The 113202-nt window shown below is 61.6% G+C and carries 108 protein-coding genes and 1 riboswitch (2 of these 109 cut by a window edge); of the genes, 42 read left to right on the top strand and 66 right to left on the bottom strand.

Going from position 1 to position 113202, the window contains the following annotated elements; genetic code table 11:
* The 4 genes from ABK249_RS00845 to ABK249_RS00860 form a co-directional block, all read right to left on the bottom strand.
* Positions 1 to 428: the 5' portion of a YceI family protein gene (locus tag ABK249_RS00845; RefSeq protein WP_037158241.1), read on the bottom strand. It extends 160 nt beyond the left edge of the window; the window shows 428 of its 588 coding nt (coding positions 1–428); its start codon is at positions 426 to 428; the stop codon falls past the left edge of the window.
* Positions 425 to 1045, bottom strand: coding sequence for a cytochrome b (locus tag ABK249_RS00850; protein WP_244446971.1), 621 nt, complete (start codon positions 1043 to 1045; stop codon positions 425 to 427). Before ABK249_RS00850 ends, ABK249_RS00845 begins: the two co-directional genes overlap by 4 nt.
* A gap of 65 nt (positions 1046 to 1110) precedes the next feature.
* A complete protein-coding gene (locus tag ABK249_RS00855; RefSeq protein WP_348861939.1) occupies positions 1111 to 2106 on the bottom strand; it encodes a DUF4424 domain-containing protein in 996 nt (331 codons plus the stop codon).
* A gap of 106 nt (positions 2107 to 2212) precedes the next feature.
* Positions 2213 to 4150, bottom strand: a complete 1938-nt coding sequence (locus ABK249_RS00860; protein WP_037158243.1) for a methyl-accepting chemotaxis protein — start codon at positions 4148 to 4150, stop codon at positions 2213 to 2215.
* A 154-nt stretch (positions 4151 to 4304) separates the two neighbouring features.
* Here ABK249_RS00860 and ABK249_RS00865 point away from each other — a divergent pair, with 154 nt between their 5' ends.
* Both ABK249_RS00865 and ABK249_RS00870 read left to right on the top strand, forming a co-directional pair.
* Positions 4305 to 5057, top strand: coding sequence for a TlyA family RNA methyltransferase (locus ABK249_RS00865; protein WP_037158245.1), 753 nt, complete (start codon positions 4305 to 4307; stop codon positions 5055 to 5057).
* Positions 5057 to 6301 (top strand): class I SAM-dependent RNA methyltransferase, encoded by a 1245-nt coding sequence (locus ABK249_RS00870; protein WP_348861940.1) that lies wholly within the window; start codon positions 5057 to 5059, stop codon positions 6299 to 6301. Before ABK249_RS00865 ends, ABK249_RS00870 begins: the two co-directional genes overlap by 1 nt.
* A gap of 3 nt (positions 6302 to 6304) precedes the next feature.
* On the opposite strand, the gene ABK249_RS00875 is transcribed toward ABK249_RS00870, so the two are convergent.
* The 5 genes from ABK249_RS00875 to ABK249_RS00895 form a co-directional block, all read right to left on the bottom strand.
* Entirely contained in the window at positions 6305 to 6604 is a 300-nt protein-coding gene (locus ABK249_RS00875) for a hypothetical protein (RefSeq protein ID WP_348861941.1), read from the bottom strand.
* Positions 6605 to 6687: 83 nt separating this feature from the next.
* Positions 6688 to 7446 carry a crotonase/enoyl-CoA hydratase family protein gene (locus ABK249_RS00880; protein ID WP_348861942.1) on the bottom strand — a complete coding sequence of 253 codons (759 nt, stop codon included), beginning with the start codon at positions 7444 to 7446 and terminating at the stop codon, positions 6688 to 6690.
* Between the two features lie 14 nt (positions 7447 to 7460).
* Positions 7461 to 9266, bottom strand: coding sequence for an acyl-CoA dehydrogenase (locus tag ABK249_RS00885; RefSeq protein WP_348861943.1), 1806 nt, complete (start codon positions 9264 to 9266; stop codon positions 7461 to 7463).
* 85 nt (positions 9267 to 9351) lie between these two features.
* The gene (locus ABK249_RS00890; RefSeq protein WP_227702056.1) at positions 9352 to 9675 is read right to left on the bottom strand and encodes a type II toxin-antitoxin system PemK/MazF family toxin; all 324 of its coding nucleotides are present in this window, start codon (positions 9673 to 9675) and stop codon (positions 9352 to 9354) included.
* Positions 9675 to 9890 (bottom strand): antitoxin MazE family protein, encoded by a 216-nt coding sequence (locus ABK249_RS00895; RefSeq protein ID WP_081953014.1) that lies wholly within the window; start codon positions 9888 to 9890, stop codon positions 9675 to 9677. Before ABK249_RS00895 ends, ABK249_RS00890 begins: the two co-directional genes overlap by 1 nt.
* Positions 9891 to 10033: 143 nt before the next feature.
* Between ABK249_RS00895 and ABK249_RS00900 the strand changes: the two genes are divergently transcribed.
* Positions 10034 to 11029 (top strand): transporter, encoded by a 996-nt coding sequence (locus ABK249_RS00900; RefSeq protein ID WP_037159853.1) that lies wholly within the window; start codon positions 10034 to 10036, stop codon positions 11027 to 11029.
* A 69-nt stretch (positions 11030 to 11098) separates the two neighbouring features.
* Here ABK249_RS00900 and ABK249_RS00905 read toward each other — a convergent pair whose 3' ends face one another.
* The 3 genes from ABK249_RS00905 to ABK249_RS00915 form a co-directional block, all read right to left on the bottom strand.
* Positions 11099 to 11590 carry a BA14K family protein gene (locus tag ABK249_RS00905; protein WP_037158258.1) on the bottom strand — a complete coding sequence of 164 codons (492 nt, stop codon included), beginning with the start codon at positions 11588 to 11590 and terminating at the stop codon, positions 11099 to 11101.
* A 191-nt stretch (positions 11591 to 11781) separates the two neighbouring features.
* Positions 11782 to 12213, bottom strand: coding sequence for a BA14K family protein (locus ABK249_RS00910; RefSeq protein WP_348861944.1), 432 nt, complete (start codon positions 12211 to 12213; stop codon positions 11782 to 11784).
* Positions 12214 to 12331: 118 nt separating this feature from the next.
* On the bottom strand, positions 12332 to 13579 hold the full coding sequence (locus ABK249_RS00915) for an aromatic ring-hydroxylating oxygenase subunit alpha (protein ID WP_348861945.1): 1248 nt from the start codon (positions 13577 to 13579) through the stop codon (positions 12332 to 12334).
* Positions 13580 to 13690: 111 nt separating this feature from the next.
* A riboswitch (cobalamin riboswitch) is annotated at positions 13691 to 13906 on the bottom strand.
* A gap of 145 nt (positions 13907 to 14051) precedes the next feature.
* On the opposite strand from ABK249_RS00915, the gene ABK249_RS00920 reads away from it, so the two are divergent.
* From ABK249_RS00920 to ABK249_RS00935, 4 genes are read left to right on the top strand one after another with little or no spacing between them, the layout of a single operon-like run.
* Positions 14052 to 14669, top strand: coding sequence for a DUF6656 family protein (locus ABK249_RS00920; protein ID WP_227702052.1), 618 nt, complete (start codon positions 14052 to 14054; stop codon positions 14667 to 14669).
* A 32-nt stretch (positions 14670 to 14701) separates the two neighbouring features.
* Complete coding sequence (locus ABK249_RS00925; RefSeq protein WP_348861946.1) at positions 14702 to 15679, top strand: L-threonylcarbamoyladenylate synthase; 978 nt, start codon at positions 14702 to 14704, stop codon at positions 15677 to 15679.
* A gap of 12 nt (positions 15680 to 15691) precedes the next feature.
* Positions 15692 to 17134 carry an FAD-binding oxidoreductase gene (locus tag ABK249_RS00930; protein WP_348861947.1) on the top strand — a complete coding sequence of 481 codons (1443 nt, stop codon included), beginning with the start codon at positions 15692 to 15694 and terminating at the stop codon, positions 17132 to 17134.
* Positions 17131 to 17511 carry a winged helix-turn-helix domain-containing protein gene (locus tag ABK249_RS00935; RefSeq protein WP_348861948.1) on the top strand — a complete coding sequence of 127 codons (381 nt, stop codon included), beginning with the start codon at positions 17131 to 17133 and terminating at the stop codon, positions 17509 to 17511. Before ABK249_RS00930 ends, ABK249_RS00935 begins: the two co-directional genes overlap by 4 nt.
* Positions 17512 to 17535: 24 nt before the next feature.
* Here ABK249_RS00935 and ABK249_RS00940 read toward each other — a convergent pair whose 3' ends face one another.
* Positions 17536 to 20112: a DUF1217 domain-containing protein gene (locus tag ABK249_RS00940; RefSeq protein ID WP_348861949.1), complete on the bottom strand. Its 2577-nt coding sequence runs from the start codon at positions 20110 to 20112 to the stop codon at positions 17536 to 17538.
* Between the two features lie 298 nt (positions 20113 to 20410).
* On the opposite strand from ABK249_RS00940, the gene ABK249_RS00945 reads away from it, so the two are divergent.
* Positions 20411 to 20977 carry a DUF6101 family protein gene (locus tag ABK249_RS00945; RefSeq protein ID WP_348861950.1) on the top strand — a complete coding sequence of 189 codons (567 nt, stop codon included), beginning with the start codon at positions 20411 to 20413 and terminating at the stop codon, positions 20975 to 20977.
* Positions 20978 to 21063: 86 nt separating this feature from the next.
* On the opposite strand, the gene ubiA is transcribed toward ABK249_RS00945, so the two are convergent.
* From ubiA to ABK249_RS00960, 3 genes are all read right to left on the bottom strand, one after another.
* A complete protein-coding gene (gene ubiA, locus ABK249_RS00950) occupies positions 21064 to 22014 on the bottom strand; it encodes a 4-hydroxybenzoate octaprenyltransferase (protein WP_037158273.1) in 951 nt (316 codons plus the stop codon).
* Between the two features lie 67 nt (positions 22015 to 22081).
* Entirely contained in the window at positions 22082 to 23335 is a 1254-nt protein-coding gene (locus tag ABK249_RS00955; protein WP_037158274.1) for an SAM-dependent methyltransferase, read from the bottom strand.
* Positions 23336 to 23506: 171 nt separating this feature from the next.
* Positions 23507 to 25816, bottom strand: a complete 2310-nt coding sequence (locus tag ABK249_RS00960; protein WP_348861951.1) for a Tex family protein — start codon at positions 25814 to 25816, stop codon at positions 23507 to 23509.
* 227 nt (positions 25817 to 26043) lie between these two features.
* Here ABK249_RS00960 and ABK249_RS00965 point away from each other — a divergent pair, with 227 nt between their 5' ends.
* From ABK249_RS00965 to ABK249_RS00980, 4 genes are all read left to right on the top strand, one after another.
* Positions 26044 to 26253: a hypothetical protein gene (locus ABK249_RS00965; protein ID WP_037158281.1), complete on the top strand. Its 210-nt coding sequence runs from the start codon at positions 26044 to 26046 to the stop codon at positions 26251 to 26253.
* Positions 26254 to 26358: 105 nt separating this feature from the next.
* The gene (gene purD / locus ABK249_RS00970; RefSeq protein WP_348861952.1) at positions 26359 to 27627 is read left to right on the top strand and encodes a phosphoribosylamine--glycine ligase; all 1269 of its coding nucleotides are present in this window, start codon (positions 26359 to 26361) and stop codon (positions 27625 to 27627) included.
* 167 nt (positions 27628 to 27794) lie between these two features.
* On the top strand, positions 27795 to 28295 hold the full coding sequence (locus tag ABK249_RS00975) for a plant virulence effector HPE1-like domain-containing protein (RefSeq protein ID WP_348861953.1): 501 nt from the start codon (positions 27795 to 27797) through the stop codon (positions 28293 to 28295).
* A gap of 270 nt (positions 28296 to 28565) precedes the next feature.
* Positions 28566 to 30398, top strand: coding sequence for a methyl-accepting chemotaxis protein (locus ABK249_RS00980; protein ID WP_348861954.1), 1833 nt, complete (start codon positions 28566 to 28568; stop codon positions 30396 to 30398).
* Positions 30399 to 30465: 67 nt separating this feature from the next.
* Here the strand turns inward: ABK249_RS00980 and ABK249_RS00985 are convergent, their stop codons facing one another.
* The 10 genes from ABK249_RS00985 to ABK249_RS01030 form a co-directional block, all read right to left on the bottom strand.
* Positions 30466 to 30780, bottom strand: coding sequence for a helix-turn-helix domain-containing transcriptional regulator (locus ABK249_RS00985; protein ID WP_227702043.1), 315 nt, complete (start codon positions 30778 to 30780; stop codon positions 30466 to 30468).
* A 1-nt stretch (position 30781) separates the two neighbouring features.
* On the bottom strand, positions 30782 to 31102 hold the full coding sequence (locus ABK249_RS00990) for a type II toxin-antitoxin system RelE/ParE family toxin (protein ID WP_037159860.1): 321 nt from the start codon (positions 31100 to 31102) through the stop codon (positions 30782 to 30784).
* A gap of 48 nt (positions 31103 to 31150) precedes the next feature.
* Positions 31151 to 33454, bottom strand: coding sequence for a glycine--tRNA ligase subunit beta (gene glyS / locus ABK249_RS00995; protein ID WP_348861955.1), 2304 nt, complete (start codon positions 33452 to 33454; stop codon positions 31151 to 31153).
* A gap of 1 nt (position 33455) precedes the next feature.
* The gene (locus ABK249_RS01000; RefSeq protein WP_348861956.1) at positions 33456 to 33923 is read right to left on the bottom strand and encodes an endonuclease domain-containing protein; all 468 of its coding nucleotides are present in this window, start codon (positions 33921 to 33923) and stop codon (positions 33456 to 33458) included.
* 114 nt (positions 33924 to 34037) lie between these two features.
* Positions 34038 to 35960, bottom strand: coding sequence for a DUF2207 domain-containing protein (locus ABK249_RS01005; protein WP_348861957.1), 1923 nt, complete (start codon positions 35958 to 35960; stop codon positions 34038 to 34040).
* Positions 35961 to 36006: 46 nt separating this feature from the next.
* The gene (locus ABK249_RS01010; RefSeq protein ID WP_348861958.1) at positions 36007 to 37278 is read right to left on the bottom strand and encodes a 3-phosphoshikimate 1-carboxyvinyltransferase; all 1272 of its coding nucleotides are present in this window, start codon (positions 37276 to 37278) and stop codon (positions 36007 to 36009) included.
* 111 nt (positions 37279 to 37389) lie between these two features.
* Positions 37390 to 37941: a LemA family protein gene (locus ABK249_RS01015; protein WP_037158294.1), complete on the bottom strand. Its 552-nt coding sequence runs from the start codon at positions 37939 to 37941 to the stop codon at positions 37390 to 37392.
* A gap of 102 nt (positions 37942 to 38043) precedes the next feature.
* A complete protein-coding gene (locus tag ABK249_RS01020) occupies positions 38044 to 39000 on the bottom strand; it encodes a glycine--tRNA ligase subunit alpha (RefSeq protein WP_348861959.1) in 957 nt (318 codons plus the stop codon).
* Positions 39001 to 39092: 92 nt separating this feature from the next.
* Complete coding sequence (locus tag ABK249_RS01025; RefSeq protein WP_037158296.1) at positions 39093 to 39287, bottom strand: hypothetical protein; 195 nt, start codon at positions 39285 to 39287, stop codon at positions 39093 to 39095.
* Between the two features lie 28 nt (positions 39288 to 39315).
* Positions 39316 to 40182 carry a S49 family peptidase gene (locus tag ABK249_RS01030; RefSeq protein WP_348861960.1) on the bottom strand — a complete coding sequence of 289 codons (867 nt, stop codon included), beginning with the start codon at positions 40180 to 40182 and terminating at the stop codon, positions 39316 to 39318.
* Positions 40183 to 40365: 183 nt separating this feature from the next.
* Between ABK249_RS01030 and ABK249_RS01035 the strand changes: the two genes are divergently transcribed.
* Positions 40366 to 41703 (top strand): Nramp family divalent metal transporter, encoded by a 1338-nt coding sequence (locus ABK249_RS01035; protein WP_037158299.1) that lies wholly within the window; start codon positions 40366 to 40368, stop codon positions 41701 to 41703.
* Here ABK249_RS01035 and ABK249_RS01040 read toward each other — a convergent pair.
* A complete protein-coding gene (locus ABK249_RS01040) occupies positions 41681 to 42469 on the bottom strand; it encodes a tRNA1(Val) (adenine(37)-N6)-methyltransferase (RefSeq protein ID WP_348861962.1) in 789 nt (262 codons plus the stop codon). The genes ABK249_RS01035 and ABK249_RS01040 overlap by 23 nt on opposite strands.
* A complete protein-coding gene (locus tag ABK249_RS01045) occupies positions 42466 to 42687 on the bottom strand; it encodes a putative signal transducing protein (RefSeq protein WP_037159866.1) in 222 nt (73 codons plus the stop codon). Before ABK249_RS01045 ends, ABK249_RS01040 begins: the two co-directional genes overlap by 4 nt.
* Before the next feature lie 109 nt (positions 42688 to 42796).
* Between ABK249_RS01045 and ABK249_RS01050 the strand changes: the two genes are divergently transcribed.
* From ABK249_RS01050 to moaB, 4 genes are all read left to right on the top strand, one after another.
* Positions 42797 to 43813 carry a polyprenyl synthetase family protein gene (locus ABK249_RS01050; protein ID WP_037158301.1) on the top strand — a complete coding sequence of 339 codons (1017 nt, stop codon included), beginning with the start codon at positions 42797 to 42799 and terminating at the stop codon, positions 43811 to 43813.
* Positions 43814 to 43977: 164 nt separating this feature from the next.
* Entirely contained in the window at positions 43978 to 45813 is a 1836-nt protein-coding gene (locus ABK249_RS01055; protein WP_037158302.1) for a tetratricopeptide repeat protein, read from the top strand.
* Between the two features lie 6 nt (positions 45814 to 45819).
* Positions 45820 to 46737, top strand: coding sequence for a 4-(cytidine 5'-diphospho)-2-C-methyl-D-erythritol kinase (locus tag ABK249_RS01060; RefSeq protein WP_348861963.1), 918 nt, complete (start codon positions 45820 to 45822; stop codon positions 46735 to 46737).
* Positions 46734 to 47285, top strand: coding sequence for a molybdenum cofactor biosynthesis protein B (gene moaB / locus ABK249_RS01065; protein ID WP_037158304.1), 552 nt, complete (start codon positions 46734 to 46736; stop codon positions 47283 to 47285). The genes ABK249_RS01060 and moaB overlap by 4 nt, the downstream gene beginning before the upstream one ends.
* Before the next feature lies 1 nt (position 47286).
* Here the strand turns inward: moaB and ABK249_RS01070 are convergent, their stop codons facing one another.
* Positions 47287 to 47805, bottom strand: a complete 519-nt coding sequence (locus ABK249_RS01070; protein WP_037159870.1) for a glycosyltransferase family 2 protein — start codon at positions 47803 to 47805, stop codon at positions 47287 to 47289.
* A gap of 130 nt (positions 47806 to 47935) precedes the next feature.
* Between ABK249_RS01070 and ABK249_RS01075 the strand changes: the two genes are divergently transcribed.
* Together ABK249_RS01075 and ABK249_RS01080 are read left to right on the top strand one after the other, a co-directional pair.
* Positions 47936 to 49093 (top strand): PA0069 family radical SAM protein, encoded by a 1158-nt coding sequence (locus ABK249_RS01075; RefSeq protein WP_348861964.1) that lies wholly within the window; start codon positions 47936 to 47938, stop codon positions 49091 to 49093.
* A gap of 169 nt (positions 49094 to 49262) precedes the next feature.
* Complete coding sequence (locus ABK249_RS01080; protein WP_227702031.1) at positions 49263 to 49931, top strand: ribonuclease HII; 669 nt, start codon at positions 49263 to 49265, stop codon at positions 49929 to 49931.
* Positions 49932 to 49967: 36 nt separating this feature from the next.
* Here the strand turns inward: ABK249_RS01080 and ABK249_RS01085 are convergent, their stop codons facing one another.
* From ABK249_RS01085 to ABK249_RS01135, 11 genes are all read right to left on the bottom strand, one after another.
* Positions 49968 to 50606: a glutathione S-transferase family protein gene (locus ABK249_RS01085; RefSeq protein WP_348861965.1), complete on the bottom strand. Its 639-nt coding sequence runs from the start codon at positions 50604 to 50606 to the stop codon at positions 49968 to 49970.
* Positions 50607 to 50718: 112 nt separating this feature from the next.
* Positions 50719 to 51204 carry a F0F1 ATP synthase subunit B gene (locus ABK249_RS01090; RefSeq protein WP_037158313.1) on the bottom strand — a complete coding sequence of 162 codons (486 nt, stop codon included), beginning with the start codon at positions 51202 to 51204 and terminating at the stop codon, positions 50719 to 50721.
* Between the two features lie 4 nt (positions 51205 to 51208).
* Entirely contained in the window at positions 51209 to 51856 is a 648-nt protein-coding gene (locus tag ABK249_RS01095) for a F0F1 ATP synthase subunit B (protein WP_152601315.1), read from the bottom strand.
* 82 nt (positions 51857 to 51938) lie between these two features.
* The gene (locus tag ABK249_RS01100) at positions 51939 to 52166 is read right to left on the bottom strand and encodes a F0F1 ATP synthase subunit C (protein ID WP_037158317.1); all 228 of its coding nucleotides are present in this window, start codon (positions 52164 to 52166) and stop codon (positions 51939 to 51941) included.
* 66 nt (positions 52167 to 52232) lie between these two features.
* On the bottom strand, positions 52233 to 52985 hold the full coding sequence (locus ABK249_RS01105; protein ID WP_037158319.1) for a F0F1 ATP synthase subunit A: 753 nt from the start codon (positions 52983 to 52985) through the stop codon (positions 52233 to 52235).
* A 64-nt stretch (positions 52986 to 53049) separates the two neighbouring features.
* Positions 53050 to 53400: an AtpZ/AtpI family protein gene (locus tag ABK249_RS01110; protein WP_037158321.1), complete on the bottom strand. Its 351-nt coding sequence runs from the start codon at positions 53398 to 53400 to the stop codon at positions 53050 to 53052.
* A 267-nt stretch (positions 53401 to 53667) separates the two neighbouring features.
* Positions 53668 to 54888: a cell wall hydrolase gene (locus ABK249_RS01115; protein WP_081953016.1), complete on the bottom strand. Its 1221-nt coding sequence runs from the start codon at positions 54886 to 54888 to the stop codon at positions 53668 to 53670.
* Positions 54889 to 54978: 90 nt separating this feature from the next.
* Positions 54979 to 56880, bottom strand: coding sequence for a potassium transporter Kup (locus tag ABK249_RS01120; RefSeq protein ID WP_037158323.1), 1902 nt, complete (start codon positions 56878 to 56880; stop codon positions 54979 to 54981).
* Between the two features lie 13 nt (positions 56881 to 56893).
* On the bottom strand, positions 56894 to 57865 hold the full coding sequence (locus ABK249_RS01125) for a magnesium transporter CorA family protein (protein ID WP_037159874.1): 972 nt from the start codon (positions 57863 to 57865) through the stop codon (positions 56894 to 56896).
* 304 nt (positions 57866 to 58169) lie between these two features.
* Positions 58170 to 59321 (bottom strand): iron-sulfur cluster carrier protein ApbC, encoded by a 1152-nt coding sequence (gene apbC / locus ABK249_RS01130; RefSeq protein ID WP_348861967.1) that lies wholly within the window; start codon positions 59319 to 59321, stop codon positions 58170 to 58172.
* A 369-nt stretch (positions 59322 to 59690) separates the two neighbouring features.
* The gene (locus ABK249_RS01135) at positions 59691 to 60425 is read right to left on the bottom strand and encodes a LuxR family transcriptional regulator (protein WP_227702027.1); all 735 of its coding nucleotides are present in this window, start codon (positions 60423 to 60425) and stop codon (positions 59691 to 59693) included.
* A gap of 387 nt (positions 60426 to 60812) precedes the next feature.
* Between ABK249_RS01135 and ABK249_RS01140 the strand changes: the two genes are divergently transcribed.
* Complete coding sequence (locus ABK249_RS01140; RefSeq protein ID WP_227702026.1) at positions 60813 to 61694, top strand: SMP-30/gluconolactonase/LRE family protein; 882 nt, start codon at positions 60813 to 60815, stop codon at positions 61692 to 61694.
* A gap of 192 nt (positions 61695 to 61886) precedes the next feature.
* A complete protein-coding gene (locus ABK249_RS01145; protein ID WP_227702025.1) occupies positions 61887 to 62483 on the top strand; it encodes a PRC-barrel domain-containing protein in 597 nt (198 codons plus the stop codon).
* Positions 62484 to 62554: 71 nt separating this feature from the next.
* Here the strand turns inward: ABK249_RS01145 and ABK249_RS01150 are convergent, their stop codons facing one another.
* From ABK249_RS01150 to ABK249_RS01160, 3 genes are all read right to left on the bottom strand, one after another.
* A complete protein-coding gene (locus ABK249_RS01150) occupies positions 62555 to 64600 on the bottom strand; it encodes an NADH:flavin oxidoreductase (protein WP_348861968.1) in 2046 nt (681 codons plus the stop codon).
* Positions 64601 to 64705: 105 nt separating this feature from the next.
* Positions 64706 to 66061 carry a putative bifunctional diguanylate cyclase/phosphodiesterase gene (locus ABK249_RS01155; RefSeq protein WP_348861969.1) on the bottom strand — a complete coding sequence of 452 codons (1356 nt, stop codon included), beginning with the start codon at positions 66059 to 66061 and terminating at the stop codon, positions 64706 to 64708.
* Between the two features lie 102 nt (positions 66062 to 66163).
* A complete protein-coding gene (locus ABK249_RS01160; RefSeq protein ID WP_348861970.1) occupies positions 66164 to 67840 on the bottom strand; it encodes a response regulator in 1677 nt (558 codons plus the stop codon).
* 364 nt (positions 67841 to 68204) lie between these two features.
* Between ABK249_RS01160 and mutL the strand changes: the two genes are divergently transcribed.
* Positions 68205 to 70022: a DNA mismatch repair endonuclease MutL gene (mutL, locus tag ABK249_RS01165; RefSeq protein WP_348861971.1), complete on the top strand. Its 1818-nt coding sequence runs from the start codon at positions 68205 to 68207 to the stop codon at positions 70020 to 70022.
* A 66-nt stretch (positions 70023 to 70088) separates the two neighbouring features.
* The gene (locus ABK249_RS01170) at positions 70089 to 70322 is read left to right on the top strand and encodes a DUF2093 domain-containing protein (RefSeq protein WP_037158353.1); all 234 of its coding nucleotides are present in this window, start codon (positions 70089 to 70091) and stop codon (positions 70320 to 70322) included.
* On the opposite strand, the gene lpxK is transcribed toward ABK249_RS01170, so the two are convergent.
* From lpxK to ABK249_RS01200, 6 genes are all read right to left on the bottom strand, one after another.
* Positions 70319 to 71362 carry a tetraacyldisaccharide 4'-kinase gene (gene lpxK / locus ABK249_RS01175; protein ID WP_348861972.1) on the bottom strand — a complete coding sequence of 348 codons (1044 nt, stop codon included), beginning with the start codon at positions 71360 to 71362 and terminating at the stop codon, positions 70319 to 70321. The two genes, ABK249_RS01170 and lpxK, sit on opposite strands and share 4 nt — an antisense overlap.
* Positions 71363 to 71445: 83 nt before the next feature.
* Positions 71446 to 72177, bottom strand: coding sequence for an HAD family hydrolase (locus ABK249_RS01180; RefSeq protein ID WP_348861973.1), 732 nt, complete (start codon positions 72175 to 72177; stop codon positions 71446 to 71448).
* Positions 72174 to 73508, bottom strand: a complete 1335-nt coding sequence (gene waaA / locus ABK249_RS01185; protein ID WP_037158361.1) for a lipid IV(A) 3-deoxy-D-manno-octulosonic acid transferase — start codon at positions 73506 to 73508, stop codon at positions 72174 to 72176. The genes ABK249_RS01180 and waaA overlap by 4 nt, the downstream gene beginning before the upstream one ends.
* 185 nt (positions 73509 to 73693) lie before the next feature.
* Positions 73694 to 73936 (bottom strand): DUF4170 domain-containing protein, encoded by a 243-nt coding sequence (locus ABK249_RS01190; protein ID WP_348861974.1) that lies wholly within the window; start codon positions 73934 to 73936, stop codon positions 73694 to 73696.
* A gap of 61 nt (positions 73937 to 73997) precedes the next feature.
* Positions 73998 to 74798 (bottom strand): 3'(2'),5'-bisphosphate nucleotidase CysQ, encoded by an 801-nt coding sequence (locus tag ABK249_RS01195; RefSeq protein WP_348861975.1) that lies wholly within the window; start codon positions 74796 to 74798, stop codon positions 73998 to 74000.
* A 4-nt stretch (positions 74799 to 74802) separates the two neighbouring features.
* On the bottom strand, positions 74803 to 76149 hold the full coding sequence (locus tag ABK249_RS01200; protein WP_348861976.1) for a TldD/PmbA family protein: 1347 nt from the start codon (positions 76147 to 76149) through the stop codon (positions 74803 to 74805).
* A gap of 112 nt (positions 76150 to 76261) precedes the next feature.
* Between ABK249_RS01200 and ABK249_RS01205 the strand changes: the two genes are divergently transcribed.
* Positions 76262 to 78070, top strand: a complete 1809-nt coding sequence (locus tag ABK249_RS01205; protein WP_037158369.1) for a monovalent cation:proton antiporter-2 (CPA2) family protein — start codon at positions 76262 to 76264, stop codon at positions 78068 to 78070.
* A gap of 40 nt (positions 78071 to 78110) precedes the next feature.
* Here ABK249_RS01205 and ABK249_RS01210 read toward each other — a convergent pair whose 3' ends face one another.
* Complete coding sequence (locus ABK249_RS01210; RefSeq protein WP_348861977.1) at positions 78111 to 78710, bottom strand: TetR/AcrR family transcriptional regulator; 600 nt, start codon at positions 78708 to 78710, stop codon at positions 78111 to 78113.
* Positions 78711 to 78796: 86 nt separating this feature from the next.
* On the opposite strand from ABK249_RS01210, the gene ABK249_RS01215 reads away from it, so the two are divergent.
* The gene (locus ABK249_RS01215; protein WP_348861978.1) at positions 78797 to 79399 is read left to right on the top strand and encodes an NAD(P)H-dependent oxidoreductase; all 603 of its coding nucleotides are present in this window, start codon (positions 78797 to 78799) and stop codon (positions 79397 to 79399) included.
* Positions 79400 to 79404: 5 nt separating this feature from the next.
* Here ABK249_RS01215 and ABK249_RS01220 read toward each other — a convergent pair whose 3' ends face one another.
* Genes ABK249_RS01220 through ABK249_RS01230 form a run of 3 tightly spaced genes read right to left on the bottom strand, consistent with a single transcriptional unit; the run spans position 79405 to position 82923 of the window.
* Positions 79405 to 80283, bottom strand: coding sequence for a patatin-like phospholipase family protein (locus ABK249_RS01220; RefSeq protein ID WP_348861979.1), 879 nt, complete (start codon positions 80281 to 80283; stop codon positions 79405 to 79407).
* A 24-nt stretch (positions 80284 to 80307) separates the two neighbouring features.
* A complete protein-coding gene (rsmD, locus tag ABK249_RS01225) occupies positions 80308 to 80868 on the bottom strand; it encodes a 16S rRNA (guanine(966)-N(2))-methyltransferase RsmD (RefSeq protein WP_348861980.1) in 561 nt (186 codons plus the stop codon).
* A 6-nt stretch (positions 80869 to 80874) separates the two neighbouring features.
* A complete protein-coding gene (locus ABK249_RS01230) occupies positions 80875 to 82923 on the bottom strand; it encodes a pseudouridine synthase (RefSeq protein ID WP_348861981.1) in 2049 nt (682 codons plus the stop codon).
* Positions 82924 to 83074: 151 nt separating this feature from the next.
* Between ABK249_RS01230 and ABK249_RS01235 the strand changes: the two genes are divergently transcribed.
* Positions 83075 to 83530 (top strand): nucleoside deaminase, encoded by a 456-nt coding sequence (locus tag ABK249_RS01235; protein WP_348861982.1) that lies wholly within the window; start codon positions 83075 to 83077, stop codon positions 83528 to 83530.
* A gap of 15 nt (positions 83531 to 83545) precedes the next feature.
* On the opposite strand, the gene ABK249_RS01240 is transcribed toward ABK249_RS01235, so the two are convergent.
* The 3 genes from ABK249_RS01240 to ABK249_RS01250 all read right to left on the bottom strand — a co-directional run bounded on the left by ABK249_RS01240 (position 83546) and on the right by ABK249_RS01250 (position 88476).
* Positions 83546 to 84175, bottom strand: coding sequence for a hypothetical protein (locus ABK249_RS01240; protein WP_415926411.1), 630 nt, complete (start codon positions 84173 to 84175; stop codon positions 83546 to 83548).
* A 133-nt stretch (positions 84176 to 84308) separates the two neighbouring features.
* Entirely contained in the window at positions 84309 to 87260 is a 2952-nt protein-coding gene (gene ileS, locus ABK249_RS01245; RefSeq protein ID WP_348861983.1) for an isoleucine--tRNA ligase, read from the bottom strand.
* A 316-nt stretch (positions 87261 to 87576) separates the two neighbouring features.
* On the bottom strand, positions 87577 to 88476 hold the full coding sequence (locus ABK249_RS01250) for an MBL fold metallo-hydrolase (protein WP_348861984.1): 900 nt from the start codon (positions 88474 to 88476) through the stop codon (positions 87577 to 87579).
* 218 nt (positions 88477 to 88694) lie between these two features.
* Between ABK249_RS01250 and ABK249_RS01255 the strand changes: the two genes are divergently transcribed.
* Positions 88695 to 89351 carry a TetR/AcrR family transcriptional regulator gene (locus tag ABK249_RS01255; RefSeq protein ID WP_348861985.1) on the top strand — a complete coding sequence of 219 codons (657 nt, stop codon included), beginning with the start codon at positions 88695 to 88697 and terminating at the stop codon, positions 89349 to 89351.
* 26 nt (positions 89352 to 89377) lie between these two features.
* Here the strand turns inward: ABK249_RS01255 and ABK249_RS01260 are convergent, their stop codons facing one another.
* Together ABK249_RS01260 and ABK249_RS01265 are read right to left on the bottom strand one after the other, a co-directional pair.
* Complete coding sequence (locus tag ABK249_RS01260; RefSeq protein WP_348861986.1) at positions 89378 to 90358, bottom strand: bifunctional riboflavin kinase/FAD synthetase; 981 nt, start codon at positions 90356 to 90358, stop codon at positions 89378 to 89380.
* A 16-nt stretch (positions 90359 to 90374) separates the two neighbouring features.
* The gene (locus tag ABK249_RS01265; RefSeq protein ID WP_037158398.1) at positions 90375 to 91223 is read right to left on the bottom strand and encodes a TIGR01459 family HAD-type hydrolase; all 849 of its coding nucleotides are present in this window, start codon (positions 91221 to 91223) and stop codon (positions 90375 to 90377) included.
* Between the two features lie 309 nt (positions 91224 to 91532).
* On the opposite strand from ABK249_RS01265, the gene groES reads away from it, so the two are divergent.
* The 5 genes from groES (at position 91533) to ABK249_RS01290 (ending at position 97695) form a co-directional block, all read left to right on the top strand.
* Positions 91533 to 91829: a co-chaperone GroES gene (gene groES / locus ABK249_RS01270; protein WP_037158403.1), complete on the top strand. Its 297-nt coding sequence runs from the start codon at positions 91533 to 91535 to the stop codon at positions 91827 to 91829.
* A gap of 57 nt (positions 91830 to 91886) precedes the next feature.
* Positions 91887 to 93527 carry a chaperonin GroEL gene (groL, locus tag ABK249_RS01275; RefSeq protein WP_348861987.1) on the top strand — a complete coding sequence of 547 codons (1641 nt, stop codon included), beginning with the start codon at positions 91887 to 91889 and terminating at the stop codon, positions 93525 to 93527.
* Between the two features lie 366 nt (positions 93528 to 93893).
* Positions 93894 to 95465, top strand: a complete 1572-nt coding sequence (gene metG, locus ABK249_RS01280; RefSeq protein ID WP_348861988.1) for a methionine--tRNA ligase — start codon at positions 93894 to 93896, stop codon at positions 95463 to 95465.
* 54 nt (positions 95466 to 95519) lie between these two features.
* The gene (locus ABK249_RS01285; protein ID WP_037158407.1) at positions 95520 to 97049 is read left to right on the top strand and encodes a cation:proton antiporter; all 1530 of its coding nucleotides are present in this window, start codon (positions 95520 to 95522) and stop codon (positions 97047 to 97049) included.
* A 190-nt stretch (positions 97050 to 97239) separates the two neighbouring features.
* The gene (locus ABK249_RS01290) at positions 97240 to 97695 is read left to right on the top strand and encodes a DoxX family protein (RefSeq protein WP_037158408.1); all 456 of its coding nucleotides are present in this window, start codon (positions 97240 to 97242) and stop codon (positions 97693 to 97695) included.
* A gap of 63 nt (positions 97696 to 97758) precedes the next feature.
* On the opposite strand, the gene ABK249_RS01295 is transcribed toward ABK249_RS01290, so the two are convergent.
* The 4 genes from ABK249_RS01295 to hisS form a co-directional block, all read right to left on the bottom strand.
* On the bottom strand, positions 97759 to 98163 hold the full coding sequence (locus tag ABK249_RS01295) for a GFA family protein (RefSeq protein ID WP_037158415.1): 405 nt from the start codon (positions 98161 to 98163) through the stop codon (positions 97759 to 97761).
* 23 nt (positions 98164 to 98186) lie between these two features.
* Positions 98187 to 98885, bottom strand: coding sequence for an ATP phosphoribosyltransferase (gene hisG / locus ABK249_RS01300; protein ID WP_227702003.1), 699 nt, complete (start codon positions 98883 to 98885; stop codon positions 98187 to 98189).
* Complete coding sequence (locus tag ABK249_RS01305) at positions 98882 to 100066, bottom strand: ATP phosphoribosyltransferase regulatory subunit (RefSeq protein ID WP_037158421.1); 1185 nt, start codon at positions 100064 to 100066, stop codon at positions 98882 to 98884. The genes hisG and ABK249_RS01305 overlap by 4 nt, the downstream gene beginning before the upstream one ends.
* A 204-nt stretch (positions 100067 to 100270) precedes the next feature.
* Positions 100271 to 101869: a histidine--tRNA ligase gene (gene hisS, locus ABK249_RS01310; RefSeq protein ID WP_037158424.1), complete on the bottom strand. Its 1599-nt coding sequence runs from the start codon at positions 101867 to 101869 to the stop codon at positions 100271 to 100273.
* A 141-nt stretch (positions 101870 to 102010) separates the two neighbouring features.
* Between hisS and relB the strand changes: the two genes are divergently transcribed.
* From relB to ABK249_RS01340, 6 genes are all read left to right on the top strand, one after another.
* Positions 102011 to 102241: a type II toxin-antitoxin system RelB family antitoxin gene (gene relB, locus ABK249_RS01315; protein ID WP_037158427.1), complete on the top strand. Its 231-nt coding sequence runs from the start codon at positions 102011 to 102013 to the stop codon at positions 102239 to 102241.
* Complete coding sequence (locus tag ABK249_RS01320) at positions 102225 to 102494, top strand: type II toxin-antitoxin system RelE family toxin (RefSeq protein WP_037158430.1); 270 nt, start codon at positions 102225 to 102227, stop codon at positions 102492 to 102494. The genes relB and ABK249_RS01320 overlap by 17 nt, the downstream gene beginning before the upstream one ends.
* A gap of 3 nt (positions 102495 to 102497) precedes the next feature.
* Entirely contained in the window at positions 102498 to 103259 is a 762-nt protein-coding gene (locus ABK249_RS01325; protein ID WP_348861989.1) for a hypothetical protein, read from the top strand.
* Positions 103260 to 103310: 51 nt separating this feature from the next.
* On the top strand, positions 103311 to 103700 hold the full coding sequence (locus ABK249_RS01330) for a hypothetical protein (protein ID WP_152601288.1): 390 nt from the start codon (positions 103311 to 103313) through the stop codon (positions 103698 to 103700).
* A 56-nt stretch (positions 103701 to 103756) separates the two neighbouring features.
* Positions 103757 to 104143 carry a CopM family metallochaperone gene (gene copM / locus ABK249_RS01335; RefSeq protein ID WP_037158439.1) on the top strand — a complete coding sequence of 129 codons (387 nt, stop codon included), beginning with the start codon at positions 103757 to 103759 and terminating at the stop codon, positions 104141 to 104143.
* An 89-nt stretch (positions 104144 to 104232) separates the two neighbouring features.
* Positions 104233 to 104937 carry an HAD family hydrolase gene (locus ABK249_RS01340; protein ID WP_037158442.1) on the top strand — a complete coding sequence of 235 codons (705 nt, stop codon included), beginning with the start codon at positions 104233 to 104235 and terminating at the stop codon, positions 104935 to 104937.
* On the opposite strand, the gene ABK249_RS01345 is transcribed toward ABK249_RS01340, so the two are convergent.
* Positions 104924 to 105553 (bottom strand): DNA-3-methyladenine glycosylase I, encoded by a 630-nt coding sequence (locus ABK249_RS01345; RefSeq protein ID WP_037158445.1) that lies wholly within the window; start codon positions 105551 to 105553, stop codon positions 104924 to 104926. The genes ABK249_RS01340 and ABK249_RS01345 overlap by 14 nt on opposite strands.
* 222 nt (positions 105554 to 105775) lie before the next feature.
* On the opposite strand from ABK249_RS01345, the gene ABK249_RS01350 reads away from it, so the two are divergent.
* The 3 genes from ABK249_RS01350 (at position 105776) to ABK249_RS01360 (ending at position 108266) form a co-directional block, all read left to right on the top strand.
* Entirely contained in the window at positions 105776 to 106531 is a 756-nt protein-coding gene (locus tag ABK249_RS01350) for a L,D-transpeptidase (RefSeq protein ID WP_037159886.1), read from the top strand.
* Between the two features lie 146 nt (positions 106532 to 106677).
* Positions 106678 to 107370: a L,D-transpeptidase gene (locus ABK249_RS01355; RefSeq protein WP_037158448.1), complete on the top strand. Its 693-nt coding sequence runs from the start codon at positions 106678 to 106680 to the stop codon at positions 107368 to 107370.
* Between the two features lie 173 nt (positions 107371 to 107543).
* A complete protein-coding gene (locus ABK249_RS01360; RefSeq protein WP_037158452.1) occupies positions 107544 to 108266 on the top strand; it encodes an outer membrane protein in 723 nt (240 codons plus the stop codon).
* Between the two features lie 62 nt (positions 108267 to 108328).
* On the opposite strand, the gene glcF is transcribed toward ABK249_RS01360, so the two are convergent.
* The 3 genes from glcF to ABK249_RS01375 all read right to left on the bottom strand — a co-directional run bounded on the left by glcF (position 108329) and on the right by ABK249_RS01375 (position 112715).
* Positions 108329 to 109633, bottom strand: a complete 1305-nt coding sequence (glcF, locus tag ABK249_RS01365) for a glycolate oxidase subunit GlcF (protein WP_037158455.1) — start codon at positions 109631 to 109633, stop codon at positions 108329 to 108331.
* 211 nt (positions 109634 to 109844) lie between these two features.
* The gene (gene glcE, locus ABK249_RS01370; RefSeq protein WP_037158458.1) at positions 109845 to 111041 is read right to left on the bottom strand and encodes a glycolate oxidase subunit GlcE; all 1197 of its coding nucleotides are present in this window, start codon (positions 111039 to 111041) and stop codon (positions 109845 to 109847) included.
* Between the two features lie 240 nt (positions 111042 to 111281).
* Complete coding sequence (locus ABK249_RS01375; protein WP_348861990.1) at positions 111282 to 112715, bottom strand: FAD-binding oxidoreductase; 1434 nt, start codon at positions 112713 to 112715, stop codon at positions 111282 to 111284.
* 305 nt (positions 112716 to 113020) lie between these two features.
* On the opposite strand from ABK249_RS01375, the gene ABK249_RS01380 reads away from it, so the two are divergent.
* Positions 113021 to 113202: the 5' portion of an NUDIX hydrolase gene (locus tag ABK249_RS01380; RefSeq protein WP_200884015.1), read on the top strand. Its footprint extends 325 nt past the window's final position; 182 of the gene's 507 nt are visible here — the first part of the coding sequence; the start codon lies at positions 113021 to 113023; the stop codon falls past the right edge of the window.

A 113202-nucleotide genomic window follows, 5' to 3' on the forward strand; every position in this document is an offset into this window, starting at 1 on the left:
GACATGCTGCGTCCCTTGGCGGTCAGCGTGCCGGTAATACGGGCGCTATCCGGCCCCGTCTGCTCCACGTGTTCGGAGCGGAACGAGATCGTGTCGAATTGACTGGAATCGAAAACCGCCCCCGAGCGCAGGAAGGCATCGATACGATCCTGGCCGGTCATGACGCTTTCAGGCTTCAGCTCGAAACTCACCATGGAATGAGCAAGATCGCCGGCCTTCAGATTGAAGGTGCCGGAAAACTTGCCGAACTTGCCCTTGATGCCGCCGCCGCCAACCTGACCGACGCTGAAGGCGATGCTCGAACCGGGCGTAATGGCATAACGACCGGCGGCCTCGGCAAGGCTCGGAACCTCGACGGCCGACTGGCCGTCCTGTGGAAACGACGCAGCGAAAAGCAATGCGGTGAACAAGACTGTCTTGCGGGTCATGACCGCCACTCCCTGATGGATGTTTTAACTGGATGACGCCGGCCTCCGAATATACGGGTCAGCACATCGTCGTGCCGGCGATAATGGTGGTAAAGCGCGGCACCTGAATGCAGGAACACCAGCGCCAGCGTGGAATAGGCAAGCACGGCGTGGGCCGTCGTCCACCAGGCTTCAGCCGCGTCCGATTTCGGCACCGGCAGATGCGGGACGACGACGAGGTTGAAGGCGAATGTCGGAATTTCCAGGGGCGAGACCGAAGCGATCATCCAACCAGCCAGAGGAACTGCAACCGCGAGCACCAACAGCACATGGTGCATCATCTTTGCGGCGCGGTGTTCGAGCGGACTCATGCCGGCTGCCGGCCTTACCCGAACCAGCGCCAGTGAATGGATGAGGCGGATTGCGGCAAGCAGTAGCGCCAGGATGCCGAATGACTTGTGCCACTGGAAAAGCGAGAATTGCAGGCCCGGATCGATGGACGGCCGGGTCAAGACGAAACCAAGCACGATCAGGCCGAGAATGATAAGGGCGATCAGCCAATGCAGGATGATCGTAAGGGGATTGTAACGATCGGCAGGATGACGCATGACCGGCTTTCCGGAAATTTCATGCTTCAATCATCCTCCTCAACGAGCGCCCCAGCAAATCGCGAACGATCACGCCGCTTCAACAGTCGCTGAGATTATCGGTCTGCAGCCGCCAGGAAGAGGATGTGCAGGTCTTTTTCCGGAGAGAAATCCTGTGCCTTCACCTCGAAGGTGGTCGGATCGGTTTTCTTGACCCCGCTGCCGCAAAAGCTGACGTAGTCCTGCGGCTGGCCCTTGTCGATCGTCAGCTTGAACTTGCCGATCGGGCCGCTCCAGTTGGCGCCGGTCGTCAGGATATAGGAGACCCACTGCTCGGTATAATTCGGTCCCGACCTGCTGGCCGCAGCCTCGAGCTTCGCCGCCGTCTTCATGAAGGCGCTGTCTATGCAATAGCGTTCGACATACTCCTTGTAAGTCGCGCCCGGCTTTCCCTGGTCGATGAAACTCATGGCCACCGTGCCGCCAACGCTCGGCTTGTAACGATGGCTTACGCGCACCGGTTTGCCGGCCGGAAACACCGTCTTCCACCAATATACGGAGCGAAGGGTCCAGGCAGGCCGCAAGTCCTCCTGCCACCCCTGGCCCGCATCATAGCGATCCACGTAGATGAGACCTTCGGCGATCCACTCGGCCTTCACGTCCTCCGGCAGGCTCTTGAGCGCGGCGAACGTCTTTTCGCTATAGGGGAGAAGCGGAATGTTACGGGCGAGAAGTTCATCGGTGCGGTCGATGCCTGCCGCGATCACCCGCTGCTGCAGTTCCGGCTTGATCTGCCTACTATCCTGCACGACCGAAAAACCGAGGAAATTATCACTTTCGACGTCGTCAAGGGCGATGTCGCTTTCCAGACTGCCGACGATATCCGGCATCGGGAAGGCGACGACGCTTTCAATATCCTTGTCGCCGGTATTCCTGAAGACGTAGTCGACCAGCACCTCTTCGCGGGAGATGTAAAGATCTTCCTCCTCCATCGCGACATCGGAGGTCTGGACGTAGATCAGCCCGCCGGCCCCCAACTCTGCCATCGAGTCATTGGCGAGTGCCTGGGGTGTCGAGAGCAACAACCCGCCGATCAGCAAAGTCCAGCGCATATGATCCCTTCCTGTCTCTTGTGCTGGAAGATAGACCGGATTCCCCAAAAGAGAAGGCAGGCCGGATAGTTCTCCGGCCTGCCTTGAAAGATCGTTCGAAAGAGGATCAGAATTCAGACCACTCTTCCTTCACGGCAGCGACGCTTGCCGCCTTGCCGGAAAAAGCTCTGGCGACGGTGGAGCGCAGCGCATTGGCCGGAGATGCGGCCGGACGGGCTTCCGCCGATGCCGCGACAGGACGCGATGCAGCGGAAGGCGAACCGCCGACGTTGAACTGCCGAAGCAGGGCATCAAGGGCCTGGGCTTCCTGGGCGAGCTTGTGGCTTGCTGCAGTCTGCTGTTCCACCATGGCGGCATTCTGCTGAGTGCCCTGATCCATGGTGTTGACCGAAGTATTGATCTCCTGCAGCCCCGTGGACTGCTCGCGGGTGGAGATGACGATCGCGTGCAGGTGCTCGTTGATCTGCTGCACCTCTCCTACAATGGCCGCCAGTGCTTCCCCGGTCTCGCCAACCAGAGCCACGCCGGCATCCACCTGCTGGCTGGACGTGGTAATGAGCGACTTGATCTCCTTTGCCGCATTGGCCGAGCGCTGCGCAAGTTCGCGGACCTCCTGAGCAACAACGGCAAAACCCTTGCCTGCATCGCCTGCGCGGGCTGCCTCGACGCCGGCATTCAGGGCAAGCAAGTTGGTCTGGAAGGCGATATCGTCGATGACGCTGATGATGTTGATGATCTCGCCGGAAGATTTCGAGATCTGCTCCATCGCCGAGACCGCGCGACGAACCACCTCACCCGATTTCTCCGCGCCGATACGGGCACGCTCGACACGCTGGCCAACGTCTTCGGCACGGCGGGCGGATTCCTTTACAGTCGTCGTCACCTCTTCAAGTGCTGCCGCCGTCTCTTCGACGGAAGCGGCCTGCTGCTCCGTGCGGCGGCCGAGGTCATCGGCAGCGGCGCGGATTTCAGCGGAACCGGCGCTGATGGCGGACGCATTTTCGCCGACCGCCCGAAGGGCTGCCTGCAGCTTGTCGAGCGCCTGGTTGAAATCGGTGCGAAGCCGGTCCAGGCGGCTCGCGAAGGGCTTTTCGAGGCGATAGGCGACATCGCCATCGGCGAGGTTCGCGAGGCCGGTCGCAAGCGAGTCCATGGCGAACTCGATCTCGGCAGCTTCGCGAGCCTTCTGAGCATCATTGGCAAGACGATCCCGCTCGGCAGTCTCCCGCAAAGCGTCCGTATCGTGAGCAAGACGCAGTTTTTCGATAGCCGCATCCTTGAAGACGGCAACGGCCTTGGCCATCCGACCGACCTCGTCGCCGCGGTCCAGAGCCGGCACGTCGATATCGTTATTGCCACCGGCAAGCTGGGTCATGGCCTCGGTCATGCCGACGATCGGCGTGACGATGGCGCGGGAGAGAGCCCAGACAAGTCCGGCAGCGATGAGGCCGGCAAGTCCGCCGCCGATCAGCAGCGTGAGGAGCAGGTCACGATGCGCGCCGGCCTGGGCGTCCTGCAAACCGGTTGTCAGAGCCAGTGCCTGCTTCTTGATCTTGGCCGCTGCATCGCGGAAGCCGTCAAGCTGGCCTTTGGCCTGATTGCGGCCGATCTCGATCACTTCATCGATCGGCTTGTCGGTGTTCTTGCGCGCATCCAATTGCGGTACGGTGAGTTGGGTATGGAAAACATCCGCAGCCGTCCGCATCTCGTCCAGCGAAGCGATCAGGTCGGGCATGCCGGCAGCCGCCGTCCTGGCGGCATCGATTGCGGCGATCATCCTGTCACGATTGTTGAAGACGTCATTATAGGTGCTGTCGCTTTTGAAGAGCAGGAAGCCGCGCTGGTTCACGGCCTGCTCCAGCATGGCCTCCAGCGCATTCTCCACCTGGGTCAGGACGGTCTGCGAGGCGACCTGCTGCGCCGAAGCACGGCTGGATTTCAAGGCCTGCCAATAAACACCGGCTGAGGCCAGGAGGCAGACGGACATCAAAGCTACGAAGGTGGTGATCAGCTTTTTATTGAGGGAAAGATTCTTAAGTGACATGACTACTTTCGCTTTTCTCGGATGACACGGCTCGAGCGTCTCCTCCGCGTGCCAGAAAAGCTCAAGTCGATTAAAATTGCGTTGAACATGCCGCTTAAGTTTTCACCCGCGACATACTTGCCAGGGACAGCAGAGCCGGGCATTGACTGCCGGTATGTCCAACACTTCTGAAAATCAGCGCCTCGACCAGCTTTTGGTATCATCGGGACTCTTCGAAAGCCGGTCTCGAGCGCGCGACGCGATTACCCGAGGCACCGTTACCGTCAATGGCCAGGTCATCACCAGGGCCGGGCAGACCTTTCCGGGGGATGCCACAATCACCGTAGACGATCCGGCCAAGGCCTATGTCTCCCGCGCGGCACTGAAGCTGGTCTCGGCGCTCGACCACTTCGAGCTCGATCAGAAGGGCAAGACCTGCCTCGACATCGGTGCATCGACCGGAGGATTTACCGAGGTCCTGCTGCAACGGGGAGCCGCACATGTCACCGCGATCGACGTGGGGCACGGCCAGATGCACGGACGGATCGCCGGCGACCCGCGTGTCACCAATATCGAAGGGCTGAATGCACGCAACCTTACCGCGGACGACCTTGGCGGCAAGGTGATCGATTTCGTCGTTTCGGACGTTTCGTTCATCTCGCTGAAGCTGGCACTGCCTCCGGCATTGAACCTTGCCCGGCACGGCGCCATATGCGTGCTTCTCGTCAAGCCACAGTTCGAGGCCGGCCGCGAAGCGATCGGCAAGGGCGGCCTTCTGCGGGATCCGGACACCGCTCCCATTGTGGCGGCAGAACTTGAACGCTGGCTGGTGGAAGACATGGGCTGGACGAGCCTCGGCCTCATCCCCTCCCCCATTGCCGGCGGCGACGGCAACCAGGAATTCCTGCTTGCAGGGCGGAAACCATAATGAGCACAGAAACGGTGAAGATCACACGCCTCGGCACGCAGGGCCACGGCATCGCAGAGGGCGCGCAGGGACCGATCTACGTACCCTATGCGCTGCCGGGCGAGACGGTGGCGATTGCCCGCAACGGCGGCCACGGCACGCTGATATCGATCACGGAGACTTCGACCGACCGCATCGCGCCCCTCTGCCGGCATTTCGATCCGGATCGCGATGCCTGCGGCGGCTGTTCGCTGCAACATCTGGCGGATGCGCCCTATCGCGCCTTCAAGCGTGACCTCGTCATCGAGGCGCTGAGATCCAGGGGGCTGACGCCGGAGGTCGGTGCGCTCATCGCCGCACATCCCGGCGAACGGCGGCGCGTCGTCCTTTCCGCCCGGAAGACGGAGAAGGATTTTCTCATCGGCTTCAACCGTGCCGAGACCAACCATATCGTCTCGATCGAAGAGTGTCCGATCGCCTCGCAAGGAATCATGGCGCGGCTCGGAGCAATCCGGGCGATCGGGCAGGCACTTGCGACCGGCTCCGAGACCTTCCGCATCACGGTGCTCGAAACGCTTTCCGGCCTCGATCTTGCCGCCGACGGCCTGAAGCCGCTTTCCGACAAGCAGCGCCGCACCGTGACCGAGACCGTGCTCAGCCTCAAGGGGATCGCCCGTGTCTCGGTGAACGGCGAGGTGGTCATCGAGCCGCAGAAGCCGGTGATCGACTTCGGCGGCGTGAAGGTCGCGCCGCCGCCGGGCGCCTTCACCCAGGCGACGAAACCGGCTGAGGACGCGATGGCCGAGCTGGTGCTTTCCCATGTCGGCAAGGCAAAACGCGTGCTGGACCTTTTCGCAGGTTCGGGCACGTTTGCGCTGCGACTGGCCCGAACCGCCAAAGTGCATGCCGCCGAAGGCGAGGAAAAGCCGCTGAAAGCCCTGGAGCATGCGGCTCGCAACACGCAGGGCCTGAAGCCTGTGACAATCGAAAAACGCGATCTCTTCCGCCGGCCGATGATGGTTCAGGAACTGAAGAATTATGATGCCGTCGTCTTCGATCCGCCGCGCGCCGGCGCCGAGGCGCAGGTGAAAGAGCTTGCCCGCTCCACCGTGAAGACGGTCGCAGCGGTGAGCTGCAATCCGGCGACGCTCGCCCGCGACCTCAGAACCCTGGTCGACGGCGGCTATCGCATCAAATCCGTGACACCGATCGACCAGTTTCTCTGGTCGCCGCATGTGGAAGCAGTGGCGCTGCTGGAGAGATAATTCCTAATAATCCAAATCGAGCCGGCCGGTGCCGACGACGTTCGGGCAGCGGCAGGTCCCGCCGACACGGCCGGCGCTCGCCCTGCAGACATAAGGGCTCGTGCGATCGTCGCTCTGGCGCGGCGGCACGACGCAGACATAACGTTGCGGCCGCGGTGGACGATCGTCGGTGCGTGACTGGGTATTCCCCTGATACTGGATCAACGACATGACAGCACCGCCGCCAGCCGTCGAGAACTCGCCGGCACCGGCGGCAGAGCATGAGATCAGCAGGATCGACAGGCCCGACAGGATTCTGCGCATGGAATCTCCCCCTTTTCAGGAGGAATCTAGCGCTGCTCATGCACCAAAAGAAGACGGTGGCCAGAATTTCCCGAGCGGCAGCGTTAACGCCGCATGAAGGCTTCGAAGGCTGCGCGCGCCTCGGCACTCCTGAGTTGTGCGGTGAAATGCACCAGCTCTTCGTCCATCCGGGCCAAAAGAGCGTCGCCATTGCCCTTCATCAGGTTACGGGTGATCTTCAGCGCATGCGGCGGCTTCTTCGCGAGGCTGTAGGCCAGAGCCAGGGTCTCCTTCTCCACGGCTTCCGGCTCCACCACCTTCCAGATCAGGCCTGCGGCACATGCGGCTTCGGCCGAGATACTTTCGCCGGCCACCAGCATGGCGAAGGCGCGCTGATGCCCCATTACCCGAGGCATGAGCAGGCTGGACCCGGCTTCAGGAACCAGTGCCAGATCGACGAACGGGGTTCTGAACAAGCTGCGCGAGGAGGCAACCGTCATATCGCAATGCAGGTTAAGCGTGGTGCCGATGCCGATCGCCAATCCGTCGACGCCGGAAACCAGCGGCTTCTCGATTGTCGCAAGCGCCTGCAGAAACTCGAACGCCGCCGGTGGCCCGCCGCCTTCCTTCAGCGCAAAATTCAGGAAGTCGCCCAGATCGTTGCCCGCGGAAAAGCAGCCTTCCGTGCCAAGAAAGGCAACGACGCGAACGGCCTGATGATTGGCGGCCTCGTGCAGGGCCTGCGTCATCCGCACATACATGGCCGTGGTGATGGCGTTCTTCTTTTCCGGCCGGTTGAACCGGATCACCATGACGCCCGGATGGGTTTCGGGATGCTCTACAAGGATATGGTCGTCGCTCACCGGCAGTCTTCCTCTCAGGCAAGAATGGCGCGGGCGGCTTCGAGGCTCGCTGCGCCGGAGATAACACGATCCTTGAGCGCCGAGGTCTCGGCGAGCAGGTTTTCCGCCATGAAGCGGCAGAGCGCAACGCGCTTTTCCATGCCGCCGTCACCGATATCCACCAAGGCGCCTTTCGCAAGGTAGCAGCCGGTGAGCGTCAAGCCGAACAGGCGCTGATAGGGTGTCGCCCCGGCGAGCGCATCGGTGATTTTTCCGTCGGCCTGCGCCTCCAGGAGCCAGTTGGTAGCGGCCTCCAGCGCGGCGACTGCGGCGCGCAGCCGGTCGCCGCTTTCACCTAAAGCCGTTTCGTTCGAGGCGGCGACGCTCTCGGCGATCTCTTTCAACTCGCCAATGAAACCGCGTATGTGCTCACCGGATGACAGCGGCAGCTTTCGGGTGACCAGATCGATCGCCTGGATGCCGTTTGTACCCTCGTAGATCGGCGCTATGCGAGCGTCGCGCAAGTAACGGGCTGCACCCGTTTCCTCGATGAAACCCATGCCGCCATGCACCTGGATGCCCAGCGAGGCGACCTCGACCCCGATATCTGTCGCGAAGGATTTGGCAACCGGCGTCAGAAGTGCGGCCCGCTCGGACCAGTGGCGAGCTTCGTCGCCTTCAGTGTGATGCGACATGTCGATTGCGTAGGCGCAGGCATAACAGATGGCGCGTGCCCCTTGCGTCAGCGCTTTCATGGTGACCAGCGTGCCGGCAATGTCGGGATGTTCGATGATCGGGCTCATATCCCCCCGCTGGCCCTCGCCAGTCCAGCCAGGCGCCCTGCCCTGCGTCCGCTCATGGGCATAGGCGACTGCCTTCTGGGTCGCTGCCTCGGCGATTGCAACGCCTTGCATGCCGACCGCAAGGCGAGCGTTGTTCATCATGGTGAACATGCAGGCAAGCCCCTTGTTCTCCTCGCCGATCAGCCAGCCAATCGCGCCCTTCTCTTCGCCGTTTTCCGGGTGGAACCTGCCGTCGCCATAGATCATCGTGCAGGTCGGTGCGCCATGAATGCCGAGCTTGTGCTCGATCGAATGACAGAAGACGTCGTTGCGGGCGCCGAGCGAGCCATCGTCATCGACCAGGAATTTCGGCACGAGGAACAGCGAAATGCCGCGCGTACCAGCCGGCGCATCGGGTAGCCGCGCCAGAACGAGATGGATGATGTTGTCGGCGGCGTCATGCTCGCCCCAGGTGATGAAGATCTTCTGGCCGAAGATGCGATAGGTGCCGTCACCGCGACGCTCGGCACGGGTCTTCAGGACGCCCAGGTCGGAGCCGGCATGCGGCTCGGTGAGGTTCATGGTGCCGGTCCATTCGCCGGACACCATTTTTTCGAGATATTTCTCCTTGAGCACTTCGCTGCCGTGAGCGGCGATGGCCTCGATCGCGCCCATGGTGAGCGTCGGCGCCAGCGCGAAAGCCATGGACGCGGAATTCCACATTTCCAGAGCGGCAACGTTCAGCATGTGCGGCAGATGCTGGCCGCCGAAGGCTTCCGGCGCGGTCAGCCCGTTCCAGCCGCCCTCCCGCCAGTGGCGGTAGAGTTCGGGCCAGCCGTCCGGTGTCTTCACCTCACCGCCGATGAGCCGGGCGCCCTGTTTGTCGCCAATTTCGCCGAGCGGCGCTATCTCATTGGTGGCGAACCGTCCCGCTTCGTCCAGAATAGCATTGACCAAGTCGGAACTGAGGTCGCCGAACCGGCCGATCTCCACGGCATCCGCAAGGCCTGCCACATGGTTCAGCGTGAAGGCGATTTCCTCGACCGGTGCCTTATACATGATGCTCCTCCTCGTCGGCGCATTCAGCCAATTTCGGTTATTCCCCTCCTGCTTTTTACGTAAACGTAAATGGAATTGTCAACGCTCACGCGAATCCGAAAAACACGGCAAGTGACCGGGTCACGGAAATCATCGTCTCATCATCAATACGGCCGAAGACTTTTCCCAGTTTATCGCGCCTTACAGTCATCGTCTTGTCGACCATGATCTGCGAAGGCTTGTTAAGCGCATTCGTGGCATCTGGCTGCACTGTAAGGCGAACAAGGGGCGCATTCACCAGCGTGCTGGAAAGCAGCAAAACTGTAAGGGTGTCTGTCTCGTCGAACAGATCAGATTGGACTATGAGCGCGGGGCGCGGCTTGCCGAAATCGCCGGTTAAGGCGACCGTGACGAGATCCCCTCTTTGCATCACGGTTCACCGAGATCTGCCAGAGCCTCATCCAGAAAATTCAGCAGATCGGGATCTGCAGCGTCCGCTGCTGCGACCACTCTCGATTGGCGGCGGCACTCTTCTGCAAAACCTGGACGTCGCGTATCAGGCACCCAAATTTGCAGCGGCCGCAAACCGGCCGCCCGAAGACTTTCGCGACGCTTCCTGACGCGCTCACTTACCGAAGAAGGCATATCACAATACTCCGACAATCCGTTACATGTAACACACGGCTGCACGTCTTTCAAGGGCCTGATGACCCTTTAGAGAATCTTGTTGAAACCAGCGTTACACAAGGGGCTTAAGGAGATGCCTCATGCTTCCGGATTCATCACCCATGTCGCTCGTTGCTCCTGCCATCCCGGGCCTTGTCTGGGCCTATCACTTTCGTCCTGGCTCAGCCCCCTGCACCCGCCTGCCGATCGATGTGGCGCGCAGCGACCTCGATGTCAGCGAAGGCTTTCTCTGGCTGCATCTCAATCTCGCCGACACGCGAGTCAATGCATTCCTCGAGAACTTTCCGGGCCTGACGCCGCCGGCCTTCACGGCACTTACCACTCATGACACGCATGCGGCGATCACGCTTGACGAGCAGCTCGTCTACGGCACGCTGGTCGATTTCCAGCGGGAATTCGACAGCGAGACCCGCGATATCGGCTGGCTGCACTTCTTCGTCTCCGACAGGGTGATCATCACGACGCGCCTGCAGCCGCTCCGGTCCGTCGATCGGATGCGAGCGGCGATCGAAAAGAATGCCTCCCGCTACAGACGTCCGATCGACGTGTTCGAAACCCTGGTCGCCGAATTCCAGCGCACGCTGATCAGCCTCGTGATGGAGCTCACCGAAGAACTGAACCTCATCGAAGATTTCGTCTACGACAATACGCCGCGCGACGAGCGCCGCCGGCTCGCCCCCGTGCGGCGCACCGTGGTTCGGCTGCACCGGCACCTCAGAACCGTGCTGACACTGATGCGCCGCGCCGCGGCGGCCGACGACGACGAGATGCCGCCCGGTTTCGACGACGTGGCTTCGCGGCTGGTCGGCCGGCTGGAGGCGGTGGATCACGATGTTTACGCACTGCAGGAACGTGCCCGGCTGCTGCATGAGGAAATTGACTCGAAGCTCTCCTCCGAGACGAACCGGCACCTCTACATTCTGTCGCTGATGACGGCATTCCTGCTGCCGCCAACGCTGGTCACCGGCTTCTTCGGGATGAACACCTCGTCCCTTCCTTTCGCAGAAGGCACGAACGGCACCGGCTACGCCCTCAGCCTGATAGGCGTGTCGGTGCTTGCTGCCTGGTGGCTGCTGAGGCGCACCGGTATTCTCTGACCCGATCAAATGAAAAGCCCGCCCGGCTTGTGCCGGACGGGCCTTCAAAGCTACGCCTGATGATAGGCCTCAGTAATAAGGCGAATAGCAGGGCTGACGCGGGCCGTTATAGGGCTGGAACGTGTTGGAATAGGAATCGTAAGAACGATAGCGGGCGGAACACCATTCATAGTGACGCGGATTGAGGCCACCGCTATAGGACGGCGCCGGAGCCACGTAGCGCGGCTGCGAGGCAATGGCACCGCCGATGATTGCGCCGGCGCCAAACGCCGCCAACGGGAACCAATAGCCGTTGTAGTAACGATGGTGTGGCCGGCGGTCGCGATAACCACGATAGCCATTGTAATAACCGTCTCGGTAGCCATTCCTATACGCGTCGCGGCGCCAGTGACGGCGCTCCCACCGATCATGGCGGTCCCGGTATTGTACCTGGGTCACATCCGACCTTTCCGTAACCGCGGCCGGAGCCGCGGGAAGCGGCATAGCCTGAGCCGGCATCAGGGAGCCAGCCAGAACGGCGACGGAAATACCAGCGGCGGCGATCTTCCTGAACAGCGTCATATCAAGTCTCCATACCCTGTTGTTATCTTTTCTTTCAATTCTCTGCGCCAAGCAGCGTCTCTTATATCAGACGGCTGAACTTCACAGCGACCCTAGGGAATTCATCCTGAATGCGCGATTAACGCTTCCGACAGAAAACCCGGCCCGGGCCGCGTGCCCGAACCGGGTTCCATATCCAGCCCCGGAAAGCTTCACCGATATGGCGAAATGCATTGTGCGCGCACGCCAACGCGCGGCACGTAGGTATTGTCGTACGCACGATAGGTGCGATAGCGGCTCTCGCACCAGGCGACATGCCGGCTGGAATAACCGGCGCGATCGTTTGCAATCGCCCCGCCGATGATCGCCCCCGTGGCAAAGGCTGCCAGCGGGAACCAGAAGCCGTTGTGATAGCGATAACCCGGCCGGCGGTCGCGATAACCGCGATGGCCGTTGTACCAGCCGTACCGTGCGCGGTCACGATGCCAATCGCGACGATCTCGATATTGGACCTGCGTTATGGTGGTCGAGGTTGAAATGCCGGAGATCGGCTGCGTCTGGAAAGCCTGAGCGGGAGTAAGGCTCGTGAGCGCTACGGCAAAGGCTGCCGCAACCGTGGTCAAACGCAAACGAATGGCATTCATCCTGATGTTTCCCTGTGCTTAATTTCACTTGGGAACAACGCGGATGCGGAAGCTTGGTTCCTCGGGAACCCGGACCCAGGCCGATCACGAACGAGCGATCTGCCCGCCGGCAGGAATGTCACGCCACGATCGAAAGCTTCGCCTGCTCATCCCCCTGCAGGCGGTTGACCATGAAGTTCGAATACCACTCGACGAACTGCATGACGCCGCCCTCGTGGACCGCCGAGTAAGGCCCCGGCTCATAGGCCGGCGAGCGGATGCCGAAGGCGTTCTCCTCGACGATCTGACGGTCCTGATCGTTGGTCATGTTCCACACATGCGTCAGTTCTTCGAGATCGTAATCGACGCCTTCGACCGCATCCTTATGGACCAGCCATTTGGTGGTGACCGCCGTTTCCTCCGGGCCGAGCGGCGTGACGCGGAAGGAGATCGCGTGGTCGCCCAGCATATGGTTCCAGGTGGTCGGATAGTGGAAAAGCAACATGGTGCCGATGCCGTCGATCGTCACGCCGTCTGAAAGCTGGCGGACGACGGCCTTCCTCCCCGACATGGTGTAGCTTTCAGCGCCTTCGATCAACGGCATGCGGGCGACGCGGAACTGGCCATCCGGAGATATCCGGAACTCGCTCGGCAGATTGGCCGCCTCGCAGCGCCGCCAGTGTTCGGTGATGACGGGATCGTCAATGGCGCCGGCCACACCGCTGACAGTCGGCGCTTCCGGGAAAGTGCGGCAGAGCTCCGGGTGATTGCCGGGGCAATGATAGCATTCGCGGTTGTTCTCCCAGACGAGCTTCCAGTTGCCTTTTTCGATGATCGTCGATTGGTGGGCGACCTTGGCTTCCGAGAGGCGATGCGGCGCCATATAGGGCTCGATGGCCGCGCGGACCGATGCGAAGTCCGGCGCCTCGTTGGCGAGGCAGATGAAGATATAGCCGGCGACGCTTTCGCAATGGACCTTCTTCAAACCGAACTGGCTTTTGTCGAAGTCCTGGCCCATCTGGCGGGCGGCCATCAGCGAGCCGTCGAGCTCGTAGGTCCACTGGTGGTAAGGACAGACGAGGCGGACTGCCGAACCGCTCTCCTTGGTGCAGACCCGGCTGCCGCGATGGCGGCAGGTATTGTGGAGCGCCCGGATCCGGCCGTCGCGACCGCGCACGATGACGACCGGATAATCTCCGATCTGCAGCGTGAAATAGCTTCCGGCCTTCGGCAGTTCGCAATCGTGGCCGACGAACAGCCAGTCACGGTACCAGATCATTTCGAGGTCGAGCTTGTAATAGTCCGGGTCGGTATAGAAGGCCTGTTCGAGGCTGAAGCCTTCACGGCGGCTCTTCAATTGCCGCAGGACCTGACTGCGAATTTCCATCTTGCCTTCCTCGTCAATGCTACCTTCAAGCGGCCTGCGGAAAGGACATGGAAAAACCAGCCGGCCTCAGCCTGCCAGTCTCCTTGTCCGAACGCCCGCCGCGATCGGTCAAAATCTCGTTCACTTCAGGCTGGTTTCCGGGCTCAGGAGCTGTCCCTTGCGGGACTGGCCTGGCGCCTTCCCGGGCAGCCTTTGCGGCTCTTTCCCAGTGGCTTCCGCCAGGCCTTCGAGCTCCACCACCGTTGCGGGGGCAGCGCCGGGCTTCGACCGGCTTCCCAATTCTCCGCCCCTCCCTAGCGGGGCGGCACCTTGAGCTTGAGGCGGATATAACCATCCCCCAAACTTGCCGCATAGATGACATTGCGACATCGGCAACCGCATTGACGACGGCCTTTCTCAAGCCTCGCGAAAGGGAAACTCGTCATTAAGTGTTGAATCCTAAAATCCCGGCCTCAATGGGAGCGGCGCCATCGTGCAGGCAAAGGCAAAGATCCGCTACTTCGAAGCTCCTCCGCCGGCTCCTCCTGTTCCGGCGGCGACAAAAACGACCGTGCATTCGGAATTTCTGCGGACCGGGCGCATCACACGCTACAAGCCAATCTGGGCGCCGGAGGAACGCCGTTATCTCAGTTACACCGAGGTCGCGGAACGCACAGGCAAGCGATTGGAGGCCGCAGGCGAAAAAAGCCACGAGCGGATCAACGCCTTCCACCGCTCGATCCAGTTCCCTAAGGTCATCTTCCATCGCACGCTCGATGACCGTCCGCATCTCGGCTATTGCCACGTGACGGCCGCCCGGACTCTCCTCGCGTCTCGCGTGCCGGTGCGCTGGTCTTTCTACATCGCCAATTTCTTCTCTGAGATCGGTGAGGAGGAAGAGAAATTCTTCGAGCGCATCAGCCATATGAATGCGCGTATGTATTTCGCGGTCGCGATCGAAAGCGAGCCCGGCCAGCCTTTCCGGATCAACCGCTCGATCCGCAGGAACGGGCTCCTGTTCAGGACCCACGATCCGATGGAAGCGATCAAGAACGTGCTGATGCTCGGTGCTTCAGGCGACGCGCTTCGCGAAATCATCAAAAAGCTTTGACGGCGGACGAGTCCGCGTTATTGACGGCGAACATGACAGCCGAAATCATAGACATCACCACGGATCGCGAAAAGGCGCTCGAGCGCGCCTGTGCCGTCCTGGCAGACGGTTTTCCTGTCGCGATCCCGACCGAGACGGTTTACGGACTTGCGGCAGACGCCACCAATCCCGCCGCCATCACCCGAATCTACGAGACCAAGGGTCGGCCGCGCTTCAACCCGCTGATCTGCCACATGTCCGACCTCGCCATGGCCGAGCGCTATGCGGTCTTCGACCCCGTCTCGAAAAAGCTTGCCGAGACCTTCTGGCCCGGACCGCTGACGCTGATCCTGCCTTTGAGGCCCGAAAGCGGCATCCACTCGCTGGCGACGGCCGGGCTCGACACGGTCGGCATCCGCCTGCCGAAGGGTTTTGCCGCCGACCTCATCCGCGCCTATGGCAAACCGCTCGCCGCCCCCAGCGCCAACACGTCCGGCGGAGTAAGTCCGACGAGCGCCCGGCATGTGGCGGACGACCTGGGCGACAAATTGAAGCTCGTCATTGACGGCGGCGCAGCACCGGTCGGCGTTGAATCGACCATCCTTCGCGTCGAAAGTGGCGCACTCCGGCTGCTGCGGCCCGGCGGGGTTGCCGGAGAGGAAATAGAAACGGCAACGGGGCTGACCGTCATCCGGCCTGAAGGTCCCGCAGCGATCATCGAGGCGCCCGGCATGCTTGCCTCCCACTATGCGCCGGGTGCGAGCGTGCGGCTCAACGCCGATCATGTCGAGCCGGGCGAGGTGTTGATCCGCCTCGGCGCGGTTCCGGTGAAGGGAATCGAACAGGCCGCTGCAATTTTCGACCTCAGTCCCTCCGGCGATCTTGCCGAGGCGGCCGCAAATCTGTTCGATTACCTGAAGCGCGCCGATGCGACCGGTGCCACCCGTATCGCCGTCACACCCATTCCGGGTCACGGTCTCGGCGAGGCGATCAACGACCGGCTGGCCCGCGCCGCAGCGCCGCGGAAATAAGAGGAGACGCCGATGGACATTTCGGGACCCAAACCAGAGCTTCTCGACCGCTTTGCGGCGATCGTCGGCGAAAACCATGTGCTGCGCGACCAGCAAGACCTCGCGCCGCATCTCATCGAGGGCCGTGGACTTTACCAAGGCTCCTCGCCAATGCTGCTCAAGCCGGGCTCCACGCAGGAGGTTTCGGCAGTCCTCAAGCTTGCAAGCGAAACCGGCACGCCGATCGTGCCGCAGACCGGCAATACCGGCCTTGTCGGCGGCCAGACCCCACGCACCGGCGGCAATGACCTGATCGTCTCGCTTGAACGCATGAACCGCATCCGCGATGTGGATCCGGTCGCCAATGTGCTTGTTGCCGATGGCGGCGCAATTCTTGCCGATGTGCAGAAGGCGGCAGAAGCGGTCAACCGGCTGTTCCCCTTGTCGCTCGGCTCCGAAGGTTCCTGCCGCATCGGCGGCAACCTTTCCACCAATGCCGGTGGTACGGCCGTGCTCGCCTACGGCAACATGCGCCAGCTCTGCCTCGGCCTCGAGGTGGTGCTCCCGACGGGAGAGATCTGGGACGGCCTGCGACGGCTCAAGAAGGACAATACCGGTTACGACCTGCGTGACATGTTCATTGGTGCTGAGGGAACTCTCGGCATCATCACCGGCGCGGTGCTGAAGCTTTTTCCGCAGCCTGTCGGCCATCAGGTGGCGCTCGCCGGCCTCAACTCGCCCGAGGATGCTCTCAAACTCTTCGAACGGGCCTCGAACCTCTGCGGCACGGCGCTGACCGGCTTCGAACTGATGCCGCGCATCGGCATCGAGTTTACCACCCGCCATATCGAAGGCGTGCGTGACCCTCTTTCGGATCTGCATCCCTGGTACGCCCTGATCGACATCTCCACTTCCGATTCCGCCGAGACGGCGCAGACCATGGTTCAGTCGCTGCTCGAACAGGGATTCGAGGCAGGTCTCATACGCGACGCGGTGATTGCCTCCTCAGTCGCCCAGCAGAGGGCACTCTGGCATATGCGGGAAAGCATGTCGGACGCCCAGAAGCCGGAGGGCGGCTCGATCAAGCACGACGTTTCCGTGCCGGTCTCGAAAATCCCGTCCTTCATGGCGGAGGCGGACAAGGCGGTGGTGGCAGCCGTTCCCGGCGCCCGCATCTGCGCCTTCGGCCATCTCGGTGACGGCAACATCCACTACAACATTTCCCAGCCGGTCAGTGCGGACATGAAGGCCGACAAGGCCGCCTTCATCGCCCGCTGGCGGGAAGTCAACGAGATCGTGCATGGTATCGTGCTCGCTGCCGGCGGCTCCATCTCCGCCGAACACGGTATCGGCCAGTTGAAGCGCGACGAACTCGCCCATATCCGATCGCCGATCGAAATGGACCTGATGCGACGCATCAAGAGGGCTTTCGATCCGGCCGGCATCATGAATCCCGGCAAGGTGCTCGTTCCATGAGCCGGGCGCCGAAGACGACGATCCGCATCGACCTCGACAATGGCGTGCGACTCGGCCCGGGCAAGGCGCAACTCCTCGAACTCATCGCCGAGCACGGTTCGATCCGGGCAGCCGGCGCGGCAATCGGCATGTCCTACCGGCGTGCCTGGCTGCTCGGCGACGAAATCAACCGGATGTTCCGGGAGCCGTCGATTTCCACCCGCCACGGAGGAAAAAACGGTGGTGGGGCCGGTCTCACCGAATTCGGCCGGGAGTTGCTCTCCCGTTACCGGCGCATGGAAGAGGCAAGCCGCGACGCGATGCGCGCCGATCTCGACTGGTTGGCGGCCAATACGGATCTGAATTTCGACTCGTCCGACAAGAGCGACGAAACCTGAAGCCCGACCGGCCCAGCACCCGCCTTAGCCCATCCTGATCTGAGACAGTGCCCAGAGCGTATCGGCACTGATGCCGGCTGAACTGCCGCTGAGAATATCTGCCGCCGACGCGGTCGTCGTGGCGTTGCTCTCGATGTCGTACATGACGGTGAACCGCCTGATCAGCTTGTCGAGCTTTTCCGGGTCGGACAAATCCTCGAGATCGAGATTCTTCTCGACCAGTTTCGCCTGCTGATCGACGTCCATATTGCCGATCTCCTCCGGCAGGCTGAACGTGATACGGAAGAACTCCATCAGCGCCTCATCGCCGAGGATGACATAGGGATCGGTGATGGTGTCGGCCATGCGCTGGAAATAGAGTGCCAGGCGGACACCCGCGTTTTCCTCGCCTTCCTGGGTTTCAAGCAGCTGCCGTATATAGTTGCTCTCGGTCGCAGCGATCTCGCCGCCGTTCTGGGCCTTGCCGGCAGCGCTGCGGTCGATGTCACCCTTGGCATCGAAGTTGAAGGTGCCGACGATCTGGGCAAATCTCTTGTCCGTTTGCGTATTGACGAAACTCGCCGGGTCGCTCAGATCGGAATTGAAGGCCTGTTTCAGGAAGTCGTCCGTCACCGTCGAGGGGTCTATCCCTTTCGAGGTCAGGAGGATATCGAGCAGCTTGCGGTCCGCCAGCAATTCATCGCGGCTGTCGATGCGCTGCATGGTTTCGGTATAGTATTTCGTTTCTTCCTCGGCCTTCTTCTTGGCAGCTTCCAGCTCATCGCCCTCAAGGAAGCGGGTCTTGCGCAGGATATAGTCCCTGGCGACATTGGTGATCGCCGCATTGGACTGGGCAAGCACCGGCGCGGTCACATCGCCATCCTTGCCGAAATTGAACAGCTTCGCGAGCGTGATGAAGCGCTCGTCCTTCAGCTGATAGATATAGCTGTCCGGATCGGAGAGGTCGCTCTTCAATGCGTATTTGATCGTCAATTTCGAGACGGAAGAGGGGTCGAGGCCGACTGCCTCCAGGGCGAACTCATAACTGGTCTGCGCGTCGCTGCTCAGGAAATCGTCAAGTGTTTCGATGGCCGCGAGGTCCAGTTTGTAGAACTTGATCGTCTTTGCAAGATCCTCTTCCTGCTTGTCATCCCAGCGGCTGAAATAGTTGCTGCGGGTCTTGCTGGTCTGCTGGGCGGTCTGGGCTTCACCGGCCGCAACCGTGCCGTCCGTATTGAAATTGAAGGCTTTCGCCAGTTCCAGATATTGCGGCCGGTCCTTGCCGTAGACATTGGCGTAGCTGTCGGGATCGTCGAGATCGCTGGTCAGAATCTGGTCGATCGTCGATTTTACGATATAGCTCTCGTTCAAGTCGAAGGCCGATTTTATGTACTGCAGGATACGCGGATCGTCTATCAGATCGGTGACGTTCGTCGCCGTCGCGATCTTCTGCTCGAAGAGTTCCTGATTGAACATCGCTTCGGCATGCGTCACCTGCGTCTGCTTGTTGAAATAGCCGCCCACGATTTCCTGCAGCTTTTCCGCTGTTACGGCGCCGTCGGCCGGGACGGTACCGTCCGCATTGAACTGGAAATCCTCGGCGAGGGATTTCATCACTTCCAGGTAGGCGGCATCAGACTTTGTACCGCTGATGATCTTCGCCAGTTCGGCGCGCCGCTGGGCCGACTGCTCGACGGGAACCAGCTTGGCATTCAACTCTTCAAGACGGGGTTGCTGCTCTTCGAAACTGGCCTGATCCTTTGCGATCAGCGCCTCCGTCTCGGTCAGTTGCGTCTGCAAAGCGTCGATCTCAGGCTGCAGAACATCGGGATCGCCACCATTGTCCAATTCATCCTGCTTGGCGGCGATCTGGGCCTCAAGATCGGCCTTCAGCTGCTCCCCCAACGCAATCGAGTCCTGAAGTTCGAGAATCCCTTCCCGTTCCTCCAGTTCGGCGTCCTCGGCCACTGCGGCATCGTATTGGTCCAGCCGGCTGCCGTAAGCGGTATTGTAGTAACTGCCCGGATCATCCGGATCGCTGGTCAGCACGCCGCGGATGGCGGTGTAATTGTAGTATTTCCCATCAATGCCATAGGCAGTGAACATATATTCGCGCAGCCGGTCGTTCCTCAGGAATTCATCGACATTGTCGATGTTGCCGGTCGTCCCGAGCATCACCTGGAAGTATCGTGTGTCTTCCTCGATCTTGTCCGACTGCGAGGCGATCGTCTGATCATAGGTATCGAAGAGCTCTTCCATCTGGCCGTCCGATTGGGCGACAGCGACATCCGAGGTGGACGAACCGAAGTTGAATGCAGCGGCGAAATCCTTGTACCGATCATCGGTGAGGCGGTTGGCGAAGCTGTTATCATCGCTGAGATCGCTTTCCAGGACCTGCTTCATGAAGGCCTTGGCATAGATCATCTCATCCAGACCGTAGGCGGTCATGGCGTAGGAATAGAGCCGATAGTTGTCCAGGAATTCGTCGACCGTTTTTATCTTGCCGATGTTTTCCTGGTAATATTTCGAATCGTTGGCGACGGTGGTCTGGTTGGCAACCTGCTTCAGGCTTTTCTGGAGATCGCGATTGACGAGATCGAAAGTCAGATAGGTCGATACCATGGACAGGCCCCGCGAGTCGGAATGATGCTGCCGCAAGCATTGCAGGATAGCCTTGCCCGTGGCTTTTCAAGCTTCGGCCCGACAATCTCTTCTGTCCCGCGCCTGTACAATTTCTGCGATTCACTTTCCGGAAACCCAAAGGGGTGCGCTTTCGCTAACCATTCAGGCAGGCAAAGCTTCCTTAACCGCGATTTTTAAGCAGTCTCGAACATGCCAGCCCTATGCTCCAACTGCAGAGGACAAAAGTCCCGCAGAGAAACCGGCAACGGCTCTCAGGTAAAACAAGGGTAGCATACCGATGACCAACACTGTTCTGAAGCCCATATGGGCAGGGTCGACATTGAGGCTCGATCCGTCTCGTTTCCCGCAGCAGGTTACCTATGCGCTGCGCGAGACATCAGGAGATGTCACTATCACCATCGACGAGCGCGGCGCCGTGCTGCGCAAGATCCTTCCCTCGAGCGGCCTGCCGCTCTCCTTCGCTCTCCCTGCCCGCGCGTTCAAGGGTGTCGCCGCGCGTGCCATCGACCCCGGTGACGGCGAAGTGACCGTCACACTGGAACTCCATCACGAAGATCCGGATCTCTGCATCCCGCTTCTGGTCGCCCACGACCTCTGCGACATCGCCGCCGACTGGCGGAGCTGGTCGGATGCGTTCCGCATCCCGATGCTGATGGTGGAAGCCGACGGCATTGCCCGCCCGCTCGAAAACCATATCGGCGATGTGCGCTCGAACGGCACGGCTGCACGCCGCCGCCATTCCTATTTTGCCGGCCGCCGCCCCCGTTTCCTGGTCCGCCGGACCACCGGCAGCCTGGGTGTGACGATGAAAATCGAAGGCAAGGAGATCATTGCGCGCCGCTGAGGCCTTGTTTGTCCCTTTGGCCTCCGCCGCTCGCGATAAGAAAGAAGCCCGACCCTCAGCCGGTCGGGCTTCTTTCCTTTTGAAGACTAAACGGCAAGCGACAGGACAAGGCCCAGGAACAGGGTCGTGCCGACGTGGTGGTTGAACTTGAAAAGTCTCAGGCACTGTTCGGCATTGTCGATGTCGAGGATGAGCACCTGCCAGGCGAACATGATCGCCGCTGCGAGAAGGCCGAGATAGGCGAAGAACCCGACGCCGGCTGCGGCAAAGGCAAAGATCAGGAAGAGCAGCGTGAAACCGTAAAGGCCAATCAGCCACCGCTTGGTATCCTCGCCGAAGAGGCGTGCCGTCGAGCGTACGCCGATCAGCGCATCGTCCTCCTTGTCCTGATGAGCATAGATCGTGTCGTAACCGATCGTCCAGGAGATGGCGGCAAGATAAAGCCAGAGAGGCGCCCATGACAGGCTGCCAAAGACGCCGGCCCAACCCATCAGCGCGCCCCAGGAGAAGGCAAGGCCCAGGAAGAATTGCGGCCAGTCGGTAAAGCGCTTGGCGAAGGGATAGACCGCCACCACGCCGAGCGACAGGATGCCAAGCACGATCGTAAAGGCGTTGAACTGGATCAGCACCAGAAGACCGACAAGCGCCTGCACTGCCAGAAACACCTTGGCCTCAAAACGAGACACACGGCCAGACGGCAGAGGGCGCGATCGGGTGCGCGCCACCTCCATATCGATATTGTGATCGACAAGATCGTTATAGGTGCAGCCGGCACCACGCATGGCGACTGCGCCAATAAAGAACAGGATCAGATGGAAAAGAAAAAGCCCGAGGGAAAACATCCCCTCGTCCTGCGCGGCATTGGCCGCGAGCGCCGCCGACCAGAAGCACGGCCACATGAGGAGCTGCCAGCCGATCGGCCGGTCCCAGCGGGCAAGCTGTGCATAGGGCCAGGCCGGCCGCGGCAGAACGCGGTAGACCCAGTTGTCCGAAGGGGCGTCAGCCACGCGGCCCGTAAAATCGTCGGCATTCGTCATGCCGAGGTTCTAGCGCCCGCCGGAGCCGGCGGTCAAGCGGGGCGGAAACGCCCCGCTTCCCGACCATTCAGACCGCGACCCTGTCGAGCGGCACGCGGCGCTGTTCGAAGGCCTTCAGCTCCGCCTCGCGCTCGTAGATATAGTTCCGATTGTCGGGAACGGTGGTGCGCTTCTTGACGATCTGCATCTGGAAGATGAAGAAGTTCTCGTGGGTGAAGGCCATTTCCGAACCGGCGAGATAGAACTCCCACATGCGCACGAATCGCTCGTCGTAGATGGCGGCCGCCTTCTCCTTGTTCGCCATGAAGCGCTCACGCCAGTGGCGCAGCGTATAGGCATAGTGCATCGGCAGGATTTCGATGTCGGAGACGAGCAGGCCCGCCTTTTCGACAGCCGGCATCACCTCGGCGATCGAGGGAATGTAACCGCCCGGGAAGATGTATTTCTCGATCCAGGGATTGTTGTAGATCGCCGGATAGGGCTGGCCGATCGAGTGCAGCACCATGACGCCGTCATCGGCCAGCACGTCATTCACCTTGTTGAAGAACTTGCGGTAGTTCAGCCGGCCCACATGTTCGAACATGCCGACGGAGACGATGCGGTCGTATTGGCGCGGCGGCAGGTAGTAGTAGTCCTGCAATTCGAAGCGGACGCTGTTGGCAAGTCCGCGCTTGGCGGCGCGCTCGCGGGAGATCTTGAGCTGTTCCGTCGACAGCGTGATGCCGGTGACATCGACGCCTGATGATTCGGCGAGATACATGGCCATGCCGCCCCAGCCCGAACCGATTTCCAGCGCCCGCTGGCCGGGCTCGGCAAGCAGTTTCGCAACGATATGGCGCTTCTTGGCTACCTGCGCCTCATCCAGCGAAACGCCCGGCGGATTGAAATAGGCACAGGAATACTGCCAGTCCTCGTCCAGAAACAGCGAGAACAGCCTCTCGTCCAGATCATAATGATGGGCGACGTTCCGCCGGTTGTGGTTGACCGGCACGCGGTTGCGGAACTGCGATGCCACCATCCGCGCAACGCCACGCAGGATCATCCCGAAGGTCAGGCCCTCACGCAGCGTATTGTCCTTGATGAGCGCGAGGAACTCGTAGATATCGCCCTCTTCGACGCGCAGCCGGCCATCCATATAGAGTTCGCCGAGCTTGAGTTGCGGATCGCTCACAAGTTCCCGTTCCGCCGCTTCGTCCACAAAACGGATGGTTACTGCCCTGCCTCCTCCTCCGCCGTAGCGCTGCTCGCCACCCGAGCCGCGAACTGTCAGGGTGCCGGTCTTGATGATTGTGTTGAAGAGATTGTGAAGGGACGAGGCCATGGACCCACCTCCATAGATACTAAGGCTGCCTTACTAAATCGAAAATCTAATAATTTCTCTGCGACTTTCAAGCACATTCCCGCCATGAAAATGACACAAAAAAACAGGCCGTCAAACCCATGCCTGACGACCTGCATCTTATGGTAGAAATTTTTAAAAAGCAGCCGAAAATTACCTGCGTTTCAAAGCTTCCGCGAGTGCGGCACCGAACGCGCCCTGCGAGGACGGCTTTTCCGTCTTCGCAAACTTCGGGCTGAGCGGCCTGCCGCGGTCTTCGCCGCGCGGCGCTGGCGCCGCCTCGCCGCCGTCCTTGCGCATGGTCAATCCGATTCGCTTGCGCTTCACATCGACTTCCACGACCCGGACCTTCACCACGTCGCCGGCCTTGACGACTTCATGCGGGTCCTTGACGAACCTGTCCGCGAGCTGGGAGACGTGCACCAGCCCGTCCTGGTGAACGCCGATATCCACGAAGGCGCCGAAAGCGGCCACGTTGGTCACGGTGCCTTCCAGCATCATGCCGGGCTTGAGGTCCCCGATCTCGTTGACCCCTTCCGCGAAGGTGGCCGTCTTGAAGCTCGGGCGCGGGTCCCGGCCCGGCTTTTCGAGCTCGGCAATGATGTCCTTCACCGTCGGCAGACCGAACTGCTCGTCAATGAACCTGCGCGGATCGAGCCCTTTCAATGTCGCGCTGTCGCCCATCAGGGTGCGCAGGTCGCGGCCACAGGCGGCCACGATCTTCTTGGCGACGCCATAGGCTTCCGGATGGACGGCGGAGGCATCGAGCGGCTCCTTGCCATTCGGGATGCGCAGGAAGCCCGCCGCCTGCTCGAAGGTGCGGTTGCCGAGGCGGGCGACCTTCAGCAGGTCCTTGCGGCTTCCGAACGGTCCGTTCTGATCGCGGTGCACGACGATCGATTCTGCAATCGAGCGGCTGAGGCCGGAAACGCGCGCAAGCAGCGGCGCGGACGCCGTGTTCAAATCGACGCCGACGGCGTTCACCGCGTCTTCGACCACCGCGTCCAGTGAGCGCGACAACTTCGTCTGGTCGACATCGTGCTGGTACTGGCCGACGCCGATCGATTTCGGCTCGATCTTGACGAGTTCGGCGAGCGGATCCTGAAGGCGGCGGGCGATGGAGACGGCACCGCGCAGGGAGACATCGAGCTGCGGGAATTCGGCGGCAGCTGTCTCGGATGCCGAATAGACCGAAGCGCCGGCTTCCGAGACGATCACCTTGGTCGGCTTGGTTCCCGAGGGAGACGCCGGCAGGTTCGCCAGCATGTCGGCCACCAGTTTTTCCGTCTCACGGCTGCCGGTGCCGTTGCCGATGGCGATCAGTTCGACATTGTGCGTGCGGATGAGTGCCGCGAGTTCCGCCTGGGTGCCGCGAACATCGTTCTTCGGCGGGAAGGGATAAACGGTCGTCGTGTCCAGCAGTTTGCCGGTGCCGTCGACAATCGCAACCTTGACGCCCGTGCGGATGCCCGGGTCGAGGCCCATCGTGGCGCGTGAGCCGGCGGGGGCGGCAAGCAGCAGGTCCTTGAGGTTTCGGGCGAAGACGTGGATCGCCTCCTCCTCGGCGCGCTCGCGCAGTTCCCGCATCAGGTCCAGCGACAGCGAGACCGAAAGCTTGACGCGCCAGGTCCAACCGGCAACGTCCATCAGCCAGCGATCCGCCGCACCCCTTTCGCGGATGTCGAAGGCAGCAGCCACGATGCGCTGCGCAGGCTTCACCGGTGACGGGTCGTCCTGATCCACTTCGATCGTCAGCGTCAGCGCTTCCTCGTTCCAGCCGCGCAGCATGGCGAGCGCCCGGTGGCCCGGCACCGTCGCCCAGCGTTCGGAATGGTCGAAATAGTCGGCGAACTTGGCTCCGGCCTCCTGCTTCCCGTCGACCACCTTTGCCTTGAGCACCGCACCGGCACGCATATGCTGGCGCAGCTTGCCGAGCAGGTCGGCATTTTCGGAAATCGTCTCGGCGACGATGTCGCGGGCGCCTTCCAGTGCCGTCTTCACATCGGTCACATCTCCCGTGACATAGGCCTCCGCCAACCTGGCGGGGTCGGCGGTACGATCGGCCCATATCGCGTCGGCGAGCGGCCCAAGCCCGCGCTCACGAGCGATCTCTGCGCGCGTGCGGCGCTTCGGCTTGTAGGGGAGATAGAGGTCTTCCAGTTCCGCCTTGGTCGTCGCCTTGCCGATCTTCGCCGATAACTCGTCGGTCATCTTGCCCTGAGAATTGATGGAATCGACGATCGTCGCCCGGCGGGCTTCCAACTCGCGCAGATAGACGAGGCGCTCCGACAAATTGCGCAGTTGCGTGTCGTCCAGCCCTCCCGTCACTTCCTTGCGGTAGCGCGCGATGAAGGGCACCGTGGCGCCCTCGTCGATCAACCCGATCGCGGCGGCAGCCTGTTCGGGACGGGCATTGATTTCCGCTGCAATCGCAGCGGCAAGGAAACGGAGATCGGCGGCCATGGGCGTCCTCGTTCAAATCGGGAGGCGCGACCATAGTCCAAGTTTGCGACAAGGCAACGTTGCCGATGCCTGGGTCCACAGGATGCGGTACAGATCGTGCCGAAACGAGGCAGGCTTCAACGATTGCTAACCACGGATTTGTGGAAAATAGGTGACTACCTCTCATCTTTACAAATCAGTGGCTACGTTTTCCAGGCCGCATGATGCGGTGAGCAATGGAGGTATGAATGCCTATGAAAGCTGCCAGGATGCTGGCACTGGAAACTGCGGTTGCAACCGAAGAGCTGGAATCCATCATTTCGTATCTCGACCAAAAACTGGACGACGCGTCGTCCCGAAACGAGCCGGTACCCTTTCTGGCCTACCGGAACCGGGTGATCTTCCAGACGACGCTGAACATCCGACAGGGCAAGATCTGGAGCCCGTCGCAATATTAGGACTGCCGTCAAAGGTCACGGGATGACGGTATCTCGTGACCTTTTCCCTTGACCTTTCCCGGCCCTCCCCTTAACCGCCCGGGAAAGCACAAGCGAGGATGAGGCATGAAGGTTCTCTTGATCGGTTCGGGCGGACGCGAGCATGCGCTCGCATGGAAGCTTGCCCAGTCGCCGAAACTCGGCAAGCTTTATGCGGCACCCGGCAATCCCGGCATTGCCGAACATGCCGAACTCGTGGGCCTCAACATCGATGATCACCAGGCGGTCGCCGCTTTCTGCCTCGACAAGGCGATCGGCCTCGTCGTGGTCGGGCCGGAAGCGCCGCTGGTCGCCGGCCTGGCCGATGATTTGCGCGCAAGGAACATCGCCGTTTTCGGGCCTTCTGCCGCGGCGGCTCAGCTCGAAGGTTCCAAGGGCTTCACCAAGGATCTCTGCGCCCGCTATGATATTCCGACCGGTGCCTATCGCCGCTTTTCCAACGCGGCGGAAGCCAGTGCCTATGTGAGGGAACAGGGCGCGCCGATCGTGGTGAAGGCGGACGGCCTTGCGGCTGGCAAGGGCGTCACCGTCGCCATGACGCTCGAAGAGGCGCTTGCCGCGATCGACGACTGTTTCGACGGCGCTTTCGGCGCAGCCGGTGCGGAAGTGGTGGTGGAAGCCTATCTCGACGGCGAGGAGGCAAGCTTCTTCTGTCTGTCCGACGGCAGGACCGCGTTGGCGCTCGCCACCGCCCAGGATCACAAGCGGGTCGGCGATGGCGATACCGGGCCGAATACCGGCGGCATGGGCGCCTATTCGCCGGCGCCGGTGATGACGCCCGACATGGTCTCCCGCACCATGAAGGAAATCATCGAGCCGACCATCCGCGGCATGGCGGACAGTGGTTATCCCTTCACAGGCGTCTTCTTTGCCGGGCTGATGATCACCGCCAAGGGGCCGGAGCTCATCGAATACAACGTCCGCTTCGGCGACCCGGAATGCCAGGTGCTGATGATGCGGCTGAAGAGCGATCTGCTCGACCTGCTTCACGCCGCCGCGACCGGAACGCTCGACAAGGTTTCGGCCGAATGGAGCGACGACGTGGCGCTGACTGTAGTGATGGCTTCGAAGGGCTATCCCGGCTCCTACGACAAGGACACGCCGATCGCGCACCTGCCGGAAACATCGGCTGGCGAGAAGATATTCCATGCCGGCACGGCGATGAAGGATGGCGCACTCGTGGCAACCGGCGGCCGCGTGCTCAACGTGACGGCCACCGGAAGAACGGTCGCGGAGGCGAAGACCCGGGCCTATGCGCTCATCGACAACGTGAAATGGGAAAACGGCTTCTGCCGCCGCGACATTGGCTGGCGCGCCGTTGCGCGCGAGAACTAAGGGGGCTGGCGCGCCGTTGCACGCGAGAACTAAGGGGCTGGCGCGCCATCGAGCGCGAACAGAACCAGACGCTGCACCCTCCGATTCATTCAAAATTTACCGACTATCCTGACGGGATGGAAACGAAACGACGCTACCTTTTCCGGACCTAGAAAAGGGTTCCGGTTATGCGTCTCGTTCTGACTACGGCTCTTGTGCTTGCAAGCGGTGCGGCCTTCGCGTCTTCCATCACGACAATCAGCGGAGCAAATCCCTCCGGCGCCAGCATTGTCGAAAAACGGTGCACCGACTGCCCGGTCCCCAAGCCGAGAGCGAACGAATCCACCTACAAGGTGCCGGAATTGGCGAATGGCATCCAGAAGACGGAAATCATCGACATCAACGGTGAGAAAAAGCTCGTCCGCACCGAAGCGTGGTTCGGCGGCTCGCCCGTCATCTACATCAGCAAGCTGCCCGACTGGATGGCCACAGACAGTGCCATTGCCGAACTTCATCCGAGGACCGACGGCTCGACAGAGACGGGGATAGCAACGCTCGATGGCATCGATCTCGACGCCACCACAAGCGCTGTCGCAACCGACGGGACTATTGAACCGGTTCAAGCCTCCGCCGTATCCGTGGCGGCTGCCTTCAATGAGCTGGAACTGCGGCTGCGGCCGAGCGAATAAGCATCCGATAATATTTACAATCTGCGCAACATGCGAAGAGTTATAATTCGCGATTAACGCGAATTTAATGCCTCGCTGAAGCCGGTTTGGCTAATTTATTATCATTCTAAGCTGTCAAGCTTCCCATAATTAAATTTTTATTCAAATTTTCGGCATCACTGTCTTTCCGAGCAGTGCATGCAGCACGTTACGGCGCAGGAAGCGCCCTCCCCAAAGTCAACCTCATTTTGCCGGCTCCACCGGGAGATTTCGGCTGCCAAAGAGTGGAACATGAAGAACCTCAAGATATCCCAGCAGCTTTTGCTGCTGATAGTGGCGATCATGGTCGCGTTCGCGGCCGTGACTTATTATCAGGTGCGCACGTCGATCGCATCGATCTACGCCGAGCGCTACGACATGCTTCGCACGCAGGTGGAATCGGCAACCTCGATCCTGCAATCCTATTACGAGCAGGAAAAAGCCGGCAAGCTGACGCATGAAGAGGCACAGCGCCTGGCTTATGCAACCGCAGCAGGAATCAAGTTCGAGCCCGCAGGCTACATCTTCGGCATGAACTACGACACGGTTACGCAGTTTCACTACAACCCGAAACTGGTCGGCGTGAACCAGAAAGGCCAGCCGGACAAGATGGGCAATCTCTTCCGTGAGGAGATCGTCGCCCATGGCCGCGCCGGTGGCGGTATCACCACCTATTATTGGGAAAAACCCGGCAAGCCGGCCAATGAGGTTTACAAGAAGGCCGTCTATTCCAAGGCTTTCGAGCCGTGGCAGATCGTCGTTGCGACGGGTGTCTACATCGACGATCTCGACGCGAAGATCAACAAGGCGATCGCCGAAGTTGCCGTCGCGGGGCTTGTCGCCGTCATCATTGCGATGATCCTGGCATTCTTCGTCATCCGCAACATCACTCGCCCGCTGGGCGCGGTTCACACAGCGCTCGAAGCCGTTGCCGACGAGGACGTCGCCATCAAGGTTCCGCATACGGACATGGCGAATGAAGTCGGCATGATGGCCAAGGCGACGCAGGAGCTTCAGGAGAAGATCCGTGAACGCCATGCCATGGCCGCGCGCGAGGAGCAGCAAAAGCAGGAACTCGATCGCGAACGCCAGCAAAACCTCGACATGCAGCAGCAGGAAGCCGTGATGCAGGCCCGCGTGGTCTCCACAATCGGCGAAGCACTGGAATCGCTTGCCACCGGCGACCTCACCATCCGCTGCGGCGATCTCGGCCCGCGATATGAAACGCTTCGCCATAACTTCAACGAGGCGATCCTGCATCTCGAAGCCGCCATGGCCAAGGTCAATGCCAAGGGCATCGACATCGGCGGATCGAAGGAGGAAATCCGCCGCGCTTCCAACGAACTCTCGCAGCGCACCGAGCGCCAGGCAGCCAACCTGGAGGAAACCTCGGCCGCTCTCGACGAGCTTGCCGTCGCTGTCCGCCAGACCGCCGAAGGCGCCCACGAGGCCGCCCAGCGGGTGACCTCGGTCAGCTCGGAAGCCAACCGTTCCGACCAGATCGTCGCCGAGGCGATCGACGCCATGGGCGGCATCGAGCACTCGTCGGAAGAGATCTCCAAGATCATCGGCGTGATCGACGACATCGCCTTCCAGACCAACCTGCTGGCGCTGAACGCCGGTGTCGAGGCCGCTCGCGCCGGCGATTCCGGCAAGGGGTTTGCCGTCGTCGCCCAGGAAGTGCGCGAACTGGCGCAGCGTTCCGCCGCTGCCGCCAAGGAGATCAAGGACCAGATCTCCCGCTCGTCCGGCCAGGTGCAGAACGGCGTCCGCCTGGTGGGCGAGGCTGGCGAAGCCTTGAAGCGCATCTCCAGCCAGGTGAAGGCCGCCAGCGACATCGTCGGCAAGATCGCCCATTCGGCATCCGAACAGGACACGACGCTGCGCTCGATCTCCTCCTCGCTGAACCAGCTCGACGCTGCGACCCAGCACAATGCCGCCATGGCGGAGGAAACCACGGCTTCGGCAGAAGCGCTGGCCACCGACACGGACGAGCTGCTCAACCTGATCCGCGGCTTCCGCGTCGGTAATGACGGCATCAGCAGCCTGCACCACACCGCGCAGAAGATGCGCAAGGCAGGCTGAGCCGGACCTTCAAGTGGAGGACGAAAGACCGCCGGGCCAAAAGCCCGGCGGTTTTGTTTTAAGGCAATCAGGCCGCAGCCACGGCAAGGTGGATGCCCGCGCTTTCCTGCAGCGCCCGGATGACATTGAACAGGTTGTCCGCGCGCGGATTGCCTTTAGGTCCGAACATGCGCATCAGGCTTTTCGCAGGCATGTCCACCTTCCGTGCGAGCGCTTCAAAACCGATCGTGGCATTGATGAAGTCGCGAAGAACGCTCTTGCCGGTATCGAGATCGCCATCGAGTAGAAGCTCGACAGCATCGGACAGCAATGCAGCGCGAAACGCCGGGTCCTGATCCAGGCGAGCCTTGACAGTTTCCTTGAATTCCCGTGTCAGCGCCATGTCAGCCTCCTTTCCTGGATTTGTAATCCCGCCAATAGGCCTGTGCAGTCTCGATATCGCTCTGCTGGCGTTGCTTCGTCCCGCCTACCAGCAGGACAATCAATTGCCCGCCATCGCGGCCGAAATAAATCCGATAACCGGGTCCGTAATCGATCCGGTATTCCAGCACACCCGAACCGACCGATTTGACGTTCGAAAGATTGTCCTGTCCGACCCGCGCCAATGCGACCGTCACTTTCGAGGCCGCGCGTGCGTCGATTTTCGCGAACCACTGCCCGAACGGGCTCTTTCCATTCCGGTCCAGGTATTCGGTGATCTTCATCGGAACATGGTAACACATATGTTACCATGCACCAATGACTTTGTGGAATCAGCCGGAAATTTTCGAGAAGTCGGCGACTGTACCGGTCGCCTCGCGGATCGCCTTCAGGAGCGCCAGGCGGTTAGCGCGGATCGCGGCATCCTCGTCGTTGACGAGAACTTCCTCGAAGAAGGTGTCGACCGGTGCGCGAAGCTTCGAAAGAGCTTCCATGGCTGATAGGAAGTCCTCCCCGGCGATCGCATCCGCTGCATCTTTCGAAGCGACCTTGATCGCCGCCCAGAGCGCCTTTTCCGCATCGAGCCGCAAAAGCTCGTCAGCGACGCCATCGGCGACGACCGTGCCCTTCTTCTCCTCGGCAGCGAGAAGCTGGACGGCGCGTTTGGTGCCGGCGAGCAGGTTCCTGCCATCCTCCGACGTGATGAAAGCCGTCAGCGCTTCGGCGCGGCGCGCGACTAGCAAGAGGTCGTCGGCGTCCGGCGTCAGCACCGCATCGATGATGTCGTGCCGTGCGCCCATGTCGCGCAGATAGACTTTCAGGCGGTCGTGGAAGAAGGAGAGGAGGTCGATGGCGATGGCCGACAGATCCAGTCTTCTCTGATATGTGCGTTCCATCACCCCCTCAAGAGCTTCGGAATCACCGGCGGCATCAAGACGAAGAGCAGCTTCAAAGTCTTTATCTGCCTCCGGATCGCGGATGTGCTCCTCGACAGTGGCAAGCGCTTCACTAAACGCCTGCAACAGAGGTAGGCGGACTTTCCGTTCCAGCAGCATGCGAACCACACCCAGCGCTGCGCGACGGAGCGCATAAGGGTCCTTGGAGCCAGTCGGCTTTTCGTCGATCGCCCAGAAGCCGACGAGGGTGTCGAGCTTGTCGGCGAGTGCGACCGTGATCGCCACCTTATCATCCGGCACGCGGTCGGACGGGCCCTGCGGCTTGTAGTGGTCCTCGATCGCGGCGGCGACAGAGGCATTCTCGCCCTGCAGCGCTGCGTATTTGCGGCCCATCAGGCCCTGCAGTTCCGGGAATTCGCCGACGGCTTCCGTGCGCAGGTCGGCCTTCACCAGCACTGCGGCGCGATCGACCAGCGCGGCATCGGCGCCAACGATCGGAGCGAGCTGTGCCGCCAGAGCACGGACGCGGGCAACGCGCTCGCCCTGCGTGCCGAGCTTGGCGTGGAACGTCACGTTCAGCGCGTCGAGCTTCGCCATGCGCTGGTCTAGCGGCTTCTTCAGGTCGAGGCCGAATTTCTCCGCCGAGTCCACCAGCGTATCGAGGTCCGGCATGTCGCCCTGGTCGCGGGTCCAGAAATGCCTTGCGTCCGAAAGACGGGCGCGCACCACCTTGCCATTGCCGTGCATGATTTCCCTGCCGCCGTCCTTCGCCTCGATGTTGGACACGAGGATGAAGCGGTTCGACAGGTTTTCGCCGCCCTGCGGGCGGGTGACGAAACACTTCTGGTTCGTCTTGATGGTGAGCCGGATGATCTCCGAGGGGATTTCGAGGTATTCGAGCTCGAACTCGCCCATCAGCACATGCGGCCATTCGACGAGGCCGGAGACCTCTTCCAGCAGGCCCTCGTCCTCGACCAGTTCCAGGCCGTTGGCAAAGGCGAGGTCGCGTGCATCATGCAGGATCACGTCCTTGCGGCGCTCGGCATCGAGCATGACCTTCGCTTTTTCGAGGCTCGAAACATAATCCGGGAATCGGCGGACGGTAATCGCTTCCGGCGCATGGAAGCGATGGCCATAGGTGACGTTGCCGGCCACGATCCCGTCGATTTCGAACGGGATGACCTGCGTTTCCTCATGCTCCGGGCCGAAGACGCAGACGATCGACTGCAGCGGGCGCACCCAGCGCAGGCTTTCCGAACCCTTCCCCTCGATGCCCGCGTAACGCATGCCCTTCGGCATGGAGGCAGCGCCCCAGCGCATCGACTTCGGCCAGGGGAAATCGCGGATGATGCCGGGCATGACATCGGCGATGATTTCTTCCGCCGGACGGCCCGGCTTGGAGATCACAGCCACATAGAAATCGCCCTTCTTCGGGTCGCTGACGACCTGGGCTTCCGAGACGGACGAGAGGCCGGCGCCGCGCAAAAATCCTTCGATCGCCTTTTCCGGCGCGTCGGTGCGCGGGCCCTTGCGCTCCTCGCGCTGGTCGGCGGAACGGGCCGTCAGGCCACGGATGTCCAGTGTCAGCCGGCGCGGCGTCCAGTATTCGCGCGCGCCCTCATAGGTCAGACCCGCTTCCACCAGCGCATCGGTGACAAGCTTTTTCAAGTCTCCCGCGGCCTTCCGCTGCATGCGGGCCGGGATTTCTTCGGATCTGAGCTCAAGAAGAAGATCGGGCATATCAGTTTTCCTCACCCTCCCCTTGAGGGGGAGGGTCGGACCAAAGGTCCGGGGTGGGGTGAAAATCGTGTGCCTCTGCTATCAAAGTTAGACGCTCCTGCACAATGGCAAATATCGTATCCAGCACCGCTTCAAGCTCACTCAAAACCTCATGATTCCAGAAGCGGATAACGTGATAGCCTTGCGATGCCAAGTAAACCGTTCGCTCCTCGTCATACCGTCTTGCTGCATTCTCGGTATGCTGGCTGCCATCGAGTTCGATGATCAAGCCGATCTGATGGCAGGCGAAATCTGCAAAATAGCGCCCAATCGGAACCTGACGGCGGAAATGCGTTCCTTCTATGGGAATGCGCCAGAGATGACGCCAGAGCCTGGCTTCGGCATCCGTACTGTCTTTGCGCAGACGGCGCGCATTGGCGATCTTGAAGCGGTCGAGTTTGGACGGTTTATTCTCTTTCCCGGCCATCATGTCACCCCCACCCGCCGCTTCGCGGCGACCTCCCCCCTCAAGGGGGAGGTGACGTTATGCCGAACCGTCACCACCAAGCACTCCGCCGAAACTGCAACACTGGCCAATAGAGGCTCACCACCCTCCCCCGCCGCCACCGCCCCCTCCTCCGCCTGAGGAGCCGCCCGAAAAGCCGGATGACGAGGACGAAGATTTCGGAGCGGGAATGGTCGAAGCAATGGTGGATGCCATCGAGGATGAGAAGCCGCCGATGCGGTCGCCGAAGCTCGAATAGGAATCGCCGCTATACCAGCCCGGCGCATAAGAGGCTGCGGCAGCCCCCGCCGCCGTGGCAAGCCAGGCCTCAAAAGCACGGCTCCAGGGCTTTTCGACGCCGAGCGCGACTGCATAGGGAAGCAATGTCTCGAAGTGCTGCGGCGACATGGTCGGCACACCCGCCATGTTCATCCGGTCCTTTTCGGCGAGCGTCAGATAGATACGCAGGCCTTCGATGCCATCCATCAGCTTGCGACCGAGCGGCGTCGGCGCGCCTATCAGGAAGAAGAAGATGACATTGGCAAGCACGATGCCGCCGACCGCCACCATAACCGGCCAATGTTCGCTGCCGGTCATTTCCGAAACGATTGCCACCAGGATTGCCGAGCCGGCCGACAGCGCGACAAAGCCGATGAACCCGAGAACGATGACCGATACGATTTTCGACATGAGCGAGGAGCCCCGGCGCAGACCCTTGCCGAAGCTGACGGCAAACCCGCCGATGAAGACCGCGAAAAAGGCAGGAATGATCAGCATGACGATCATGTCCGGTTCAAGATTGCCGAAGATGATCAGCGCCAGGATGGAGAGCACGCTCAGCGCCACGCCACCCATCACATAGCCTGTATTGGCCTTGTAATACTTGCCGCGGTGTTCCTTTTCCATCGCGTTTCGAAAACTCGCGCCCACGGACTGCACCGTAGTGCCGTGCGCCTCGTCGATGACGAGGCTTCGCCGCGGCGCGCCAATCGAGCCCAGGATGGAGGCCTGGCCGATCGGCAAGGTTCTCGGCGCGGCCTTCTCGGTCCGCCGGATGGTAATCTTCTTCTTGAGGTCTTCCAGTACGACATATCCCTTCACCGCCAGATCGAGTGCGCTGGCGGAAAAGGCGGTCCAGCCGCCACCGGAAAATCCCTTGTTGTCGATATAGTTGACGAGGGCCGGCGAGATGCCGTCAGGGGCATCCCAGCGCGGCACGACGACGCCACGTGCGGGGTCGCGGCCGACGCGGTTCCAGAAGATCACGTAATAGCCAACGACAAGAATGAGCCCGCCGACGCCCAGGAAAAGGTTGAGGCTGTCGCGGAACCACCAACTGCGCTCCTGATCCGCCGAGGGCGGCGCGACCACGCCTTTTGGAAAGCCGGCAACGATGGTGAGGCCTTCCTCTTCGCCCAACGGACGGGTCGTGACGAAATCCGCCTCGTTGCCATTCGCCTGCATGCGAGCATTTCGTGCGGTCGAGCCTAGCGGACCGGTATAAGCTGCCGTCTGCGTCACTCGTCCACCCGGAAGCATCACGCGGGCGGATGCCTCGGCGATGCGAAATTGCCAGCCGTTTCCGGTGACGTTCCAGTAAAGCTCGTCATGGTCGTCGAAATAGCGGATCTGGCGATCCGTCCGATAGGTGAAAACATAGGTGTGCTCGCCATTGCGAAGGAGCACGTCTTCCGATCCCGCATAGATGCGGATGCCTCCGGTCACCGATTCTGTATGATAGGGTTCATCCTGCCCATCCCGGGTGACGGACAGGACATCGAAGCCCACCCGCAGCGTACGGCCGTTTGCATCCACCATGGTCAGCGGAAAATCGCGGAAAATCCCGCGCCTGATCCGGTTGCCCTCGGCATTGACTATGATCGTCTCGGAAACCGTCAGGTCGCCATTCTGAGCAACCTGAATATCGGAATGGTAGGAACGGACATATTCCTCCGCCCGGGCGGGCAGCGCCGCCAGCGCCAGCAGAAGTAGCAGGCAGCAACCGGAGAACCACCGCATCACGACATCCCTCCCCTTCGGCGCCCTGGCCCGTGTCCTCTTGCCCCGCCTATTCGATATCCGTGTATGCGACACCGAGCGAGGCCAGCACATCCCAATAATCCGGAAAGGTCTTGGCGACGCAATCCGGGTCGAGAATGGTGATGCCGCCGATCTTCAGGCCCGCCAGCGCGAAGCTCATGGCGATGCGGTGATCGGCGAAGGTGTTGATCGCCGCCGGCAGCGTCTGGCCGGCGAGCGACGGATCGGATGCGACAATCAGATCATCGCCTTCTTCCGTCGCCAGACCTTCGCGGATCTCGTTGAGGCCGAGCGACAGCGCCCGCACCCGGTCGCATTCCTTGACGCGCAGGTTGGCAATGCCGGTAAAGCGCACCGGCGTCTCGTTGAAGGCGGCGAGCACGGCAAGCGTCGGCACCGCATCCTGCATCTGCGAACCGTCGATCTCGGCCGGCAGATACGGGAATTTCGAAATCACGTCATAAGCCTTGGCATCCGGCTGGGTGAAGGCGCCGTTCGGAACGCCGAGATCGATCGCCCCACCGGTCAGCACTTCCGCGGCCCAGAGATAGGTTGCGGCGGAAGCGTCTGGTTCGATGACGAAATCCGCAGCCCGATAACCGGTCGGCTCGACTTTCCAGCTTGCTGCGTCGATCTGCTCCACCTTGGCGCCGAATGTCTGCATGGCAGCGAGCGTCAGGTCGACATAGCCGCGGGCGCCGATTTCCGCACCGGCAAGCGCTACGGTGACCGGCGCATTGGCGCCTTTCGGAGCAAGCGGCGCCGCCATCAACAGGGCGGAAACGTACTGGCTCGACAGGCCTGCATCGATCTCGACACGGCCCGATGCGAAATGGCCGATGCCGTGCACGGTAACCGGCGGGCAGCCGGTCGGCGCCTCGACGTCGATGCCGAGCGATTTCAGGGCCGCCACCAGCGGGGCGATCGGCCGCTTGCGCATGTGCTCGTCGCCATCGACCACGACCGTCCCATCGACCGAAGCAACTGCGGCCGTCAGGAATCGGGTCGCGGTGCCGGCATTGCCGAGGAAAAGCGGTTCGGAAGGCGGCAGGAGCTTGCCCATGCCTGTGACGACGAAGGTCGTCTCGTCCGGCTCGTCGATTGTCACACCCATTGCCCGAAGGGCATCCGCCATATAACGCGTGTCGTCGCTCCGCAGCGCGCCCGTCAGCCGGCTCGTTCCCCTGGCGAGGCCCGCCAAGAGCAATGCGCGGTTGGTGATCGACTTCGAGCCCGGCGGCACGGCGCGGCCGACAAGCGGCTTGCCCGGCGGCACTATGGTGAGTTTCACTCTGCCCATGATGATCGTCTCTTCCGTCACTCGCGGCGCTGCCTGCAAGACACGCCATAACTTTTCAACCTTCGACGGCGCTCTTAGAGCGTTTCCGTGCAAAGGTCCAATGACGGTTTCCTAGAATTTGACAGCTGGAACCGCGCGATCCGCCTCGTTGGCGATTTCGAAATATTCGCGCTTGGAAAAGCCGAACTGACCGGCGACCAAGTTGGACGGGAAGCTTTCGACCTTGACGTTCAGATCACGCGCCGCGCCGTTGTAATAGCGCCGCGACATCTGAATCTCGCTTTCGATCGTTTCCAGCGAGGCCTGCAGTTCGGAAAAATTCTGGTTCGCCTTGAGGTCCGGATAGGCTTCCGCGAGCGCGAAGAGCTTGCCAAGCGCCTGGGACAGCAGACCTTCCGCCTGAGCGCGGGCGGCGACATCGCCGGCCGGCACGGCCTGGGCCTGGTTGCGCAGCTTCACCACTTCTTCGAGCGTGCCCTTCTCATGTGCTGCGTAACCCTTCACTGTCTCGATAAGGTTCGGGATGAGATCGGCGCGGCGCTTCAACTGGACGTCGATGCCGGACCAGGCCTCCTCCGCCATCTGACGGGATCTGACCAGCCCGTTATAGATCATGATGCCGTACAGGACGACGAGAACGACTATGCCGATCAGGATATACATCAGACGAATCCCCCACAGACGCGTAAATCCGAAGCGGAGACTAGGCACACTTCCTGGAAGGCGTCAAACGCACCGCGCGAAAGTCTTTGATAAGGCGGCTGTTTATGCCGCCTCCTTGCCGAAGTTGACGCCACCGGCTTCGGTCAGCAGGAAGGCCTCACCGCAGGCCTTCGCCAGCGTGCGGACGCGCAGGATATAGCTCTGGCGTTCGGTGACGGAGATCACGCCGCGCGCGTCGAGCAGGTTGAAGACGTGCGACGCCTTGATGCACTGGTCATAGGCCGGGAAGACGCATTTGTGCAGCATCTGGTTGGCGTTGCCCCCCGGAGCACCTGCCGCGAGCAGCGCCTGGCATTCCTTTTCGGCGTCGATGAAGTGCCGGTGCAGCATCGCAGTATCGGCAAATTCGAAATTGTGGCGGGAATATTCCTGCTCGGCCTGCAGGAAAACGTCGCCATAGGTGATCTTCTCCTCGCCTTCACGGCCGTTGAAGTTGAGCTCGTAGATGGAATCCACACCCTGCAGATACGTCGCGAGACGTTCGAGACCATAGGTGAGCTCGCCCGCGACCGGCGCGCATTCGATGCCGCAGACCTGCTGAAAATACGTGAATTGCGAGACCTCCATGCCGTCGCACCAGCATTCCCAGCCGAGGCCCCAGGCGCCGAGCGTCGGGCTTTCCCAGTCATCTTCCACGAAGCGCACGTCATGCAGCAGCGGATCGAGGCCGATCGCCTTCAGCGAACCGAGGTAAAGTTCCTGCAGGTTCGACGGGTTCGGCTTCAGAATGACCTGATACTGGTAATAGTGTTGCAGGCGGTTTGGGTTTTCGCCGTAACGGCCGTCGGACGGACGGCGGGAAGGCTGCACATAAGCGGCCCTCCACGGCCTCGGGCCAAGCGCGCGCAGCGTGGTGGCCGGATGGAAGGTGCCGGCGCCGACCTCCATGTCATAGGGCTGCAGGATGGCACAGCCCTTGTCCGCCCAGTAGTTCTGGAGCGCCAGGATCAGCCCCTGAAAGGAGCGGGTCGGAGACATGTGGGCGGGCAGATCGGTCATGGCGATAAAACGGTTGTTTATTGAGGATGCGGACGAGTGCCACGCATCGGGGGCACCGGTCAAGGATTTATAGGCCGGCAAACGGTTTCCGGTCACTCCTCCTCATCCCGCTTCACGCGATACTCTCCCGTCACCGGGTCCTTGACGAGCGTGCCCATGGCGCCGGTCTGGCGCTCCTTTTCCCGCTCCTTCGAGCGCTGGGTGAGCTTTTCGGCATCCTTGATGAATTTCTTGTAGAGCATCCAGCCGCCGCCAATCACGATGATCAGAAATATAAGCTGCGCCATCTCCCCCTCGCGCGTTCCTTTCGCCTTTTCAAAGGCCGTACCTTGCCCACAATGCCCTTTCCTCCAGGCTCGCGGCAAGTCCCGTGGCTGCCCCTGCGGCGATTTCGGCGGATTTGCCCTCGCCGAATACGACGCCCGGCACGCGGCGACCGAAGAGCGTGCGGGCGCTGCCGATCAGTTCCAGCTTCGCATCCTTGCCATAGCGGCGCTTGACGACCTCGCGCACTTCGCCCAAACCGTCGATCAGACCGAGGTCGAGGCCGCGCAGGCCGCTCCAGAAGAGACCTGAAAAAATGGTCGCATCATCGGCGAGCCGCTCGCCGCGGCGCATCTTCACCATATCAATGAAGACCTTGTGGATTTCGAGCTGCAGCGATTTCAGATATTCGATATCGCCTTCCTTTTCCGGCTGGAAAGGATCCAGGATCATCTTATTTTCGCCAGCGGTATAAACGCGACGCTCGACACCGATCTTGCGGAGCAGTTCCGGAAAACCGAAACCGCCGGAAACGACGCCGATCGAGCCCACGATCGAGGTCGGGTCGGCAAAGATCTCGTCGCCGGCAAGCGCGATCATATAGCCGCCGGAAGCCGCGACATCCTCGACGAACACCAGCACCTTCTTGTCCTTCTCCTCGGCAAGCGCCCGGATGCGCTGGAAGATCAGGCGCGACTGCACCGGCGAACCGCCCGGAGAATTGATGGCGATCGCTACAACCGGCGCCTCCTTATGTGCAAAGGCCTTGTCCAGCATGGGCGCGACGGTGGCCAGATTGAGGGTCTGCTTGAACTGGCTGCCGCCGGCCATGATCGCGCCGTGGAGCCGGACGACGGGAATCGTCACGCCCTTCTTGCGGAACCGTTTCGGCACCAGCCTCTTCCAAAACCCGGCCATTTCTCTTCCTTTTGTTTGTCGTGTTGAGCCTGTCACAGCATGTATGCGCTGGATTTTCAAACACAATGGCTCGCGTCCGGCGAAAGCGGCATTTTGACATCTGCAGATGCGAATGACTTGCATTATCATTCTAAAAAAGGATATCTATACCAAGCCCGGGTGGGAAACGGAGATATTGCAATCATGGACATGTCGAGATGGGACCAGCCGGACGGCTGGCGGCACCAACCGGGAGAGGCGTCGCTGTCCGACGTTCATCGCAGCATCCATGTGCCGTCTGGATCGAAGCTACGCCGGATCGCCGCGTTTGCCGGGCCGGGTTACATGGTGGCGGTCGGATACATGGATCCCGGCAACTGGGCGACCTCGCTCGCGGGCGGATCGAAGTTCGGCTATGCGCTGCTGGCAGTCGCCCTGCTCTCGAACCTGATGGCGATCGTGCTCCAGTCGCTTTGCGCCCGCCTTGCGATCGCCTCCGGCCGCGACCTGGCGCAAGCCTGCCGTGACGCTTTCCCGAAATGGATTTCAATCCCCCTCTGGGCGCTGGCGGAAATCGCCATCATCGCGACGGACATCGCCGAGGTGATCGGCACCGCGATCGGCCTCAACCTGATCTTCGGCATTCCGCTCGAACTCGGAGTGCTGATCACCGCGCTCGACGTCTTCATCATCCTCTACCTGCAGAAACTCGGTTTCCGCTGGATCGAGGCCTTCATCATCACCATGCTCGGCGTGATCGCCGTCTGTTTCGGGGTGCAGATCTTCCTTGCCGATCCGGACTGGGGCGGCGTGATCAGGGGCTTCTTCCCGACGACCGAAATCGTCCGCAATCCGGAGATGCTCTACCTCGCGCTCGGCATTCTCGGCGCCACCGTCATGCCCCATAACCTCTACCTGCATTCCGGCATCGTGCAGACCCGCGCCTATGGCCATACGCTGCCGGAAAAACGGGAAGCGCTGACCTTTGCGACGATCGATTCCACCGTCGCGCTCTGCTTCGCGCTGCTGATCAATGCCTCGATCCTCATCCTTGCGGCGGCCGCCTTCAATGCTCACGGACAGACGGATGTCGTCGAACTCGGTGACGCTCATGCGCTGCTGTCGCCGCTTCTCGGGCTTGCGATTGCGCCGATGCTTTTCGGCATCGCGCTGCTCTGTTGCGGGCTGAATTCCACCGTGACGGCAACCCTTGCGGGCCAGATCGTCATGGAAGGCTTTCTGAAAATACGATTGCAGCCCTGGATTCGCCGCCTCATCACCCGCGCCATTGCGATCGTCCCCGCAGCACTCGTGACGATGTTGTACGGAGACCAGGGCACGGCAGAACTGCTGATCCTGACCCAGGTCGTGCTGAGCCTCCAGCTTTCCTTCGCAGTCTTCCCGCTCGTCATGTTCACGGCCAGCAAGATCAAGATGGGTGCGCTCGTCGCACCGCGCTGGCTGACCGCGATCGCCTATCTGATCGCCATCGTCATCGCCGTCCTGAACGTCAAGCTGCTTATCGATTTCGTCTTGGGCTGAGCCGCGGATAGGCGGTGCGGCCATTGTTCAGATCGTCCGCAAAGGGCGTGAAGGCGTGGCCATCGGCGCCGTGCAAAAAGAGCGGCGCCCGCAGCGCCAGCCGGGCGCGCGAGCCCTTGACGGCCGTTACGAGAATCCGCGTGGCATTCTCGCCTGGCCTCGGATGGATGGGCGTGATCTCCAGTCCCCCGAACCGTTTACCGCAGGCATCGATGATCTCGGCGATCGATTGCGGCCGGGCGATCAGCGACAACTGCCCGCCGGGCTTCATGATCGCGCCGGCTGTACGGACCCATGCCTCGAGCAGTCCTTCCGTCATCGCATGCGCCTCGGCTTTCAGAGCATCCGGCGTCCTGCGGTCGGCCGCATCGTTGAAGGGCGGATTCATGATGACATGGTCGCAGATCTCATCGAGCAACCCCGCAGCAATTCGCGGCTTGCCGGTCAGCGTCACATCGGTCTCCAGCACCTCGACGCGACCGGCCAGAAAGGCGTTTTCGGGAAGCGCCAAAGTCCGGCGGGCGTAATCGGCCATCAGCGGCGATTTCTCCACCAGCAGGATCCTGGCCTGTTCCAGACGTGCGGCCACGGCAAGGCCGGCGGCACCGGCGCCAGCGCCGAGATCCGCGACACGAACCGGCTTGTCGGCCACCACCAGCGAGGCGAGCAGCATGGCGTCGACGCCGGAACGATGTCCCCCACCCTTCGGCTGCGTCACATGGAAGCGACCACGATGGAAGGCGTCGATGGTATGAGTGGAGGTCAAGGCCTCAGCTCCGCCGCCAGGCCCGCATCCTTCAATATCCCTCGCGCCTCGTCCGCCTTTTCCGCCTCGACGAGAAAGCGGCGCGGAAGAAGCCCGAGCGAACCTTCCAGCACGCTCATCGACTGGTCCGCGATCATGTAATGGATGCCGGCATCCTTCATCAGGCTCTCCGCCAGCGACAGGATCACGACATCGTTGGTGCGGATGATCTCCAGCATGACGCTTTTTTGAAACCCCATTAAATCCGGCGGGATGCGATTTGCCCTTGCCGCCCTATCCGCCTCTTTCTATGGTCGTTTAAAAGATTTCGATAGGGAGGCCTCATCGTTGGGCGTCGTCATACCGCTTGAAGAAGGTAAAAACAAATCCGCGTCCGTCAAACCTTTGGTGGATCTTACCAAGGCGGACATGGAGCGGGTCAACCAGCTGATCCTGTCCAAAGCCGGCTCCGACGTGCAGATGATCCCGGAAGTCGCCAACCACCTCATCTCATCGGGTGGCAAGCGTTTGAGGCCGATGCTGACGCTCGCATCCGCCTCGCTGTTCGGCTATCGAGGCGACGGACATGTGAAGCTGGCGACCAGCGTCGAATTCATGCATACGGCGACGCTGTTGCATGACGACGTGGTGGACGAAAGCGATCTGCGCCGCGGCAGATCCACGGCACGGATGATCTGGGGCAACCAGGCAAGCGTGCTGGTCGGAGACTTCCTGCTTGGCCAGGCCTTCAAGATGATGGTGGATGCCGGTTCACTCGAAGCGCTCGATGTGCTGTCGACAGCCGCCTGCGTGATTGCCGAGGGCGAGGTGCTGCAGCTTTCCGTCGCCAAGAATATGGAAACGACGGAAGATGATTACCTTTCCGTCATCCGCGCCAAGACGGCGGCACTCTTTGCCGCGGCTGCGGAAGTCGGTCCGATCGTCGCCAATGCAGACAAAGCCGGGCGCGCGGCGATGAGATCCTACGGCATGAATCTCGGCCTTGCCTTCCAGCTCGTCGATGACGCACTCGACTATGGCGGCAAGGCGGCCGATCTCGGCAAGAATGTCGGCGACGATTTCCGCGAGGGCAAGATCACGCTGCCCGTCATCCTTTCCTATCGCCGAGGGACAGAAAGCGAGCGCGCTTTCTGGCGCAACGCGATCGAGAATGGCGAAAGCAGCGACGAGAACCTCGAAAAGGCGCTCGGTTTCATCAACAAGTACGATGCGCTGAACGACACGATCGCCCGTGCGCTGCATTACGGCACAATTGCCCGCGATGCGTTGGCGCCGTTACCGGCGTCGCCGCTCAAGGCAGCGCTTCTGGAAGTCATCGATTTCTCCATCCAGCGCGTCAATTAACACGCTGGATCACTAACGAAGGTGTGACCGGCACCGCCCGTCTGCGGCGCGGGAGATTTCCTTGCGGACGTGCTTCAAAAAAGCCATTCTGTTGTGAATCAATTGGAGCATGTGTGGCGGCTGATTTCAGCGCCGTACCAGGCTCTACACGAAAGGCACCTTTCATGCGGCGGCAATCCAGCCTTCTTCTGCTCTCCAGCGCGGCGCTTGCGGCCGTGCTTTTCATCGGCCCGGTTGCACGCGCGGCAACCGCGGATCCGAGGCCAACAGCAGAAGACGTGGTGACTTTCGATGCCAGCGATGTGAATTCGTTTTCCGGCGCGTTCCTGGCAGGCCGCACCGCCGACGTGGATCATGACTACCTGACCGCCATCTCGCTTTACCGCAAGGCGCTCGATTTCGATCCGGCCAATCTGGAGATCCGCGAAAGGCTGATGATCTCGCTGCTGCTCAACGGCGATTTCGAGGACGGCCTCAAGGAGGCTGACGCGCTGAAGGAAGATGCGGCCGTCGAGCGGATCACCAAGATCGTCCGCGGCCTCGACGCCCTGCGCGACAAGAAGTTCGACACGGCGAAAAAGGTCCTCGCCTATGACGGGCCGAACGATCTCGACCGGCTGACGCATCAGCTCCTTTCCGCCTGGGCAGATATCGGCGCCGGCAAGGGCAAGCGCGCCATGGCCAATGTTGCCAATCTCAAGGGGCCGGCCTGGTACAAGGTGTTCACCAGCTACCAGCTCGGCGCCATGGCGCTCGTCACCGGCGATATCGGTACGGCACGCCAGCATCTCAACACGGCCGTCACCAACAACGAAGCCGTGGCAACCGCGCCCGATACCTTCATGCGTGCCGTGATGGCGCTTGCACGTCTCGAGGCCGCCGCCGGCAACAAGCAGAAGGCGCTCGATGCAATCGCTGTCGGCGATGGCATGGTGGCCAATTACGCGCCCCTGAAAGCACTCAGGCAGAGCATTGAAAAGGGCGAGAAGCCGCAACAACAGGTAACCAATGCCGCCGAAGGCGCGGCCAGCGTGCTCTTTTCCATCGGCGGTGCGCTCAATCGCCAGGGCGCCGAGGACATGGTGTCGCTCTACCTGCAGATATCCCACGCGCTGGATCAAAAAAGCGCCGATACGCTGATTCTGCTCGGTGGCATTGCCGAAAAGCTTGAACAGCCCGAGCGCGCCATCAAGTTCTATTCGAGCGTGCCGGTCGATTCGCCGATGCGGCGGATTTCCGAACTGCAGCTCGGCGTGACGCTCTCGGAAACCGGCAAGGCGGAGGAAGCCAAACAACATCTGAAGGCGCTGATCGATTCCGATCCTTCCGACATTCGTAGCTATATCGCCTATGGCAGCGTGCTTTCCGAAGCCAAGGACTACAAGGCCATGGCGGAGACCTACGACAAGGCGGTCGAGGTGATCGGCCCGGTGCCGAAGCCCGGCGACTGGTCGGTCTTCTTCCAGCGCGGTATCGCCTTTGAACGGCTGAAGCAGTGGGACAAGGCCGAGCCGAACTTCCGCAAGGCGCTGGAGCTCAATCCCGAACAGCCGCAGGTGCTGAACTATCTCGGCTACTCGCTGGTCGACATGAGCAAGAACCTCGAAGAGGGCCTCGACATGATCCGCCGCGCCGTCGATGCGCGGCCTGATGATGGCTATATCGTCGATTCGCTTGGCTGGGCCTATTACCGTATGGGCAAGTTTGACGATGCCGTGACGGAACTGGAACGGGCCGTGCAGCTGCGTGCCGGCGATGCCACGATCAACGACCATCTGGGCGACGCCTACTGGCGCGTTGGGCGCAAGCTTGAAGCGGTCTACCAGTGGAACCGGGCGCTCGTTTCCGAAGGCGAGGACATCAACCGCGAGCACATCAAGGAAAAGATCGAGAGAGGCCTCCCACCGCTCGATCCGACCGCGACCACTGCCGACCGCAGCCCGGCGGAGCCTGCCGCCCCGCCGCCGCCCGCACCGGCAAATCCCGACAAGAAATCCTGACGCTTCATGCCGATCGACAACATGTTTCCCGAAAACGGGCCTGCCGGCGAGGCGGGCCTTTTTGAACTGGCTCCTGCCAAGATCAACCTCGCCCTGCACGTGACCGGACAGCGGGCCGACGGCTATCATCTGCTGGAAAGCATCGTGACTTTCGCCGACAGGGGCGACGTGCTGAGCTTTGCCGCGGCGGAAGCCGACGACTTCATCGTCTCGGGCCGGTTCGCCCATTTCGTGCCGGCCGATGCGGCGGAAGGGGACGGGAACCTGGTGCTGCAAGCGCGCGACCTCTTGCGCCGGACGCTTGCAGATCGGGGCATTGCAACGACACCCGTCGCCATCCATCTCGAAAAGAACCTGCCCGTCGCGGCCGGGATCGGCGGCGGCTCGGCAGACGCAGCCGCAACGCTGCGCGGGCTCCTCCGCTTTTGGGATGCAAGCCTGCCGGAGCCGGAACTTATCGCACTGTGTCTGTTCCTCGGCGCCGACGTGCCCATGTGCCTCAAGGGCGAGGCGCTGATGGCCAGGGGCATCGGTGAAGAACTCGCCACGCTGCCCACCCTGCCCTCGCTGCCGCTTGTGCTCGGCAATCCGCTCATTGGCGTTTCGACGCCGGATATATTCCGGCGTCTGCTTCGCAAGGACAACCCGTCTATCGGCGCACGTGATGACGACTGGGTACCTTTCCTCAAAACGTTACGCAACGACCTCGAACCGCCGGCGCGTTCACTCGTGCGCGAGATCGATCAGATCTCCAATATGATCGGCGCCGAAGGGGCCATGCTGACGCGCATGTCCGGTTCGGGCGCGACCTGTTTCGGGATATTTCCTTCCCTCGAAACGGCCCAAAAAGCAGTGGACAGCCTTAACGAGCAGAAGCCGGACTGGTATTTTCAGGCCGTGCAGACCATCGGTACAGACCCATGAACCGGATAGACGAAACACGCCATTTCATTCCCGTCGGCATTGCGGTGCTGACCGTTTCCGATACACGCACGCCGGAGAACGACAAGTCGGGCGACACGCTCGTTGCCAGGATCGCCGAGGCAGGCCACCAGCTCAAGGCCCGCTCCATCGTGTCCGACGACAAGGAACGGATCGCTCAACAGGTTCGGGAATGGACGCTCGATCCGGAGATCGACGTGGTGATCACCACCGGCGGCACAGGTTTCACCGGCCGCGACGTGACGCCGGAAGCGCTCGAACCTCTCTTTGAAAAACGGATGGACGGTTTTTCCGAAGTCTTCCACCGCATCTCCTACGACAAGATCGGCACCTCGACGATCCAGTCGCGGGCGACGGGCGGCGTCGCCAATGCAACCTTTATCTTCGTGCTGCCGGGCTCGCCGGGCGCCTGCAAGGATGCCTGGGACGGCATATTGAAGGCACAGCTCGACTATCGCCACATGCCCTGCAATTTCATCGAAATCATGCCGCGGCTCGACGAGCATTTGAAGCGGGGCGCCGGAAAATAAGTCAGCGGGCTGACGCCGCCACCCAGGCAGGGATCATCTCGCTGACGAGCTTCGAGGCCTTCTGCCCCCTGGCGAGCGCTTCCAGGTCCATGCCGGACTTGGCGAGCGCGATCGCCTGTCGTTTCGGCAAAAGCAGGCCGTATTCCAGAGGCGGCACCGCACGCCCGATGCGCTTGAAGAACGGTCGCCGATAGGTTCGCGACGGCGCGAATCGGGCCGGCCGCTTGTTGAGCGCGATATATTCCATCACCTCGTCGATCCAACCGGCCTGCAGCCGCGCGCCCGGCTCCACCAGAAGCAGCCACTCCCCCCGCGCGCCGCGCAGGATGTCCTTGATCTCCCAATGGGTGTGGAAACGGCAGCCGGCCGCATCGGCGACGTGGGAGGTTCCATCCCGCGAGCCGTGATCGAGCACCACCACATCGCTTACAAGCCCTTCCACCGCGGCGGAAACAAGAATGGAGAGCGTCTGCGCCAGCTCTGATTCCTGGTCGCGGCATTCCATGATGACAGTCAGCATTCCTGACATTTACCGCATTGCAACAGGGAATGCCAGAAACGGTTTTCAAAATTTGTTCTTGCAATGTTCTCGTTTTGAGGCTAGGAATTTAATCATCACGAACGGGGAATTTCCCCTTCAGGAGCGTCCGATGAACGAGCTGTCCCATTTGCGGCAGGCTGCCTTTGCGCCTGCCCATACGGCGGATATTGCCGATGCGCTGGTGAAGTCCTCCGGCCTCAGGGTAGAGGTCGACCGTCGGCGCGGACGCGGCGCGGGCTTGAATCCGAGCGGCCGCTTCGAGGAGGAGCGCCGTGAGATTTTCGGCGACGGCTGGCAGACGATCGAGGAGCTGGAACCGTTCAAGACCGAGGTGCAGGTGGAAAAGCCGCGTACGGCAATCACCCGCAACGATTCACCCGATCTCTCCTTCGACCGTTCGATCAATCCCTATCGCGGCTGTGAACACGGCTGCATCTATTGTTTCGCACGCCCGACCCACAGCTATATGGGGCTTTCGCCGGGACTCGATTTCGAATCGAAGCTTTTCGCCAAGCCCGACGTGCCGAAGCTGCTCGAAAGGGAACTGAGCAAGCCCGACTACAAGGTGCGGGCGATCGCGATCGGGACGAATACCGATCCCTATCAGCCGATCGAGCGGGAATGGCGCATCATGCGGCAGATTCTCGAAGTGCTGAACAAGGCCAACCATCCCGTCGCTATCGTGACGAAATCGGCGCTGATCACCCGCGATATCGACATCCTTTCCGAAATGGCTTCGAAAGGGCTTGCGAAGGTCGGCATTTCCGTCACGACGCTCGACCGCAAGCTGGCCCGCACCATGGAGCCGCGCGCCTCGACCCCTCCCAAGCGTCTTACCGCTATCAAGGCGCTGACTGGTGCCGGCATTCCGACGGCGGTCATGGTGGCGCCCGTGATCCCGGCGCTTAACGATCACGAGATCGAGCGCATTCTGGAAGCCGGCCATGCGGCAGGAGCAGCCGAGGCAAGCTATGTTCTGCTCCGCCTGCCGCTGGAGGTGAGCCCGCTCTTCCGCGACTGGCTTCTGCAGAACTATCCGAACCGCTACCGGCACGTGATGTCGCTGATCCGCTCGATGCGCGGCGGCAAGGACTATGATGCCGAGTGGGGCAAGCGGATGAAGGGTGCCGGCCCCTATGCATGGCAGATCGGCCGCCGCTTCGAGATGGCGGTGAAGCGGCTCGGCATGGTGCGCCGCGGCCTGCCTTTGCGCGACGACATTTTTATCCGGCCGGACGGCGGAGGCATACAGCTTTCACTGCTTTGAGCACGACAGGCATGAAGCCTGCGATTTTTTGATTTTCTCTTTCCGGCACCTTCCCCGCATCCATTGCGTGCCGGAATCTCCCCGGTTCCACCGCCGCCCCGGTGGATAGCGACGCCGCATCGCTTGTCCGGGGTTGCAGGAGATCGGGTCGGCGTGCGAGGTTGCCGCCATGTTGCCTCGCACGTCACCCGATTCTCCGATGCTTTTCGAAGAAGTGCCGCTCGTTCCGGATTTCAGCCTGGAACTTCTGGCACGCAAGGCCGGCCATTGGCCGGTCGCCGGCACCGACGAGGCCGGGCGCGGGCCGCTAGCCGGCCCCGTCGTTGCGGCTGCCGTAATCCTCGATCCGAACAATATCCCGGATGGTCTCAACGATTCCAAGCAGCTCACCGCCGCCCAGCGGGAAGTGCTGTTCGAGGCGATCATGGCCACATCGGAGGTCTCGATCGCCGCTTCCGGCCCCCGCCATATCGACGAGCGCAATATTCTGCGCGCCAGCCTCGATGCCATGCGTCGGGCCATAGCCGGTCTTGCCATAACCCCGGCCTATGTACTCGCCGATGGCCGCGACGTGCCCGCCGGCCTTTGCTGTCCCGGCAAGGCGGTCATCCAGGGCGATGCACGCTCCGTTTCGATCGCCGCCGCCTCGATCATCGCCAAGGTCACACGGGACCGGATGATGGCTCGCGCCCACCATGTGTTCCCGGCCTACGGCTTTGCCAATCACGCGGGCTATGGCACGCCGCAGCACCGTGCCGGCATCGAGATGCACGGCCCCTGCCGCCTGCACCGGATGAGTTTCCGGCCGCTTCGGAAGGACGATCTGCCGGAGGGTTGACCGCCAAGGCCAGCTTTCGTCCGCCTGCGCCGAACATCAACTCTTCGGGTCCGTCGCTCGCATGCTCGGGCGATCCGCCATCCGTTCCCACCACGCGACGACCTCTGGATTCTCGGCCATCATGTCCGAAGCGACCGGTGCCTTGACGAAATAGTCGATCATCGGCGCGACATGGAGATCGGCGAGGCTGAGGGCGCTTCCGCATAGCCATGGGCCATTCGCCATCAGATCACTAATCGCCCGCAGGCAGGTCGGCGCCCGATCGAGTGCTGGCTGCAGCTTGGCAATATCCGTCTGCCTGCCGCTCAGAGGCTTCGAGACCTGCTCGACATAGATGCCCCAGACGAGGGTCGGGTAGAGATAACCATCCGCGATGCTGATGATCTGGTTCATCCGCGCCCGGGCGCGGGGGTCAGCGGGCTGCAGAACGGGTCCTTCAAAACCTTCGTCCACATATCTGGTGATGGCGCCGGTCTCATAGAGTGCGAAGCCGCCGTGCTCGAAGGCAGGAATACGCCCGAAAGGCTGCCTTTCCAGATAGGTGGCGGGCGGGCCGCCTGTCGCGAAGACGTCGACCGGCGCCAGTTCATAGTCAACGCCCTTCTCGAAGAGCGTCAGCCGCGCCGCGCGCACATAGACACTATAATCGGTACCGAACAGTGTTGGCTTCTGCATTGGCCGTCTCCGAACCTTGCCTCACTTCGCTGCAGCGAACGCGATGGCGGCAAAAGAAAAGCCCCCGGAGCTCAGCGCTTCGGAGGCTTCAGATGTTCGATGAAAATCGGAATCAGTTCAATCGCGACTGCACCTTGCCGACGGCGTCCTGGAAGAGTGCATCCCGGGTGGCGGCGTCCGCCTTCTTCGCAATGACGCTTTCGGCAGCGGCGATCGCAAGATCGACAGCGGCAGAGCGCACGGCGCCAATCGCTTCCGCCTCGGCCTGCTTGATCTTCTGCTCGGAAAGCGCATTGCGGCGAGTGACGAATTCCTCCGTCTTCTGCTTGGCTTCCGCCGTCAGAGCTGCAGCTTCACGCTCGGCAGCGGCGACGATCTGCGCGGCATCCGCTTCGGCTTCCTTGCGCTTGCGCTGGTATTCGGCAAGCAATAGCTGAGCCTCGTCACGCAGACGCTTTGCCTCGTCGAGTTCCTTGCGGATGTTTTCGGCCCGCTCGTCGAGCGACTTCGCCATCATGCCCGGCACTTTGAGATAGACGATCAGAGCCAGGAAGAGGACGAGACCGACGAACGCAAAAAATGTTGCATCGAATGCCATCGGATCAGGCCTCCGTCTTCACGGCTGCAACCGCAGCCTTGATGTCATCGCCAGTTGCCTTGGCGCCGATCAGCTGATCGACGATGGCAGATGCGGTTTCTTCGGCGATCTGGCCGACTTGGGCAAAAGCCTGCGCCTTGATCTCTCCAATGCGGGTTTCGGCCACCGCAAGCTTCTGAGCTAGTTCGGCCTCGATCGCAGCACGGTCGGCGGCAGCCTTCGTCTTGGCGGCTTCGCGGGCGGTTTCAGCAATCGAATGCCCCTTGGAACGGGCGGCGGCCAGTTCCTTTTCATAGGTCTCGACGGCAGCATCCGCTTCCGCCTTCAGGCGGGCGGCCTCGTCGAGGTCCTGGGCGATCCGGTCATGGCGGTGTTCGAGAATGCCGCCGACGCGCGGAACGATGACCTTCTTCATCAGGAGATAGAAGAGGCCGAAGGTGATGACGAGCCAGAGGATCTGCGACGGGAAATAGGTCGCGTCGAAGGGCGGGAAGGTTCCGCCACCGTGCTCGCCTTCATGGGCGACGCCGGTTTCGGTATGCACTTCGCCAGCCGGCGCGGCATGCGTATCGCCCGCAGGGGCGGTGCCCGGTGCTGCAGGCGTTTCAGGAGCGGCCGGCGCGGTCTGCGCATGTGCCGAGGTCACGAACATCATCACCTCCAGGTGTATTCCAAATGCGAAGGATCACGGCGCGCTTTTCCAAGCGGCCGCGATCCCGATCCCTGGCCAGGTATCAGACTGCGTAGAGCAGCAGGAGAGCGATGAGCAGCGAGAAGATGCCCAGAGCTTCCGTAACGGCGAAGCCGAATACCAGACGGCCGAACTGGCTGTCAGCGGCGGACGGGTTGCGCAGAGCGCCCGAGAGGTAGTTGCCGAAGATGTTGCCGAGGCCGAGAGCCGTGCCGGCCATGCCAAAGCAAGCCAGACCTGCACCGATGAACTTTGCTGCTTCCGCTTCCATGAGAAACTCCTTGAAATGGTTGTTGCGGCTGATGACTGACGCCTCAGGACGCCAATGTCGTTATCCTTAGTGCCCGCCGGGATGGATCGCGTCGTTGAGGTACATGCAGGTCAGCACCGCAAAGACGTAAGCCTGGAGGAAGGCGACGAGGAATTCGAGACCGGTCAGGGCGACCGTCATGATGAGGGGAAGGACTGCACCGCCGATGCCGAGTGCGCCGAGGGTTCCAAGCGAGGCGACGAAGCCTGCGAACACTTTCAGCGTGATGTGGCCGGCAAGCATGTTCGCGAAAAGACGAACAGAAAGCGAAACCGGGCGGGAGAGGAACGAGATGATTTCGATCGAGACGACCAGCGGCAGCAGCGCGCCCGGCACACCGCTCGGCACGAAGAGCTGCAGGAAGTGCAGGCCGTGCTTGTAGAAGCCGTAGACGAGGACCGTGCCGATGACCAGAAGCGCAAGCGCGAAGGTGACGATGATCTGGCTGGTAACGGTGAAGAAATAAGGAAACATGCCGAGCAGGTTCGCGGTCAGCACGAACATGAACAGCGAGAAGACCAGCGGGAAGAACTTCATGCCGTGGCTGCCCGCGCCTTCGCGCAGCATTCCGGCGATGAACTCATAGGACATTTCCGCGACCGATTGCGCCCGTCCCGGGATCAGGCCGCGCTGAGACGTCGCAAAATAAAGAAAGCCTGCAGCGCAAGCTATGGTCGCGACCATGAAAAGAGATGCATTTGTGAAGGAGAAGTCGATGCCGCCGATCTCGATCGGAACGATCTTGCTGATCTGAAACTGATGGATCGGATCGTTTGCCACCGTCTACCTCTTTCCTTCGCCGCCGAAGCGACTTTGCTCATTATCGAAGCCGCCGAAGGCCGCTTCATTTCCCATCCTTGTCGTTCCGCTTCTGCATGGACGGTGGCGGAGCCACCATGCCGACGGAGCGGAGCACATTCAAAACACCGGCACAGAAACCGAGGAGAAGCAAAACGATCAGCCCCCACGGCGACGTACCGGCAAAACGGTCGAGCATATAGCCCAGGATGGCGCCAACCGCGACGGCGGAGATGAACTCGGAGGAAAGCTTGAAGCCAAGAGCCATGCCCTTGCGGCTTTCTTCCGATTGCGCGTCCCTCTTCGCCTCTGCCACGTCTTCGGCCTTCCTGTTCGCAAGCTCTGCGGACAGGCGCCTCCGGCGCTCTTCCAGACCATCGTCCCGATCATCCGTCATTCGCGTCCTCCCCTCCTCCGGCTTCCAGACCCAACAGCCTGGATGCCGGCCGGCCATCTATAATGCAGCCAGCGAGGGATTTCGCGCCTTCCGGCCCGTTTTCAAGTCGCGCGCAACATAGTTTTGAGCGCCCATATAGTCAAGGCGTCCAAGGCTGTTAGACTGAGGTAAATTAGCCGAGAAGTTTCATATAGTTACAGGCAATGCAACCTGAGCCGGGTAAAACTGTCGCGGGAATCGCTGCCCATTGTGACGCCGGGGGAAGCCTCAGCTCCAGCCGCCGCCATAGGTGCGATAGAAGACATGCAGGCCGATGCGGCCGACCTTCTTCATCGTGCGCGCCCAAGCCGGCCGTACATAGACGGCATGGTAGTGGGTGGCGGACCCCACTTCCGGCAGCCAGATCTTGCCCGCCGTCACCGCCATTGCCACTTCGCGGGCCATCTTCCAATGATATTGCGAGCGGATGCGGTCCTTGATCCGGTCGCAGGCGAAGGAAAACTGGCAGCGATTGCGCCAATCCTCGTTCTGGTAGACGACGTCGCAAATCGTGCCCGGATAGGCAGGATTGCGGACGCGGTTCAGAATCACCTGAGCAACCGCCGCCTGGCCGCGGGCGGATTCGCTGCGCGCTTCGAAATAGATGCCGGAGGCGAGGCATTGCTGTTCACGGGCGGAGAATGCGGAAGGCGGCAGCGGCGTCGCAGCCCAGGCGTGATCCTTCGGCCCGATCGGCGGAATGAACCGGCCCACATTCGGCTTTTCCTTCAGAATCGCATCGAAGGGCGACTGCTTGGCGAAATCGGGCTCCGGCGGCGCATAGGCGGTCGCGAGCACGTCGGCATGGCTGTTGTTGATGAGGCTTGCGACCATCGGCAGGAGGCCGTCGTCCGGCTTCGGTTCTTCCTTCTTGCGGAAATAGAAGGAGGCGAGTTCGATCTGCTTCTGCGCCTTACCGGGCTTGGCAAAGGCCGTCAGCTCCTTGCGTGTTTCGATCGGCAGCGTAAGCGCGCTGGAGCGTTGCAGCACGGAACCCGCAGAAAAGGCCTTGGGCGGCTGCATCGGCTCGACGGCGACGACGCGTCCCTTCTTTGAGGCGCGGTTGACGCGCTCTTCATCCGGGCGCGGATCAGTGGATTTCTTCTCATCGACCAGGGCGATCTTGCGGCCATCCGGAAGAGTGATTCCCGCATTGCCGGAAACGGCGTCTTTCAGGCCCGGGAATGCCAGCGAGGCCTGATGGATCGAGCCTGCCGGGGAATTGGTGAGCACCATGCGCCACTGATCCGCGTTATTGAAACCGGTCAGAAGATCGGCGAGGTCTCCCTGGGCGGGAGAGGATGGAAAAAGCAGCCAGCAGGCGAGGCCGAAGACAGCCGGAGAAGTCCAGGCATCCGGACGGGACGAGGACTTGCGACTCAAAATACGCTTCGAACGCAAAACCGAAAACTCCACAACGGCAACGACGACCCGATGAAGATCGATCATTAACCTTGATGCGCGGTTAACGCGGATGGCCGAAGCGTCCTGAAATCCGGCTTATTTAGCAGATTCACATAAATGTCAGGGTGATGTGTATCAGATGATGACATGCGAGCCGAGCTCCACCACCCGGTTGGCCGGCAGGTGGAAATAGTCGGAAGGATCGGTCGCGGTGTTGGCCATGGCGATGAACAGCCGGTCCTGCCACATCGGCATGCCGGATTCGGCATCCGGCACGAGCTTGCGGCGGCCGAGATAAAAGGAGGTCGACATGATGTCGAACTTGAAGCCGGTTTTCCTCAAATAAGCGAGCGCCTGCGAGACATTGTGCGACTGCATGAAGCCGAAACGCAGTTCGATCAGCGTGAAACGCTCGGAAATCTTCTCGATCTTGAACCGCTCTTCCACGGAGACGCGCGGCTTGTTGACCGTCACGATGGTCAGGATGACGTTCTTCTCGTGCAGAACGTGGTTGTGCTTGATATTGTGCAGCAACGCCGCAGGAGCCGTTTCCGGATCGCTGGTCAGGAAGATCGCCACGCCCGGCACCGAGACCGGTGCATGATCGCTCTTCTTCTCCACCATGGGGACGAAGGTCGCAAGCGGCACGTCTATGCGGCGGGTCTTTTCGAAAAGAATCGCCGCACCGCGCTTCCAGGTCCACATGATGATGGTGAAGATGATTGCCATCGTGATCGGCACCCAGCCTCCGTCGTGGATCTTCAGGAGATTGGCGCCGAGGAAGACCAGTTCCAGCGCAAGCAGCGGCGCCAGCGTGGCGATGGCGAGTGTCTGCGGCCATTTCCATTTCGCCCGCACGAATTCGAAGGCCATCAGCGTGGTGACGACCATGGCGCCGGTCACGGAGATACCATAGGCGGTGGCGAGCGCCTCGGAACTCTCGAAGCCGAGCACCAGCGCAGTCACGCCGACCAGAAGCAGCGTGTTGACCGACGGCAGGAATATCTGGCCGATATTGGTCTCGGAAGTGATGAGTATCTGCATGCGCGGCAGATAACCGAGGTGGATCGCCTGACGCACCAATGAGAACGCGCCGGTAATCACCGCCTGGCTGGCAATGATGGTTGCGGCCGTCGCCAGGATCACCATCGGCAGCAGCGCCCATTGCGGGAACATCAAATAGAAGGGATCGGACATCGCTTCCGGGTGCTTCAGCACGAAGGCGCCCTGCCCCAGGTAATTGAGCGTCAGGGCCGGAAACACCAGCACGAACCAGGCCCACTGGATCGGCCGGCGTCCGAAATGACCGAGGTCGGCATAGAGCGCTTCCGCCCCGGTGACCGTCAGAAAGACCGCGCCGAGCACAACGATGCCGACAAAGCCCTCGTGCAGCATGAACTCCATAGCGTACCACGGATTGAAGGCTGCCAGGATACTGTAGTCATCGGAAATATGAACGACGCCGAAGCCCCCGATGGCGATGAACCAGAGAGCGGTGATCGGCCCAAAGAAGGCCGAAACAAGCCCCGTTCCCTTCGACTGGATGGCAAAAAGCGCGATCAGGATGCCGACCGAAATCGGCAGCACGGCATTCTGCAAGGTCGGCGTCACGAGCTTCAGCCCCTCGACAGCCGACATGACCGAAAGCGCCGGGGTGATCATCGCATCGCCCAGGAAGAGCGCCGCGCCGATAAGGCCAAGCAGCATCAGGAATGCCTTATGGCCATTGGCCGTCTTGGTGAGCATGGCGAGCAAAGAAAGCGTACCACCTTCGCCATCGTTATCGGCACGCAGCAGGAAGAGCACGTATTTGAACGTCACGATGATCGTCAGCGCCCAGATCATCAGCGAGATAAGGCCGATGATTTCGGTCTGCGTAACGCCGTCATGGGCGACCGGCTTCAGGGCCTCGCGGAACGCGTAGAGCGGGCTCGTGCCGATATCGCCGTAGACGACACCGACGGAGCCAAGCGCAAGCGCGAAAAGGCTCTGCCCCTTCGTTTCTTCGGTGACATGAATTTCAGCGGGTTGACCCATGGCGTGTCTGGCTTCAGAGCCAGCCTTTCCAGCGGAAGACGAAAAAGGGAATAATGGCGGACAGGATCATCGCGACGATTGCGAGCGGATATCCAAAGTGCCAGTCGAGTTCCGGCATGAGATGAAAATTCATGCCGTAGATGGAGGCGACGAGCGTCGGCGGCAGGAAGACGACCGATGCGATCGAGAAGATCTTGATGATGGCGTTCTGTTCGACATTGATGAGACCGAGCGAAGCATCCAGCAGGAAGGCGATATTGCCGGCGATGAAGGCGGCGTGTTCCGACAACGTGTTGACGTCGTGCGCAACCGTGCGACAAAGGCTGGCATCACTCTTGTCGCCCTTGATCAACGGGACGTTCATCAGGAAGGTCAGGAGCCTGGAAAGCGAGCCCAGGCTGTCACGCACCTTGCTGATCAAACGATGATGATCGGCGATGTCCGCAAGCTTGGCTTCCAGGAACCGCGGCGCACGGCGTCTGCCGTGATCACGGAAGATATCGGACGACAGCTTGTCGACACGATCGACCGTGTTTTCGAGAATCTCGGCCGTGCGATCGGCTATCGTCTCCAGCAGTCTCCCGAGCAGCGTCACGCCGTTGCGCATCTCGTCTGGCGCGCGGCCGAGAGCGGCGATGAAGAGCTGAAAACTCTTCGGTTCCGCGTAGCGGACAGTGATCAGCCGGTTGCCCGAGAGGATGAAGGCCACGTCGGTGAGCTGGGGATCCTTGCCATCCGCACGCCAGACCAGAGAAGCGGTCATGAAGACTGCGTCCTTCTCGATGTAGAGGCGGCTCGACGGCTCGATGTCCCTGAGGTCAACTCGGGTCGGGACCTGAATGCCGACAAGCCCCTCCACATAGGCATCTTCCTGCGGTGTGGGGTTTACGAGATCGATCCACGTGACATCGTCTGGAAGCTGCGGCAGCGCCTCTGCCGGCAGAAGCGTCCTCGTCGAGCCATTGGCGCTATAGGCATTGATCAATCTTTGTCTCCGGCCGAAATCCGTCGGCCTTGAACGAGAAGCGGGCTTGCCGGCTCCTTCCAGGGCCATTCGACCTCCAGCGGGACGCGCCTATAAAGATAGCCATAGTCAAAATCAAGAGGCGTATAAACGTCGCTGTCAGCGCGGCAACATGACTCCGGCCCGCAGGATGTTCAAGAGGGCATGCGGTTGCGAGACGAATCTCGATCGGCATCAAGGTCTTGGCCGAGAACGCCGACCCTATCCACTTCCGACCAAAGTCGAACGGTTCGTTTGCCGCGATGGCATTTCGCTTATACGGATTTTATTCGAAAACGATGGCCGGTGTCTGTCGTGGGGCGCGACCTCCGAGCTCGGCCCAGACCTTTGCGGCGATCTGCCGGTAGATCTCCGCCGTCGCCCCTTGCGGATCGGAAACGACCACCGGAGTTCCGGCATCGGACCGCTCGCGGATGTCGATCGTCAGCGGCACCTCGCCCAGGAAGGGCACCCCGATCCGCTCTGCCTCGCCGCGTGCGCCGCCGTGGCCGAAGATGTCGTAGCGCTTGCCGGTATCCGGGGCGAGGAAATAGCTCATGTTCTCGATGATGCCGAGCAGCGGCACCTCCACCTTGCGGAACATGGCGATCCCCTTGCGGGCGTCGATGAGCGCCAGATCCTGCGGCGTCGAGACGATGACGGCGCCGGCAAGCGGCACCTGCTGCGCCATGGTGAGCTGCGCATCGCCCGTGCCGGGCGGCATGTCGACGACCAGCACGTCGAGCTCGCCCCAGGCCACTTCGCGCAACATCTGCATCAGCGCCGACTGGACCATCGGGCCGCGCCAGATCATTGCCGTCTCCTCATCCACGAGGAAACCCATGGACATGGCCTTCAGGCCATAATTCTCCATCGGCTTTATGATGCGATTCTCGATCTGTTGCGGGCGGCCGGAAATCTTCAGAAGCCGCGGTACGGAAGGGCCGTAGATGTCGGCATCCAGAATGCCGACGCGCAAGCCATTCGCCTGAAGCCCGAGAGCGAGATTGACGGCCGTCGTCGATTTGCCGACGCCGCCCTTGCCCGAGGCCACCGCGATAATCGCGCCCACTCCCGGTACGCCAGCCTTCTCGCGCTGCGGCGGATGAGAATGTCCCGAAGCATGACCATGGGATTGACCGGCAGAGGACGGAGGCTGCGGGCGCGGCGGCGGTGACGAGCCCGCCTTGCGGTCCGCCGTCAGCGTCACCAGCGCACCCTTGACGCCCGGCATCGCCTTGACGCTGCGCTCGGCAGCGATGCGCAACGGCTCCAGTTCCTGCGCACGCTCGGACGGCACGGTGATGGAAAAATAGACCTTGTTGTCGGAAATAAAGACATCCGACACCATGCCGCGCGAGACGATGTCGCCTTCCAGATCCGGACCGCGCACCTTCGAAAGCACCGCCAGCACGTCTTCCTTCGTCACGTCGGACATTTTTCAAACTCCCGATTTTTCAAGCATCCTTCCGAAACGAAAGGTCGCTTTCGGCGTATATAGGTGTTCCGCATTGCTGGGAGCAAGAAAGATTAAGCCGCCGCCCGATCGGCAGCCGTATGGCGCACTGATCGAACGACGGCTTTTCTTGGCACGCCTCTTGGGGCGCTTCACAGTCCCCTCTGGACCTGTACCATACAGAAGCACGAAACATGCCAGACGGGAAGATGCTTCCTTTTATTGAGTTTTTTCAACTACTTCTGATGGGAAATACTGCTGCAGCGCAGCAACCTGCCAGATCCGGACGCTTTTTTCGTCGATCTAGCCTTGGGCAGTGATGAATTTGTGTGCAGTGCAGCACGGATTTTTTTACTTTATCAAGCCGATACGGAGTGCCTTGGCCACTGCCTGGGTGCGGTTGACCGTGTCGAGCTTTTTTGCCGCACGGTTCAGGTAGTGATTCACTGTATGCTCCGAGAGACCGAGGATCTCGGCGATTTCCGCGCTGGTCTTACCGGCAGCCGTCCAATTCAGGCAGTCGATTTCGCGGTCCGTCAGCATGTCCGTGACGCGCACGTCGAGATTACGGATTTCAGACAGCCGCTCAAAGACATGGATGGAGATATACATCAGTTCCATCATCTGCTGACGGGTGAAGGGCGGGCCGTCGCCGGCGAAGGAAACCGCGCCGCGGCCGCCGGACATGTCATGCACCGGAAAATAAGCGCCACGGACGATGCCGAACCGCCCAAAAATGCTGCGCACCAGCGGGCCGCGCCGCTCGGGACCGACCGTTTCCAGATCGAAGGTTATCGGCAGGGTCGAAGCGTGGAGCCTGCGAAGGATGGGACTCGTCCGCATCAGTCCTTCGCGATCGAAGTGGGCCATCAACTCGGCCGGCCAGTTCGTGATCACGGTGTTGCTCGACAACTCGAGAGAGGTGGCCGGGGGAAGGTTGAGAACCATGAAGGTTCGGCAGCCGTAATGTTCCATCGCTCGCTTCATGAACCGGAACACGTCGAACTGAGTCCTGAGACCCGCGATCTCTTCGACATTTCCGTCAAAGGCCGGAGTTTTTCCAGCTTTCTCGGTATTGATGGACATCACTTGCTTCTTTGCTCGCCCGCCGCAATCGAGCGACCCATGGCATTTCCCATACATCCGCCTCGAACCGGCCATTCGTTATTTATTCGCAATACCTGCCGCGACGGAAATGCACTGAGGATCTTCTGGATCTCACTGAAGGCATTCCCGCCTGACGCACCCTTGGTCAAGGCTGCCATCTTGAGTTTAAATAAGTGCCAAATTTGTTGCTAATTATCAGTTCCGGCTTGTGATCGTGCCGTTTGCCCATTTTAAAAAATCTTCGCATGCTTCCAATCCTTTGTCAGGAGATAATTGTTGGGGATCAAATCAGCTATGCCGAACATTTGCGAACTCGCGTTTGAATGATACAGATTCGCCTGCCCTGACTGCAATTGGAGATTTTCCGTGACGACCGCTTACAATTTTGAGGGTGCTGTCCTTTCCTCGTCCCTTTGCGAACTTGGAGAAGGCCCCACCTTCGAATCGGAGACCGCAACGCTCTGGTGGTTCGACATCCTTGGAAAGGCATTGCACGAACTGCATATGGCGACCGGTCGCGAAATCGTCCACACATTGCCGGTCATGGGCAGCGCGCTCGCCTCCATCGATTCTACCCGGCAATTGCTGGCGAGCGACAAAGGCCTCTTTGTCCGCGACCGGGCAAGCGGAAGGCTTTCTCCCTATCGTGAACTGGAGCCAGAAAAGCCTGGCAACCGCTCCAACGACGGTCGCGTACATCCCTCGGGCAGCCTCTGGATCGGCACGATGGGCAGGAAAGCCGAAGACGGTGTCGGCGCCATCTATCATGTGGCCCACGGCGTGGTAACGAAGCTCTTCGATCGGATCAGCATCCCGAACTCGATCTGCTTTTCGCCGGACGGGACGATTGGCTATTACGCCGATACGCGGGTCAATCGGCTAATGCGCGTTCCGCTCGATCCCGAGACGGGCCTGCCGGCTGGCGACGCCACCGTGCTTGTCGATGAGAATGGCAAGCCGGGCGGCATCGACGGCTCCATCTGCGCAAGCGACGGGACGATCTGGAACGCACGTTGGGGTCAGGGGGCCGTCGATCACTATGCGGCGGACGGCACGCATCTGTCGCGCCATCTCTTACCGGCGCGCAGGACCACCTGCCCGGCCTTCATTGGCGACGGGAGGCTTGCCGTAACCTCTGCCTGGGAGGGGCTGGATGATGCGGCGCGGGCCGGCGAACCCTTGGCGGGAGCACTTTTTGAGATCGCTGCGCCGATCCAGTGCAATCCTGAACCCGCCTATCGCCCGTAAATTCGAAAGAGGTCCCAAACTGCGAGAACGCCGAAAAGTTCCACCAGAACCGCCTAAAATTTCAGCAATTTGATCCGGAACCAATCGCCTTTCGTGACATTTTCCTCTTGAACTGACGCGGGCAAGGAACCCCCTTCTCGAGGGAAACCGCGTGTTCAAAAAGGAACCCTAGCAGAGGAAGGTAGGATCGTTATGAAGAAGACCCTTAGCACGATGGCGGCCGCAATTCTCCTGGCATCTACAGCCATTGCGCCGGCATTCGCCCAGACCCAGCCGACTCCTCCGGCATCTCCAGCTCCGGCTACGCCTGCCGCTCCATCCGATCCGGCTGCCAAGCCGGCTGACAGCGCGGCAACTCCTGCACCGAATACCGGCTCCGATATGGCTGCCTCTTCCGGCGGGTATTTGACGGAGCAGAGTGAAACCCAGGTCAGTGCCAATGATTACATCGGCAAGCCGATCTATAATGCCGAAGACAAGAGCATCGGCGACGTCAACGACCTGATCATGGAAGAAAACGGCGGTATCGTTGCAGCCGTGGTCGGCGTCGGTGGTTTCCTCGGCATCGGCGAAAAGGATGTCGCCGTTCCGATGGACAAGATCACCATGACCCGGGATGCCGAGGACAACAATGAAGTGCGCCTGACAACGACCGAGACGGCCGAAGCCCTGAAGGCGGCTCCGGAGTTCAAGACGCTGGCGGACCAGCAGGCCGAAACGGATCGGACGACCACTTCATCGACCGGCACACAGATGCCTGCAGGTGGCGGCGCCCCTCCGAAGCAATAAAAGTCCGGAACGGGCGACACGTCGCCAATTCAGAAAAAGGGGCGGCACGCGGCAGTGCCGCCCCCTCTGTTTTACAAGAGCGAGCAGAAACGCAAGGCGTCGTATATCGCCGCATGAATGTTGCGGCTGGCAACGGCATCGCCAATACGGATGAGATCGAAGCGGCTATCTGGCTGCTTCATCGGCAAGGGCGGCTTGCGGGCGATCAGCGCACGGTAGTCCACCGCACCCAGGTTTTTCGACATCGGCTTCAGCGCCAGGTAGAGTTCGGCATTGGCGGCCGTTCCGTGTTCCACCACGACCTGCGCCACCCGCCGCTCCTGCTCTGTTTTGGTCGAAAAATCCGATCCCAGGACGGCCACCAGCGCATTGCCGTCGCGTCGAACCGATTTCAGCCGCGTATTGATGGTGACACGCACCTTCTTCTCCGCGAAGGCTCTGGCATAAGGCACATGGTTCATGCCGCCCATTTCCGGAGCGAAGAAGCGCTCGGGGGACACGACCTCCAGCTCCGCGCCCGTTTCCGCGATCACTTCCGCCGCACTCATGCCCGGATGGCCGCCGTTATCGTCGAACAGCAGGACCGGACCAGTCGGTTTCACCGCCCCCGCCAGGATATCCCAGCTCGACGTCAGAAGTTCATCACCGCTTTCCACCTCGGGCATCTGCGCCACACCGCCGGTCGCAACCACGACCAAATCCGGATCGAGAGCCAGCACGTCTTCCGGTTCGGCGTAGACATCGTAATGAATCTCAACGCCGATCCGTTCCAGTTCGGCAAGCCGCCAGTCGATGATGCCGATCATTTCCCTGCGGCGCGGATTGCGGACGAGAAGATTGACCTGCCCGCCGGCTTCGCCCGCCGCCTCCAAGATCGTCACGCGATGGCCGCGCTCGGCAAGAACTCGAGCCGCCTCAAGCCCCGCAGGCCCGGCGCCGACAACCACAGCCCTACGAATAACGTCCGCTTTGAAAATGACATGTGGCATGTCCCCTTCGCGGCCCGTCGCAGCGTTGTGGATGCAAAGCGCCTCGCCCCCCTCATAGATGCGATCAAGACAGTAGGTGGCGCCGACGCAGGGGCGGATGCGTGCTTCCTCGCCTCGCAGCACCTTTTCCGCAATATGCGGATCGGCGATATGGGCCCGGGTCATGCCGACCATGTCGAGTTTTCCGGTCGCAACCGCATGGCGGGCGGTCGCCACATCCGCGATGCGGGCCGCATGAAAGACCGGAAATCTCGTCGCCTCCCGCACCTCTCCGGCGAAATCCAGGTGCGGCGCGGACCGCATGCCCTGGATCGGGATCACCTCGTTCAAAGGGGCATCGTGATCGATATGGCCGCGGATGATATTCAGGAAGTCGATCTTGCCGGAACCCGCCAGGTGACGGGCAATCCCGATGCCCTCCTCCCGCGACAGTCCCTTGTTCCAGTCCTCGTCGGCAACCATGCGGATGCCGACGATGAAATCCGTGCCAACGGCTCTGCGCACTGCGTCGATCACCATCGTGGTGAAACGCAGGCGGTTCTCCAGCGAACCGCCGAATTCGTCCTCGCGGCGGTTGGTGGCCGGCGACCAGAACTGGTCCATCAGATGGCCGTAGGCCTCGAATTCGATGCCGTCGAGCCCGGCCGCCTGCATACGCTGCGCCGCGTCGGCATAATCGGCGACGATGCGCTCGACATCCCAGTCCTCCGCCTCCTTGGGAAAGGCGCGGTGCGCCGGCTCGCGGACCGGCGACGGCGCCAGCACCGGCAGCCAGTCGCCCTTGTTCCAGCCGGTGCGGCGGCCGAGATGGGTGAGCTGGATCATCACCGCCGCACCATGCTCATGACAGTCGTCGGCCAGGCGTTTCAGCCACGGCACGATCTCGTCGCGATAGGCATGCAGATTGCCGAAGGCGGGCGGACTGTCGGCGGAGACCACGGCCGACCCGGCCGTCATGGTGAGCGCAATGCCGCCCTTGGCCTTTTCCACATGGTAGAGCCGGTAGCGGTCCTTCGGCAGGCCGCCCTCGGAATAGGCCGGCTCATGCGCGGTCGACATGATGCGGTTCTTCAGCGTCAGGTGCTTGAGCTGAAACGGCTGCAGAAGGGGATCGTTGGAGGTCGACATCGGCTTCCCGGGCGTTGAGGCGATGGGCCATCATCGCCCAAGGCCGCCTACATCGCGAGAACCGTGCGCGGCGCGTTCTGTCCGAAGAGCGTCGCTTGAGGGGACTCAGCTTCGTTCGATCGTCACGAAATCGCGATAATGGTCCTGGAGATAGCGCAGCGTCGCGGCGCTGTCAGCGGGTCTGCCGTAGTAGTATCCCTGGCCCATGCCGCAGCCGAGTTCCTTGAGCTTATCGGCATCGGCCTTTTCCTCGATGCCTTCAGCCACCACTTCCAGATCCAGGCCCTCGCACATGGCGATGATCGCCTTGACGATATGTTCGGAAGCGCGGTCGGTGGTGATGCGCGAGACGAAGGCACGGTCGATCTTCACCTTGTCGAAAGTGAAATCGCGCAGGCGGCCGAGACTTGACTGGCCGGTGCCGAAGTCGTCGAGCGCGATGCGCACGCCCTGCTTTCTGAGCTCGGTGATGATGCGCTGCGCCGTGTCAGCGGACGTCATCACCGCGGTTTCGGTGATCTCCAGTTCCAGCCGGTAGGGATCAAGGCCGACACGAGCCAGAGTCGAGAGGATGGTCTCGGTCGTGCCGGGGTCCATCAACTGGGCGGAAGAGAGGTTGAAGGACAGGAAAAGTTCGCGCGGCCACGAGAGCGCGGCCTCCGCAGCCTTGCGCAGCAACGTTTCAGAAAGCGCATCAATAAAACCCCGTTCCTCGGCGAGCGGCACGAAGATCGCCGGCGAGACGAAGCCCAGATCGGCATCGATCCAGCGGGCCAGCGCCTCGAAACCGACGACGGCACCGTCCTTGATGCGCACGATCGGCTGGAAATGCACATCGACCGCATCGGCAATGACGGCATTGCGCAGCGCCTGTTCAAGCTGCGTCGCCCGCTTCATCTCCTGGGCGATCTCGCGGGAATAGACGGTGATCTGGCCGCGGCCGCGACGCTTGGAACGGTAAAGCGCGGTCTCGGCGCTCTTCAGCAGTTCCTCGAAATCCTCCCCGGCAAAGGGATAGATCGCAAAACCGAACGAGGCGGAGAGACGCACGTTGCGGTCACCGAGATCGTAGGGGGCGGAAAGCACGTCCTTGATCATCTGGCCGATCCGTTCGGCCCCGTTCCGCTCGAATACCAGCGGCAGGACGAATGCGAACTCATCGCCCTCGTGGCGGGTAACAGTCGCGCCGTCAGGAATGCAAGCCTTCAGCCGATGGGCGACCTGACAGAGGATCTCGTCGCCCGCCTCGGCGCCGAAAAGATCGTTGATGGGCTTGAACCCATCGAGATTGGCGATGCAAATGGTGAAGGGCGCGGGATCCTGAGCGCGCTCGGCTGCCAGGAGGCGAACCTTATCGCGGAGGCGGTAGCGGTTTCCGAGACCCGTCAGAGGGTCGCTGTAAGCCATCGCCTGCAGCTCATTCTGGCTGACCTGCGGCAATGGGTGTCCCGCCGACTTCATGAATAATCCCGTTACGCTTCACAAGAACGAAGACAGGATGAGGGAAAAAGATTAAAAAATCATGGCCCGGGCCTAGCTTACGCCAAAAGTTTGATTAATCGGTTAAGCATATGACCGCTTCACCGGAATATCGAGATAGGCCTGGAACACAGCTTCCAGCGCCTCGGGGCTGATCGGCTTCAGGATCACGTCGTTCATACCGGCGGCGAAACACTCGTCCCGATCGCGATCGAACGGGTGGGCAAGCACGCCAATGATCGGGATGGAACCATCGATGGTTTCGAGCGAACGGATTCGGGCGCTCGCCTCGAAACCATTCAGTTTCGGAAGCGTGACGTCCATCAGGATCAGCCGCGGCGAAAGTTCCCGCCACATACGGACCGCCTCTTCCCCATCGGCGGCGATCGCATATCGATAACCGAAACCTTCGAGGATCTGCGAGAAAACGATCTGGTTCACCTCATTGTCTTCGGCGACAAGGATGTCGATGACAGGGCCATCGGCGTTCACCCCCGTGTCGATTTGCCAGTCCTCCTCCGGCATATTCTCCGCAGCTTCCGCGGGCTTTTGCTGGAGCAGATGAACGACGTTGGACGCCAGTTCCTGCATCATCTCCAGACCGTTGACCGCAAGGGTCGGAATGTCATGCTGCCTGGCAATCTCCATGCATTCAGCGTCGCTCGCCACGTCAATGACGATGAGATCCATGCGGATGCGGGAGTCTTTTACGAATTTCAGGAAGAGCCGGAGTTCCGCAGCAGTCGAAACCGACGATGTATCGAGCCGAAGCGTGGCAAGAATGTTCGATGCTTCGGCCTCCACCTGGGCGTCCGCCGAAACCATCAGAACCTTGCGGCCGGCGACCTCGGCGATGTCCCGCGCCGGGTCGGTACGCATATCGCGCTCGTGGCGACCGAAAGCAGCTTCCATCATCTGAAGCCGGTCCTTGCTCAGGACGGGCTCACGACCATCGTCACCTGTTCCGACGAGCGCCGTGATGTCTTCCATGGCTGTAACGATGTAGTAGCGGCCAGGTTTGCCGATGCGATATTTGTTGGCGATGATGATCGCGTCCGGTCCATCCGGCCGTGTCACGCGGTCGGCGAGTTGGACCGGTTCCCCGGTATCGAAGAGTTGCCGGTTGATGCCATCAAGGCGTTTTTCCAGTTTGGCGGAATGGATATCCGATCCCTTGTGCCCCAGGACGGCTTCGACCGGCAAACCGAGGAACCGGCTGGCAGCCTTGTTGACGGCGACGAAGGTGGAATTTCTGTCCTTCACCGTGATCGGGAACGGCAGATGGTCGAGCACTTCCTCGGTGATCTGCACCCGCTCCATGTCTGCCCGCCATTGCTCCTCGCGCTTCTTATGGTCCGAGACATCCCTGATCACGGAAACGCCATAGCCGGAGGGCAGTCGACGCTTGGTGAAACTCAGCCAGCGGTCAGTCCCGCGGCGCTCAAGCGTGTCGGCGCGCTCCTTCCAGAGGGTGGCGATCTGTTCGGCAACCCAGTCCTCGCGGCTGAGCATGCGGCGAGGGCTGGTACTGTCGGCAACGAAGCGTCCGCCGCTATCGTAAACCGCGCCGAGGAAATCCCTGAGGCGCGTGCCGGGTGCAAGAAATCCCTTGGGAACCGGCAGGAGGCTGAGCAAATGCTGGCTGGCGAAAACGATCTGGTCGTTCTTGTCGTAGACAAGCAGGCCGCCCGAGACGCCCTCGGAAATCACTTCGAGCAAGGCAGTCTGAATGTTCGCGTCTGCCGACGCCAAATCATTCATAGGATGGAACTCCCCGTATGCTTTTTCGGACTCGGTTCAGAGACCGGCCGTTATGCCGCTTGGTCGCCTTTCGGCGTTATTCCTTCTAGTTTCAGTCGTGCGGGGTCGGAAAACATGCTGGCTCCAAGTCCTCAACGAGTGATCCGGTCTCGCATGACGGTGCCCAGCCGGCCGTCACCCTGATCACACGCGGGGAGCTGGCACTCCCCCGGGTTTCATCCAATTCAATGTCAACACAAATATCGGTCTTGTCTTAAGGCCGGATTAATGAACACTCGTGCACTTGTGCGAACCTGTCCTCAAATCGGTTGAACGTGTCCATCGAGGCCTTTTCTTCCTCACCCGAATCCCGGACAATGATCCCATGTCCGTCAAACAACTGCCCGAGACGCTGATCAATCAGATTGCTGCCGGCGAAGTCATCGAAAGACCTGCCAGCGCTGCGAAGGAACTGATCGAAAACGCTATCGATGCGGGTGCAACCCGCATCGAGATCGCTACCGCCGGCGGCGGCAAGAGTCTCATCCGCATCACCGACAACGGCTCCGGCATGGATGCAGCCGATCTCGATCTGGCTGTCCGGCGGCACTGCACGTCGAAGATTTCCGAAACGCTCGACGACATCCGCACGCTCGGCTTCCGCGGCGAAGCGCTGCCCTCGATCGGTTCGGTCGCCAAGCTCACGATCACCAGTCGGAGGGCCGGTGACGCAGCCGGCTCGCAGGTCGCGGTCGTCGGAGGCAAGAATTCCGGCGTCAAGCCGGCGCCCGCAAATCCCGGCACGGTGGTGGAGGTGCGCGACATCTTTTTCGCCACTCCTGCCCGCCTGAAATTCCTGAAGACGGAAAGAGCGGAAGCCGGCGCCATCACCGAAATCGTCAAACGCATGGCGATTGCGTTTCCGAATATCCGCTTCGTGCTTTCCGGGTCAGACCGTTCCACCCTGGAATTCCCCGCGACCGGCGATGACCATCTCGCCCGCATGGCGCAGGTATTGGGAGCCGAGTTCCGCGACAACGCGATCGAGATCGACGCGGTGCGCGAGGACGTGGCACTTTCCGGTTTCGCCGGCGTGCCGACCTTCCATCGCGGCAACTCTGCGCATCAGTATGCCTTCGTCAACGGCAGGCCGGTGCAGGACAAGCTGATTCTTTCGGCAATCCGCGGCGCTTATGCGGAAAGCGTACCGTCCGGTCGCTATCCTGTCGCGGTGCTGTCGATCACGCTCGATCCGGCGCTGGTGGACGTCAACGTGCATCCGGCCAAGGCGGATGTGCGCTTCCGCGATCCCGGACTGGTGCGCGGCCTCATCGTCGGCGCTATCCGCGAGGCGCTCGTGCGGGAAGGGGACCGCGCGGCGACGTCCGGCGCGTCGGGCATGATGCGCGCGTTTCGCCCGGGCTTTTCATCCGTGCAGCCGGCTTCGCGCACGCCCTGGGCCGCAGCAGCCTCACCCTACCGACCGCTTCATCCGCAACCGGCCAACGACTTTTCCGAGCAGGTGCAGTCGGGCTTCGATGTGCTGACCATGCCGGCTGCACGCACCGACGCGTTCATTGCCGAACCCGTGGCCACGCCTGCCGCTGCGGAGGATGCGCCGCGCCATCGTCTCGGGGCCGCCCGCGCCCAGCTTCACGAGAATTATATCGTCGCGCAGACGGAGGACGGGCTCGTTATCGTCGACCAGCATGCTGCGCACGAACGGCTCGTCTTCGAGGCGATGCGCAAGGCACTGGACAGCAAGCGACTGGCGAGCCAGGTCCTGCTGATCCCCGAGATCATCGACCTGCCCGAAGAGGATTGCGACCGGCTGGTGGCGCACGGGCAAGAACTCGACCGGCTGGGGCTTGTCATCGAGCGCTTCGGCCCCGGCGCGGTGGCCGTGCGCGAAACGCCCGCCATGCTCGGCGAAGTCGATGCGGCGTCCCTGGTGCGCGATCTCGCCGACGAGATAGCCGAATGGAACACGGCCGGCGGCTTGCGCGGCAAGCTCGAATATGTCGCCGCCACCATGGCCTGCCACGGTTCGGTGCGCTCCGGCCGGCGGCTGAAGCCGGAGGAGATGAACGCGCTTCTGAGGGAGATGGAAGCGACGCCCGGCTCCGGCACCTGCAACCATGGTCGGCCGACCTATATCGAACTCAAGCTCTCCGACATCGAACGGCTATTCGGCCGGAGTTGAAAACCGCTGGCAATCGGAGCCCTATCAGGATAGAGCAGGCATATGTTTTTCCGCAGGAGACGACAGATGAACCGGTTCGAAGGCAGCGGCTATCGCGAGGCCAAAATCCGGTATCTTGACGGCGATTACCAGATTCTCGCCGCAGGCTCCTATGTCGTATGTGCCATGACAGGCGCGCAGATCCCGATCGACGAGCTGCGTTACTGGAGCGTCGCGCGGCAGGAGCCATATGCCGATTGCGCTGCCTCGCTCGAAGCTGAAAAACGCGCCGGCGCCCTGCCGAACCAGAGCCGCGCCTAGGCTTTCGCTGAATTTTCCCTCAACCGCCGCTCACGGAAATTGGCGATCGCCGTATCGATCATCTTGCCCGGCGCCTGCGGATCGTCGAAGGTCATGTCGACCTCGACCACTTTCGCCTTCTGAGCCAACTCCTCCATGCGGCCGTGGTGGCCGGCAAGCCGTACCGCGTCCTTGGCGGTCGTGACGAGCGTCAGGTTCTCCTTCGCGGCATCATCCAAGAGGTCGGCGATCTCGTCCTCGCTGAAATAATGGTGATCCGGGAAAGCCCGCTCGATCACGATCTGTCCGCCGATCTGCTTGACCGTACGGTAGAACTTCTCGGGGTCGGCAATGCCGGCGAAAGCAAGCAGCCGCCTGTCGGCGATCTCCGGGACCTCTCGCGGCTTCAACACCGCAACATAGACCTGCTTGCCGGCGCGCGCCGCCTGGCGCACCAGCTTGTCGGCCGCCTCTCCGGTCCCGACCTTGAGGATCGCCGAGAGCTGGCGCATCTGTTCGGCGATCGGCGCCCTCACCGGCCCGCCCGGCACGAGATGGCCGTTGCCGATGCCGCGCACCGTGTCGATGACGACGAGCGCGAAATCGAGCGCCAGGCGGGCGCTCTGGAAGCCATCGTCCATGATGATCAGGTCGACGCCTTCCTCGACCAGCTTGCGGGCACCGTCGACGCGGGTGCGGGAAATGACGGTCAGCGCCTCGCGGCACAGGAGCAGCGCTTCGTCACCGACCGCTTCGGCCCTGTGGTGAGCGGGATCGACCACGGTCGTCACATCAAGCGAACCGCCATAACCACGGCTCAGGAACCCGGGTTTCAGCCCCTTTTCCCTTGCCGCACGGGTAAGCGCAATCGCGGTCGGCGTCTTGCCCGCACCGCCGACAGTGAAATTGCCGACACAGAGCACCGGCACCGGCACGCTGGCGCGGCGCGCGCGCGCCATGCGGCGCCCGGCGATCCGGCCATAAAGGAAAGAAAAGGGGGAAAGGCCCCAGGCACGCCAATCCGCTTTCGTCCACCAGAATGGCGGTGCTTCCGTTACCATGCGCTACGCTCTCCGGATGATCCGTCCTGAAACAGCCGCGAAGAAGATGGGAATTTTCCAGAAAAGGCAAGCCCTGGCGGAGGTTAGAGCGCTCCGGCCTTGTCGGGCAGAAGTGCCTCCAGTGCAGTGATGTCGTCGAGGCAGATGTCGGCGGTCGCCGACAGCGTCTCCCGGGAACCGGTGCCCGTCATGACCGCAACGTTGAGGCCGACGCCGGCCTGCTTGCCCATGTGCATGTCGTGATTGTTGTCGCCGACCATGGCGACGCGGGCGGGATCGAGGCCGACCGAATGGCAGAAGCCAAGCAGCATGCCGGGCTCCGGCTTCACGCCATGGCCGCTATCGTAACCGGCAATGAAATCCAGATGCTCGATAAAGCCGAAACGGATGGCGGTCTGGTGGATCGCCTTCTCGTTGTCGCTCGAGGCGACCCCCAGCTTGTAACCCCGCGCTTTCAACCGGGAGAAGAGACCGGCAAGATCGGTGACCGGCACCGAAAATTCGGCCGAACGGATAAACAAATCATCGAGTAACCGGGTCAGTTCCGCAACATCGAAGGGCGAACCGGCAGAGACGAAACCTGCGGCGATCTCGGCCGCATTGCCGGCGGCAAGCAGGCTGTCCGGCCGCGTATGGCCGGAGACGGGATCCATGCCGCCGGAGAACAGAAGCTGCGGTTCGAGTTCGGCATTGCCGGCGGATGCGATGCGGGCAGCCTCACGGTTTACCGGCCCCCAGCTTTCATCGTAACGCAACAGCGTCCCGTCCTTGTCGAACAGGATGCCGGCGATCCCTGTGAACTTTCCAGTGTTCATCGGACGGCGGCGGCAGCCGTTGCTGCTTTCGGCTGTAGCCGGGCACTCACTGTCAGCGGATTGATGTAGGGTTCCAATGCCTTGACCGTCTTCGAAAGGGCGCCGCGCATCTCTTCCATTGCATCATAGCCCGAATCGACCATCTTGCGGCGGGCGAGATCGTTGATCATCAGATAGTGAACGGCCTTGGCCAGCATTTCGACATCCCGGACGATACGGGCTCCGCCCTTGCGCACGAGGTGCTGGTAGGCGTCGCGGAAATTCTGGATATGCGGACCGGAAAGCACTGCGCAGCCCAGCATGGCCGGCTCCAGCGGATTCTGGCCGCCCTCAGCCGCGGCAAGCGACTTGCCGACGAAGGCGATTTCGGTGAGCCGCAGGTAAAGCCCCATCTCGCCGATAGAATCGCCGAGGAAAATATCGGTCTCCGGCGTCAGCGGATCGTTGCGCGAACGACGCGCGACAGTCAGCCCCGCCTCTTTCAGCATGGTTTCGATCGCATCGGCGCGATCGGGATGGCGCGGCACGAGAATGGTCAACTGGCCATTCTTCGGCTTCAGCGCACGATGGACGGTCGCAACCGCCTGCTCCTCGCCATCGAAGGTGGAGATCGCCGCCCAGGTCTGGCGGTCACCGATCTCCTTGCGATAACGGGCCAGCAGGGTCTCGTCGCAAGGGGGCGGATCAGTATCGCTCTTCAGGTTGCCGGAAACGATGACCGGCCAGGCACCGAGGTCGCGGAATCGTTCCGCATCGAGGTCAGACTGAGCCACGACCAGAGCCATCTTTTCGAACAGCGCCTCGGCAATCGAGCCATAGTTGCGCCAGCGGTCGAAGGAACGGTCGGAGATGCGGGCGTTGACGCGGATCTGGGGGATATAGCGGCGGGCGAGTTCAGAGACCGTCGTCGGCCAGATTTCGGATTCCGCCGTGATGCAGGCATCCGGCTTCCAGTAGGCGACGAAGCGCTTGATCGGAAATTTCACGTCGAGCGGCACGTATTGATGGATGACCTCGTCGGCAAGGCGCGACTGGACGAGGTTGGCGGAAGTCACGGTGCCGGTGGTGAGCAGGATATGGATTTCGCGGCGCCGCAGCTCGCGGATCAGCGGCATGATGGCGATCGTCTCTCCCACACTTGCGGCGTGCATCCAGACGAGCGGCCCCCGCGGACGGGGAAGGCTCGCATAACCCAGCCGCTCCAGCCGGCGGCTGCGGTCTTCCTTGCCCTTGATGGCGCGGTAGCTGAGATAGGGGCCGACCAGCGGATAGAGCACGATACCAGCCAGCCGATAGCTGAAAAGAGCCGTGCGCGCCAAGCCGCTGCTCATAGTACCTGCACCCGATCGATCGTGACCGCCGTCAATATGACAACCCCTCTTATTTCGTAATCCGTAGCCCAATTTCTTGTGTTTTACAAATGCGTCAAAATAGGGTCCTCGCAGGGGCGTCGTCAGGCGGAGGACTTGTATTCGGAAGCGGCCCGGAGCCAGATCCTCAGAGAGTGCGGCTTACCTCAGACAGTCTTGACGCCGGGGTCCAGCAACCGGTGCATATGAACGATGAAATAGCGCATTTCGGCATTATCGACCGTCTGCTGCGCCTTCGCCCGCCATGCGGTAAGCGCGCTTGCATAATCAGGGTAGATGCCAACGATATCGAGCTTCGAAAGATCCTTGAATTCCACGCCTTCAAGGTTCTTGAGCTCGCCGCCGAAGACCAGATGCAGAAGTTGTTTGTTTTCGCCCGTTTCCGTCATTGTCGATATCCGTTCATTCCAGCCTCCCCGGCCCCTCCTCTGCGGCATTCTCGAAGAAACGTCAACCCGCTCCGCCGGCAACCTTCGGCAGCAGATCACGAACCGCCCCTTCGGCACCGGCAACCAGCATTTCGTGGCGGACATCGGTCCGGTTGTAAACAAGCCGTCTGCCGTCAAGATCGACAAGACGCCCGCCGGCACGTTCGACGATCAGATCGGCTGCGGCGAGGTCCCAATCGTGGGAATTGCGCTTGACGATCGTGCCGTCGATCCGGCCATCCGCCACCATGGCCAGCCGATAGGCCAGCGACGGGATGTGCCCCACGCGATGCACCATCTCGCGGAAGGCCGGATCGAATTTCTTGACGAGGCCCTCGTCCGCCGCGATCACCAGCTTGTTATCGGCGTGCCCGACGCTGACGGTGATCGGATCATCGTTCTTGAGCGCCGGGCCGTCCTTGACCGCGGAGAATTCCTCGTTCAGCGCCGGCGCGACCAATACGCCCGCGACCGGCTGGCCGCGATGGACGACGGCAACCGAGACGCACCAGGTCTTCTCACCATTGATGAAGGCGCGCGTGCCGTCGATCGGATCGACAACGAAGAGCGTCTCGCAGGACAGACGGGCGACGTCGTCATCCGTCTCCTCGGACAGCCATCCGTAATCCGGCCGTGCTTCCCGAAGCAGGCTTTCGAGACGGTCATTGGCGGCGAAATCCGCGGCACTGACCGGAGACCTGCCCTCGTTCTTCCACCAGACCTCAGGCGCCTGGCCGAAAAAGCCATGGGCGACCTCGCCGGCCTGCCGCGCCGCATGGAGGATGAGGTCGAGGTCTTCCTGCCAATGCTCAGCAGCGCTCATCGGATCACCGCCCCGCCAGCGTCATGCCCTCGATGGCGAGCGTCGGGGAAGCCACGCCGAACTTGCGGTCGATCTCGTATGCCGGCGTGATCCGCATGAACATGTCCTTGAGATTGGAGGCGATCGTCACTTCCGAAACGGCATAGGAGAGCTCACCGTTCTCGATCCAGAAGCCGGTCGCGCCGCGGCTGTATTCGCCGGTGATCATGTTGACGCCTTGGCCGATCAGTTCCGTCACGTAAAAACCGGTGCCGACCGACCTGATCAGGTCCTCGGGAGAAATGTCGCCGGGTTCCAGCGCAAGGTTGGTCGAGGCGGGCGTCACCGCCGTGCCGCCCCGCACACCACGGCCGTTGGTCGTAAGTCCGAGCTCGCGGGCCGTCGAGGTCGACAGGAACCAATGTTTGAGCACGCCGTCCTCGATCATCACCATGCGCTCGCCCATCACGCCCTCCCCGTCGAAAGGACGCGAGGAGGCGCCCCGGACGACGAGCGGATCATCGGTGATGTTCAGTCCAGCCTTCAGCACCTGCTGGCCCATCCTGTCGCGCAGGAAACTCGTCTTGCGCGCCACGGACGCGCCGTTGATGGCGCCTGCGATATGGCCGACGAAACCACGGGCGATACGCGGATCGAAGACAACGGTAATATTGCTGCCGGTTTCCACCTGGCGGGGATTGACGCGCTTGACCACCCGCTCGCCGGCGCGGCGACCGATCAGCTTCGGATGATCGAGATCGGCGGCATAGAGGCGGGCGTCGAAATCGTAGTCGCGCTCCATCTTCGTGCCCTCGCCGGCGATCACGCTGACGGATCGACCGAAGCGGCTCGCCATGTAGCTGCCGGAAAAGCCGTGCGAGGTGACAAGCACGAGACCGCCCATGCCTGCGGAGGCTCCAGCACCGGAGGAATTGGTGACGCCCGGAACGTCGAGCGCCGCCTGCTCCATTTCGAGCGCCGCCTCCCGCAATGCCTCGGTCGGAACATCCGTGCTGTCGAAAAGATCGAGATCGGGGTAGGATTTCGCAAGGTCCTTCTCGTCCGCCAGGCAGGCGAAGGGGTCTTCGGGCGACACCTTCGCCATCGCGACGGCGCGCTCGGCGAGCGTCTTCATGTCGAAGCCGGGATTGGCCGAAACACTGGCAACCCTTTTGCCAATGAAGACGCGAAGCGAAAAATCATCGCTTTCAGAGGCTTCCGTTCCCTCCACCTTGCCCAGCCGGGCACTGACAGAGCGGGAGCGGGAGCGCACGACCACCGCATCCGCCTGATCCGCCCCCGCGGCCCTGGCTAGATCGATGAGTTCGCTGGCGCGGGAAAGCAGAGCGGCGGAATCGATTTGGGAGGTCATGATTGCAAGCCTTTCATTCTCGTCCCATTTATTGTGCACTGTCAGAAGCATCAAGGGCGACTCGCCGATTCTTGAGAGGACCAATGCCTGCCGAACTCCGAAAGTGTCCCGCATGACCGCACCCGGCTCCCTGCTTTCCCAAATTCTTCTGCTTCTGGCTGGAGCGGTCCTCGCTGCACCGCTGTTCAAAAAGCTCGGACTGGGTACGGTACTCGGTTATCTCGCTGCGGGCGTGGTCATCGGACCGGTACTGCAGCAGATTATCGATGCTGAAGAAGTGTTGCACTTCTCCGAGTTCGGTGTCGTCTTCCTGCTGTTCATCATCGGGCTGGAACTGAAGCCCTCGCGGCTCTGGCAAATGCGCGGCGACGTTTTCGGACTCGGTCCGGCGCAGGTGGTGCTGACCGGCCTCGTGCTGATGATGCTTGCCTATTTCACCAACATGGCAGACTGGCGCGGCAGCCTCATCATCGGTTTCGGCCTGGCGCTCTCCTCGACCGCCTTCGCATTGCAGATCCTGAACGACGAGGGCGACATGAACAGCCGCTACGGCCAGCGGTCGTTCTCCGTGCTGCTTTTCCAGGATCTCGCCATCGTACCGCTTCTGGCGCTGATCACGATTCTGGCCCCTGGGACCACGGAAGCGGAAGCAACGCCACTCGTCGATTTCGCCGTGGCCGTTGCCGCCGTCGGCGCGATGGTGCTTGCCGGCCGCTATCTGCTCACTCCAATGTTCCAGGTGATCGCCCGCACGGGGGCGAGGGAGGTGATGATCGCCGCCGCACTCCTCGTCGTGCTCGGATCAGCCACGGCCATGCAGGCTGCCGGCCTTTCCATGGCGATGGGAGCCTTCCTCTCCGGCGTGATGCTTGCCGAATCCTCCTACAGACATGAGCTGGAAGCGGATATCGAACCATTCCGCGGCCTGCTGCTGGCGCTCTTCTTCATGGCGGTCGGCCTGTCGCTCGAAGTCCACGTCATCCTGGACAACATCCTCTTCATCCTGCCGGCGGTGCCGATCTTCATGGCCGTCAAGTCGCTGATCGTCTACGGGCTGTGCCGCCTCTGGGGATCGTCGCACAACGATGCCGTCAGGATCGCCTTCCTGCTGCCGCAGGGTGGTGAATTCGGTTTCGTGCTTTTCACGACAGCGACCGCCGCGGGCCTCCTCTCCTCCGCGACCGCCTCGCTGCTCATTGCCATTGTAACCCTCTCCATGGCGCTCACGCCGCTCGGCGCGGCACTTTCCAAGCGCTTCCTCAGCGGTGAAACGCGCGAGGAACTGGAGGAGGATTTCGACGGAGCAGGCGCCGACGTGCTGATGATCGGCTTCTCGCGTCTCGGCCAGATCGCCGCGCAGATCCTTCTTGCCGGCGGTCGCGAGGTGACGGTCATCGATGATTCCGCCGACCGCATACGTCAGGCGGCATCGTTCGGCTTCCGGATCTATTTCGGCGACGGCACGCGCCGCGACGTGCTGATCGCCTCGGGCATAGAGCGGGCAAAAGTCGTCGCGGTCACCACCCAGAAGCGCGAGACGACCGACCGGATCGTCGACCTGATCCGCTCGGAATTCCCTGACGTGCGCCTCTTCGTGCGCTCTTACGACCGTATTCACTCCTTGTCGCTTCGGGCCCGGAATATCGAATACGAACTGCGCGAGACGCTGGAATCCGGTCTTCTCTTCGGCCGCCGGACGCTGGAGGCGCTCGGCATGTCTGAAAACGAGGCAGAGGAGATCGGCGACGATATCCGCCGGCGCGATGAAGAACGGCTGCAGATCCAGGCAGTCCAGGGGCTCGGTGCCGGCCGCGAGATGCTCTTCAACAGTCCGGTTCGGCCGGAGCCGCTGATCAAGCCGAAGCGGGCGCCCGTCATGGACGAGATGGGTTCGGAGCCGGCGGTGGCGGAGACCAGCTAGGGCAGGTCGACCGCCTCTGTTCTTCCCAGGCAAGCCGGCGCTACTTATTGCGCTCGGCCATCGAGACGATCGTTGCAAGGAGTTCCTCTTTGGCCTGCGAGGGCGTGATCTCACCGGTCGCAGCAGCGTGGGAAAGAGCCTCTGCCGCGCCAAGCATGCTCCATAAACCAGCCGACCTGATAGTGCCCGCCTTTGCAAAGGGGGCAAGAACAGCCCGGCACTTCTCCATGAAGACAGCCTGGTAATCGCGCTTGATCTTTTCAAGCTCCGGGGAACCGGCAAGGGCGGCGATGACGCCCGGTATTTCACGCCCCTGCTGCAGGACGCAATCCACATAGGAGGAGGCGATCACCCGGGCACGGTCGCTCAAGTCGGCTTCGCCCTTCTCCAATGCAGCGTCCATAACGGCTGTCTGGCGCGCATCGAACTCCTGGTAGAGAGCTATCAGCAAATCCGGACGTGTGGCGAAATGATCGTATACAACGGGCTTGGCGACCCCCGCGCCCTCGGCCAGACGACCGAGGGTCAAGGCATCGGTCCCCTCGTCTCGGGCAATTTTCCATGCCACATCGAGAAGCTGACGATGCCGGGCCTCGCGCGTGAGGCGCTGGCGTGGACGGCGGGTGGTTTGCTCTTCCATGCTTGACTTCGCTATATACCAAAAGTAACTTACCAAAAGTATATAACCTCCAGGCCTCCACAGCAAGCTCATCAGGAGTATCCGACATGCATGCCCTTATCGTCGTTGCGCATCCCGAGCCGGGTTCCCTTACCCATAATGTCGCTGCCCATATCGGACACGGTATCACCTGCGATCCGGCCGATTCTTTCGAGATCGCCGACCTCGCCGCCGAAGGCTTCGATCCCCGGTTTACGGCGGTCGATCTGGCGGTCCATCGTCGCGAGATGGCCGCTTCCGCGGACGTCATCGCCGAACAGGCGAGAATAGATCGCGCCGATGCGCTTGTACTGGTCTATCCCGTCTATTGGTGGTCAATGCCGGGACTGCTGAAGGGGTGGATCGACCGCGTCTTCAGCAATGGCTGGGCCTATGACGAAGGCGCCGATCTGAAACTCGTCAAAAAACTTCAGCGGCTCCCTGTCCATCTGGTGGCCATCGGCGGCGCCGACATGCGCACCTATGCGAGGCATGGTTATTTCGGTGCCATGAAAACGCAAATCGACCATGGGATTTTCGACTATTGCGGCGCCCGGGTGGTGACTTCGGAGCTTTTGCTGGAGCATAGGGAAGGAGAAGATCAGCGATTACAGACCGCGCGCACCATTGGCTGCAATCTCTTCAGAAAGAAGATGTCCCAGGCCGCTTAGCGATCTCAGGCTTCAATCGCTGCGTGAAGCGCGTCGATGGCGCGCTTCAAGTCGTCCTTCACGCCTTCGGATTCCTCCAGGATTTCACGGGCCCTCAGGAAATCCAGCACCCGGAACCGGTTGACCGAGGGTCGCAGGAAAATATGCGGCGGGTTGAGCTTCAGCTTGAGCGCGATACTCGCCTGCATGGTGAGCTGGCTCGCGCCGAACAGGCTGTCGATACGGCTCGGAACATGGGTGCCGTCCCCTTCCGGTGCGCCGACCACATCGACGCCGATCACCACGTCGGCAAGCTCCATCAGATGTTCGTAGGGAACCGGATTGAAGACGCCGCCGTCGACCATGATCCGTCCATTGACGCGCACCGGCATGAAAAGGCCGGGAATGGCCGCGGAGGCTGCGATCGCCGTGCGCAGTTCACCCTCCTCCAGCACCACCTCCGCCTGGCCGTAATAATCCGTGGCAGAAATCTTCATCGGGATGTGGAGATCGGCGAAATCCTCCGGCACATCGGGCGGCAGGAAGACATCCAGAATGAGTTCGAGATTGAAGTGGCCGAAACGGAATCCGCCGAGCTTGTCGCGCATGGTGGCCGGGCCGAGACTCCAGAGCTTGTTGAGCAGCACTCCGCGATTGCCGATCGTTTCCAGCGTAAAATTGCGTATCTCGCGGCCCTTCATACCCGACGCCATGCCGGCCCCCATGATCGCGCCGATCGAGGAGCCGGAGATCGCTACCGGCCGGATGCCAAGCTCGTCGAGCGCCTCGATGATCTGGATATGCGAAATGCCGCGTGCCCCGCCGCCGCCGAGGGCGATTGCAAAGGTCAGCCCGCTTTTCCGTTCCGCGGACTCGACATCGGGAAGCGCAAGCTTGACGTTCATTCCTTTCCTCTCACGCCTTTCTTTTCACATCGGCTGGTAGCGGAAGAAATCCATGCGAGTGTCGCCGAAGAGACGGCTTTCGAGCAGTTTGAAGGCCGGATCCACCGCAGATTTCACGTCGGCACGTTCCTCCAGGATCGCGAGGGCGCCCGGAACCAGCCAGCCGCCCGTGTGGGCCGCGAGCAGGGCCGCATCGCCCAGACCCTGACCATAGGGCGGATCGGCGAAAAGGAAATGGAAAGGCTCCATCGTGCCGATCGCGCCAAGCTTCGTTGCATCGCGGCGCAGGATACGAGAGCGGCCATGCAAACCGAGATTGTCGATGTTTTCCCAGAGCAGGCCCCGCTCCTCGACGCCGTTCTCGACAAACAGGGCATGGCGACAGCCTCGCGAGACCGCTTCGAGACCGACCGCACCGGTGCCGGCAAAGAGATCGATCACCCGCGTGCCGTCCAGCGCTTCCGGATAGACGTGGCTGATGATGTTGAACAGGCTTTCGCGTGTCCGGTCGATGGTCGGCCGGATGGCATCGGTTTTCGGTGTGGCCAAGGACCGGCCGCGAAACTCACCACCTACGATCCGCACTGTCCATCACCCCTTTGGCCCACGCGGCTTGCTGCCGGACCTTGCCCCGCCCGGACGCGAACCGCCCGGACGACCGCCAGGTTTGCCCGCGCCGCCCGGCTTTCCGCGACCGCCAGCACCTTTCCCGGCAAAACCACCGGCGCCGGCCGGCTTGCCACCGAAGGACTTGCCGCCGGAGGATTTGCCAGCCGGTTTTCCGCCGCGCGGCTTATCGCCGAAGGGCCGGTCGCCGGCAGGACGCTCGCTGCGCGGACGTTCTGAGCGGGTGCGTTCGGCACGCCCCTCGCCCGGGGAGAAGGACCGTGCGGGACGGTCACCATCCTCGCGAGGCCGGCGTTCGCCTCTCGGCTTATCGAAGGACCGTTCGCCACGCGCCGGACGGTCTCCAAAGGGACGGTCACCACGCGGATGCTCGGAGCGCTTCTCGCCGGAGAAAGAACGGGCCGGGCGATCACCATCCTCGCGTGGCTTGCGATCACCACGAGGCCTATCGCCAAACGGGCGTTCGCCGCGTGGGCGATCACCCTCTTCGCGCGGCCTGCGGTCGCCTCTCGGACGGTCACCAAAGGAACGCTCTCCCCGTTCGGCCCGATCGCCAAACGAACGCTTGCGGCCGAAATCGCCGCCCTCTTCGTCGCGCGGACGGCGGGCCGGCTCCTCGGCGCGGATCCAGTCGCTGTCGTCGTCGGCGCGGTTCACCACGACGCGGCGATCATTTTCGGGCGCAGGCTTCTTGAACAGCCGTTCGGCGTCAGCACGCGCAGAGGTTTTTTGGGCCTTGCCGTCCGTGGTCGGGCGGGCGCCCGGCGCCATCCAGACATTGGCGGTGCGGCTGGTGCCCAGCGGAGGACGCTTCTTCGGACGCTCCTCTTCATCCCGATCCCGGTTGCCGAACGATTTGCCGCCGCGGGGCTTGTCCGCGAATTTGCGGTCATCGCGCCTGGTATCGAGCCGGCCGAGCGCCTTCTCGCGCCTGTCTTCCGGCTTGCCGGCGCGCGGACGTTCCATCTTTTCCGGCTTGGCGGCCCAATCGGACTGTTCGGAGGCGGACCGTTCGGCGCGCGCCGGCTTGTCGTCTTCCGAGTCCTTGTCGTTGTAGAGCGGCGCGTCGAAATTCGCCTTCGCTTCCTCGATCAGGCGCGGCCCGAGTTGGTCGCGCAGCATGCGGCCACGCACTTCGATCACCTGGCCCTCGGGCAGATCACCGAGCTGGAACGGCCCATAGGAGATACGGATCAGGCGGTTGACCTCGAGCCCAAGCGCGCCGAGAACGTTCTTGATCTCGCGGTTCTTGCCTTCGCGAAGACCCATGGTGATCCAGACATTGCGACCCTGGCTACGGTCCAGCGTCGCGTCGATCGAACCGTAGAGCACGCCGTCGACGGCGATCCCCTCTTTGAGCTTGTCGAGCGCTTCCTGATCGACCTCGCCATGGGCGCGGACGCGGTAGCGGCGAAGCCAGCCCGTTGTCGGCAATTCCAGGACGCGCGACAGGCCGCCGTCATTGGTGAGCAGCAGCAGGCCTTCCGTGTTGATGTCGAGTCGACCGATCGAAAGCACCCGCGGCAGACCTTCCGGCAGGTTGTCGAAAACGGTCGGACGGCCTTCCGGATCAGAATTGGTGGTCACGAGGCCGGCCGGCTTGTGATAGAGCCAGAGGCGGGTGCGCTCGATCCCGCGGATCGGCACGCCATCCACCTCGATCTTGTCGTTAAGCGTCGCATTGACGACGGGCGTGTCGAGAAGCTCACCGTTCAGCTTCACCCGGCCTTCCATGATCATCCGCTCTATATCGCGGCGGGAGGCAACACCGGCGCGCGCCAGGAGCTTGGAGATGCGCTCAGGCTTGCCCTCGGCCTCAGCGGATATCGTTGCGGCCGGCGCGGGCTTGCGCGCTGCCTTTACCGGTTTTTCGGAAAAGGCTTTCGGCGCGGTGTTTTTCCTTGCGCCCTTGGCGGCCTTGCTGCCGGCAGCCGCCTTCGGGGCCGATCTGGGTTTGGTTTCGCGAACGAAAGTTCTGCCTTCGCCGCGCTTCGGCTTGTCTTTGGAATTCATTTGTTGTTTGCCTGAAGCGTGATGTCTGACGGAGATGATCCGGACATTCTTGTTCGTGTTGACTTAAGTGGTGTTAGGCCCGCAAATCGGGCTTCCGGTTGGATGCTTCCTACCAGTTCGCGCGATCCGGGTTAAGAGGAAATCGCCTGAAATGGCCAATACCGATGGTTTCATGGACGCAGCGCTCGCCGAAGCCCGGGATGCCGCTGCCCGCGGCGAGGTTCCGGTCGGCGCCGTGCTGGTGCTCGACGGCGTCATCATCGCCCGGTCGGGAAACCGCACCCGCGCCGACAACGACGTGACGGCCCATGCAGAGATCGCCGTGATCCGCGATGCATCCGCAGCACTCGGGCAGGAGCGGCTTGCCGGTGCCGATCTCTACGTGACGCTCGAACCCTGCACCATGTGCGCGGCGGCAATCTCGTTTGCCCGCATACGCCGTCTCTACTACGGCGCGGAAGACCCGAAAGGCGGCGCGGTCGACAACGGCATCCGGTTTTTCAGCCAACCGACCTGCCACCATGCGCCGGAGGTCTATTCCGGACTTGGCGAAACCGAGGCGGCAAGCCTGCTCACCGGTTTCTTCCGCGCGAAAAGAGAGGACTGACCGGCATGCCGGCAATCAGAAGAGCTTCCACCATTCGCGGGAGTTCTTCGCTTCCGTGGCTTCCTTCTTGCGGCGCTTTTCCTTCTGCATCTCGGGCTCGCCAAGATCGCTCAGACTGGCCGTATCCGCCGAACGGAACTCCGCCGGCGGTTCGGTAAGCGAACGGCGGCGGGCAGAGACGTCAACGGTCTCGGCGTCCTGCTTGGCCTTGCGGAAAGCTTCCCACTTTTCGGATTCGGTCAACTGACCGCCCTGGCCCTTGCCGGTGATGAGGGGAGATTGATATCTCGGATTGTTCGCGTTTGCATCCGCCTCTTCGCGGAGTCGCTTACGCGTTTCTTCCGGAGATTCGACCCAGTTCGGATTGTTCTCGCGGTTGGCAAGCGATTGCTGCGGCGGCGGCAGGTTAGCCGCATCCCCCTTGGCGACGACAAGCGAAGGACGCGGATTGTATTTCAGATTGCGCTTGGCTTCGTCTTCCTTGCCACCGATCGAAACGGCCGAACCAAGGTCGTCCGTGAGCTGCTCGAGGGCAGTCTTGTCGGTGCCGTAAGTGGGGCTGCCAAGGCAGCCCGAAAGGGTCAAGGTCGAGGCGAGGATGCCGGCCACACCCATGCCGACACGAAACGCAGATGTCGTTGTCATCAAAACCCTTCCAGCGGCGCCCGTCCTCGACGCCTGAGACTACTTGCACCCCAGATGGCGGGAAAATCCGGCCAATTTCGGGCAGAAATACCGGATGACGCGCCAAAGCGCAATCATCCGGCGGCTTTTCAGGTCAACCGAGGCGACCGAGGGCGGCGAGTTCGCGAAGTGCCGCAGCGTCGCGTGCGGAGACATCCGGCCAGTCGGGATCGGTACCGACATCCTTCGTCACACGCCAGGAGCGGGCGCATTTTACGCCTTCGGCGAGCTTCGGATCGACGGCAACGCCCGGAACTTCCGGCAGCCGGAAGGCGCTTTCCGGCCCTTCGCCCGCCCCGATCTCGATGCCGGAGGTGATGCAGATCTCCTCGAAGTCCTGGCCTTCCAGCGCCTTCAGGAGCGCCGGATCAGTGATGTGGACGACGGGGGCCGCTTCCAGCGAGGAACCGATGCGCTTGTCCTTGCGCTCGATCTCCAGCGCGCCGGTGACGACCGAGCGGACCCGGCGGATCGCGTTCCATTTTTCGGCAAGCATGTCATTGCGCCATTCGGCCGGAACGTCCGGGAACTGTTCGAGATGCACGGAGACCGCGCCCGGATTGCGCGACAGCCACGCCTCCTCCGTGGTGAACGGCAGCATGGGCGCAAGCCAGGTCACCATGCAGTCGAAGATCCTACGGATGACGGAGAGTGCTGCACGGCGGCGCAGCGACGACGGCGCATCGCAATAAAGCGCATCCTTGCGCACATCGAAATAGAAGGCCGAGAGCTCGACATTGGCGAAATCGATGAGCGCGCGTGCGATCTTCTTGAACTCGAAGGCGTCGTAAGCCTCACGGACGAGTTTATCCAGTTCCGCCAGGCGATGCAGCATCAGCTTCTCGAGTTCCGGCAGGTCGGCATAGGCGATCTCCTCGCCCTCGTCATGGGCGAGCGTGCCGAGCATCCAGCGGATCGTATTCCTGAGCTTGCGATAGGCATCGACATTCGTCTGGATGATCGTCTTGCCGAGGCGCTGGTCTTCCCAGTAATCCGTCGTCATGACCCAGAGGCGCAGGATATCGGCGCCGGCATCCTTCATGACGTCCTGCGGGGCCACGACATTGCCGAGCGACTTCGACATCTTCTGGCCCTTCTCGTCCATGGTGAAACCATGGGTGATGACCGTGTCATAAGGCGCGCGGCCGCGGGTGGCGGCGGATTCCAGGAGCGACGAATGGAACCAGCCGCGATGCTGGTCGGAGCCTTCCAGATAGACGTCGGCCGGCCATTTCAGGTCCGGGCGATCTTCCAGCGTGAAGGTGTGCGTCGAACCCGAGTCGAACCAGACGTCGAGGATGTCCATGACCTGCGTCCACTTAGCCGGATCATGCCCATTGCCCAGGAAGCGCTCCTTGGCGCCTTCGGCAAACCATGCGTCCGCGCCTTCCACCTCGAAGGCATCCAGGATGCGCCGGTTGACAGCCTCATCCTGCAGAACCTCGCCATGCTCGTCGACGAAGACGCAGATCGGCACGCCCCATGCCCTCTGGCGGGACAGCACCCAGTCCGGGCGCTGCTCGATCATGGCGCGCAGGCGGTTCTGGCCGGCAGCCGGCACGAAACGGGTATCGTCGATTGCCCTCAGCGCCCGCTCGCGCAGCGTCGTGCCGTCGGCAAGCGTCTTGTCCATATAGACGAACCATTGCGGCGTATTGCGGAAGATGATCGGCTTCTTGGAGCGCCAGCTATGCGGATACTGGTGCTTCAGACGGCCGCGGGCAAAAAGCATGTTACGCTCGATCAGCGCCTTGATGACGCGGTCGTTGGCATCGCCCTTCTTGCCGTTGTCGTCCATGACGCGCACGCCCTCGAAACCGGGTGCATCGGCAGTGTAGGTGCCGGAATCGTCGACCGGGAACGGGATCTTCGTCTCGATACCGCGCGCTTCCAGCTCCCGGATATGGTGCATCCAGGCCTCGAAGTCCTCGCGGCCGTGGCTCGGTGCCGTGTGGACGAAACCGGTGCCGGCATCGTCGGTGACGTGATCGCCGGCCAGCAGGGGCACGTCGAAGTCGTAGCCGCCACCGAGGCCGCGCAGGGGATGGGCGCAGGTGATCGCCGCCATCTCATCAGCCGAGACATCGCGCAAGCGCTTATACTGGAGCTTGGCCTTGGCGAAGCTTTCTTCGGCCAGTTTGTCGGCAAAGATCAACTTCTCACCGGGACGCGGGCCGAAATCGTTCTCTGCCACCGTGACTTCGTAGAGGCCATAGGCGATTTTCGGCGAATACGAGATCGCCCGGTTGCCCGGGATGGTCCAAGGCGTCGTGGTCCAGATGACTACGAAAGCACCGCGGATATCATCCATATAGGACTTTGCCTCAAAAGGCGTGTCGATCGTCCCGAAACTGGCTACAGGGAACTTCACCCAGATCGTATCGGACTCGTAATCCTGATACTCGACCTCGGCTTCCGCCAGCGCGGTGCGCTCGACCACCGACCACATGATCGGCTTCGAGCCGCGATAGAGCTGGCCGCTCCTGGCGATCTTCAAGAGCTCGCCGGCGATGCGCGCTTCGGCGTGGAAATTCATCGTCAGGTACGGGTTCTCGAAATCGCCGACGATGCCGAGGCGCTGGAACTCACCCGCCTGAACCTTGATCCACTTTTCCGCATAGGCGCGGCACTCGCGGCGGAACTCGGTCATCGCCGCCGGCTCGGAGAGGTCGGGCTTTGCCTTGCCCTTGGAACGATAGTTCTCTTCCTCGATCTTCCACTCGATCGGCAGGCCGTGGCAGTCCCAGCCCGGCACATAGTTCGAGTCATAGCCGCGCATCTGGAACGAGCGGGTGATGACGTCCTTGAGGATCTTGTTCAGCGCGTGGCCGATATGGATGTTACCGTTCGCATAGGGCGGGCCGTCGTGCAAAACGAATTTTTCGCGGCCGGCGGCGGAGGCGCGGAGCTTCTTGTAAAGGTCCATCTGCTGCCAGCGGGCAACCAGTTCCGGCTCCTTCTGCGGCAGTCCGGCGCGCATCGGAAAATCGGTTTCGGGCAGATAGAGGGTCTTCGAATAGTCGAGTTTTTCGGCGGTATCGGTCATGATGGCAATCGTCTCTGGCGCCGCGACGGGGCGCGTCTCGATGAAAACACGGTGGCGGAAGGCGCTTGTCGTAAGCGCCGAAAACCCGGACCCTCCAGCCGCTCTTACAGCGCGCGGAAGGCCGGGCCGATAATTCGTATGATCTGAGCCAGCCGAAATTTTTGCATAGTGGCGGTTGTTTATGTGTTCTTGCCGAAAAAAGGAAGAGGGTCGGTCAGGAATATGAAAGACCGGCTTCGGCAAAATAGCAGGCGCTTTCCCCCGCCCTGCCCTTTAAAACAGGACGGGACGGGAGACATGGCTGAAGCCGCGGCGTTCAGCCGAGCGGAATTTCGAGCAGGTCGCGTCCGACGACGATCTCCCCGTCAAAATGCCTGGCGGTTTCGGCGCGCCACATTTCGTCGGTGATCCACTCCATGTCGCCAGGCCCGAAATGGCTGAGGACGAGTTTCTTCGCGCGAGCCTGTGCGGCGATCATCCCCACCTGCTCGGCCGCCGTGTGGCTTTCGACGATGTGCTTGCGGAAAGCGGGCGTGCCATTCGCGCGCTTCACCAGGGCGTCGACGCCGGGAAGGTAAAGGACTTCGTGCACCAGCACGTCCGCATCGCGCGCGAAATCGGCCAGCGCCGGATTATAGGCGGTGTCACCCGAATAAACGACGACCCCATACGGCGTCTCGAACCGGTAGGCGAGATTTTCCAGCGGCGGGTGGGGCGTCGTGAAGGCGGTCACCTTTACGCGCTCGTCCTGCATGACCAGCCCGTCCTTTTTGGTAAAATCGTGGGCGCGCAGGAGCTTGGACGGGTCGGCACGCCCCTCGTCCTCCATCCTGGTCGCGACGTCAAGACGGTTGAGCTGCCAGAAATCCCTCGCCATGTCTTCGAGCCCAGCCGGTCCATAGGCATCGATCGGCTGACGCAGCGCCCCGGATACCCAGATATTGTAGACCAGATTGCCGAATTCGAGCTGATGGTCCGAATGCATGTGGGAAATAAGGATCGTGCGGATGCTTGCAAGATCGATCCCTGCCTTCACGACCTGAGCCGTTACCCCCATGCCTGTGTCTATGATGTAGGTAACGCCGTCGACGATCAGCGCATTGGCGGGATTGGATCGGTTGCCACCGACGCGCGGCCCGCCCTTGGTGCCCAAGAGCACGAGCTTCGCCCCCTTGGGAGCTGCCGGTGCCTCGGCATGAGCGGCAACCGGAAACATGCTTGAAGCGCCGGCTGCCAGGGCAAAGTTAAGAACACTCCGACGAGTGAATGCACGCCCGCTGTTTGAAATCTCCATCTCTCTCCTCCCTCCGATCAGAGAACCGAGATCTAACAACAGCCGAACGAGGAATCAATCAGAATAAGAATCTCATTCTGTTTTAAGCTGATGGACAACGGGAATACGATACGCAATTCATAGAGGAGAGGCGGTGCATATTGAGAACGACAGCGAATTGGCATGACGATCTGGCACGAGTTGGCGTTCTTCCCGCCCAGCAGTTGCGCAGCCGCGAATTGCGCGATCGCCTGATCGATGAAGGGCTGCGCATCGCGCGAAAGATTTCCTTCGACGAGGTCGGCGTTGCCGATATCTGCAACGCGGCCGAATGCTCGACCGGTGCCTTTTACGCGCGCTTCCCCGACAAGCTGACGCTCTTCAAGGCGGTCATGGTCGCGGCTGCGGCGGAATCGGGGCCAATGCTCGAGGCCGTCGTGCGGGAGACGACCTTCAACCGTATTCTCGCTGAACTGACACAGGCGCAAGTCGCCCGCTACATCGAGCAGAAGACCTTCTTCCGTTCCGCGTTCAAGGTCAGCCTGGAATCAGGAGAGGCATGGGAGCCCTTCCGCCGGAACGTGCATGCGCTGACCGATGCCTTTCTCGATCGGGTTGCCCGTGAACCGTCGATCGATCATGCCCGCGTCGATGAGGCCCGCATCCGCTTCGCCTTCCAGGTGATGTACGGCGTTCTCAACAACACCATCATCAACCAGCCCGGCCCCTTTTTCCTGGAAACACCGGAGTTTCCGGACATGCTCGAACAGACGATGCTGGCGACAATGGATTTGCCGCGCAAGCCGACTGTGAGCTGACTTGCGGACTTCGTCATCAAACGACGTCAGAATGCGATTTTCGCGTCCAGTTCCCCGAGCGGTCTGACACCGGAGAGCAGCGCCCGCGCCTCTTCCTCGTCGCGTTTGATCTGCACCACCAACGCGTCGAGGCTGTCGAATTTCAGCTCGTCGCGCAGGTGCCCGAAGAAGGAGACGGAACAGATTTCACCATAGAGGCTGCCGGAGAAATCGAAGAGATAGGTCTCAAGCAACGGTGCGCCGTTGTCCGTCACGGTCGGACGGCGCCCGTAGCTTGCAACGCCATCGTGGAGCGTGCCGTCGGGGCGGCGGAACCGTACGGCATAGATGCCTGCCTTCAGCTCTGCTTCCGGGGATAACTGCATGTTGGCGGTCGGGAAGCCGAGCTGCCGGCCGAGCTTTTCGCCGCCGATCACCTCAGCCTCGACCGTATAACGGTAGCCGAGAAGACCTGCCGCGCCAGACACGCCGCCTTCCCCCAGCAGGGCCCGGATGCGGCTCGAAGATATCACTTCGGCATTTTCGTCCCGGAAGGCATCGACGAGCGAGACGGTAAAGCCGTGCCTTTCGCCCGACGCCATCAGGAAGGCCGGGCCGCCTTCCCTGCCCTTGCCGAAATGGAAATCGAAGCCGGTGACGACGGCGCCGGCATGCAGCCAGTCGACCAGGATCGTCCGGATGAATTCTTCCGCCGAGCGCGTCGCGAATTCCCTGGTAAAGGGATATTCGATCACCGACTGGAAGCCCATGGCCTCCAGCAATCGCGCCTTCAGCGGCGCGGGCGTCAGCCGGAAGACGGGTTCCTCCGGCCGGAACACGGTGCGTGGATGCGGCTCGAAGGTCAGCACCAGCGCGGGTGTGCCGCGCTCTTCGGCAAGCGACAACGCGCGCTCGAGAACGCTGCGATGGCCGCGATGCACACCGTCGAAATTGCCGATGGCGATGACGCCGCCCTTCAACGCCTCGGGCAGCGGTTCTTTCTTTTCGTTGCGGTGGAATACGGTCATCGAAGCGATTTCCGGTTCAGGCAAGCCTCTGCATCCAGTATTTCGGCGCGGCGTTTTCCGATTTCAGCCAGGCATTGAGGATCGCTTCGTCGGTCCGGCCATTGACGGTATATTCCGCCACATGGATACCCCCGCTGATATAGAGCAGATCGAGCCCGTATGCGAGCGCACCGCGCACGTCGGTAGGCATACCGTCGCCGACCGCCAGCACACGGTCCATCGGGAAATCGCCGCGCACTTCGCGAGCGGCGGCAAGCGTCGCCTCGTAGATCGGCCGGTGCGGTTTGCCGGCGATGCGCGTCTTGCCGCCGAGTTGTTCGTAATAGGCGGCGACGGCACCGGCACAGGGGATGATGCGGTGGCCGCGCTCGACCACGAGGTCGGGGTTGGCGCAGATGAACGGCACGTCGCGCTTGACGAAGGCGGTCAGGAGGCCGGTGTAGTCCTCCGGCACTTCCTTCTCGTCGTCGAAGAAACCGGTGCAGACGATGCAATCCGCGTCCTCTGCCGAAACGGCCTCGACGTCGAGCCCGTCAAACAGCGGCATGTCGCGTTCGGGGCCGAGCAGGAAGACCTTTTTCGGCCCTTCGGCAATCAGATGGCGCGTCACGTCGCCGGAGGTGACGATACGGTCATAGGTCCCGTCCGGCACGCCGAGCGCGCGCATCTGCTGGATGACGCCCGGCGCCGGACGCGGCGAATTGGTGATCAACACGACTGTCGCGCCGGCCTCCCGCGCCTCGGCAAGCGCCTTGCAGGAGTGCTGGAAGGCATCGACGCCATTGTGCACGACGCCCCAGACGTCGGAAAGAACGACGTCGTAGCCGCCGATCACTTCGCTCAAACTGCCGATGCGCTTTGCCATATGTCCGTCCTGTCACTCCAAGTCCCCGGTGACATGGCAAACCGCCGAAAAGATTACAAGCAAAAAGCTCCCGTTGCGCCGCGACGACACGCTGGTGTCATTTTTGCGCCGCACCATGGCCCGGCTTATCCATTAAGCTTGTTTTCAACCGGCAGGCGGGACCGCCTTTAAAATTTCAGCTTCGTCCTTGACTCAATCGCCGGCCCCACTTATCTCGACCCTCGTTAGCACTCCCGCAAGGTGAGTGCCAACAGCCAAGCGATACGGATCTTGCGATCCGTCAATGTCATTTGATCGAGGGATTAGACAATGGCAAGCACCAATTTCCGCCCCCTGCACGATCGCGTCGTCGTTCGCCGCGTCGAGTCTGAAGAAAAGACCAGAGGCGGCATCATCATTCCGGACACCGCCAAGGAAAAGCCCGCTGAAGGCGAAATCGTCGCCGTCGGCCCCGGCGCCCGCGACGAGTCCGGCAAGATCGCCGCGCTCGACGTCAAGGTCGGCGACCGCGTTCTCTTCGGCAAGTGGTCCGGCACGGAAGTCAAGATCAACGGCGAAGACCTTCTGATCATGAAGGAAACCGACATCATGGGCATCATCGGCTGATTTCGGCCGGTCGTGTTTTCCGAAATTCTCTGACACCCGTTTCAGGAGTTCTCAAAAATGGCAGCTAAAGAAGTCAAATTCGGCCGCACCGCGCGTGAAAAGATGCTGCGTGGCGTCGACATTCTCGCTGACGCAGTGAAGGTCACGCTCGGCCCGAAAGGCCGCAACGTCGTGATCGACAAGTCCTTCGGCGCGCCGCGCATCACCAAGGACGGCGTTTCCGTCGCCAAGGAAATCGAACTGGAAGACAAGTTCGAGAACATGGGCGCCCAGATGGTCCGCGAAGTCGCTTCGAAGACCAACGACATCGCCGGTGACGGCACCACGACCGCAACCGTTCTTGCCCAGGCCATCGTTCGCGAAGGCGCCAAGGCCGTTGCAGCCGGCATGAACCCGATGGACCTGAAGCGCGGCATCGACCTCGCCGTCAAGGCCGTCGTCGCTGATCTCCAGGCCAAGGCCAAGAAGATCAACACTTCGGAAGAAGTCGCCCAGGTCGGCACGATCTCCGCCAACGGCGAGCGCCAGATCGGCCTCGACATTGCCGAAGCCATGCAGAAGGTCGGCAACGAAGGCGTCATCACGGTTGAAGAAGCCAAGACCGCCGAGACCGAACTCGAAGTCGTCGAAGGCATGCAGTTCGACCGCGGCTATCTCTCGCCCTACTTCGTCACCAACCCGGAAAAGATGGTTGCTGACCTGGAAGATGCCTTCATCCTCCTGCACGAGAAGAAGCTCTCCAACCTCCAGGCGATGCTCCCGGTTCTCGAAGCCGTCGTCCAGACCGGCAAGCCGCTCCTCATCATCGCTGAAGACGTCGAAGGCGAAGCGCTCGCAACGCTCGTCGTCAACAAGCTGCGTGGCGGCCTCAAGATCGCTGCCGTCAAGGCTCCGGGCTTCGGCGATCGCCGCAAGGCCATGCTGGAAGACATCGCCATCCTGACCGGCGGCACTGTCATCTCCGAAGACCTCGGCATCAAGCTCGAAAACGTCACCATCGACATGCTCGGCCGTGCCAAGAAGGTTTCGATCTCCAAGGAAAACACCACGATCGTCGACGGTGCGGGCCAGAAGGCCGACATCGAAGGCCGCGTCGGCCAGATCAAGGCCCAGATCGAGGAAACCACCTCCGACTACGACCGCGAGAAGCTGCAGGAACGCCTTGCCAAGCTCGCTGGCGGCGTTGCCGTCATCCGCGTCGGCGGTTCGACGGAAGTCGAAGTGAAGGAAAAGAAGGACCGCATCGACGACGCGCTCAACGCGACCCGTGCGGCCGTTCAGGAAGGCATCGTACCGGGCGGCGGCGTCGCTCTGCTGCGTGCTTCCGCTCAGCTTAAGGTCAAGGGCGAAAACGCCGACCAGGAAGCCGGTGTCAACATCGTTCGCCGCGCCCTGCAGGCTCCGGCCCGCCAGATCGCCGAAAACGCTGGTGACGAAGCTTCGATCGTCGTCGGCAAGATCCTCGAAAAGAACGACGACAACTACGGCTACAACGCCCAGACCGGCGAATACGGCGACATGATCGGCATGGGCATCGTCGATCCGGTCAAGGTCGTTCGCACCGCCCTGCAGGACGCAGCCTCGGTTGCCGGCCTGCTGGTCACCACCGAAGCCATGATCGCCGAGCTGCCGAAGAAGGACGCTCCGGCCGGCATGCCTGGCGGCATGGGCGGAATGGGCGGCATGGACATGATGTGAGACTGACGTCTCGCATCTGAGCCATCCGGTTCAGTCTTGGAAGGGCGGTCTTCGGGCCGCCCTTTTTCATCTCAACGAGGCCGCCATCATTCCAGACGGCTCTGCGCGTCGAGCGCGCCGGGCTATCGACTTCCGCTTCCCTGACATTCGTCAATTGACGGGAAACCTCCAGGAGGATAATTGGAATTCATGACCAGCAGCGCCTCGATCGTCAGCATCTGCATGATGATGCCGCTTTCCAAATCGGAAGCGGCAGGTCTTGGCATGTAATCCACGCGGATAAACAAACATCCAAGTCGCTTCCACCCGGGGCGGCTTTTTTTGTCTTCAGGGACCGCCTCGTTCTCAAACCCGAGAGGTCTCCCGATGCCCGCGAATGCTCATTCCATCAACCCATCTCATCGCTACGTCACGACGGCGATTCCCTATGTGAACGCCCGGCCCCATATCGGCTTCGCGCTGGAGGTCGTTCAGGCCGACGTCATCGCCCGATCCCACCGCTCCACGGGCGCTGATACGCGCTTCCTGGCCGGTACCGACGAGAACAGCATCAAGAACGTTCAGGCTGCCGAAGCCGCCGGGCTGCCCGTCGAAACGCTCGTCGAGCGCAATTCCGATCACTTTCGCGCTCTTCAGCAAGGTTTGAACCTCTCCTATGACGACTTTATCCGGACCAGCAGCGATCCACGCCATGCACCCGGCGCCCGCAAGCTCTGGGCGGCATGTTTCAGGAGCGGCGACATCTACAAGCGTGCCTATCGCGGCCTTTACTGCAATGGCTGCGAACAATTCTACAAGGCCGAAGAACTCGCCGACGGCAAATGCCCTGAACACGGCACTGTCCCGGACTTCGTGGAAGAAGAAAACTGGTTCTTCCGCCTCTCGCGCTACGAGGAGACGCTGCGCAGATTGTATGAACGTCGCGAGATCGACGTGGTGCCGGAATCACGGCGCAATGAGGTCCTAGCCTGGATCAGGGGAGGCCTTGAAGATTTCAGCATTTCGCGCAGCGCAATCCGTGCACGCGGATGGGGCATTCCCGTGCCGAACGATCCAGGCCAGGTGATTTATGTCTGGTTCGATGCGCTTGCCAACTACATCACGGCCCTCGGCTATGGGACGGACGAAGCCCTGTTCCGCCGCTTCTGGCTTGAGAGCGATTCCCGGGAACACGTGATCGGCAAGGGGATCACCCGGTTCCATGCCATCTATTGGCCGGCCATTCTTCTTTCGGCGGGCATCATCCCGCCCACGCGCATCTTCGTCCACGGTTATGTGACAGTGGACGGCCGGAAGATCGGCAAATCGGCCGGCAACGCGATCGATCCCGTTCCATTGGCCGGTGAACTCGGGACAGATGCCTTGCGTTACTATCTTTTGCGGCATATCCGCCCTACGGGCGACGGTGATTTTTCCCATGAGCGCTTCCGGCAGGCGCATGACTCCGAACTTGCGGATCAGCTCGGCAATCTCGTGCACCGCGCTCTCAGCATGATCGACCGCTATTGCGGCGGCATCATACCGGCTCCCGAAGGCACCGACATCAGAGGGGACGACCTGCTTCATCAGGCGGCCGACCTCAGGAAAATCGTCGCCGGCTCCATCGAGGCCTACACATTCGATGAGGCCCTGGATGCCGTGTGGTCGTTCGTCGCATCGACAAATCGCTATGTCGCGGAACAGCAACCCTGGGCTCTGGCCAAAGCCGAAGGTTCCGAACCGGCGATCAGGTTGCGCAACTGCCTGTTTAATTTGGCGGCGTCACTGCAGGCGATCGCCGATTGCCTCAGCTCCCTGCTGCCGGAGACGAGCGAAAAACTGCGCTATAAACTGGGCGGGCCATTGCGGGGCGCAGAGGCCCTGGAATTGGCCGGGCTCAAGGTTGACAGAGGTGGCGCACTGTTTCCCAAGGGAAGCATCTCACGCAATCCCGGCTAGAGCAAAGATGCAAGGCCGCTGACAACTGCCCGCGCCGCAATTACAGTCGCACCCATGAGTTTCTTTGAAAGCCTACTCCTTCTGGTGCTGGTCGCGATCGTGCTGCTGCAGGTTTCGCGCCGCCTCTCCGTGCCCTATCCTTCCATGCTCGCCCTGGCGGGCGCGGCCGTCGCGCTGGTTCCCGGCACGCCATACATTTCCCTCGACCCGGCCACGGCACTCGCCCTGTTCATCGCACCGGCGCTGTTCGATGCCGCTTTCGATTTTCCGGTGGGCGTCGCGCGCCGCTTCTGGCTGCCGCTCGTCGTCTTCGCCGTGGGTGGCGTCGTTGTGACGGCGGCGGCAGTCGCATTCTTTGGCTGGGCTTTCGCCGGCCTGCCGCTCGCCGCAGCGCTGGTGCTGGGCGCGATCGTCGCGCCGCCCGACGCGGCGGCGGCGACCGCGGTACTGTCTGCCATGTCGATCCCCCGCAGCACGGATACGGTCCTGCGCGGCGAAAGCCTCTTCAACGACGCCGCAGCACTCCTGATCTTCGACGCCGCGCTCGCCATCCAGTCGGCGGGCGGCCTCGACATGCCCATCGCCTTGCACCTCACGATTGCCGTTCCCGGCGGCATCCTGCTCGGAATCATAGCCGCAACGCTGGTCCGGCACCTGGCGCGCTTCGTCTCCGGCACGCTTGGCGGAAACCTCCTGCAGTTCGTGCAGACCTTCCTCCTGTGGGTCATCGCCGAACGTCTCGGTCTTTCGGCCGTGCTCGCCATCGTCGCCTTCGCGATGACGCTGGCGTACAGCAACAGGACGCCGACCTCGGTGCGGATGCGGGTGCAGTCCTATGCGGTCTGGAGCGCCGTTGTCTTCGTGCTGAACGTGATGGCCTTTCTTCTGATGGGCATGCAGGTTCGCGATATCGTCGGAGGAATGTCAGCAGACCGTCTCGGAGAGGCGATCCGTTTTGCTCTGATTACCGTCGTCATCGTCATCCTGGTGCGTTTCGTGGTCTATGTGGGCTTCAACCGCCTGCAGGCCTGGCGTGCGCGCCGCCGCGGCGTACCGGAACCAGCCTCCGTCAAACAGGCGCTGCTTGCCAGCTGGTGCGGCATGCGCGGACTTGTGACACTTGCGACGGCCTTCGCCTTGCCGGCCTCATTCCCCGAACGCGATATTGTCGTCCTGACGGCCTTCGCCGTCGTACTTGCCACGCTGGTCGTCCAGGGGCTGACGCTTGCGCCGATCATCAGATGGCTCGGTCTCGACCGCCGCCAGAAAGGGCTTGGCGAACTCGCTGCCCGTCGCAGCGAAATAGCGTTTGCAGGGTTCTCGAGACTCGACGGAGCAGTGGAGGACGAAGCGGAACTGCTGCGCGCAAAATTCCGCCTGGAGCAGGAGGCCGTGTCCGCGACGTCGCTCGAAACCTATCGCCGGCTGGCGCTCGATGCCATCGTCGCCCAGCGGGAGGCGCTCGAAGGACTTCGCGCGGCCGGCCATCTCAATGTCGACGAATACAATCTTCTCCTGGAGGAAATCGACTGGCGCGAACTTTCCGTCCTGCCGGAGAACGCGCGGCGGATCGAGGAGATATAAACTCCTTCAAGGCCTCCCCGGCTTTGACATGACGAAAACGTGCGCGCCGGACTGCGTCCTCCGCGTTCACAAATCGGCAACAAACCGTCCACGATTGTTCATCTTCCGAATACGGATTAAAACGGGCAAATATGCAGGCAGAGAAATTCAACCGCCTGTCGAGACACAGGCACTGAACCGGAGCTTCCAAATGTCTTCCACCGCCACTACCAACAATTCCCTGCTTCTCGCCGCCCGCGTCCTGCTGGCGATCATGTTCATCACGTCCGGCTTCCAGAAGCTCATCGACCCCTCTGGCACCGCCGGCATGATCACCGGCGCCGGCATTCCCGCGGCCGCGTTGCTCGCCTATGTCGCCGGCCTCTTCGAGTTGGTGGCCGGTCTTGCCGTCCTCACCGGTTTCCAGACCAAGATCGCCGCTATCCTGCTTGCCCTTTTCTGCCTGTTCACCGCCTTCGTCTTCCATAACGGCGCGATCAACATTCCCGGCTTCACGCCGGAAGCGAACGGCCTGCTGACTGTCTTCAATGGCCTGATCTTCTGGAAGAACGTCTCGCTTGCAGGCGGCTTCCTGGCTCTCGCCGCCGCCGGCGCCGGCGCCTACTCGATCGACGCCCGCCGCGGTTCGGTCGCAATTACCGCTTAACTTGCCAGCATTCCCTGCCCTGGACTGATCCGCCGGACCTCGCGTCCGGCGGATTTCTTGTCTCTAATCCTTTTCACGGGCCGGCAATTCGCCGATCTGCGAAAGCCAGGCCGGCGAGGAGCGGCACCAGACCTGCCGCTGCGGTTTCAGCTCCATCCGTTGGTCGATGCTGCCCCAGCGGATGCCCCAGATCTTCGAAGCCTCCCCCTCGCCGTTGACGAAGAGCTGCGAGCCACATTCCGGGCAGAAATACTGGAGCCGGCCGCGCCCGCTTTCGGCCGTCTTTCGGTATTGCTTCGGCGGCTCGCCGGTGAGCTTCAAATCGCTTTCCGGAACGACCGCCGTCACTCGAAAAGGCGAGCCGGTAAGTTTCTGGCAATCGGTACAGTGGCAGATGGCGACCCGCTGCGGATCGAGCTCGGCCTCATAGGTCACATAGCCGCAATGGCATCCGCCGGTGATGTGCATGCATCTTCCTCCCCGTTGAAACTTTAAAGCACGCCGCGGACCGCCTCCACGATCTGCGCCACTCGCGGATCATCCTCGTGATCCGGCTTGCGGGCTCTCACCAGGCAGGCCTCGGATTTCAGGATCACCCCATCCGACAGGATCTTCAGATGGTTCGCCCGAAGCGTCGAGCCCGTCGAGGTAATATCGACGATGATATCCGCCTGGCCAGCCGCCGGCGCGCCTTCCGTGGCGCCGAGGCTTTCCACGATGCGGTAGAGCTGGATGCCATGCTGGCTTGAAAAGAACTGCTGCGTGAGCCGCCAGTATTTCGTGGCGATCTGCAACCGGCGGCCATGGCGGGCGCGGAAATCCGCGGCCACGTCGCCGAGATCGGCCATGGTCTCCACGTCGAGCCAGATTTCCGGCACGGCGACCACGACATCCGCCTGGCCGAAGCCCAGGCGAGCGCAGAACTCGACGCGTCCGTCGGCGCCTGCCATGCCCTCACGCACAAGATCTTCGCCGGTCACGCCGAAATCCACCGCGCCGCTTGCGAGTTCCCGTGCAATCTCGGAGGCCGACAGGTAGGCGATCTCGACGCCGTCCATTCCTTCAATGCGGCCGCGATAGGAGCGGTCGTTGCCGACGGCGGAAATCGCAAGCCCGGCGCGTTCGAAAATCGCGGCGGTGTCTTCCTTGATGCGGCCCTTGGACGGCAGGGCAATCGTAATGACGCTCATTGAACGCTCTTTTCTTCGCGCGGCGGGTCCGCCCGAAAACCGGCCTCCACTTTTCGGCCCGCCGCGGCACCCCTCGCCGCTTCAATTCGATCGAGCCAGAGCGAGAAACCGACGGCCGGAATATGATCCTTCGCCCCGAGCAGGGTCAGCAGCCGGTCGAAGCGGCCGCCGCCGGCCAGAACGGCAGGCGAGCCTTCTTCCGTCACCTCGAAGACGAGGCCAGTGTAATAGTCGAGCGGGCGGCCGAAGGCGGCACGATAGGTCATGGCCGAAAGGTCCGCACCGGCATTGGCAAGCGCCGCCAGACGCGCGTCGAAAAGTGCTGCCGCCGGCCCGAGTTTCAGATCGGCGGCATCGGCGAAGCCGGCAAGCGCCGCCGGCGCCTCCGCGAGCGGAAGCTGAAGCGTCAGGAATTCACGCAGCAGCAGCAGCGCTGTGCCGTCGAGCCGCGTCTCGGCGAGTTCCAGCTTTTCCTTGAGCCGCCTTGCGATCTCGGCCGGCGAGCGGCTGGCATTGGTGGAATAGCCGGTCTCCTGCATGGTGCGATCGATGCGCGACACCAGTTCCGCCTCGTTGCCGGAGGCCAGGAGCCCGGCGATCTCGGGATCGAGACCGGTGACCGGCTGCGGCCGGGCAAGCCGTTCCAACAGCGCTTCGAGATGCGCCATGTCGCCGAAGGCATGGATCAGCCGCCGCTGCCAGCCGAACGGCAGGCCGAGCGCGTTCACCACCGCCTCGAATACCGCCTGGTCGCCCAGCGTCACCCCGAGTTTGCGGCCGGGCAGCAGCGCCTTCAAGATGCCGATCGCGTCCCCGATGACGCGGGCATCGGCGCTGGCGATGTCCTTGTCGCCGAGGTCTTCAATGCCGGCCTGGTAGAATTCATAGGCGCCTTCGCGGCGCTGACGGAACACCTCGCCGAGATAGGAATAACGCTTCGGCGTGCCGGTGGCCGTCTCGATATGGCGAAGGCAGACGGGAATGGTGAATTCCGGTCGCAGGCAGAGGTTCGCGCCCGTCTCGCTCTCGGTCAAGAAGATGCGGCGGCGCAAGTCCTCGCCGGCCATGTCGAGAAAAGGCTCGGCCGGCTGGATGACCGGCGTGTTCACCCGCTCGGTGCGGCGAGCGGCGAATTCGGCGAGGAGATCGCCGGAAAACTCCGGCATGTCGATCAGGGGCATGGGATTGCTCCCACTGTGCCACGACTCCCCCCTCTGTCCTGCCGGACATCTCCCCCTCGGGTGGGGAGATCACAAGCGGCACGACCGTCGTTTCCGAGGGGCGGCTGCGGGGAAGGAGACGTCAGATTGAAGGCGACGAGAGGGCCACCAGCCGATCTCCCCCCTTGAGGGGGAGATGCCCGGCAGGGCAGAGGGGGGTAACACTCACGCATCCTTCGCCCTTCTGCGATCCTCGGCCTGGGCGGCCAGAATCTCCTTCACCTTGGCGACCAGTTCCGCCTCGGGAACGGTTTCCTGGGCCACCCGCGCCTCGCGCCAGGCCGCATTGTCCTCGATCTCGCCGGAAAGGCGCTTGCCCTCAATCAGGTCCTTGATCTGCACCACACCCTCAGCGCGCTCATCGCCACCCTGGATGAGGGCGATCGGGCAGCCGCGGCGGTCGGCATATTTCAGCTGGATGCCGAACTTCTTCCAGTTGCCCTGGTACATTTCGGCACGGATGCCGGCATTGCGCAGGTCCTGCGTGAAGCGCTGGTAGCGGCCCATGCTTTCCACATCGCCGTCCATGACGGTGACCAGAACCGGGGCGACCGCCTCGTCCCGGCCGAGCTTGCCGAGGTTCTTCAGCGCCGTCATCAGGCGCGAGACACCGATCGAAAAGCCCGTCGCCGGAACCGGCTGGCCCATGAAGCGCGAGACAAGCCCGTCATACCGCCCGCCGCCGCCGACGGAGCCGAACACGACTTCTTCGCCCTTCTCGTTGGTAACGTCGAAGGTGAGCTCGGCTTCAAAAACCGGGCCGGTGTAGTATTCGAGGCCGCGGATAATAGTGGTATTTATCGCGATACGATCAGGGCCATAGCCCGATTGCTCAAACAGATTGAGCATCAATTCAAGCTCTTCAATTCCAGCAGCTCCGCTTGGCGTCGCACCTACGATCAACCGAGCAGCTTCAATCGAATTCCAAGAATTGTCGACCCACAGAATGCTGTCTTCCTTTGAGGGCCGTCCTACTAGAGGTCGAACGCGACTCCGAGATTGATCAGCGGGGACCATGGTTGATCCGGCCAGAAATGGAATGATTAGTTTGATCTGCTCGGAATTTAGCCCCGCCCCCTTGGTACGGTCGCCACTTTCATCTGTACGTCCATCCCCAAGAAGGAGGAGAACCCCCTCGGTTCCGAATTTATCGTGCTTATCGAGAGCACGAAGAACAGCGAGTTTCTGCGTGGGATCGTCAACTCCGATCGCCTCCATGACGCCATCCAGAACCTTGCGGTTGTTGACACGGATCACGTAATCGCCGCGCTTGATGCCCAGCGCTTCCATGGTGTCGGCCATCATCATGCACATTTCGGCATCTGCCTGGACGCCCGCCGCGCCGACGGTGTCGGCATCGAACTGCATGAACTGGCGGAAACGGCCGGGACCCGGCTTCTCGTTGCGGAAGACGTAGCCGGCGCGATAGGTGCGGTAAGGAAGCTGGATCTCGTTGAAATTCTCCGCGACATGGCGGGCGAGCGGCGCTGTCAGGTCGTAGCGCAGGCTCATCCACTGATCGTCGTCGTCCTGCAGCGAGAACACGCCTTCGTTCGGGCGGTCGGCATCCGGCAGGAATTTTCCGAGCGCATCGGTATATTCGAACATCGGCGTCTCGACCGGGTCGAAACCGTAGCGCTCGTAGACCTCGCGGATCTTCTCGATCATCTCGTTGGTGGCATGGATATCGGCACTGGTGCGATCGACGAAGCCGCGCGGCAGGCGGGCTTTGAGTTTCTGCGGTTTTTGTCTCTTGTCGCTCATGATCGAAATTCCATTGCCGTCGGCCGCAAAGGCCGGATTTGTGAGCGGTTTCTTAGAGGATAGAGGCGGGAGCGGCAAGGGCGATGGGTGGCGAAGTGTTCGGGAGAATGCTATATATTCCGGCATGAAAGGGCAAAGGCCATGAACAAACGCGTCACGATCGAAATGCCGGACGAAATGCACAAGCTGATCGCCGAATACGCCGCGGAAGCCGGTGCCGAGCCGGATACCTATATGCGCGACGTGCTGGAACAGCATCTCGAAGATCTGCATGACATTGCGCTTGCGGAAGCCGCAATGGAGCGGATTCGCAACGGCGAGCGGACCTATACACTGGAAGAAGTGAAGCGCGAACTTGGCCTGGACGATTGAGTTACGGGATAGCGCGCGGAAGCAACTAAAGCATCTCGCCCACCACGATGCAGCGCGCATTATCTCATTTCTTGAAGAGCGTGTCGCGACACACGAAAATCCCAGAGAACTTGGCGCGGCGCTGAAAGGGCACGTCCTTGGCGGGTACTGGCGCTACCGCGTCGGCGACTATCGCATCATCTGCGAAATCCAGGATCAGCGGCTCGTCGTGCTGGTGATCGAGATCGGTCATCGGCGCGAAGTCTATCGCTGACTTATGCTCCTCGAAGCTGTTCAATATGCCGCGACCCATGCGGTCACGCCGAAAGCGTTTCGTCCCTTCATCCGATCCTCCGTCAGCCTGTGGTCGCGGGCCGGGCGATGCGCGAAAGCCTGGGCGCCGCATGAGGAGAACTGCAAGGCCTTCATTCGGGAAACGACAGACGGCATGAAGCAGAAGCGCACCGCTGTCGTGCTCGGCTCGGGCCTGTTGCGGGACGTGCCGATCAAAGAATTGTCGAAACAATTCGATACGGTCGTGCTGGTCGACCTCGTGCATCTGGCGAGCGTCAGGATGTGGCTGAAAGCCGGGCGTCTCCGAAATGTCCGGCTGATTTCCCGCGATCTCTCGGGGTTCGAGGATGCCGTTGCAGGCAAGCCCGTCGAGCCGCTCGCGTTCCTCAGGCAGGTGCCGTATCTCGACCTTGTCGTCTCGGCAAACATCCTGTCACAGATCGGGGTCGGGGCGAAACGGCGGCTTGAGAGGGAAAAACGGCAGGGCAAAGATGAAATCGTGAGAGCATTGATCCTCGCCCATCTCGATGGCCTGACCACCCTGCCCTGCAGGACAGTGCTCCTGACCGACACCAGCTATCGCGTCACCGATCGCAAAGAAATCGTGCGCGAAGAGGCCGACCTGCTCTGCGGCGTGCCGGCGCCGATCGCGAAACGGAAATGGATCTGGCCGGTCGCGCCTTACGGCGAGCTCAGCCGCGATTGCCAGGCGATCCATGAGGTCATCGCCCGGTCATCATCATAGCGTGATCTTCACATGGTTGATTTCCATGCCAGCCATCTTAGATTCAGGCCCATGTCGCGTATCGCCGCCGTTTTCATGTTCTTCGCCTGGCTCCTCTACGGGGCCATGCCCGCCATGGCGACGTCTTCGGTGCTCGTATCGGGAAAGCAACCTCCTCCGATCGTGCATGACCATTCGCAACATCGCGGCCATGGCCAGCACGAGCACGGCAGGACGATTGAAACTTCCCAAACCGCCCATATGCACGGCGACACCAAGCAACCCTGCCCGCATGGCGCAAAGGCCTGCGCGGCACCCTTCTGCGCCGTATGCGTGACGCTCCTGCCGAATGTCGCGACCGGCGATGCCGGCCGTATCATCCATGCCTATCCCGCGCCGGCCGTCGAACAGGCACTCGTCTCGCCTGTTCCCGCGCCGCTGACACCCCCTCCCCGCGCCTGATCGAATATCGGATCACTTCATCTTCAATTTCCATCGGACACGGGAAAGGAAATACCATGTCTCAGAAAACCATATTCATCGCCGCCGCTCTTGCGGTTCTGGTCTCAAGTCCGCTCGCAGCCCAGCAGATGATGGACCACTCCAACATGAAGAACATGCCCATGGCGAATTCCGGCACGGCTGCCGAAACGCCCGCCACCAAGGGCTACACGGCCGCCAACGAGAAGATGCACCAGGACATGGCGGTGGAATATTCGGGCGATGCGGATGTCGATTTCGTGCGCAGCATGATCCCGCATCACCAGGGCGCGATCGACATGGCAAGGGTCGAGCTCGAATACGGCAAGGATCCGGAAATCCGCAAGCTCGCCGAAGCGGTCATCAAGGCGCAGGAGGCGGAAATCGCCGAAATGCAGGCCTGGCTGAAAGCACACGGCAAGTAACAACGCTTAACAACACCGCGCCGGGCACGCCGAACCGCTTGCCCGGCGTCTTCTTTTTCGCCATATCAACGCATGGAGGCAATGGACCCATGCGCCCGATTACCGCGATCGGCTTCGATGCCGACGATACGCTCTGGCAGAACGAACAATATTACCGGCTGACGGAAGAGCATTTCCAGAAGCTGCTCGGCGATTTCGCCGAGGGGCCGCATATTTCCGAGCGTCTGCTCGAGGCGGAAAAACGCAACCTCGCCCAATACGGATTCGGCATCAAGGGTTTCACCTTGTCGATGATCGAGACGGCGATCGAGATCACCGACGGCAAGGTGCCGACCCGGACGATCGGCGAAATCCTCGATATCGGCCGCGGCCTCCTCAGCCATCCCGTCGAGACCCTGCCGCATGTGGAAGAAACGCTTGAGGCGCTGAACGGCGAATACCTTCTGGTGCTGATCACCAAGGGCGACCTTTTCGACCAGGAGCGCAAGCTCGCCCAATCCGGCCTCGGCGATTTCTTCGATGCGGTGGAGATCGTCAGCGACAAGAACGCCACGACCTATCGCCGCATCTTCTCGAAAGTGGCGGACGGGCCGGAACGGGCGATGATGGTCGGCAATTCGCTGAAGTCAGACATCGTGCCGGCGATCGCCGCCGGCTCCTATGGCGTCTTCGTGCCGCATGCGCTGACATGGGCCCTGGAGCATGTGGACGCGCCGGCCGAAGCGCCGCGCTTCCGCCAGATCGAACATCTCGGCGAGCTTTCGGCGATACTCGCCAAAATCACGGGCGCTTGAACTTCAGCCGCAGGTCCTCGACCTCGCGCTGACAAAAACAGCCGTCGAGATGGTCATTCACGAGGCCCATGGCCTGCATGAAGGCGTAGACTGTCGTCGGACCGACGAAGGTCCAGCCGCGCTTCTTCAGGGCTTTCGACAGTTTTACGGAAACCGGCGTGGTGGGGTTGGCGCGCAGCGTCTCGAGATCCATCGCCTCGGGCCGCTCGTGGGAGCCCGGCTCGAAACCCCAGAAGTATTTTGCAAGCGATCCGAACTCGTGCCTGAGTTCGATGGCGCGGGCCGCGTTGTTGATAGTCGAGACGATCTTGCCGCGGTGGCGGACGATGCCGGTATCGGCAAGCAGCCGGGCAACATCTTCCTCGCCGAAGCGCGCCACTTTCTCGAAGTCAAAGCCGGCAAAGGCGGCGCGGAAATTCTCGCGCTTCCTCAGGATGGTCAGCCAGGATAAGCCGGATTGGAAACCCTCCAGGCAGATCTTCTCGAACAGTCGGAAATCGTCGGTGACCGGACGACCCCATTCCTCGTCATGATAACGGCGGTAGTCCTCCAACCCGCCATGCCAGAAACAGCGGCCCCTGCCGTCGTCGCCGATGATGATTCCCGCCTTTTCCATTCCCGATTCCCTGCCGTTAACCGCTTTTGTCATCGCTTTAGCACTGGTCAACCATGTTTCCAAACCGGCCGGTAACCCTGCCAAAAGGTTTATGGGCTGCGTGCGTTTCGGTGCGCCACCCGTTTACCATTCGCTTTCACCTCGCGCCCACCATGAGCGCCAACGCGGGTATTCTTTTTTCAAAAGATTCGCCCGGTCGGTGATTTGTAACGCGTGGACCCGATCATGAAGAAAACCCTGTTCCTGGCCTTCGGCCTTGCAGCCGCCCTGTGCGGCAATGCCTTCGCAAACGACCGATATCGCGAGCGCCCGCCCGTCATCGTCAGCCCCGATCTCGCGGCCCCATGGGTGATGCAGCTTGCGGGGCCGAATGCCCGGCCAGTCGTCTATCCGCGCCAGGCGGCCCAGCCGCGCGTCATCTACCGGCAGCGCGAAGCGCGAACTGTGCAGCGACGCGGCATCTTCGACCAGGGTCGCGCGCAACCGGTCGCCATGCGGCCGCAACCGATCCGCGGCCGGATCGAACCGCAATTCCTGCCGCAAATGGTCGCCTACGAGACCGGAGAGAAGCCCGGCACGATCGTCATCGACACCAATAACCGCTTCCTCTACCTCGTGACAGGCAACGGCCAGGCCCGCCGCTACGGCGTCGGTGTCGGTAAGCCAGGGTTCGAATGGGCCGGCGCGCACAGAATCACACGGAAGGCCGAATGGCCGAACTGGACGCCGCCGAAGGAGATGATCCAGCGCGAGGCCGCCAAGGGCCATTACCTGCCGGCGCGCATGGACGGCGGGCCGGAAAACCCGCTCGGCGCGCGCGCCATGTATCTCGGCTCGACCCTTTACCGCATCCACGGCACCAATGCCCCCTGGACGATCGGCAGCGCGGTTTCTTCCGGCTGCATCCGCATGCGCAACGAGGACGTTGTCGACCTCTACGAGCGCGTCAACGTCGGCACCAAGGTCATCGTGATGTAACCTCCTGAACGGCGGAAAGTGAGGCGGGGAGGACACAGTCCTGCCGCCTTCTGGCCATCACATCTTCTTTATCCGGCCTGCGACATCTTGCTTTGGCGATGGAGTCGGCTAGCCTCGCTGATCCTGAAATTGAAGAGGACGAGGGAATGAGGAGAGGCAGGATCCTCGCAATGGCCATGGGGATGGCCGGCGCGATTTTTTTCACCGCTCAGAATGCAAGCGCGATCGGGCCCGCCGCACGGCATGCCGAACGCCCGGCAAGCGACGTCACCCTGGTGGCGCAGCGCAAGGAACTGCCGGAAAAATACAAGCGCCGCGTGGTGCGCTTCTCGACGACGGAAAGGCCCGGCACGATCATCGTCGATACCAACAACAAGTTCCTTTATTATATCGAGGGTCCCAATCGCGCGACCCGCTATGGCATCGGCGTTGGCCGCGACGGCTTCGGCTGGTCGGGGGTCGTGAACGTCGGCCGCAAGGCGGAATGGCCCTCCTGGACGCCGCCGGCGGAAATGCGTGCCCGCGAGCGTCGTGCCGGTCGCATCCTGCCCGCCGTGCAGGAAGGCGGTATCGACAACCCGCTCGGCGCCCGCGCGCTCTATCTCTACAAAGGCGGTCGCGACACCATCTTCCGCATCCACGGCACCAACCAGCCATGGACGATCGGCCTCAACATGTCGTCGGGCTGCATCCGCATGATGAACAAGGACGTGGAGCATCTCTATGCCCGCGCCGACATCGGCACCAGGGTCATCGTCATCGGCCCCGGCAACCGCCACGGCAATGTCGACTACAAGGACCGCGGCATCGATATCTTCGGCACGATTTTCGGCGGCTGACAACTTGTCGCAATCATCAGAAAAGGGCAGAAAAACTGCCCTTTTCCATTGTTTTAGGCTTCGTTAACCATGACCCGTCTAGCTTCGTGAAGAACTGGTGCAAAAAAGGCACAGACCAGCGAGCCGTCCGCCGCTAGAGTGCGCCTCGAAAATCAATTTCTGCAGGCCGATTCATGCGCAAACTTCTTTCGCTTTCCCTGGTTTCCACGGCTCTGACCGCGGTCGCTGCTTTCGCACCGGCTCATGCGGCTGACCCTGCAGTCGCCGAAGCACCGTATGTCGCTCCGGTTCAGACAAGCAGCGGCGGATGGGAAATCTCCGCCTACGGCGGCTATCAGTTCTCGCCTCACTCTGACGTCGATGTCTCCGACCAGGCCGACTTCACGGCCGGCTGGGATACGAAGCCGTTCAACATGCCGCCCTATTGGGGTATCCGCGGCACCTACTGGTTCGAAGGCGGCGCGCTCTCGAACTGGGGCGTCTCGCTCGACTATACTCATGCCAAGGTCTATGCAGACGACGAGACATTTACCAAGTCCGGCGGCTGGACCGTTTTCGAATTCACTGACGGCCTCAACCTTCTGACGCTGAACGCGCTCTACAAGTTCCCGATCGAGGGCAGCAAGTGGACGCCCTATGTCGGCGCGGGCGTCGGTATCAACGTTCCGCATGTGGAAGTCACCCGCGCAAGCGGCCGTACATTCGACTACCAATTCGGCGGCGCGACCATCCAGGCCCAGGCCGGCGTCCGCTACCAGTTCACCGAGAATTGGTCGGCCTTTGCCGAATACAAGGGCAACTATTCCTGGATCGACGTGGATATCGACAGCGGCGCTTCGCTGCAGACCAATATCCTCACCCACGCGATCAACTTCGGCGTGTCCTACAAGTTCTGAGGCCTGAGACCTGCGAACCAGAAAGCCGGCGAAGTTGCCGGCTTTTTTTATTTGAACGGCCTTTATTTCGTCGGCAGCTTTTCCGGCCTGGGGCCGCCATAGGCCCAATCGAGCAGCTCGACCGTGTGAAGGATCGGGATTTCCGTGCCGGTGGCGATCTGGGTGATGCAGCCGATATTGCCGGTGGCGATAACATCGGGTTTGGTGGCCTCGATGTTTCTCACCTTGCGCGCCTTCAACTGCGCCGATATCTCCGACTGCAGGATGTTATACGTGCCGGCCGAACCGCAGCAGAGATGCCCTTCCGCCGGATCGCGAACAGTGAAGCCGGCCGCCTTCAGGAGGTTCTTCGGAAGAGCCGTGATCTTCTGGCCGTGCTGCATCGAACAGGCCGAGTGATAGGCAACGTTGAGCCGCTTCGGCTCCAGCTTCGGCAGATCGAGTGTCGCGAGATATTCGGTGATGTCCTTTGCAAGCGCCGACACCCTTGCCGCCTTTTCGGCATAGGCTGAATCGAGGCGCAGCATATGACCGTAATCCTTGATCGTCGTGCCGCAGCCCGATGCGGTGATGATGACGGCGTCGAGTCCACCCCTATCGATCTCGCGGGTCCAGACATCGACATTGCGGCGGGCGAAATCGAGCGCCTCATTTTCCCGGCCCATATGATGCACCAGTGCGCCGCAGCAGCCTTCCCCCTCCGGCACTACGACGTCGATGCCAAGCCGGGCCAGCAGCCGCAGCGTCGCATCATTGATGCCGGGATCGAGCACCGGCTGGGCGCAGCCGGACAGGATCGCGACGCGGCCGCGTTTCTCCGCCTGCGCCGGATAGGTCCCTCGCCTTGTCGCGTCGGAAGCCTTCGCTGCAGTCTTCGGTGCAAGGTCCAGCATGGCGCCGAGCGGCTTCAGGGCCGATACGCGCTTCAGCATCGGCGCAAGCGGGCGACCGAGCTTCGCGAGGATGAGGGCCGCGCGAAAACGCTGCGGATAAGGCAGAACGGCCGCAAGAAGGTTGCGGATCAGCCGATCAATCAGCGGGCGTCTGTAGGTGTTCTCGATGTGGATGCGGGCATGATCGACCAGATGCATGTAATCGACGCCGGAGGGACAGGTCGTCATGCAGGCAAGGCAGGACAGACAGCGATCGATATGGGTGACGACCTCCTGATCGGCGGGCCGGCCGTTTTCCAGCATGTCCTTGATGAGGTAGATGCGCCCGCGCGGGCTGTCGAGTTCGTTGCCAAGCGTCACATAGGTGGGACAGGTGGCGGTGCAGAAGCCGCAATGCACGCAGCGGCGCAGGATCTTTTCGGATTCGGCCACATGCGGATCGGCAAGCTGTTCGGGCGTGAAGGAGGTCTGCATTAGGAGGCTCCTCGCGAGGTCGCGGGCGCATGCCCCTCTCTGGCCTGCCGGCCATCTCCCCCACAGGTGGGGAGACTGGCAGGACGCGCCGGCATCGCTCCAACTGCGATGTTTGCTATGGACGAGACGTGACACCGAGTCGATCTCCCCCCTTGTGGGGGAGATGGCCGGCAGGCCAGAGGGGGGTGAGAGGGGATAACGATCATTAGGTCTACCACCCCATCTTGCCTGCGCTAAAAATACCGGCCGGATCGAGTTTCTGCTTTACGCGAGCCGAAAGCGCCGCCACCGCATCCGGCAGCGGCTCGAAGGCCGGTGTCTCGGCCCGCACCGCATCGGAAGCGCGCATGAGCGTCGCATGGCCGCCGCCAAGTGCGCGGATATAACGACGCAATAATTCTGCCTCCGGATCGGCCTCCATGCGCATCCAGATCAACCCTCCCTGCCAGTCGTAGAAGGCATCGACGCCCGCTTCCAGCCGGAGTGCAGCGACAAGCTGATGACCCGCTGATGGTGCGACCGAAACGTGCCAGAGCGGCTTCTGCGTACCGTCGGCATAGGGGTGGACGTCGCGGATTTCGTGCCAGAGCTTCTGACTTTCCTCCATGCCGAGCCGCGCAATCGGGCCGAAGGCCTCCATGACGGCGGCGAGCTTTTCCGCACGCACGGAAACGGAGGCAGAAAGCCCTTCGAGGCGCAGCACGGTCGCCTCCCCTTCCGGCAGCGCGCCGCCGATGAATCGATAACGGACGGTTTGCGGCAGATGCGCCGCACCCGAAACCTCGACCGGCAACGCTATGGCGGCGGCCATGGCCTTCGCAGCTGCCGCATCGTCCAGTCCGGAAATGACGATCGTCTCCACCGCCTGCGGCACCGGCAGGACCCGGAAGGTTACCTCGGTCAGAAAACCCAGCGTGCCGTGCGAGCCGGCGAGCAGCTTCACCAGGTCGAGACCGGTGACGTTCTTCATCACCCGACCGCCGGCGCGGATCGCTTCTCCCTTGCCGTTGATGAAACGGATGCCGAGCAGGCTGTCGCGTGCCGCTCCCGCTACGAAGCGACGCGGCCCGGAGACGTTGGCAGCAAAGACGCCGCCAATCGTCGGCTCGCCGGTCGTGCCCATGATGCCGCGATGATCCATCGGCTCGAATGCCATCATCTGCCTGTTTGCCGCGAGCACCGCCTCGATTTCTGCGACAGGCGTGCCGGCTTTCGCCGTCATGACCATTTCCGCAGGCTCGTAATCGACGATGCCGGACAGTCCCCGGGCGCTCAGCACCTCATCGCTCGAAACGGGATTGCCGAATCCGCTCCGGGTATTGCCTCCGCAGAGCGCGAGCCTGGTGCCCTGAGCCGCGGCATTGCGGACGACGTAGACCGCGTCCGTTTCGTTATGCGGTATCAGCATTCTAAGCACCCCCCTCTACCCTGCCGGGCATCTCCCCCTCAAGGGGGGAGATCGGATAGCAGCGATGCCTCGCTCCAAACATAGGCTTCGAGCTGCCGAAGCGATGCTGAAAACGACAGATGTTTCGGGAAGCCGGTGCGTCTTGCCGATCTCCCCCCTTGAGGGGGAGATGCCCGGCAGGGCAGAGGGGGGTAAGGTCGCCAGCCGCAAGGACGGCGGAAGAAACGGTACACATGAAATTCACGCTCTTCCCTCGAGAGGGAAGACTTTCGACGGATTGAGGATCCAGTCTTCATCGAAGGCAGAGCGCACCGCCATCTGCTGGGCAAGCTCGGCTTCCGAATACTGATGCCGCATCAGGTCGCGCTTCTCGATGCCGACGCCGTGTTCGCCGGTCAGGCAACCGCCGGCATCGACGCAGAGCTTGAGGATCTCATTGCCGGCCTCTTCAGCTTTCGCCGCATCCTCCGGATCGTTGGCGTTGAACAGGATCAGCGGATGCATGTTGCCGTCGCCGGCATGGAAGACGTTGGCGACCCTCAGCCCGTACCGTTCAATGATCTCGGACGTCTTGTTGAGCACATAGGAGAGTTTCCCAAGCGGCACGGTGCCGTCCATGCAGATATAATCGGCGATGCGGCCCGTCGCACCGAAGGCCGACTTGCGGCCCTTCCAGATGAGCGCCGCTTCCGTCGCCGACTGGCACTCGCGCACGGTTTTCACATCATGGCGGCGGGCAATCTCGACGATGCCTGCGAGCATCGTATCCATCTCGGCTTCAGAGCCCTCGACTTCGACGATCAGCAGCGCCCCGACATCAAGCGGATAACCCGCCTGGGCGAATGCCTCGCAGATCTCGATCGCCGGCTTGTCCATGAATTCGACCGCAACCGGAATGATGCCCGCGCCGATGATGTCCGTCACGCAAGCACCAGCCGCCTCCGACGTCTCGAAACCGAAGAGCACAGGCCGCGCACCTTCCGGCTTGGCGATCAGCCTCACCGTGGCTTCCGTAACGATACCGAGCTGGCCTTCCGAACCGCAGACGAGGCCGAGCAGATCGTAGCCCGCCGCGTCCAGATGCTTGCCGCCGAGATCGATCACCGTGCCGTCCACCAGCACCATCTTGACGCCGAGCAGGTTATTGGTCGTGACACCGTATTTCAGACAGTGCGCGCCGCCGGAGTTCATGCCGATATTGCCGCCGATTGTACAGGCGAGCTGCGAGCTCGGGTCCGGCGCATAAAAGAAGCCGTCGACACCGACGGTCTCGGAAATGCTCAAATTCGTGACACCCGCCTGCACAATGGCAGTGCGGTTGGCATAGTCCACTTCCAGGACGCGCGACATCCTGGACAAGCCGAGCACGACCGCATCTTCCTGCGGAATTGCCCCGCCCGAAAGCGAGGTGCCCGCGCCGCGCGGCACGACCGGAATGCCATAACGATGGCAATATCTCATGACGGCGGCCACTTGCGCCGTTGTCCTCGGCAGGACCACCGCCAGGGGCAGACGCCGATAGGAGATGAAGGCATCGGTCTCAAACGGAACCAGCTCGCGCGGCTCATGCACGAGACAGTCTGCCGGCAGGAGATCGGTGAGATCGGCGATAATGGCCGCCCGCCGCGAAAGGACCGCCGGACGTGGCGGCAGAAAGCGAATAGCTTCGGACACGGCAACCTCCCTTTGCAATTCAAGCCGCCTGTTCTTTTCTCCCATCCTATTTCACGATCAGGCCGCTGCTTCAACTTTCTTCGTCGTATTTGTCGCAATCACGCCATGCAGATCCACGATGCCGTTATAAAGTGAACAGGTGTGCAATTTATCAGTTGACCTTAAACAAGGCGGGCCCGAAAATAATCTTCATCTTAGCGAACCTTCCGCCATGATTCTCGTTCAAAACGGTTGTGCTCAGCTCGTTAAGCTTCAGGCAATCCCTATATTAGTAAAATGTCGTTCACTCGGAGGTATCGCGGAAATTGGGTTTCATGAATCAGGTCACCGGCAATCTTCGGTTGATGCTGCAGCGGCCGCCGCGGCAGCAATATGCCGCGCTGTGCTACCGGATGAAGAAGAAGCAGGGACAGCTTGAAGTCCTCGTTGCCACAAGCCGCGATACCGGTCGCTGGGTCATTCCCAAGGGCTGGCCGATGACAGGCAA

This window comes from Neorhizobium phenanthreniclasticum, from assembly GCF_040066075.1.
In the GTDB taxonomy this organism is placed as follows: Bacteria; Pseudomonadota; Alphaproteobacteria; order Rhizobiales; family Rhizobiaceae; genus Neorhizobium; species Neorhizobium petrolearium.

Excerpts from the sequence above, each read along its gene's own strand:
- ABK249_RS01035 (WP_037158299.1), top strand. The coding sequence starts at position 40,366 with ATGGACATGTCGAGATGGGACCAGCCGGACGGCTGGCGGCACCAACCG.
- ABK249_RS00965 (WP_037158281.1), top strand. The coding sequence starts at position 26,044 with ATGCCTATGAAAGCTGCCAGGATGCTGGCACTGGAAACTGCGGTTGCA.
- ABK249_RS01095 (WP_152601315.1), bottom strand. The coding sequence starts at position 51,856 with ATGTTCGTGACCTCGGCACATGCGCAGACCGCGCCGGCCGCTCCTGAA.
- ABK249_RS01010 (WP_348861958.1), bottom strand. The coding sequence starts at position 37,278 with ATGGGCAGAGTGAAACTCACCATAGTGCCGCCGGGCAAGCCGCTTGTC.
- ABK249_RS00890 (WP_227702056.1), bottom strand. The coding sequence starts at position 9,675 with ATGCAAAGAGGGGATCTCGTCACGGTCGCCTTAACCGGCGATTTCGGC.
- ABK249_RS00865 (WP_037158245.1), top strand. The coding sequence starts at position 4,305 with ATGTCCAACACTTCTGAAAATCAGCGCCTCGACCAGCTTTTGGTATCA.
- ABK249_RS00955 (WP_037158274.1), bottom strand. The coding sequence starts at position 23,335 with ATGGCCTCGTCCCTTCACAATCTCTTCAACACAATCATCAAGACCGGC.
- ABK249_RS01250 (WP_348861984.1), bottom strand. The coding sequence starts at position 88,476 with ATGTTTCCGGTTGCCGCTCATGCCGAGGCACCGGCAGCTCCCAAGGGG.
- ABK249_RS01265 (WP_037158398.1), bottom strand. The coding sequence starts at position 91,223 with ATGGCAAAGCGCATCGGCAGTTTGAGCGAAGTGATCGGCGGCTACGAC.
- ABK249_RS01080 (WP_227702031.1), top strand. The coding sequence starts at position 49,263 with ATGTTGCCTCGCACGTCACCCGATTCTCCGATGCTTTTCGAAGAAGTG.
- ABK249_RS01340 (WP_037158442.1), top strand. The coding sequence starts at position 104,233 with ATGCGCCCGATTACCGCGATCGGCTTCGATGCCGACGATACGCTCTGG.
- ABK249_RS00915 (WP_348861945.1), bottom strand. The coding sequence starts at position 13,579 with ATGGAAATTCGCAGTCAGGTCCTGCGGCAATTGAAGAGCCGCCGTGAA.
- mutL (WP_348861971.1), top strand. The coding sequence starts at position 68,205 with ATGTCCGTCAAACAACTGCCCGAGACGCTGATCAATCAGATTGCTGCC.
- ABK249_RS01240 (WP_415926411.1), bottom strand. The coding sequence starts at position 84,175 with ATGACAACGACATCTGCGTTTCGTGTCGGCATGGGTGTGGCCGGCATC.
- ABK249_RS00925 (WP_348861946.1), top strand. The coding sequence starts at position 14,702 with ATGACAGCCGAAATCATAGACATCACCACGGATCGCGAAAAGGCGCTC.
- ABK249_RS01195 (WP_348861975.1), bottom strand. The coding sequence starts at position 74,798 with ATGAGCGCTGCTGAGCATTGGCAGGAAGACCTCGACCTCATCCTCCAT.
- ABK249_RS01030 (WP_348861960.1), bottom strand. The coding sequence starts at position 40,182 with ATGGCCGGGTTTTGGAAGAGGCTGGTGCCGAAACGGTTCCGCAAGAAG.
- relB (WP_037158427.1), top strand. The coding sequence starts at position 102,011 with ATGAACAAACGCGTCACGATCGAAATGCCGGACGAAATGCACAAGCTG.
- ABK249_RS01355 (WP_037158448.1), top strand. The coding sequence starts at position 106,678 with ATGAGGAGAGGCAGGATCCTCGCAATGGCCATGGGGATGGCCGGCGCG.
- ABK249_RS01330 (WP_152601288.1), top strand. The coding sequence starts at position 103,311 with ATGTCGCGTATCGCCGCCGTTTTCATGTTCTTCGCCTGGCTCCTCTAC.
- glcF (WP_037158455.1), bottom strand. The coding sequence starts at position 109,633 with ATGCAGACCTCCTTCACGCCCGAACAGCTTGCCGATCCGCATGTGGCC.
- ABK249_RS01115 (WP_081953016.1), bottom strand. The coding sequence starts at position 54,888 with ATGATCGATCTTCATCGGGTCGTCGTTGCCGTTGTGGAGTTTTCGGTT.
- ABK249_RS01345 (WP_037158445.1), bottom strand. The coding sequence starts at position 105,553 with ATGGAAAAGGCGGGAATCATCATCGGCGACGACGGCAGGGGCCGCTGT.
- ABK249_RS01180 (WP_348861973.1), bottom strand. The coding sequence starts at position 72,177 with ATGAACACTGGAAAGTTCACAGGGATCGCCGGCATCCTGTTCGACAAG.
- ABK249_RS01060 (WP_348861963.1), top strand. The coding sequence starts at position 45,820 with ATGCCGATCGACAACATGTTTCCCGAAAACGGGCCTGCCGGCGAGGCG.
- ABK249_RS01155 (WP_348861969.1), bottom strand. The coding sequence starts at position 66,061 with ATGAAGTCGGCGGGACACCCATTGCCGCAGGTCAGCCAGAATGAGCTG.
- ABK249_RS01100 (WP_037158317.1), bottom strand. The coding sequence starts at position 52,166 with ATGGAAGCGGAAGCAGCAAAGTTCATCGGTGCAGGTCTGGCTTGCTTT.
- ABK249_RS00935 (WP_348861948.1), top strand. The coding sequence starts at position 17,131 with ATGAGCCGGGCGCCGAAGACGACGATCCGCATCGACCTCGACAATGGC.
- ABK249_RS01285 (WP_037158407.1), top strand. The coding sequence starts at position 95,520 with ATGAGTTTCTTTGAAAGCCTACTCCTTCTGGTGCTGGTCGCGATCGTG.
- ABK249_RS01000 (WP_348861956.1), bottom strand. The coding sequence starts at position 33,923 with ATGATGGCCGGGAAAGAGAATAAACCGTCCAAACTCGACCGCTTCAAG.
- ABK249_RS00960 (WP_348861951.1), bottom strand. The coding sequence starts at position 25,816 with ATGGCCGCCGATCTCCGTTTCCTTGCCGCTGCGATTGCAGCGGAAATC.
- ABK249_RS00910 (WP_348861944.1), bottom strand. The coding sequence starts at position 12,213 with ATGAATGCCATTCGTTTGCGTTTGACCACGGTTGCGGCAGCCTTTGCC.
- ABK249_RS00930 (WP_348861947.1), top strand. The coding sequence starts at position 15,692 with ATGGACATTTCGGGACCCAAACCAGAGCTTCTCGACCGCTTTGCGGCG.
- ABK249_RS01110 (WP_037158321.1), bottom strand. The coding sequence starts at position 53,400 with ATGACGGATGATCGGGACGATGGTCTGGAAGAGCGCCGGAGGCGCCTG.
- ABK249_RS01070 (WP_037159870.1), bottom strand. The coding sequence starts at position 47,805 with ATGCTGACTGTCATCATGGAATGCCGCGACCAGGAATCAGAGCTGGCG.
- ABK249_RS00940 (WP_348861949.1), bottom strand. The coding sequence starts at position 20,112 with ATGGTATCGACCTATCTGACTTTCGATCTCGTCAATCGCGATCTCCAG.
- ABK249_RS01325 (WP_348861989.1), top strand. The coding sequence starts at position 102,498 with ATGCTCCTCGAAGCTGTTCAATATGCCGCGACCCATGCGGTCACGCCG.
- ABK249_RS01135 (WP_227702027.1), bottom strand. The coding sequence starts at position 60,425 with ATGTCCATCAATACCGAGAAAGCTGGAAAAACTCCGGCCTTTGACGGA.
- purD (WP_348861952.1), top strand. The coding sequence starts at position 26,359 with ATGAAGGTTCTCTTGATCGGTTCGGGCGGACGCGAGCATGCGCTCGCA.
- groES (WP_037158403.1), top strand. The coding sequence starts at position 91,533 with ATGGCAAGCACCAATTTCCGCCCCCTGCACGATCGCGTCGTCGTTCGC.
- ABK249_RS00895 (WP_081953014.1), bottom strand. The coding sequence starts at position 9,890 with ATGCCTTCTTCGGTAAGTGAGCGCGTCAGGAAGCGTCGCGAAAGTCTT.
- ABK249_RS00990 (WP_037159860.1), bottom strand. The coding sequence starts at position 31,102 with ATGAAGATCACCGAATACCTGGACCGGAATGGAAAGAGCCCGTTCGGG.
- ABK249_RS00905 (WP_037158258.1), bottom strand. The coding sequence starts at position 11,590 with ATGACGCTGTTCAGGAAGATCGCCGCCGCTGGTATTTCCGTCGCCGTT.
- ABK249_RS01295 (WP_037158415.1), bottom strand. The coding sequence starts at position 98,163 with ATGCACATCACCGGCGGATGCCATTGCGGCTATGTGACCTATGAGGCC.
- ABK249_RS01120 (WP_037158323.1), bottom strand. The coding sequence starts at position 56,880 with ATGGGTCAACCCGCTGAAATTCATGTCACCGAAGAAACGAAGGGGCAG.
- ABK249_RS01360 (WP_037158452.1), top strand. The coding sequence starts at position 107,544 with ATGCGCAAACTTCTTTCGCTTTCCCTGGTTTCCACGGCTCTGACCGCG.
- ABK249_RS01045 (WP_037159866.1), bottom strand. The coding sequence starts at position 42,687 with ATGCTGGAGATCATCCGCACCAACGATGTCGTGATCCTGTCGCTGGCG.
- ABK249_RS01085 (WP_348861965.1), bottom strand. The coding sequence starts at position 50,606 with ATGCAGAAGCCAACACTGTTCGGTACCGATTATAGTGTCTATGTGCGC.
- ABK249_RS01190 (WP_348861974.1), bottom strand. The coding sequence starts at position 73,936 with ATGACGGAAACGGGCGAAAACAAACAACTTCTGCATCTGGTCTTCGGC.
- ABK249_RS01260 (WP_348861986.1), bottom strand. The coding sequence starts at position 90,358 with ATGACCGTATTCCACCGCAACGAAAAGAAAGAACCGCTGCCCGAGGCG.
- ABK249_RS01075 (WP_348861964.1), top strand. The coding sequence starts at position 47,936 with ATGAACGAGCTGTCCCATTTGCGGCAGGCTGCCTTTGCGCCTGCCCAT.
- ABK249_RS01230 (WP_348861981.1), bottom strand. The coding sequence starts at position 82,923 with ATGAATTCCAAAGACAAGCCGAAGCGCGGCGAAGGCAGAACTTTCGTT.
- copM (WP_037158439.1), top strand. The coding sequence starts at position 103,757 with ATGTCTCAGAAAACCATATTCATCGCCGCCGCTCTTGCGGTTCTGGTC.
- ABK249_RS01220 (WP_348861979.1), bottom strand. The coding sequence starts at position 80,283 with ATGAACGTCAAGCTTGCGCTTCCCGATGTCGAGTCCGCGGAACGGAAA.
- ABK249_RS01160 (WP_348861970.1), bottom strand. The coding sequence starts at position 67,840 with ATGAATGATTTGGCGTCGGCAGACGCGAACATTCAGACTGCCTTGCTC.
- ABK249_RS01020 (WP_348861959.1), bottom strand. The coding sequence starts at position 39,000 with ATGACCGATCTGCCCGCCCACATGTCTCCGACCCGCTCCTTTCAGGGG.
- ABK249_RS01015 (WP_037158294.1), bottom strand. The coding sequence starts at position 37,941 with ATGTATATCCTGATCGGCATAGTCGTTCTCGTCGTCCTGTACGGCATC.
- ABK249_RS01205 (WP_037158369.1), top strand. The coding sequence starts at position 76,262 with ATGACCGCACCCGGCTCCCTGCTTTCCCAAATTCTTCTGCTTCTGGCT.
- hisS (WP_037158424.1), bottom strand. The coding sequence starts at position 101,869 with ATGAGCGACAAGAGACAAAAACCGCAGAAACTCAAAGCCCGCCTGCCG.
- ABK249_RS00985 (WP_227702043.1), bottom strand. The coding sequence starts at position 30,780 with ATGGCGCTGACACGGGAATTCAAGGAAACTGTCAAGGCTCGCCTGGAT.
- ABK249_RS00945 (WP_348861950.1), top strand. The coding sequence starts at position 20,411 with ATGACCAACACTGTTCTGAAGCCCATATGGGCAGGGTCGACATTGAGG.
- ABK249_RS01025 (WP_037158296.1), bottom strand. The coding sequence starts at position 39,287 with ATGGCGCAGCTTATATTTCTGATCATCGTGATTGGCGGCGGCTGGATG.
- ABK249_RS00875 (WP_348861941.1), bottom strand. The coding sequence starts at position 6,604 with ATGCGCAGAATCCTGTCGGGCCTGTCGATCCTGCTGATCTCATGCTCT.
- ABK249_RS01235 (WP_348861982.1), top strand. The coding sequence starts at position 83,075 with ATGGCCAATACCGATGGTTTCATGGACGCAGCGCTCGCCGAAGCCCGG.
- ABK249_RS01150 (WP_348861968.1), bottom strand. The coding sequence starts at position 64,600 with ATGTCGACCTCCAACGATCCCCTTCTGCAGCCGTTTCAGCTCAAGCAC.
- ubiA (WP_037158273.1), bottom strand. The coding sequence starts at position 22,014 with ATGACGAATGCCGACGATTTTACGGGCCGCGTGGCTGACGCCCCTTCG.
- ABK249_RS00885 (WP_348861943.1), bottom strand. The coding sequence starts at position 9,266 with ATGTATAAGGCACCGGTCGAGGAAATCGCCTTCACGCTGAACCATGTG.
- ABK249_RS00870 (WP_348861940.1), top strand. The coding sequence starts at position 5,057 with ATGAGCACAGAAACGGTGAAGATCACACGCCTCGGCACGCAGGGCCAC.
- hisG (WP_227702003.1), bottom strand. The coding sequence starts at position 98,885 with ATGAGCGTCATTACGATTGCCCTGCCGTCCAAGGGCCGCATCAAGGAA.
- ABK249_RS01200 (WP_348861976.1), bottom strand. The coding sequence starts at position 76,149 with ATGACCTCCCAAATCGATTCCGCCGCTCTGCTTTCCCGCGCCAGCGAA.
- moaB (WP_037158304.1), top strand. The coding sequence starts at position 46,734 with ATGAACCGGATAGACGAAACACGCCATTTCATTCCCGTCGGCATTGCG.
- apbC (WP_348861967.1), bottom strand. The coding sequence starts at position 59,321 with ATGTCCGACGTGACGAAGGAAGACGTGCTGGCGGTGCTTTCGAAGGTG.
- ABK249_RS01145 (WP_227702025.1), top strand. The coding sequence starts at position 61,887 with ATGAAGAAGACCCTTAGCACGATGGCGGCCGCAATTCTCCTGGCATCT.
- ABK249_RS00900 (WP_037159853.1), top strand. The coding sequence starts at position 10,034 with ATGTCGCTCGTTGCTCCTGCCATCCCGGGCCTTGTCTGGGCCTATCAC.
- ileS (WP_348861983.1), bottom strand. The coding sequence starts at position 87,260 with ATGACCGATACCGCCGAAAAACTCGACTATTCGAAGACCCTCTATCTG.
- ABK249_RS01210 (WP_348861977.1), bottom strand. The coding sequence starts at position 78,710 with ATGGAAGAGCAAACCACCCGCCGTCCACGCCAGCGCCTCACGCGCGAG.
- ABK249_RS01055 (WP_037158302.1), top strand. The coding sequence starts at position 43,978 with ATGCGGCGGCAATCCAGCCTTCTTCTGCTCTCCAGCGCGGCGCTTGCG.
- waaA (WP_037158361.1), bottom strand. The coding sequence starts at position 73,508 with ATGAGCAGCGGCTTGGCGCGCACGGCTCTTTTCAGCTATCGGCTGGCT.
- ABK249_RS00860 (WP_037158243.1), bottom strand. The coding sequence starts at position 4,150 with ATGTCACTTAAGAATCTTTCCCTCAATAAAAAGCTGATCACCACCTTC.
- ABK249_RS00975 (WP_348861953.1), top strand. The coding sequence starts at position 27,795 with ATGCGTCTCGTTCTGACTACGGCTCTTGTGCTTGCAAGCGGTGCGGCC.
- ABK249_RS01290 (WP_037158408.1), top strand. The coding sequence starts at position 97,240 with ATGTCTTCCACCGCCACTACCAACAATTCCCTGCTTCTCGCCGCCCGC.
- lpxK (WP_348861972.1), bottom strand. The coding sequence starts at position 71,362 with ATGGTAACGGAAGCACCGCCATTCTGGTGGACGAAAGCGGATTGGCGT.
- groL (WP_348861987.1), top strand. The coding sequence starts at position 91,887 with ATGGCAGCTAAAGAAGTCAAATTCGGCCGCACCGCGCGTGAAAAGATG.
- glcE (WP_037158458.1), bottom strand. The coding sequence starts at position 111,041 with ATGCTGATACCGCATAACGAAACGGACGCGGTCTACGTCGTCCGCAAT.
- ABK249_RS01305 (WP_037158421.1), bottom strand. The coding sequence starts at position 100,066 with ATGCCCCTGATCGACATGCCGGAGTTTTCCGGCGATCTCCTCGCCGAA.
- ABK249_RS01170 (WP_037158353.1), top strand. The coding sequence starts at position 70,089 with ATGAACCGGTTCGAAGGCAGCGGCTATCGCGAGGCCAAAATCCGGTAT.
- ABK249_RS01215 (WP_348861978.1), top strand. The coding sequence starts at position 78,797 with ATGCATGCCCTTATCGTCGTTGCGCATCCCGAGCCGGGTTCCCTTACC.
- ABK249_RS00855 (WP_348861939.1), bottom strand. The coding sequence starts at position 2,106 with ATGCGCTGGACTTTGCTGATCGGCGGGTTGTTGCTCTCGACACCCCAG.
- metG (WP_348861988.1), top strand. The coding sequence starts at position 93,894 with ATGCCCGCGAATGCTCATTCCATCAACCCATCTCATCGCTACGTCACG.
- ABK249_RS01090 (WP_037158313.1), bottom strand. The coding sequence starts at position 51,204 with ATGGCATTCGATGCAACATTTTTTGCGTTCGTCGGTCTCGTCCTCTTC.
- ABK249_RS00980 (WP_348861954.1), top strand. The coding sequence starts at position 28,566 with ATGAAGAACCTCAAGATATCCCAGCAGCTTTTGCTGCTGATAGTGGCG.
- glyS (WP_348861955.1), bottom strand. The coding sequence starts at position 33,454 with ATGCCCGATCTTCTTCTTGAGCTCAGATCCGAAGAAATCCCGGCCCGC.